Below are 115,343 nucleotides of genomic sequence, written 5' to 3'. Positions count from 1 at the left end.
TCTGCCCCACCCTGCGCCCAGCGTAGGCGCTGCTTCCACAAACCCCCTAAGGTTTCTGGCATCAAAATCCAGCACAGGCCCCGTGGTTCAAAGAATACTGACCAATGTCTTATCTGGAGTTTCCAACTGATATCAATATCTTCAGTTATCATATCCGGACTCCAGTAACCGACATCCGCCAATGCTCTACGGCGAAAAGCAGCCACTACGCCAGAAACGGTAAAGACTTGCCCGTAAACCCGTTGAGTTCGTTTAATCAGCCCAATGATAGAAGAGAACTCCCCTACCTGAACCCGGCCAATCAAGGTCGAACGGGTACGGATGCGCGGGTTACCTGTTACCGCTCCGGTACGCGGGTTAGCAATCAATGGCGCGACCAGATAAGGCACCGCTTTACTGTCCAGCAAAGCATCACCATCAATACACACCAGATATTCACTGCGCGCTGCCGCTGCCCCCATCCGCAAGGCAATAGCTTTACCCTGATTATGAGCCAAGTGAATAACACGCAAGCGTGGGTCTTCAGCCAATAAGGCATCCAGCACTTGCGCCGTGTCGTCACTGGAACCATCGTTGATAGCGATCACTTCGATATTGGTGTAAGTCTGTGCCAGTGCTGCGTGAATGGTTTCCCGCGCATTCAACCCCTCGTTAAAACAAGGGATTAGAATTGACACCAGTGGGTTGCCTTTCAACTCCGGGGGCGGCACATCATCGCCCCACGGCCAGTGTCTTTCTCGCTTTAGCCAGAAATAGACACCACCCGTTATCCAAATACCGGACATAAACAGCGGATAGAAGAAGACAAAATTCAGCAACACGTCGCCGGTAAAGAGCAGGATCATTCCCGCGGGAATACTCAGCACCAGGCATAGGATGAGTAATGCAATAATTCTATCGATCATATAAAGGATACCAGGCAGAAGATAGCACAGGGCGGACATCTTTTAGCGGTGGTTCGCCAGTGATAAAGTTATCCGGATAGTAACCAAAATTTTGCGCGCCATTTAACTGCAACTGGCGCATCCATCCTGCCAGTATTGGGCCACTGATGGCATTGCTGCCCTCTGGTTTGGTCCAGTCTTTCGATTGCAGTTCAAAAACAGTTTTATTCAGTGCGCCTGGGCGCTGCGCAACTTTATTCACCAGTTGCGCTAGCCACTCGTTAGACTCTGATAACGGCACCTTCTCCATTAACGGCATTGCCATCGGGGCAACCCAATCATAGTTAGCCAGGAAATCGTCGAGATTCTGCGCAAACCATGCTTCGCTTTCCGGTTCTAAAATCGGCATAGCAAATATATTACGGGCTGATTTGACTTGCGGGCCACGGATATCACGGACCTGACGGGTCAATTCATTGGTGAAATCAACCAAATATTTACTCTTATAACGTGTCCAGCGGGCCATGGTTTCCGGGTCTTTGCGTATTTCTGCAATGGAACCTGGGAAACCGGCTTTTTGGTATGCGCGAATCGCATCGGGTGAGGCATCTTCAAAATCAGACATCACTGCGTCATCGTGATAAAGAATGCCATCAATTGGCGCGCTATAGGCCATATCACGATAGATATCGATGATGCGCTGCCGAACTTCAGGATTAAACGGTGACAGACGGCGATATTGGTCCGGATCAATACTGGTCTTACCGGTTTTCGGATCAATACGTTGAATTCGCGGTAAAGATGAGTCCATCTCAAACGCCAATACCGGCATCCAGGCATAAACGTCAACATCCGGGCGGGAAGCTAATTGCCATGCAACTCGGTTAAACAAGTCCTGACGCATCGGGATCCAGCGATTCGGGAAGTAAACCTGGCGAATATTGCCATCCCCTTTCGGGTCAGAAAATGCTTGTAAAAACACGGTAGTGACACGTAAATCGGAAATCCGCTGGACTAATTTATCCAGATTTTCCTTTTCCTGTGCCGGGTCTGGATCGTAGAGATAATCCAAATCGACGTGCGCCACCCGCATAATGTCTTTTTCCTGCACCGACGTGACAAGCTGGGCGAAATCTTTCAATGACGGATTATTGCTGATCAGAATACGTGGGATATTCATCAGATCATTGACATTGCCAATACCCGGTTCCAATGTCATCGCCATTTGGTAGCCATGTTGGCGCAAGATATTGAGCACAGTGCCGTTTGGTGCGCCGTATGGCCACACCCAAACCCGCGGCTGTTTACCGGTCGCTTTAATAATGCGCTCGGTTATCAACGAAATATCTTTTTCCATCCGCTGCTTAAATGCAGCTTCAGTCTCATACTTTTTGGTCTTGGGGTCATAAATCAGGTTGGCTGCTGCCGGTTCAGTATTCCCTTGTGGGTTGGCAATCACCCCATAGTGTGAAGCATAAGTATGTGCGCCGATTTCAATCAGCTTTGACTTAGACATTTCAGTGATCTGTTTCCAAGTGAGGAAACGATCTCTATCAGTGCTTAAACCACCAAAATCCACTTTTTTATTGGGTGGCGTATCGATCCACGTCCCTACAGGAGCCAATACTGCGCTTAAATTATTGGCTTCTAACAATGGATAAACGCGGTTATAGAAACTGCTATAGCCATCATCGAATGTCAGTAAAATAGCTTTATTAGGTAAAGGAGTGCCGCCATTACGCGCCGCCAATATCTGATCGACGGAAACCACGTTATAGCGATTGTCCTTCAACCAAGCCAGTTGTTCGCTTAATGCACTGCTTCTTACCGACAAATAACGTTGGTCAGCTGACTCATCTTCAACATCATGATAAGCAATAACCACAAACGTATTCTTCTGCCACGGCCTTTCACTGAGCGGCAATGCGCGCTCGGCAGGTGGAACAAATACCGGTTTCTCTGCATAACAGACGGAAGCCAGTAACGTTATCATTCCAACTACAAGTATCCGGATAAAAAATAGTATCTTCGCCATAGCGACTTCCCTTAGAAACGGTAATTCAAATCGAAAGCGAGTGAGAGGTCATGTTCACGGACACCATCATAGGGGCGCTTGTCGTAGGTAACGGCTAAACCTGTATCGACGACATCATTCCATTGAACTCGCTGCCCATAACTTGCCGTAGTGACCAGGCCATTACCGTAGTTTTTCTCCCAGTAGCCGCCCACACCCAGCTGCACTTGCTGGCTCCAGATAGTTTTATAATGGCGATACATAATATGATTTAAGGTCACTGCTGGTACGTAAGTGAAATCCCTTTTCGGGTTGTAATAAATCACGTCTTCTTTGGTGTTAGTGCTGGCGGCTAAGCCCAAATTGAAATCAGCCGTCAGATAAGGCCCTGTCCAGATGCGCTGACGCCCATTCAATTCGTATTCCCAACGGTTGTTACCGTCAGAGAAATCAGACGGGGTGACATTAAATTCAACATCACGGCGATCATCGGCTTTCCACAATACAAAGGCCGAGGCACTGTTGGCAGTGATATTATTTTTCATCGCCCGCAGCGGCGTATCTTTTGCCAATCGCTCCACCTGACCACCCACACGCCAATGGTCATTAAAGTCATACCAGGTTGCTAAACGGAATCCGGTTTTATTGCCAAAACCATAATTCTGATTATTCACTTCAGCTTCCGCCCAGTGGTCACGGGAAGTCCATTCGCCCCCTAATCGGGTCGCACGATTGATACCCTTACCTTCTTCAAACTGGGCATTATCAAAGCTCCCGCCGCCAAATACGCGCCAGTTATCGGCAATAGGTGGGCTATATAAAATCGCCTCAAGACCGTAATCTTTATCACCGGTAATGGGGCTTCCAGAGGAGATGACCCGGTTACCCGTTACGCGCAATTCATACATATTATGAACTTTGCGTTGCCGGTCTAATTCTTGCGAAGGGACATCTTCCGGGGATCGCGCAATGACATCATCAGTTAACAATTCCATCTGACGCCATTCCTGCAAATCCATCGCTGTTTCGGCTTGCGCACGTTCCAGAATAAGGCTGCGTGGTGCCAACGACTCCACCGCTTTCAGCTCTTGCTCAGCCTTGCGCGGTAAATCTCTGGCCAGATAAACACCCGCCAAAGCAATACGTAAGTTCTGGTTTGCGGGTGCGGTGCTGGATAGCGTCTCCAGTTTTTTCTGGGCAGCAGGCAAATCATTCAGTGCGACCAAAGATTGCACCAGCAAGGTCTGACCTTCCATCCAATCGTCATTTGGCTCTTTACCCGGCAGGCCATAAACCCCAACCTGATAAGGTGTTTGCTCGCTGTAGTTCTTGGCGAATTGATGAGCCTTATCCAATTGCTCACTTTCATTCAACGCGTAATAGAGATCATCAGCATCAAGTAAATCATCACTATTGCGGAATGTTTTTCCGTCGGCGTAATAGAGACTGGTGAGGATCGGCGCGGCTTTTTCTGGCATCCGGCGATCAATATAGGCAGAAGCGGCCCAACGGCGGGCATAGTCAGGCATTTTATAGCCCTCAGCTTCCATACTTTCATACTCTTTAATCAGCTCTGCGGTGTTACGACGCACCAATAATGCGCCGAGTCTGTCAATGCGCGCCCGCTGATAGTCAGACTGTGCGTCAGGGTCTTTACTCCAGCGCGCTAACAAATCCTGATAATCAGCTAAGGCCTGATCCGCAATATAAAAACGTTCAGTTTCACTGCGTGTTGGCAGTACCGCCATACGAACTTGTTCAGCCGCCGCATCTCTTTCAAGTTGTCGATACTGCTCAGCCGTCACTAATTTCGGATTTTCTCTGGCCAGTTGCAATGCCGGATCAGCAATGCGATTTCGTTGTAAAATTTCGAGGTGATTTTTTAATACCTCCTCAGATTCAGGTGCCAACCGCACCGCTTCACTGGAGGCCTGCAGCGCATCATAATTGCGATTAGTGGCACGATTGAGATAAGACAGGGTCATATAATTTTGCGCGGAAGGGTTACGCTCGGCCAACTCTTTTGCCTGTTGTAACGCCGCACCACCACGGCCGGAATCAGCCTGTGTCATGATCATACCGGTAATGAGATCAGGATTAGTGGGGTCTTTCTTCAAACTACTTTGCCAGAGAGCCAGAGCTTGATCCCAACGTTTTTCATTGCGATATGCTCGCGCGGCAGAGGCCAGTCCACGCGAGGACAGATTCACCGAGGAATGATATCTTTCGTAAACATCAATGACCTCCTGATCGCGCCCAGCCCAACCGGCGATTTGCAGCCAGTCATCAACCTGACCACTATTAAGCGGCCCGGCTTTAGATTCTTTTTGTAAATAATCAAGGACCGGCGCGGTATCCCCTGCTCTGGCTTTGATGATCAATGAGTCATACGGTGTTTCTGCCAAAGCTGGATTAACTAAAAGGCCGGAAATTAATAGCGCTAATAAAGTAATTCTGTGCCGGTGCAACGGGCGCAGCAGTGTCGTGAATGCGTTATACATTATATAACCCTTAAGCCAGCAACTTGTTTGATTTTCAAGAAAAGCTACTTCACGAACATCCATTTTTCATTATGGAATTATGATGAAATGAAGTCCTTGGAATGTATTACAGCATGTTACATAGGATAGTTGAAAGAAAATACTATTGCGTAATTATTATAGAATATTGTTATTCCAGCGATTAATAGAGGCGAAAAAGTAGAATGGGCGTTAATTTAGATTGGATTAGGATTATTCTTAGTGAAAAATGCTACTAATAAGCGAAATTTAAAGACTAAATATTTTTACTAAGCGAATGCTACGATACAGTGTTCTGCAACAAAGAGTGTATGGCGCGGTTTCAGGCGTGTTATGGAGAAATTTGCTACTTAAAATTTTGACTCTCTAAAATATTTTTTAAACTGACACCCAGCGAAGCTCTGCAATAACGAGAGAGCGTAATTATAACGATCGTTATAATAGAAAATAGAATGATTTTAATTGCTGGTGAGTTAACTCAATCGCATTGCCAAAAAGTTAAAACTCAGTCGCACTTCAACCCCATATTTTATATGGATATTTTATTATTTCCATATCATTAACGGCATCATTCTAAAAATTAAAAATAGACTCTTTTAAAAAAACGAGAGTCTATTTAAGAATGAATTTTAATTCATAAAAATGAGAAATTACGCACAAATTAATTATACCGGCGTAAATCGCGATCCAATTTACTTAAAAACTCGTACCCGTCATTGGTAATGAGAATCATATCTTCCAGCATAATCGAACCCATTCCGATACCGTAATAAGGCGTTTCCAGGCTTAGGACCATACCTGGCCGGAATGTTTCCGTTGCCAATGTGCTAACAAAAGGTGCTTCTTCCAGCCCCAAAAATACACCATCGCCGTGGCCAAGATGACCACGGTTATAATGCGGTAACCCGGACTTTTTGATCACATCCATAGTGCTATCAAATACGTCTTTTAACTTAACGCCCGGAGCAACCATCGAGAGCATATGCTCATGGCCTATTCGGATAGTGTTATATATCTGTTGTGTGAGTTCATCCGGCTCCCCCAAGACAAATGTTCTGGCAAGATCGGCACCATAACCCGCGACATCTACTCCACAGTCGAACTTAATTAAGTCGCCAGGCTTTGCCGGGGTTTCATCAGGGAACATTTTAGGTGAGAAATTATCACCAACTGAAATAAGATTAAAGCGAGAGAAATTGGTCTCAGGGAAAGTCATGACAGCAGCTTTAAATGCAGCGGTCAATTCGGTAGCGGTACACCCCACTCGGATATGCTTCGCCGCGCTGGCGATACCAAACTCAGTGATTTCAGCACTTTTTCGCAGGTGTTGAATTTCCCACGGGCTTTTAATCATTCGTATTTCATTGAATAACGCTGTCGAGTCAACCAACTTCAGCCCAGGGGCCACTTTATCTAACACACTTTTACCGCCGTTAGACATAGCCTGTAATTCAATAGCAATGGTCTTATCCAACACTCCTGCGCTCTCAAGGGCATCTTTCACCAAACCAAAGACAGCCTCGATCGGTGGACCAATAGGGCGTTCACGTTTTTTCTGATGATTCAGTGGGTTGCGCGGGTCATCAACATCCACCCACACCGGAAAGGTTTTCAGCGCCATATTGGGCATATCAAAGTATGTACTGGCAGCTTCAAACTCATTCATGATGATTTGAGATGGAATACTTTCATCACGAAACATAATCGCGACAGCTGCACCAGTATGCCGGAAGGTATACATAAAGAAACTGGCAAAACCGGTCAGGTAGTAGAAATTATCGCAGACGGTGACAACCAAAGCATCAAGCCCTTCTCGCTCCATGACCGTACGAGCTTTACGACTGACCGCATCTAAATGAGCAATTTTTTCTTTATTCACCGAAACATCCTTCAGGGCTTACTTTATCTGTAAGCTGAATGATATACCGGTTATGGGCGAGATTCTAACGGGCAATCAAGGCAACTGCCAACACCAGGAAGTTTATTACGCTGACAGCAAGTACGGCGCTCTATCCCCCCATTACGCGGAATAACAGTACGATAGAGCGGATTTTCTCGCCCATCAGGCAAGTTTGAGGTGAGAAAAAGATTTTCAATAATGGCGTCATAGCCCTCAATTGGGCCTAACTTATTTGCGAATTCGCGCAGATACCAAAACATCAAATAACCTATGTTATTCCATATCAGCCGGGTATTGGCTTTTGGCTGACGTTCTATTCTCTTCATAACAGGAATAATATGATGATCGAGTAATAAATAGAGCCGTTGCAGTAAAGATGACGGTGAGTTATCTAACCAGTCGTGTTGGTAGTAGATAGTTTCAGGCCGCCCAGTTGCGTGAAATTTAATGCGAACTCTCTCTGGACGGGTATCAATCGTTGCAGGTAATGCCAGTAACATCAAGATCATCGGTGGGATAACCAACCCGAAATACCATTGCCCCCATAATGAATGCAGCGCTTTATGATTTGGGTTAAGCCCAGTCTCGCTGTAATAGTGATTCTCATAGTTTTGCATCAATGCTGGCAGACTATTTTCAGCCGACCACTGCTCAAGCAATACACTATCTTTGGGTATATCTACCGCATCAACATAAAACGATTCTGAGAAGTGCACGAATGTGCGGGCGAACAAACTGGCGATTTCATCAGAAATCGCAGTTGTTGAAGGGTAAATCACTTCAGCCGCATTCGCCACAATCCATACTCCACGGAACTCATATGGATGATATTATTACACTCAGTGATAATGATTATCAATGAAGTTAATTAATAATTCTCAACAGCATTAAATGCTAAAATAATCATCTACGCAGGCTATGTTAGAAATTGCTCATGATTTTTATCTTCACTGATTAATCAACCCGATAATTGACTGACATAACGCCTTTCTTCTCTGAAATTGACTGCACAGTAACCTTACCCAGTTCGTGCAATGAACCGACATGGGTACCACCACAGGCATAGGCCGATAACTCGCCAAAACCAACTTCGCGAAAATTACCTTGTATTGAAATCTGTCTGGGTAAATCTTGCCGGATAAATTCCTCCAACGCTGCCTGAATAATATCAATATCAAGTACCTGTGGGTTTTGTGTCCGTTTAAATGACACTCGCCCTTCCCCCGGCCAGTGATGTGCTTTCACTGGCTGCCAACCATAACCTTCACCAATATTCCCGATAAGATGCCCCGCTGAATGCATACGCGTATTTAATAAGCGGCGATCATTGTCCACACGAGCACAATAGGTTCCTGGCTTAATGGGTTTCGCCAGATAATGAACTAATTGCTCCTGCTGATGAACAACCCGCAACACTTGATTATCGCCTATATAACCGGTATCAGAAGGTTGCCCCCCACCTTGCGGATGGAAAATAGTTGCCAGCAATATCACGGCAAATTCCTCGCCATCCGGCGTACAGCTCAGTACATCAACATCCATTGTCAGCGTATCGTTCTCAAAAAATAGACGGGTCGTCATAATCATTATCCTTTTATCATTTCCATTATGATTATATTGCTGTCAGTCTGATGTGATAATCCGCTACATACTCAAAGGACTATTGCGCTGTGAGCACAAATCTTCCGCTAGCTTTACTGAGTGAAATGGCTATTTTTGTTAAGGTTGTCGAAACTGGCAGTTTTTCAGCTGTCGCCCGCCAATTGGGGGTTTCCCCTTCGGCCATTAGCCGCAGCGTCAATCGGCTTGAAAAAGCACTGGCAACCCGTTTATTGCAACGAACGACGCGTAAATTGCGTTTAAGTGAAAGCGGCGAAGAAGTTTTTAAACGCTGCAATACCATGCTCAATGCAGCCAACTCGGTGATGGAGATCAGTGGCCAATATAGTCAGGAACCGGAAGGGCTTATTCGCGTCAGTATGCCAAAAGCGGTGGGACGATTTGTGGTCCATCCCCATATGGCTGAATTTTTACAGTGCTATAGCAAAATAGATGTGCAACTGATATTAGATGACCGCTATGTCGATTTGATTGATGAAAATGTGGATTTGGCCATTCGAATTACTGACCAACCCCCTCCGGGAATGATCGGACGGCAGTTGATGGATATCGAACATCTATTGTGCGCAACCCCTGAATATCTTGCTGCCCAGGGTACACCGCTGCATCCCCATGATTTAGCTCAACACAGCTGTATTTATCTCGGAGAAACACCGGGGGACGCGCGTTGGAAGTTTCGTCAAGGGACTAAGGCTATCACGGTTGCAGTAAAGGGCCGCTACGCCGCTAATCACACCGGTGTCAGGCTAGATGCAGTATTGCAACATATCGGTATTGGCAGTTTGCCCTATTTTACCGCCAGAACAGCCTTGCAGCAGGGACAGCTAGTGCAGGTATTACCCGAATGGCGCTTTATCAGCTCATACAGCGGCGGTTTATGGTTGCTCTACCCTCCAACACGCTATTTGCCCGCCAAGCTTCGTGTTTTCATTGATTATATTGTCGGTCGATTACGTGATGAACCCGATTTGCCGCCCCGCTAAATAATAGATTACCCAGCGGAGCGTTGAATCTTACGAAGCCGTCAGTGTCATTATGGTTTTTTCGCCAGCAGGGTCGCAAAACGCAGTTTTATCCGATTACCTTGTGCATCGGTTTTATGCAATTGCCCAACATCTTCGTTGTATTTAATGATGTCCCAATCTTTATAGTAATGGCGTAATTCACCCGATTTTAATGTGAAGGAAAAAGGCACAGTACAAGGGAAGTCATCAGTCGACATCGCGGAGATAATCAGGTTGTAACCACCAGGTAAGGTACACTCTTGCATATTATTGATAATATACGGGATTCTTTCTGGCTGGAGGAACATTAATACCACTGTCGAGAGAATAAAATCGTAGCGATTATCCAGGCTGGCTTCATTGATGTTATAGGTATTAGCGGTAATATTTAGCCGTTTTTCCTGTTCAATTATCTGTTGCAGATGACTAATACTGTCGCCATTTTTATCGACAGCTGTCACATCAAAACCTAATAAATTAAGATATAACGAATTACGTCCGGAACCACAGCCTAAGTCCAGCACTTTTCCGGGTTTCACCGTTTTCACCGCCTCAATCACTTCGGAATGCGTCGGTGTTAAATTATATTTCTTATGATAAAAATCTTCTGCCGTACAATAAAAACTGAGCTGGCATTGTAGATCATCTGAACACGCGGCAATACGGTGCCAAACTTGTGGTTCAATAAAGGGAGGCTGATTCTCACAAGAGAAGGAGTGTCTTTCCAACGTATTACCCGCTTCATCAAGGATCAAAAAATCCATTTCTCCACTCAGAATCGTCAATTTGGCCCATGTTCCGGCTTTGGTATTGTGCTTTTCACGAAACATCGCGGGTACGCCAGCGCTATTCCAGACAGGTAACTGTTTGTAGCAAAGCAAGGCTGATGTATTTTCCATGCTGATATTCCTCAGATAATTTAAAGATGCATTTAATATGCAACATATAGTACAGCATAAATGTTATTAAATGAAGCCGCCCTGGCAAGCAAGCTCACAGCCTCTCTAACTCATAAAACCAGTAGAAAATCGCGCAAAATAACTTTATGGGGCTTTAGACTTAGCCGCTTTTAGGCTCTCAATATGGCCTGCCAATTTTTGAATATCATCATCAGTCAAATGTGCTTTTGCCTTATTACCTCTACCGACAATCTTGCCATCACGCCGCGCGGTGAGCCCCTCAACGATTTCATTGCGAGATAACGATATCAGCGGTGGTGCTTTATCCAGCCCCTTTCGATCGGCCAGACGCCCATGACAACTTGAACACGTTTGTTTATAGATATGTTCGCCGTCAGTGGCGGCCTGAGCTGCGGCACTAAACACGATTATGCATGCAGCTAGTAGCGAGACTTTCATTATGCCCCCGCCGCCCATTGTTGGAACAATGTGGTCAGCGCTTTCTCATCCCGCGCCCCTTGATGTAACTCCGTTACCTTACCGTTACGGTCAATCATAAAAGAGGTTGGTGTGCCAATGACTTGATAGCGCTCCTGTGTAATGCCCAGTTGATCGCGAATGACGGGGTAACTGATGTTACGCTGCGCCAGCACTGGGGCAATATCCACCTGTTCCGGATCAGTATTAATCGCCACTACCACAATATCCTGCTGATATTGTTGACTTAGTTTATCCAACGCCGCCATCTCAGCCAGGCAGCCACCACAGCTTGCTGACCAGAAATTGAGGTAAACCTGTTTGCCTTTCCACTGTTCGAGTGCAACGGGTTTGCCTTGCAGGTCATAAGCCGCCAATTGGGGTGCAACTTCCCCCACAGCAACTTCTTCTTGCTTACAAGCGCTCAGCAATAACAGTAAAGCGCATAAACCGACCGTTTTACGCCACATGATGATTACTCTCTTCATTAAGATATTTACCGTGCTGGAGGCGGATAATCCGGTCAGCAACGCAGCCTAAATCCGGGTTGTGAGTCACCATCACAATGGTTCTACCTTGGCGATGGATATGGTTTAACAAATCCAATACCCGCTGCTCATTCTCTTCGTCAAGGTTACCCGTAGGTTCATCAGCAAAAATAATGGGTGGCTGATTGACCAGCGCCCGCGCAATGCATACCCGCTGCTGCTCACCACCCGAAAGTTGGCTAGGTAAGTGACTCATACGTGGCGTCATCCCGACCTGCTCCAAGACTTGGCGAGCCGCATCTTCGTCCACCACACTGTGATAATGCTGCGCCAACATAATGTTCTCCAGCGCAGTCAAATAAGGAATAAGGTGGAATTGCTGGAACACCAACCCAATCTTGTCTGCCCGGAATTTCCTGCGCCCTTCTTCATCCAAGCCAGCAGCATCAATCCCATCGAGCAATACCTGCCCTTCAGTGACAGTATCCAGGCAGGTCAGAATATTCATCAATGTGGTTTTACCTGAACCAGATGCCCCCATAATCGCCACAAACTCGCCACGATTAATACGGATATTAATATCTTCCAGTGCCGTCACTTGCCCAAAGCGTTTGTATAAATGCCGAGTTTCAATAACCGCATCGGTGTCGTGTTCAGGTTGCACCCGTAATAGTGACGAGGTCATTTGCTACTCTCCTTTCAGGACTTTAGCGGGTTCAATATGAATTGCCCGACGGGTGGGAACAATTGCCGCCACAGCGGCCACTAACAATGACAATACCAGCGTCAGCGGCAATACCGGCGCACGCAAAGCAATTGCCGCGCTGAATACTGTTTGCCCCAACACTTGTGCCAATATATAACCTAACAACGCACCGCAGACGGCTGCAGCCAGCGAGATAATCAAAGTTTCGGTTAACATCTGGCGGATAATGTCACCACCACTGGCTCCCAGTGCTTTTTGCAAAGCGAACTCTTTTGAGCGCTCGCCCACTATCGCCATTAAGGTGGTGTTGACGCATAGAGATGACAAAATGAGGATAACCACAGAGACCAACCCCATCAGCCCTTTTATCTTGTCGAGAACCTGCCCTTCGGAAGCTGAAACCTTACGAATCGGCCTAATTTCAAGATCCGGATATTGCTCACGAAGATGGCTGGCAAAGGTTTCAACCTGACCTACGTCATTACTGACACTCAACAATGCATTACTGATATGCCCCGGCTGATTGAGCCATTTTTGCGCCAACTCCAGATTGACGATCAACATGTTATCTGTGGCGTCGCCAGCCTCAACAATACCTTTAACTTGCAAACGTTGGCGTTCACTACCATTAACCAAAGTGAGAGTGTCACCCACCTTGACATGCAAACGCTCGGCTAGTTTGACGCCAATCATGGCATTGCGATCATCAAAACTAACGCCAATCCAGTTACCGGTCACTTGCCAATAAGGGACTAACTGTTGCAATGACTCAAACCACACCCCCATCAGCACTACTTTTTCCAGCTCAGTGCGTGCCATCCCATAAATATAGGGGCTTGAAGCATTGATCAGCCCTTTGGGCGCAGCATCAATAATTGGCTGGAAACGCCCTTGTTCAAATGTGCTACCGTGCCCAGGGCCAATGTAAAAATTCGCACCAAAAGTGCGTAATTCCTGACTCATTTTGGCATTAATATCGAAATACACCGCTGACATTGCCGTGACAATCGCTGCGCCAACTGTCAATGCCGCAAAGACAACACTGACCCGTTGCAAGCGCAAGCGCAGTGCACGCAGCACTAATCGCCAGAACATGCCATCCAACCCTTTATGCTGAATTGCCCGATGATTAACGGCCATAGAGCACCTCCACCGGATAAAGACGGGCGATGCGACGGGCGGGGAACCATGTTCCAATCACTGCAATTAAAACAGAAATCACCAGCACACAAGGCACCACCATCCAGGCAAAGCTCAGGGGTGCACCAAACAGCATCAGGCCGATGGTTTTTGCCAACCCCCACCCCGCCAGGCAACCCGCCAGCCCGCCAATCAAGCCGCTGATTGCCGCTTCAAGATAGAACAGCATCAGAATTTGCCACTGCCGAGCGCCCAATGCTTTCATTAGACCAATCTCTTTCGCCCGCTCCATAATCGTGCTGGTCATCAGCGACGCGATCCCCATAGCTGCTGCAATCAATGCGGCCAATGTCACCACCGCCAACAATAGCTGTATCTTTTCAATCACCACCCCTTCGGATGCGGCGACTTGCCAGATCGGCCGCACCACTGAACCGGATATTGCCTCTTCTAATTGGTGAGCAATGGAGGAAACATAAGCAGTGCAGTACCACAAGTCATATTCTTCGGCGTTGAGCGCTTCCAGATTTTCGCGCGCTTTACGCGATAGTTCATTCTCCGGCACCGTCAGAGCCGAGACTCGGATTGCCTGAACTGTCCCCGGCAGGCCAAGCAGCGATTGCACCGCGGCCAGTGGCAACACCAGGCGACTTTCCTCTTCACCACCACTGCTGAGCACGCCACTTATCTTCACTTTCAGCGGGCCAGAAGCTCCGTTAAGGTTCAGTTCATCACCGATTTTCCAACCGGTCTGTTGCGCCAGTTGCTTACCTAATAAAGCCTCTACTTCTGTGGCATCAGGTTTGACCGGCTCTTGCGGCCAGTTGCCCTTGACTTGCCAATAAGGGCTAATAATTTGTTGGCCGGTGTGATAATCCTCTTCATCAGGAACATCAACCGGCTGATTAAAATAGGTGCCTAATAGTGGGATATCCTGACCGTTAACCTCAGTTTCTCCACTCAGCAATGGCGCAAAACCCACAATATTGTTGCGCCAAAAAATATCTTTGATATTGGGTAATTCAGCCTGATCCAGAAAATCCTGGCCCGTGAGTGGGTTACTTTTCTCACCAAACAGGGATGGTAATGCCACCTGACCGGCTGGCTCAATCAGGATATTGGCACCATAAGACTTCAGTTCGCGGGACATTTTATCGCCAATATCTATCGACACTGCCAGTAGTGAAGAAATGAGTCCGGCGGCCAAAAATACCGTGAATACTGCCAGCGATTTACGACGGACATTCCGGAACCAAGACTGCTTGAGCATGCGCCACAACATAATTACGGGTTCTCCTGTGAGTCACTGTCTTCATCACTGAGAACCGGGGTGACAAATTGCTCTGGATGTTCGCGGAAGCGGTTGTAATTAGCCTCGGATGAGAAGAAGTAGGTTTTATCGCCATAACTATATTTATACTCAGCCTTTTGGTTAGTCAGGTGAGTTTTATCAACTGGATCAATGACATCTAAGGTAACAACCGTCGTGAAGTAATTCACGCCCGCCTCAAGAGAAGCTTTGGGAATAACCAACTCTTTATCATCGCTTTTCCAATCTTCCAACGGGATCGGGTTACATCCCCCTGCTTTGCCGATAGACGGAATGAAAATATGCACCGCACAGGCAACACAGATCACCTGATTACCCTCCATCACATAGCCCTGATCACCGCACAATAGGCAAGCGTCAAAGACCACACTCAGGCGCAAGCGATCGGGATAGCGGTTGATGATAAAGAAGCGAACAGCTTTACCATCATCAGCCACCCAGACAAAACGGTGCAATTTACCATCCCGCACTTGTTCGACGGGGATATGAACTAAGCCATCGGCGGCTAGCGTGACGGGTAAAGCTTCAGATAACTGAGGGGGTTGCGAGGCGACTTTATCCCAGTAAAGTTGGGCACCAGCCACCACTATCCAGGCAAGTAAGGAGAAAATAAAGATTCTGCGTACGTTACGGTAATCGGCCAAAGCTTTACGGTGCGCAATCGGCTCCGAATGTTCAGTCACTACTTCACTGGCACGGCGCAGTGGCAATAAATAGCACAAAGTTGTTATCGCCAACAGCAGCGCACAAATATAGCTTAACCAGGCATGCCCATTGGTCACTAAAGCGACATAACTGAGCAGTGATTTGGTTAACGGCAAGACCTGTAGCTTCATCAATAACAAGATTGCATCGCCACTCAGCGGCAAAATCAGCAATAGCGTTAACAGAATTAGCAGTGGCCAGCGGATAAACCGCAATTGCCTTACCATCATCAGCAGCAATACCGCACTGAAGACGTTCCAAGCAAATGCCACCACAATGGCGGCCAGATTAAGTAGCAAATCAGTATTAATCACATGAGTATTGGTAAACGCGCCCAGATTGGGGTTATTTCCCCAATTAAATGCAGCCCCCAATACCAGCAATGCTTGCCAGCAATAGCCTAATGCACGACTCGGAGTAAGTTGACTGAATAAAAATAATATCAATGCGAGGAGTTGAACCCCTGCCAGAGCTAACTGCAATTGCTGCGATTTAGGATAATGGGTACCGGCCCATATCCCCACCACCACCATAAGTATTGTTATCCATACGATGCGATTTAGTGCAGGCGCGGGCCTAACAACCCAACTCAGCCCCAGCAATAACGCAACAGGTAAAAAAGCTTGTAGTACGGAAACAAAAAAGTAACTCATTAGCACACCTTGGAGGGATCACAACACCTGCCAGTTATCACTGCTGACCTTACAGGAAACTGATAACACCCATTATCTGACCATTTATCATAAAGAAAAGCCGCGACAACGTTGTTGTCATCGCGGCCAGTGTTATCAATTCAGGCCGGTATATTTAAAGTCATAACTCACATCAAAAGGTTTCCACCAGCGACCGACACCGGTTTCGCTATCGGTATGGCGATGCAAACCCGCTTTGGATGGCTCGCTGATATGATAGGTAACTTTATAATTGCCTACGCCCATCATTTTGATGTTCGCACCATAGTGTGGGCCATCACTAGCAACCATAGGCATAAATGTGCCTTCTTGTTTAGCGCCAGTGTCTGTATTCACCAGGGTATAAGCGATAGTCAGGTATGGCATCCATTCACCGGCACCAAAACCATTTTTATTACCTTCAGTAGCATGAATGTCCGCTTCCAGATGGATATCGGCTTTCGCGGCAGGCAGGCCCATACCACGAGGTTCCATATCAATCGGTTGCAAATAAACCGCAGCAATTTCCATATCATTAATTTTGATAGGTTCGCCCGCAGGATACTCTTTAAAGGCAAAAGCAGCAGGTGCTGCAAAAATGCTGGCAATGATGCTGCTGGCAATAATCGTTTTCTTCATAGTCATGTAACACACCCTCAGGTATCAAATGATAAGTACAGTTTGTTATTCACACCGGCATCATGCCGGGCCATCATACTGAGATATTACTGAGCCGGAATAGCGCGCCCCCGCCGCTGCATTACCCACAAGGCAACCAGCGCAGCAATCAGCAATATTCCTTGAGGAATCAATGTTTCCAGATACGGATAGATCCCCAACCAACTAATTTCAGGTACACCAGGCAGCAGTGTTGGCTCAAACAATTTGCCTTCAATCAATTCAAGGACACTCTTACCGGCAAATACAAATGCCATCAGGTACATAAAACCACCGGTAAACATAAAGAAGGGTTTAAGTGGTAACTTGACGACGGTAAAGCGCATGACCAGATAAGCCACCAGCAAGATGACACAACCGACGCCAAAACCGGCCAAAATAGACAGATGACCGCTCGTTGTACTGGCGTCGCCCATCAGTGCGAGATAGAACAGGACAGTTTCAGCCCCTTCGCGGTACACCGCCAGGAAACTGGTTAGCCATAGCCCTATCATTGAGCCACTACTGAGTGACTTGGAGAATTTCCCCTCCAGATAGGCTTTCCATTGGCGTGCTTCCGTCTTTGATAGCAACCAATAACTCATAGAGAACAGCATCACCACAGCGATCATCATGGTGAAACCTTCTAATAACTCTCGGCTTTGCCCTGAATTTGCAAATAGCCACTGGAAGACAAAGGCCGTTAACACACTGGCAATTAAGGCCACCACCACGGATTGGCGAATCAGTGGTAACTTGTCTTGATGATTGTTTTTCACCAGATAAGCGACGATAGCCGCGACAATCAGCAAGGCTTCCAACCCTTCGCGGACAATGATCAGTAAACTGTAGATGAACAGGCTCCAATCAGTTTCATCCCCGCCACCGAGCATCTCAACCGCGCTGGATAGATCTTTTTGCAAGGCCGCGGCTTCCGTTTGTAGCTGCTCTACTGGCTGACCGGCTTTCATCAAACTGACTAAACGGGTGAAATGACCCTCTAATGTTGATTTAAACGCAGCATCACGCGCGCCAACTTTATTCTCCATACCGCTGGCTTCGAATAAATCAAAATAAGTATCCTGAACGGCCATCATTGCTGGCGTGGTTTGCCCGCTCTGGTACTGGCTGATAGCTTCGCTAATAGCCTGATTTATTTTGCTGGAAACAACCGCCCAATCGGCATTAGCCTGCCCATCAGAATTGGCATTTGAGTCAGAAGGTTGCCCTGAGACAGGTTGATCAGCAGTAACTTGCTGCTGTTCGCGGGTCGTTGGTAAGCCCGGCAATGTGTCTTCTATAGTTTGAAGTAAGCCCGTGACTCGATAGGCAACTTCGGTTAGTTGGTCAGGTTTGCTGGTTAAATCGATGAGAGCAGTAAATTGTTGGTTAATCGCCGCCGCTTGTTGTGCGGAACGATTGCCACGCACTGACATTTCCATTTCAGAGTTTTTAAACCCCAAATAGTGCGCCTGTTGCACACTTTGGCTGGCGGCGGCGAATTTACCCTCTTGATATTCAGTAATGGCCTGCGCCAATAAGTCATCGATAATCTTGAAACTTTGCTGCCAGTAAACAGCAATATCGCTATTTTCATAGGTTGCATGTTGCTGTTCAGCGGTAAGCTTATGGCCATCAGTCAAAATCGGCAGGACGCCCGTCAACTCACCTTTAAGCCAATTAATTTTATTATCAACCTCAGCTTGGGGTTTCCCCTCACCGATCATGCGCCGAATTTCACCAAAGGCGGCTTCCATTTGATAACTTTTTTGCGCCGAAATATTGATGCGAATCGGCCCTTCCAAATTCTCAAATACTTCAAAATAGGCCATTTGCACCGTGGTGCGGGCCTCATCATTTTTCTGCTGTTGGTATAACTGGGAGGTTTTATCGAGACGGGATTGGATATCATTGACCCACTGCTGATAATCTGGTGTCGCCCAGGCTAAAGAGCTGGATAGCCACCAACAGCAGCAAAGCAGGAAAAGTTTGTGCCAAATTCGCATAATGAGTGACGCACATGAAGTTGATAATGAGATTTATTAACATTAACACTAAACAACGGAAATGTGTCTTGATCCGTATCAAAATATATTTAGTCTTTTGAATTTTTGTTTAAAAATGCGGAATGCCTCGCAAGATTAGAGCGAGTAACAGCAATGAATAAGGCGGTTTGGTGATGAGTCACATTCAAACGGAATATGAACAGGTTCGCGCAATTATCGGTGATAATTTTTTAATAACGCTGCTATCTATCGGCCATGAATCGACAACTGTGGTCACGGATAGCTCTGGCATGGTTTTCGCTGAACAGCGCCTTACTGTTGGATCGAATCATGTTGCTTTAAGTTATTTTAAACATAACCCCCCCACGCCAGATGAGATGGAAACCGCTATTATGGTGGTGGAAGATGAGGTTATTCGCATCAGCCCGGCGGTGAATAAAACCTCACAACTGATTACCACCGATGGTTATATTGCTGAGATTGCACATCTTGCGGGCTTACCCACACAAGCGGAAATTGTTATGTCACTGGAGTCTGTTGAGCGGATGTTTGACCGACTGGCAGCCGTCATGATGGGTAGACCAGCCGCATCGGAAGGGATTCCCGCAGATAATGAATTTGCTGCACGTTTGCTGATTTTACGCGAATTTATGCATCATTTGCAGTTTTCTGCCATTACAGTGCTGAGATAAAAACGACATGATTGAGTGAGTATTTTGGCTAAAAAAAACTGACAGGGCCGTATTCGCGGACACTGTCAGTTCATAATAAATGGTCAGTTTCTTTTACTGCCGATGATAACTCGGCTTACTTACCGGTTTTTTTAACCAGATTATCCGCAGGTAATTCCCCTGGCAGATAATTAGGCAAACGCCCTGCCGGGAAGATAGCCAGTAGTGATAACAACGCCATAATCAATAAACCAAATTTCAGTGAGCGAAGACGGGCTTCTTCATTGACTCGCACCGCTTCCGCGACCTGCTCAGGTGTCGCAGTGGTTTGCGCCAACACACCTTGCAGGCGGTCATTACTGACGAAGTTGATGCTATCCATATTCACTTGCGCCTGAATTTCTGGCGTCAGAATTGGCGTTTCAGCCACGCCACGTATCACGTTGGCGCTGAGCAAACCAACCAGTAACGCGCCAGCGACAGCAGTACCGATGGCATTTGCCAGGTTATTCGTGGTACCACGTAATGAGCCAACATCACCGGCCAGTTCTTTCGGTGAAGCACTGACCAATACGTTGAACAGTAAAGTCACTAATGCACCCTGAGCCAAACCAAATACGACTAAACCAAACAGTACAGCGAATTCACTCCAGTTATTGCGCACCACAAATGCCAGCCACAACAGAGCAATGGTACAGGTGATGAAACCATAACGGCCAATCTTGCGTGGTGTCAGCTTCTTATAGAAACGAACAATCAACATCGCTGAGAAGAACACCGATAAGTTAAATGGCATCATGGCAATCGCCGTCGCCATCGGGGTACTGCCCTGTACTATCTGGATATACAGCGGAACCGAGAAGTTCAGCATAGCTTCCAGGGCAACCACCGCAAACATAGCAAATACAGCGGCTTTTTCAGTCGGTGAGCTAAGTACTTCCAGTGCCAATAAAGGTGTTTTGCCTTGTTCTTGACGACGGCGAGTCCAGACGACAAACGCCTGACCCAACACAATACCCAGTACAATCATGAAAGGTGCCGGAGAGAAGCCCAGCAGATCGAATGGCGCACCATCACGAACCAGACCGAAGCCCCAACGGTTCAGGTTGTTAAAGCCAAATGACAGCAGGATAATCGCCGACGCCGCCAAAATGACACCGAATACATCAATGCCAACTTCCGGGCGGCCTTGGTCAGACTTCAAACGGAAACTCAACACAAAGATGATGGCAGACAGCACAATCAAGATGCCGAACGCTGGACGCCAGCCGATATATGTTCCCAGAACGCCACCAATCAGGAATGCTGCCACACCGGCACCGGCACGCGCTGAGCCTAACGCACCGAGCGCCGTAGCCTGTTGCGTACCGCGGTAGTTTTCAGCAATCAAGGCCACCAGAGCAGGAACCAACGCGGCACCCGCCAGACCACTTAATGCCTGAGCACTGATCATCACGGTGACATTCGGGCTGAATGTCATCATGACCTGCGCGACACCAAACAACAGAACGGTACTGCGGAATACCACCAGCGGCCCGAAACGTTGGTTGAGTTTGGCACCCAACATCACGAAACCAGCAACAGAGAGTGAGTACATCACGATCGCCGTGGCAATCGTCGTTGGTGGCACATTAAAGCTCTTGACCATCCCACCTAACGCTACCGGCAGGGAGGCCACGTTAAATGACATCAGAATCTGGGCCAATGCGATGGTGATCATCGGCACCCAAGATTCTTTAACTTCCGCACCTGCGCGGTGAGTTGATTGATTCGCCATAAATATCTCTATCCTTTTGAAAAACAATATTGTTTTAAACTCAATCCGGTTTTACAAAGCGCGTTTGTCGCCACATAACCGGTTTTTTGAGCTTTACCTGACTCTCACGGCTCAACTCTTTTCGGTGTAAGGCTCAGAAACAAACATGTCCATCCCAAGACTACGTGATAAGAACCGGGCGGCCAGTTGACCTTTAACACTATTACCAGCGCTATCCAGTAACGGCGCAAAAGTCCCCAACCCACCTTTACCTGGTGACACTGTCACAATACCGCCACCAATACCGCTTTTCCCAGGAAGGCCGATATCATAAAGCCAGTCCCCAGATGTTTCGTACAACCCTGCCGTTACCATTACCGCCAATGCGTAATGGCAAACATCATTATCTACCACCCGCTCGCGAGTCAGTGGATTGACGCCCCCGTCTGCCAGTGTCGCGCCCATGACAGCTAAATCCCGCGCACTGACATTCAGTGAACATTGGCGCGTATAGAGATCGGTTGCGATAAGAGGATCACACCCGAGACGGCCATAACCTTCCAGCACATTAGCTATGCCACGATTGCGAAAATTGGTTTCACAGGCAGATTGATACACTTCTTCATTAAGGGTCAGTTCACGGCCAGCAAAACGGCACAAACCGTCATAAATGAATTTCCACTGCTCATCGCTGGTGGCACCAGGTACCAGGCTGGTCGTGGCAATAGCACCGGAGTTCACCATAGGATTAGTGCGCCCATCAGGTGCGCGCTCAATGGCAGTCACTGAGTTAAATGCCATACCCGTACTATTCACACCCAGTTTTTCACGGGCGACTTTCGCGCCTATGGCCTGGCAGACCAAGGCAAAAACAAAAGGTTTGGAGACACTCATGATGGTAAATTCATAATCTACATCGCCGGCTGAATGCACTTTACCGTTAGTACCGACCATGCAAACGCCAAATAGATTAGGAGGGATACGTTCTAATGCAGGATAAACCGTCGAAACGACACCTTCATTATCAGTGCTAAACCGTTTGTGGGCTTCTTGCACCAATTTAACCACAGTATCTGGATCCGGCAGATGCCCGGTGGATACGTAGTCGATAATTCCATTTTTGCTATCATCTGTAGGCATATAGTTACCTCCCGTTTAACTTCTGTTTATATTCCTGTCTTTCTTTTGCCTGTTAGGCTTATTTTAAGCGGCAGAAATACTTATACGTTTTAATTTATATGAAATAGTAATTATGATTTGCGCTTCTTTAACCTTTGGATTTATGAATTACTCATGAAATTCTTAGAGTAAGATATCCTAGGTTTAGAAAACTGTATATCAGTTGTTTTTGAATAGTTTAATTATGTTTTTACAGAGAAAAATTATCAGAACTGTTGCAATATCATCGTAATAACGATAAAGCAGGAAGGTTTTGCGGGGAGTAAGATAATGACAAACAGCAGATAAACATGTTATGCCGTATTAATCCGACATAATAGTATTATAGTATCGGTAAACAGCCCTTTAATAAACGCCAAACATTGAATAGCGATGCTAAGGGCCGACCAGCATATTAATACTTATGATAAATAGGGTTGTATCCAATTCAGCCCTGCCACGGTGCCTGCCCGCGGGTGATATTCACAACCAATCCACCCCTTGTAGTTAATCTCATCCAGTAGTCCAAATAAATAGGCGTAATTAATCTCACCTTCATCGGGTTCATGACGGCCCGGTACTGATGCAATCTGAATATGCCCATAACGCCCTGCGAACGCGGTAATTAAATGGCTGAGATTACCGTCCACTATCTGCGCATGGAATAGATCCAACTGCGTAAATACATTAGGACGGTTGATGAGGTTAACCAATTCCAATGTTTGATATTGGCTGGAGAACAGGTAATTAGGTTTTATCTTCGGATTTAACGCTTCAATCATGACATTAATATTATGCTCGGCAAACCGGTCAGCGGCATAACGCACATTGTCGATGAATGTCTGTTGATAATTTTTTCTGTCTGCGTCTACAGGTACCACACCAGCCATGATATGAATAGATGGGCAGCCCAGTGCCAGCGCATATTCCAAAGCCAAATCAATATCACGGCGAGCTTCTTTTTCTCGGCCCGGCAGCGCCGCCAGCCCCCATTCGCCAGCACTAATATCGCCGGGAGGGGTATTAAATAACACCTGTTGCAAACCTTGCTCTTTCAATTTCGCTGCCAATTGATCTGCTGGATAATCGTAGGGAAATAAAAACTCCACACCACCGAAACCCGCGTCTTTTGCAGACTTGAAACGTTCAAGGAAAGGAACTTCTGTAAACATCATAGATAAATTAGCGGCAAACTTAGGCATATTTAACTCCTTAATTCGGCGATTTCATCATCAGTTAGATAACGAATAGGTCGGTCACCCAGTGTAAATATCAGGCGTGCAGTTTCCTCTAACTCTTCCATATTGTCTGCCGCTTCTCGCAAACTTTTCCCCACGACGACCGGGCCGTGATTTGCCAGTAAAAAAGCACGATACTGCGGAGCCAACTTTGCCAACGCCTCCCCTAACCGAGTGTCTCCCGGACGGTAATATGGCACCACAGGAACATCGCCGACCCGCATCACCACATAAGGTGTAAAGGGCTTAATGGCATTACGACAATCAAGACCTCGCAAGCAAGAAAGTGCTGTTAAATAAAGGCAATGCAAGTGAACGACGGCTTCACACTCAGAATTATTAAGATAGATTGCACGATGAAAACTGATCTCTTTTGAGGGTTTATCACCCGAAATCCATTCCCCCCCTAAACTGACCTTTGATAGCCGTTCAGCATTTAATTCACCTAAGCAGGAGCCCGTTGGCGTCGCTAATAATGTGCCGTCCGCCAGTTTCAGTGACAGATTTCCCGCTGAGCCGGTGGCGTAACCTCGCTGGAAAAAGGAGGCCCCCAACTTGACCATATCTTCCCGCGCCTGCTGCTCATTCATACTGCGAACTCCGTTTGTGCTCTGGCAAAAAAGTTTTCATCACCAAAATTACCCGACTTCAACGCTAATGAAATGGGGTGGTCGGTCGATTTTACCCAAGGAACCCCAGGTGAGATGGCTGGCCCAATATGAAAAGCTTGGATACCTAATGATTGGGCGACAATACCGGAGGTTTCGCCGCCGGCCACGATGAAACGTTGGACACCTTGCAGTTGCAAACTCGGTGCTAAAGTCCCGAACAGATGTTCAACCGCCTCACTACTGGCAGCCGCACCCCACTGCCGCTGGATACTTTGTATGACCTCAGGTTCAGATGTGGCGTACAGTAACGGAGCCAACGGCCCAGAGATATTCTCCATCACCCAGGTACAGAGCTCTTTGGCATAGGATTCAGGTTCATTTAGACAACGGGTTATATCAATTGACTGGGCTGGAGCCTGTTGAACATATCGAGCGACCTGCCGATTGGTCATTGCTGAACAAGAACCGGATAACACAACACATAACTTGCCTTGCGGGGCACCGGTTAACGTGGCAGGTAAGTGATGCTGAACGCCTTTCATCCACTGCTGCGCCAGGCCGATAGCCAAACCAGAGCCCCCCGTCACCAACACCATATCGCGCACCGCTTCAGCCTGTGTCAGTAAGTGGTCGTCGTTTAAGGTATCCAGTACCACATAGCGAATGCCTTCATCTTTCAGACTGCGCAAATGTGATTTTACCGCATCAACACCTTGATCCATCATGGCGCTGTTGATCAAACCACTGCGCCCACGACTCTGCGCATCCATCAGGCGCAGGAGGTTACTGTCAGCCATCGGGGTCACCGGATGATGGCGCATCCCTGATTCAGACAATAATTGCCCCATAACAAATAAATACCCTTGATATACTGTGCGCCCATTAATGGGTAGCGCGGGGCAGATGACAGTTTGTTGCTGAGCAAGAGCATCCATTAAGGCATCAGTCACTGGGCCAATGTTACCTTGCGCAGTGCTATCAAATGTCGAACAGTATTTAAAATAGAATTGTGTGCAGCCCTGGTGTTGTAACCATGCCAAAGCCGCTAAAGAATCTGCCACGGCCTTCTCGGCTGAACCAGAGCGCGATTTTAGGCTGATCACTATAGCGTCTGCCTGCACCTGATAATCCGTTTGAGGTATGCCAGTGACTTGCACCGTCGACATGCCATTTTCCACCAAAAAACTGGCAATATCTGTGGCACCGGTGAAATCATCTGCAATAACGCCTAATCGCATCAGATACTCTCCTGTTCTTTTATCAAGCCAGATTCCATGACATATGCTGATAGCATTTTAGTGTGAGTCATAACCCCTCCGTGTTAATTTTGGTGATAATTTGATTCATTATGTTAAGGGTAGCCAGAGTGTCGCCGTATTATTGCGAACCACATCACAATAATTAACACAACAAACCCATAAATCACATGAATTAACATCAATATTGAGGCTTACGCAGACATCCTAACGAATAAAATGAATAAATTAGTGATTCTTAGCGTTAAAAAATGAGAAATATTTTCTAATCACTGACGTATAATCACATTAATTACCATTGCCATGTAATGAACAAACTGAATAAGGAGCGAACGTGATTCCCGTTGAACGTCACCAACAGATACTGGCACTGGTTGCCGAGCGTGGCGTCGTCAGTATTGCTGAGCTGACTGAACGTTTAGGTGTATCGCACATGACTATTCGTCGTGACGTGCAAAAACTGGAAGAACAAGGTGCAGTGTTATCCGTTTCGGGCGGGGTTCGTTCGACTGAACGCCTGGCTGCTGAGCCCTCCCATCAAGATAAAACACTCATGTACAGCAGCCAAAAAAACGCCATTGGTATGGCGGCAGCGCTGCATATTCCACGTAATAGCTGTATTTATCTTGATGCCGGAACCACCACACTGGCGCTGGCACGGCAACTGGAAGCCAGGGATGATTTATTGGTGGTCACCAATGACTTTGTCATCGCTAATTTTTTGATTGAATCCTGCCAATGTAAAATGATCCATTCAGGTGGCACATTGTGTCGCGAAAACCGTTCTTGTGTCGGTGATGCCGCCGCCCGTGCGCTACGAAATTTATCCATTGATATCGCCTTTATTTCAGCATCCTGCTGGGGGCCTCGCGGCATTTCCACACCGGATGAAGACAAAGTTGTGGTGAAACGGGCAGTTAGTGAGGTTAGCAGCAAGCGCGTGCTACTGGCTGACGCATCAAAATACGGCAAGATTGCCACTTATTTAGCCTTACCTCTTACTGACTTTGATGCCGTGATTACTGATACCGGTTTGGCGTCTACAGCCCATGAAGAACTAGCCACTAAAGAGATTGAATTGATTATCGCCCCGACCCTGCGTCAATCTGATTGATCGATAAATAGCCTGCACCTCCTCTCGCCATACAGGCAGTCCCGCAGAGGAGGGATATTTGATAACTATATAAATCGTTATGTAGCTAAAGTAACCCCAAGTCTTAGCGTCCTAATAAATAAACGGCGTAAACTACAGGGCAACTTCATTTGTATCTTTTTTGTTTGCAACTATTGATATAACACCCATCTTATCAATCTGGATGTCTGAGGATCACACAGGCCGGTGTTTCTGGAGCATGACATGAACAATGCAACAACGGCTGGAAAGCAAAAAGTGCCGTTACGACTCAGTACATCTATCACCCTCATGGTTTCTGCGGTGATTATCTCCGTGTTATTGGTGGTTCACACGCTGTTCTTCGTTCAACTTAGCAAGATGGCACAAGAGGGTTTGCAAGACAAAGCCGTTGCCGTCGCCCGATCGCTCTCTTTTTCGCCCACCATCATTCACGGATTAACTGATCCTGAAGCCGGGAAACAAATTCAGCCCTATACCAGTCAAGTTCAGCAAGCGAATAACCTGCTATTTATTGTTGTGACTGATATGAACGGCATACGTTATTCACATCCTAATCCAGAGATGATCGGACAACATTTTATCGGCAATGATTTAGAACCTGCGCTACAAGGCAAAGAAAACAGCGCGATAAACCGAGGTGTACTGGAAAGAGCATTACGTATTTTTATTCCTGTTTATGAACCTCACGGCAAACAAATAGGTGTTGTCGCGATTGGGATTTCTCTTACCAGCATTAACTCGGTTGTCAGTGAAACCCGTTGGACTATTCCCTGGACCATATTATTTGGAGCGCTGATTGGATCACTCGGCACCTGGTTTTTAGTCAAAGCACTGAAAAGAATTATGCTGGGTTTTGAACCCTACGAGATCTCCAACTTATTTGAACAGCGTAACGCCATGCTGCAATCCATTAAAGAAGGCGTTATCGCAGTTGATGCCAACTCGCGCATTACCGTGGTAAACCATGAGGCGAAGCGCTTATTTAAACAAAGTGGGCCGATGGAGAATTTATTACTCAGCAGCGCCAGCAAGTATTGGCCAGTGCGTTTGTATTTAGAGCAGGTCTTGGAAACCGGGATTGCCCGGCGCGATGAAGAAATAAATTTTAATGGCAGCATATTACTGACCAATACTGTTCCCGTAATGGTAAAAGGCGATATTATTGGCGCAATCGCCACTTTCCGCGATAAAACCGAAGTGAGTCAATTGATGCAACGCCTCACCGGCATGGTGCATTATGCCGATGCCTTACGAGCACAGTCGCACGAGTTTATGAATAAACTCCATGTGATTTTAGGTTTATTGCATATGAAGTATTATCAGCAACTTGAAGATTATATTGTTAAAACATCGAATAATTATCAGGCGGAAATTGGCTCTCTACTGCGCAAAGTAAAATCTCCAGTCATTGCCGGTTTCCTGCTGGGGAAAATTAACCGGGCACGCGATTTGGGCATCACGTTATCCATCAGTGACGATAGCTTGTTGCCCGATACCGATAATGAGCAAATAACGACTACCTTAATTACAGTTTTGGGCAATCTGATTGAGAATGCCATGGAAGCCATTGGCAACCAGTCTCAACGAGAAATTAATGTCAGCTTCCATTATCAAAATGGCCGTGTACATTGCGTTGTCAGTGATGATGGGCCGGGTATTGCAACCGAGTTGCAAGACAGTATTTTTGATAATGGTTTTTCCACCAAAGGAAATGAACACGGCATCGGTTTGAGCCTGGTTCGCCAGAGCCTGGAAAGTATTGGCGGCAATATTGAGTTCGATTCAGAAGCGGGTGTTTTTACCCAATTCTTTATCAACCTTCCCTACGATGTAACCTCAAATAATATGACCTCCAGTGACAATTATTCAAACAACATCAGCGCGGTAAATCATGATTAATGTATTAATAGTAGATGATGATGCAATGGTAGCTGAGCTGAACAAGTGTTATCTGAGTCAAGTGGCGGGCTTCAACTGCTGCGGCTCAGTCTCCAGTTTACAGCAGGCCCGGGAGCACGTGATGGCAGCGGAACAGCCGATTCACCTGGTCCTGTTAGATGTATTCATGCGCCAGGACAATGGATTAGACTTGCTGCCAGTTCTACGTGAATTTAGTGAGCATACTGATGTTATTGTTATTTCATCTGCAACTGATGTGAATACCATCAAAAAAGCACTGCAATACGGGGTAGTAGATTACTTAATTAAGCCGTTCCAATTCTCACGTTTTGAAGAAGCACTGTCGACTTATCGTGAAAAACAGAGTTTGCTGGGGCAGCGCGAATATTGCGCACAAGAAGATGTCGATTCCTTATTACGCCGCAGTAATGCCGCGCCGATCGAGCGCAAAAAATTACCCAAAGGGCTAACAGCGCAAACACTACGAACGGTATGTGAATGGATTCTGGAAGTACAAGATGGGGAGTTTTCGACGGAGCAGATGGCAAATGCTATTGGTATTTCACGCGTTTCTTGCCGTAAATATTTAATTTACCTTTCCGATACTGAAGTTCTTAGCACTAAAGTTCTGTATGGCGCCACCGGCCGGCCGGTTTATCTCTATAAACTCTTGCCCAGCCAGCAGGAGGTATTAAAACAGTATTGCCAATAGCATGAACACCAAGAAGAACTCAATTTTCAATAACAAACGGCATCCGATAAAAGATGCCGTTTGTTATGCTATCACTCAAAGTGTTGGTTTAAATTATCCAAACTAACAGCTTTAAATTATCCAACCTAATAACAATGTGGCGCCAATTACCGTGGATGCACCGCCAATACGGGTGGCTATCTGGGCAAATGGCATTAATGACATCCGGTTTGAGGCGGAAAGAATAGCAACATCCCCTGTCCCACCGAGTCCGCTGTGGCAACTGGTCACAATGGAGGCCTCCACGGGATACATATTTAGATAGGGAGCAATAATGAAACTGATGGCCGCCATTGATAAAACAACAGATCCACAGACCACGACATAGCCAACGGAGAATACGGCGACAACACTTTCTAACGGAACATACAACATCCCCAGACCAATCATTAGAGGCCAAACCAAGGTAGTAGAAACAAATTTATACCAGCTGTGCGCACCCTGCTCCATTTTTGACGGAATAACCTGCGCGTATTTGCACATCACGGCAATCAAAATCATGAGTACCGGGCCAGGAATATGCACAACCTTTTCAAATAACCCACCTACAATGAAGAATGCACAGGTCATTAATAACCCGCCACCCATTAACTGAAAATCAGCCTGTTTTGGCCCTTCTTGCGAGGTAAACACCGCATTGTCTTGCGCTGAACGAATTAACATCCCTTCGCCATTCAGATCTTTGCGCCGCATACCGATACGTGCCAGCACACCGGCACAAATAATAGCAAAAATGTTTCCGACCACTGCCGCTGGAGCCAACTGGGCAACATAAACATCAGGTGCTTGCCCAAGAATCGCCGAATAAGCCAAGGACAACGGCAAGATACCTTCACCAATGCCACCACCGATAATCGGTACAATAATAAAGAAAAAAGTGTGATAAAGGGAGAAACCGAATAACTTACCCACCAATAACCCGGTAGCGACGGCAGTGATGGTTCCCACTACCAGCGGGATAAACATACGTGTCATACCCTGAATGAGCACCACGCGATTCATGCCAAGAATACTGCCAACGACCAGACTGGCGATAACAAAATAGAGTAAGTTCGCCTCCTTCATCAGCAAGTGAACCGTATCTAACGTATTGGTTTGGAAAATACCAAAGTAGACCAACACTGATGGCACCATCAGACACAATATAGCTGGGCCACCTATGTCTTTTAATACTGGAATATGGCGACCAATATGGGATAATACAAAGCCCATCGTCATAATAACAGCCAAGCCACCAATCATATTTTTGGGTAGATAACTGGCATAAGCCGAAATAAACACAATAGCCGAAATGGTCATAAATAATGCCATTGGCATAGTGTTTATATTCATTTTGTTCACGTTGGTAATCAACGTTTTGATGGAAAATTTATCTGCCATATCGATCTCTTCGTCGGAAGCAAGAGTGATGTCCTGATTTGTTTTTTTCATTTTAGACCTACTGTTGGGTAGTACCTAAGGAACAAGAGGTAACGTATTGAATGTTATGATCAGCTAATGATATTCGATATTTATCACAGACCTATTTAAGGAAGTAATCGATTAACCTGTCGCTAAAAGTTATTATTAACATCAACAATAAAAACATAAAATGTAAATGCTCAACCTCAAGATACCACTCCACTCAGAGTAAAAGAACAAGCGATAGTGATATACTTATTGCATTTGAGAGCCTCTCGACAGGTTTATTTTAATTAACTTAACTCGGTGTTTTGTAATTAAAAAATCCGAATGTAATCAAGTTTCTCTGTTATGCTTTTTTAGTTAAAGACGGTTAGATTAAAGTCTTTATTTAGGTATAAACACTTTGCATGCATGAAATCGCTCGCTTACGACAGCCAGTCTACTCATGGCTTTAAATGCTATAGCTTAGCAGTCCCCCCAGTTTCAACTCAGTATGCTATCAATACCTGGAGTAATATCTTATTGGTAACCCTTTATATTGATCATAATTGAAACATCTATAGACCCGATATCAAAGTATGCTTTTTGTGCCAAAAAGACAAACCATGCATATAAAAAGAATATCTGCATAAAAGTTTTCTTCTAATTAAGATAAACTGCAATTTAATCTAAAATGATAGTAATAAAATATAAAGTCAGGCTAAAAATAGTATCGATAGAAAATAGTCAGAATTGATTTATAGTAAAAAAACAAACTCTCCGCATTCACCTACATAACAACCGGTTACGGGTTGTTCTAAAAATAATCAATAATCATACTAAATGTATTAATATGGAAGCATGCAGTGTGATTATAAATTAACCTTAGCCATTCAATTAGTGACTTCGGTAATACCGCAAAAAAAATAATTTATAAGTGAATATTTTTTTGCCTCATCACGATAGAAACGATAGCATGCCCTCCCATAATTCAAGAGTAATGATCAAAGCCATAACAAGTGAAGGCGCTAAGACGCTATTTATGCATTAACCTTTAGCAATCGGTTGCAGTAATACATTCACGATGATTGCACAACAGACAGGAAAATAGGGAATGTCTATGATGTCAGGAAAGCACTCTGCAGAAACCCATCACGACGCAAAAAAACGCTGGTTAGATTCTCATGATACTGGCTATCACAAAAGTATGGGCCGGCGTCATATACAAATGATAGCGATCGGCGGTTCTATTGGTACCGGCCTATTTTTAGGTACCGGTGCTCGTTTGCAAATGGCAGGCCCAGCATTAGCATTGGTTTATTTGGTATGCGGGGTTTTCTCATTTTTCATTCTCAGAGCCCTCGGCGAACTGATTTTACACCGCCCCTCCAGTGGTAGTTTTGTCTCTTATGCTCGCGAGTTTCTCGGCGAAAAGGCATCCTATGTTGCTGGATGGATGTATTTTCTCAACTGGGCAATGACAGGAATCGTCGATATTACCGCCGTTGCTCTCTATATGCATTATTGGGGAACCTTCTCTGATGTACCCCAATGGCTGTTTGCGTTAGGCGCACTTTCAATTGTCGCCACCATGAATATGATTGGCGTTAAATGGTTTGCGGAGATGGAATTCTGGTTCGCATTGATTAAAGTGGCCGCCATCTCCATATTTCTGATCGTCGGGGTTATCTTTCTTGGAACCGGCCAAAGTGTAGGTGAACACTCGTCCGGTATGCATCTGATCACAGATAATGGTGGATTCTTCCCCCACGGGTTACTTCCCGCACTGGTATTAGTTCAGGGAGTTATATTTGCTTTTGCAGGTATTGAGTTAATTGGCACCGCAGCTGGCGAGTGCAAAGACCCAGAAAAAATGCTACCCAAAGCGATCAATAGTGTGATTCTACGTATTGGCCTGTTTTATGTCGGCTCAGTGGTTCTGTTGGTATGTTTATTGCCCTGGAATGCCTATCAGGCGGGTCAAAGCCCCTTTGTGACATTCTTCAGTAACTTAGGCGTTCCTTATATTGGAACGATCATGAATATCGTGGTGCTATCCGCCGCTCTTTCCAGCCTGAACTCGGGGCTGTATTCTACAGGCCGCATTCTACGTTCATTATCGATGGGCGGTTCAGCACCAAAATTCATGTCCAAAATGAGCCCCCAATCGGTCCCTTATGCCGGGATACTGGTCACTGTCGGCATCTATGTTTTTGGTGTAGTGCTCAACTTTCTCGTCCCATCACAGGTATTTGAGATTGTTTTGAATATTGCGTCGCTAGGGATTATTAGCTCATGGGCATTCATTATTGTGTGTCAGATGAAATTACGTCAGGCGATAAAGAACGGCACGGCCAAACCCGTCGCCTTTAAAATGCCTGGTGCTCCCGTGACATCCTGGCTAACCCTATTTTTCCTGGCCGGTGTATTAATCATGATGGCGTTAGATTATCCGAATGGTACCTGGACCGTTGCGACTTTACCTGTCATTGCCGTATTGTTAGTCGTTGGCTGGTTTAGTTTGCGTAAACGCGCCCGAGAAGTTGCAGCAGAACACAGAAATATGCCTGTCAAAGAAAGTGGAACTAAAGCAGTGCCACCTCTGATTTGTATGAACAAAAGCCAGTAGGTTAAAGAATACATTCAGCCCGTAGCTTGATAAACAAACTTACGGGCTGAATTTTACGCGAATACGGCTAAGATTAATATCAAACCGCTATTGAATAATGAAACGTACACTACCGATTGATTCAATAATAGTGAGTAAAGTTAAAGGACTACAGTTTACTGAGAAGAAAATCGCGTAAAACGACTGCTTGATTATTTTGCTCATCACGACTGCCATATAACAACGTGATTGGCTGTTGCTTCAACACCGCAAGCAAAGGTTCCCAAGCCGTAGAGTTATTGAGCTGGGCCCGATAGCGTATGACAAATTCTGGCCAATCCAAATGCTGATGGAACCATTGCCGCAACGCGTTATCCGGTGCGACCTCTTTTAGCCATACAACCCCCTCCAGACGCGCCTTACTGATCCCACGCGGCCATAAACGGTCAACCAAGAAAGTATTGGCCTGATAAGGTGGTTCAACATCATAGACCCGTTGCAATGTAACCTTATTTATACTCACAGCAATCTCCTTCGCTCTTTTCACTACTCCAATTAAATCAGTGACAGAGAATAAATTCGTGAAGACTCACCCCATGGGTGATAGCCCATCCCGGTAAAAATAAAACCATATCTTTCATAGAAACCAATATGGTCAGTACATAAATGTAATTCGTCGAAACCGATACTTTTGGCCTCTTCCGCCAAGTGCTTTATCAGCAACTCACCATAAGCATGGCCACGAAAGTTCTCTTCAATATAGAGCGCACACAGCCAAGGGTACAGATCCATCCGGCTGATAAAATCATTAGTAATTAACCCCACACAGCCAATAATTTCCGCATTGAGCTCCATCAAATACCATTGCGGCAACGGCTTTTTTGCACCAATACAATGCGTAATGCTATCTTGATAAAGCATTTTGGTCTCTTCTGTAGCCCACTTACTTTGAAAGTAGTGGATAGCTTTATCTTTATATTCTGGATGATTTCTCACCGAGATAATCTTTATCATAGCTATATTCCTATCATACCGAGTGCTGCTTTGGGGAAGACAAATATGACGGCCTACTGATAAATATCGGGATAAGTGCTGCTATATTTTCGAAATTTTTACGCTTTCGCTTATACCAATATTTGGCTTAGCACATACAATCAGTGGTTTCAGATTTAGCCATTAATGTACCATTTGCCAATATCAGGGTTTTAGTCAGTGTTTGGTTACAGCCCGCATAATGTGGGCTTTACCCGCTGATAGGCAATATAGTGCTATTTTTGGTAAAGATCCCAGCGGTTGCCGTAGATATCTTCAAACACCACGACCATGCCATAGGCTTCTTTGCGCGGTTCCTCACAGAATGTTACTCCTTTCGATTTCATTAATTGATAATCACGCCAGAAATCTTCGGTCTCAAGAAAAAGGAATACTCGTCCGCCACATTGATTGCCAATAAATGTCACTTGATTTTCATTAGATGCACGAGCCAACAATAAACGACACTCACTATCTTCTGTGGGTGAAATCAATACCCAGCGCTTCCCTGGCTGCGGCTCGTCTTCCCTCAAAAAGAAACCCAAATTTTCAGTATAATATTCAATCGCTTTATCATAATCATCGACCATGATGGCGATGTAGCCCATCCCTCTTTTTTTACTCGCCATATATTATTCTCATCCATCTCAGTTAACTTAAACCTAATGCTGTCAATATCTCTCGACAAGCACCAGGGGTTTATCTCTCATTTTAAACACTGTAACATCCGGCGAAGACCATGATAATTATTTATTCATAAATACGAACATGTTATATTTCTTCCAGTTAAATTATGGGTGAAAAAAATGACAACGGTGCTGATTAACACTACCAGACAGATGAAGAAAAAAAATATCATGCTGGTAACTGGCACATTAAAATCACTGGTATCTGCAACGAAAAGCGATATATCCGCTCAAACTGGGTTAAGTTTGGCAACCTGTGGCACGATACTGAATGAATTATGCGCTGAGGGAGAGGTTATAGAGGAATCTCTCGATGAATCACGCGGTGGTCGGCCAGCCAAACGCTATATATATAATCCAAATTACTTTAGTGTATTAAGTGTCTATGCCGAGGGTACAAATGACAGCGGCGTTATTTCGTCTTTTCTCACCTCGGCCGATGGCAAAAAAATTCAAGAATACAATGAAGTTTATAATAATCTTACTATGGAGATATTAATTAACCATATTAAAGAGATAATAGATAAACATCCTAATATCAAAGCATTAGGCCTTGGCCTTCCAGGTGTTGTGGTCGATGGGAAAGTCCTAACTTGTGATATTACTCACTTAGAAGGACTGGATATTGCTGAGCAGCTAAATACCCAATTGGGTATTTTTGTTCAAGTGGGCAATGATATGAATTACACTGCATTTGGCTTCTACCGAAATTATTGCTGCGGTACAAATGATCCAGTCGCTTACATATTCATGCCCCCGAGACATTGCGCAGGTTGTGGCATGGTTATTTCCGGGAAAATGCTACGTGGGGCTAGCCAATTCGCCGGGGAGGTATCAAAACTGCCCTTCTATAATAATTTAACCAATGGAAAGAATACTAACTCTCATCATACCTCCGAGTTTGAAAGGCTTCTGCATGTCACTTCATCTTTAATTGTTATTATTAATCCGGTCACCATAGCTGTATCAGGTAATAACATCGATCAAGCATGTATTGATGCACTAGCTATTGAGTTATTAAAAAGATTTGATAACAAACATATTCCGCAATTTGTCTATCGCGATTGTATAAAATCTGATTATCATAAAGGCATATCAGAATATACCCTCGACGCCTATAATAATTTTAGAGTCTTTGATAGCTAACTTACCCAAGTAAATGATGTTAAAGCCCTGCCTTAGCACTAAAAATCTCATTTCAATGCTCGCATTCTATCCCCTATTTAACACCTATAAATAAACACCTTCCACGGCAAGAATGTTCTTGACTTCTTGAACGTCGCCATTATATTTTATTACTTAATATAAGTCTTTTAGTAAGTAGTTTTACATTGCTAACAAATTCGATTTCGCGACCACTCACCAGAGAAAGGTAACTACTGAATGTCTAGCTCTACACTTGATGCCACTCTGGATACTTATGCTAAACGCTCGGCCACGCGGGCAATATTCTTTGTCGCAGGATTTGCAATGGGCCTTTGGGCTTCATTGGTACCCTATGCACAAAATCGTCTTCATTTTGATGCTGGCTCGTTAGGATTACTGTTGCTTTGTTTGGGAACTGGCTCTCTACTTGCCATGCTGTTCTCCGGGAAACTCATCGGCCGTTTTGGTTGTAGAAATATCATGCTATTAGGTATCGCCCTAGCCTGTATATTCCTGCCTACTCTGGCAATCATTGATCAATTTCCTTTGATGGCTTTATGCCTATTTTTCTTTGGCGCTGGAATCGGTCTGGCAGATGTTGCAGTCAATGTCCAAGGCTCACTGGTTGAACAATCATCTGATAAACCACTAATGTCAGGTTTTCATTGTTTGTTCAGTGTTGGTTCAATTGCAGGAGCAGGTGGTGGTGCAATATTATTTACGCTTGGTTTGATGCCTCTTGCCGTGACATTCATTGCCATTGCAGTCATCGCTATTATTACCGTGACGGTTTTTAATGAATTAATCCCCTTTGGTGATCATAAAGAACCTACTGAGCAAGCGATAACAAAACCAAAGCCCAATTTCCGACTCGTGTTAATGGCATTAATGTGCATGATTTGTTTTATGGCGGAAGGTGCAGTATTAGATTGGAGCGGCGTTTTTCTCACTAATGATCGAGGCCTTGATATAACACATGCAGGTTGGGGATTCGCAATTTTTGGTGGAACGATGTCAATCATGCGTTTCACTGGCGATAAAGTTGTCAGCCTTTTGGGACGTAAACGCGTACTGGTTCTCAGCAGTATCATCGCCATGATCGGTTATGCAGTTGCGGTCATTATCCCCGACTGGAAATTCACATTGCTTGGTTTCGCGCTAGTTGGAGTTGGGGCTGCAAACATTGTTCCGGTACTGATAACCCTGGCGGGCCAGGAAAAAGTGATGCCGGTAAATATGTCCGTTGCCATGGTTGCAACACTAGGTTACTTCGGCGTGCTGGGCGGGCCAGCGCTGATTGGTTTTATTGCTCACTTAACTGATCTTTACACCGCATTCGCCATTATGGCACTGACATTCCTCGTTATTGCGGTCGGGGCATTTAAGCTGAAATATATCAACGAGGAATAACCGCATCAAAAATTAATACAGCGTAAACATATTTGTGAAGATTCATCTAAAGATAAAATTTGTGACTGAGTATGGTAACTTTACCAGCTAGCAAAATTTTGCTAGCTTTTTTTTAGATAAATAGCGTTAAGATATTTTCTATCAAACTACTATCTTCAATATGTTAAAGAGGGAAATAAAATGAGTATTAAAATCGTTGCAGTTGATATGGATGGAACCTTTCTTAACGACCAGATGAATTTTGATAGGAAAAGGTTTAGCGCTCAATATGCACAATTAAAAGATAATGGAATAAAATTTGTTGTTGCCAGTGGCAACCAATATTACCAGCTCATCTCATTCTTTCCCGATATCGCTGATGAAATCGCATTTGTCGCTGAAAACGGTGCCTACGTTAGCAATGAAAATACAGAAATTTTCTGCGGAGCACTATCCGATGAAAACCGTGACAAAGTTCTAGAAACAATCTTACCACTACCTCATCTTGATATTATTGTTTGTGGCAAGAATGGTGCTTGTATGCTCAGTTCATCTGATAATGCTTTCTACACCACCATGAGCAAATATTACCATCGACTTAAAATTATTGATAACTTCAGTCAAATCGAAGAACCCGCATTCAAGTTCGCAATCAGTTTGCCCGATGAAGAATTGGCTGACTTTATGACATTCATTGAGGCTGAATTAGGCGGTATTGTAACCCCAGTGTCCAGTGGTCATGGTTCTGTTGACCTAATCATACCTGGTGTACATAAGGCCAATGGTATTAAATTACTCCAGGATATATGGGGGGTGAAAGATGAAGAAGTGGTGACTTTTGGTGATGGTGGCAACGATGTTGAGATGTTGCAATATGCCGGGTATGGATTTGCTATGGCAAATGCGCCAGAACATATTAAAAAAATAGCGAAATATCAGGCCGACTCGAATAATGATTCAGGCGTGTTAAATGTCATTGATAAAATTTTAAGAAAAGAACCTCCGTTTGCGGGAAGTTAGAAACTATACCGGAAATATGATGGCGGAGAACCAGGAAAATAATAGCGATCTCTTAAATCAAGGCTAATAATTAACCAACTGTCTGTCTGAGCGATCAAAGTAACTCACACGATCAGAAGCCCGCACATTTACGCGGGCTTCGTTTTACACCTGATTAACATAGATTCCCCCCTCCACTCAACAGTTACACTACCCAGTCAATGATTTAGTCTTCAATGATATTACCGATGAACACCTACATGGGGTAGCAACTAGTTATTATCTCGTTGAGATAACCCGATGCATGTGCAATTCCCTCCTGTACCCGCAAAAAATAGTATTACAAGACTAAAATCAAAGTAATGAAAATAAATTTTTTCCTTGTTTTTAATTAAAATGCTATCGTTATTTTAATAATAACACTTAAGTAATTTTAAATTAATAACAGGTAAACGGTTAAATATGATTACCGCCAGTTGTTAGGCTTTACTGACGGCGATGGTGAATGGATTGTCGATCTGACGCTGGAACATATTGCCAAAAATGGTTATTCCTGTTTAAGTTATTTATCTTTTCTTATTAAACGAAAAATCACTTTTGTTATTAGAGATGAAAAAATAATAGCAAGAATAGCCATTTCGTAATAGAGAGCTATCAGAATATTCGTATTAAGAAAGTTAAAATAGCTGATCGCATCATACTGCTCCTTTGTAGTATTTAAAATCCATAATTATAACGTATGGCACACAGGGACGATATTGATTCCAATAAGCAAGCGTCTTCTTCAGGAATCTTACGTTGCGAGGTAACAAGAGAGGGATATGCTCATAACCTTTCACCTGCGTTTAGCGGGAAATATCTGTTAGCTGAATGTACTCAAACACAGAAATATCAGCCCGATAGCAGTAGCAAAGAAGCCTGGCTGAAAGATATAAACATATTTGTCCCGGTTGCCCATCAGGTAAATGATAAGCCTGAAAGTCAGGTAACGCTGGAAAATATTAGCGTAATACGTTGATGAGCAAGCAGGTTCATCGCTTTGATGGGTGAACCTATTCAGCATTGCGTCTACAGCGTCTGAATAGGAAATTATTAACTCGTATTGAATTAGAAGAGATCACCGAGTTTGTTCAACCGAGAAAACAATGCGAATGCTTACACGAAAATGGCATTTTTTTATCATGCGGAAAGATGCTTGACCCAGCACCACCTGGGGACCCACTGTCATCGCGTCAGCTCATTCAGGTGGAGTCTGATGAACAACCTGATTATGGCTCGCCCACGCAAAGACCCCGCTGACAACTGGATGCCGCCTCGTGTTCGAAAAGGCAGGTCAGCCTATGAGTTCGGGGCCATCGATGGTGGAACAATCCGACTTTGCAGCTTTGGATCCAGCCAGGCCGAGGTATGGATGGCCTATGAGAGATTAATGGTCGGCCAGAAAAGTGACACGACATTTACTGGTCTCATTAAAGAGTTTTTGGTGTCCGGCGATTTCTGTGATTTGGCGAGTGAAACACAAAAAGACTATCGCAAACACTCCTCAAAAATAATCGCTGTATTTGGAAAAATGTCATCCAACAGTATAAAGCCCGAGCATATTCGAACGTATATGGATGAACGGGGGATAACAAGTCGGATTCAAGCCAACAGAGAAAAATCTTTCATGTCGAGAGTCTTCCGCTGGGGATACGAGCGCGGAAAAGTAAAATTGAATCCTTGCACTGGTGTAAAGCAGTTTAAGAAGCTCAGTAGAGAGCGCTATATTACTGATGAAGAATATAGTGCAGTCTATTTTGCCGCCTCTAACATTGTCCGCATCGCCATGGAAATAGCCTATCTGTATCTCACAAGACAAGCTGACGTGCTTGCGTTACGCCGTGACCAAATTAAAGACGCGGGGCTATATATCAGGCAGGGAAAAACGGGAGTAAAACAAATTAAGGCCTGGACCGGACGATTGCAGAATGCGATTGCGTTGGCCGATACCCTCCCCTTGAAGCCAGGGATAAGTAGCATTTATCTCATCCACCAAAGAGGTGGATGTCGGTATAGCCGTGATGTTTTTAATAGCCAGTGGCGTAAAGCCAGGAAAATGGCAAAAGAGTCACACCCTGAATTGGATTTCAATTTCACCTTCCACGATTTGAAGGCGAAAGGTGTTTCTGATCTCACAGGAACCCTCTATGAAAAACAGGCGATTTCGGGACATAAAAATGCATCGCAAACGGCACGGTATGACAGAAAAGTCGCGATTGTCCCTGTCGTCGGCGGGCAACAAGAAGAGCAATAAAGTGACGAAATTGAATGGTGAAACAGCCACAAAAGAGCAGGGATATGGTGAAAACCAATGGTGAAATAAGATTTGGGTCACAAAAAAACCGCCTCTCGGCGGTTAACGACATACTCATACTACTTTGTTTTACTTAGATTTGTTTCCATGGTGCCCGGGGCGGGACTTGAACCCGCACAGCCATAAGCCGAGGGATTTTAAAAACTCTTAGAACAATCTGCAAATCAATCACTTACATAAAATCAGTAAGTTACCAAACACGATAGCGGGTTAGTTTGGGTTGTTGTGGGGGTGGTAGTCACAGTAATCAAACTAAATTTAATGCTCAAAAAGAATCAGATGTACTAACTCGTTCTTAATCTGACGCCCTTACTGTTCAGGATGTAATCAAATCTGACGTTCGACTCTGTGCCATAAGCAGGCATTGATATTTATTAAGAGAAGTGATGCTTCAAAGCTACTACCTTGAAAGCTGTGTAAATGTCATTGAAGGTTTCATGCAACGCTTTCATCGTTAGCCAATGGTGTATGAGTAACCTATCAGCTCTATAAATAGAATACATCTTGTTGTATATTAAAATTGAATGTAACGTTTTAAACGCCCTCCTACTACATTCTAACTCGTTTCTGCCCACCAACTTATCTGGAAAATCTGGAGTTTACTAATGGACTACCTTTCCAAAAAAATAGGCGAAAAATCAGAACTTAACGTATTTACTGGTAATTTTCGAGATGCAGCCACTCAAGAGCAATCGAGAATAGAATACATTCTAGTATTAACACTTGGATATCTATGGAATAAAAACATTTCAAGAGTTGATGATGACTCGAGATCTATGTGCTTTCAAAATGTGGTTAGACCATCAATTGGTAGCATCCTTAATTTGGTAAGGGTGCTGGATATAGAAGGAGAAATATTTGGGGGGAAGAAACTTAAAATATTTAAAGATAATATTAATAAATACCCTAACTTAAGAAATGAATCAATAGGACATGGTTTTTCATTTGAAGATGGGGCCGAGGAGCTTTATGAAAAACTATGTGAGATTTATAAAAACATTAAAGATGCTGGGCCGTTTTTTTTGAAATCAGATATGGACATTATAAGTGTATTCTATTCGAATGAGTCAGTTTCGAAAGGAATTCGATACAAACCGACAGGTGAGTATTCTCCTTGCACTATTTCGCAATCGACTGCCAAGTTAGAAAGAAATACTTTATATATATACCATAATACCGAATATCATAAGATATCTCCTTTTTTGAAAACAGATGAGGTCGATGAATTCTATCTTTTCTCTTATATAGATGACAAGCTTGCATCTAGAGCAATGTTCAACCAACTTATTAAAACAAACAGGAAATACTTTACGGTTGATGGAATCATTGGTTCTATCATGGAAATCGATGAGCGAAGAGTTAAAGCCAGTAACGGGACCATCATTAATAGTTTCGAAAATAATTATAAAAAATACATTGATACAGCAATAGTCAAAAAATTAGTACAATTTCTAAAAGAAAATACATCTACTGTTTTCTCTACCGTTTGGGGGCATGGAGGTGTAGGGAAAACCGCTTCTATTCAAAGGGTCTGTGAAGTGTTGCTTAGTGAGGAAAGGAAATACTTTGACTATATTGCTTTTGTTTCTGCCAAAGATAGAAAATTCAACTATCACACAGGTATAATAGAAAAGATTAACGGTAACGTCGACTCTTATGAGTCAGTAATAAGATATATTAACAGTATTGCTTTCTGCCATGATAGTTCTGACCAATCAGATATAATTAATTTCCAAGGAAAGTTGCTAATCATAATAGATGATTATGAAACCTTTACTCCTTCAGAAAAAGATAAACTACTTGAATTCATAAAGCTACTTGATATTAGCCACCATAAGGTGGTTATAACAACTCGCTCAGCCAGTAATATTACAGGTGAGGAAATTGAAGTTAAAGAACTATCTCCATCTGAATCATTGAGCTTTTTTGACAGCGTACTAGAGAACGAACTTGCAATCGACACTGAAATATATAAAAAAGGCAGAGATTCAAATGAGTTGGCTGCATCAATTCATCAATTAACCAGTGGGAGGCCTTTATTTATTTTCCAAAGCGCAATAATATATGGCGAAAGCGGTTCTATTGAAACGATGCTTGATTCCAAGATAAATACTGGAAAGAATGCTATAGAGTTTCTCTATGGGAGAATAAAAGATTATCTTTCCGTGAGTGCGTTGAAAATATTTGGTGTGATGGGGATATTAACATCAGAAAGTGATTTAATTAATTTACTTTCAAAGCTTCAGTATATATTAAACATGGAAAGAGATAAGTATGAGTTCGAGAAGGCAGTAGAGGAGTTAGTTAAGCTAAAAATAATTACCATTGTTGATGATAAATATTTCAAAGTTTACTCAAGTGAGATTGCTACTCTTATGAGGCAATCATTCCAGGAAGATGGCTCAGTAACTAGTCGCCTGCAGCTAATTGGAACTGATAAGGGTTTAGATAATAACCTTTCTCTTCTAAATGATGCAGATAACTCTCGAATCACTAAAAAGCCAAGCGAAGTTAAGCAAAAATACCGGTCGATTATATCACGAGCAGTTACTCCCGCCGAAATTAAAATTCAAGCCGTTATAAACCTGGCGCAATATATAATCGAAGATAATGGTGGCTATGAAGAGGGCATCTTACTTCTTGGTGAATACCAATATGCATATAACAACTCACCTTTATTTGTAAAAACATATTCCACATATCTATGGCGTGGGGATAAGAAAGAGAAGACGAAAGCAATTACTTTAATTGGCAATTTACTTCAACTTAACTCCTTCACAGAAGAAAATGAAAGACTTGATTTGCTTTGTGTTTTGATGAGATATGAAGCTACATTCTGGATTGATGCAAGAGAGGAACTAAAAGATGATTACAGAATTAAAGAAATAACCGATGTAGAATATGAAAAAATATTTTCAGAGCAGCGCCAAGAGTTTTATAGAATTTTTAATTACCCAGGTCTTGAAGTGTTTAGTTGCATAAAAAACAAAGAACTTGATAATTTTCAACATGATATGAAAGTAAAGGTGCTGAATGGGCTTTCATATTTTATAGAGGTTTGCTTGAGAAGGCATCAATTTGAAGAAATTGATGAAGTATTGGACTTTGTTTTTAATAAGCTTAAATACAATTATCACGATATTTTCAAAAGAAAATTAGACAGAATTAATAGAGCTAGATCATCAAATGTTAAAAATTATGATAAATACATTACTCCGGGTAGTGTTGGTGACCGTTTCGAAGCTGCACGGTTAGGGGCGAAAAAGAATGAGGCTCCAGGTTCTTTCGGAAGTATACTTTCCGCCGCATTCAAAGATGCAGAGGCCTGATAAGTATATTTGAATATCATTATTGCCCTGTTTTAGAAAAAACCATTAGCCCCCAAAATTAATTTATTTGGGGGCATTTTTATTTTTGAATGATAAGTCATGGTTCTGATGTTTTTAATTTGACCAGTCCTCTGTTGACTAACATATTAGAGTATTATTAATGCAGCTAAGAAGATATGACAACACTAACGAATTTCCGCTTCTCGTTCTTAGCTGACTGTCAGATTTATCGTATCTTGCTAGAGAATACAGTCAGCATTACCTCCGAGAACTAGATATTCTAACGACATAATGATTCTCTCCTTGGACGCAGTTATTACAAAAATCTCCAACCATTTTATTCATCATTACATTCTCACATTATTAATTTTTCGAAATGCGGTCATATGGATTCAAACTCACTGCCGCTTCTAAATGATCCGGTGCAAAGTGGCTATAGCGCATGGTCATTTGGATAGTGGAGTGCCCGAGGATTTGTTGCAGTACCAATATGTTGCCACCGTTCATCATAAAATGACTGGCGAAAGTATGGCGTAGAACGTGGGTTAACTGGCCGGTAGGTAACACCAGTTTAGCCCGGTCAATCGCTTGACCAAATGCGTCATAGGCATTGACGAATAAGCGCCCTTTCATCTTTGGAATCAGTTTATGCAGTTCCGCAGAAATAGGGACTGTACGGTTCTTTTTGCTCTTGGTGTTGATATAGGTAATTTTGTTTGGCATCACCTGAGCCTGTCTTAGCTGCTCCGCTTCACTCCAACGTGCACCAGTGGCTAGACAGATACGAACAATGATACCGAGATCTCTATTGCTGGAATTGTCACACTCATACAGCAGGTGCTTAATATCATCTTCATAAAGAAAAGTTAATTCGTTTTCGCTTTCACGAAATAACCTGACACCATCCAGCGGATTAGCATGATTCCAATGCCCTAGCCTTTTCAACTCATTAAAGACAGCTCGCAGATAAGCATGTTCGCGGTTGACCGTTGCCTCTTTTGGCGGTTTAACGATTCCGTGTTTTGGCTTACGACTAAACTCACCGGCTAAACGCTGCTTGCGGTATTTGGCGAACACTTCCCGGTCAAAATCAGCAACAGCAGGATCGCCCAAGTTATCACACAGGATATTGAGTTTGTCTAATCTTGCTTTGCCGTCACTCAAAGAGCGCCCGTGGAGTTCATACCACTGACCGACCAATGTTTTTAACCTCTGCGCGGCAGTCTCTGCCGGTGTGTAGTCAATATCCAGATCACCACGTTGCGCTAATTGTTCACGTTCAAAGCGCAACGCCTCGCCGCGAGTAACAAAGGTTTTCCTAACCCGCTTACTATCACGGCCATCTGAGTAAAAATCACAGACCCACTTCCCGTTGGGTAACTTCCGTACTGCCATAAATAAGTCCTCAAGAATAATCCCTTGGGCTTATTTACTGTATATAAAAACAGTAGTCAATGTTTGATATGTAGCACGACAAACATCTGATTAAAAACTAACGTGTACAGGTTTTCTTTGATTTACTGATAGAGCCATCATTACAGACAAATTTCTCATTTTCACAATGGGATACCCCACCCTTTTTGCCGGAGCAGGGATAGTTTTTTGCCATAGTGATCGTAGGTAAAGATAAAAGAAGAATACCAATTACTGCACTAGCTAATAATTTCATTAGATTATTATTCCATTAGTGCGCCGATTACTTTTTAGTACAGGGTATTAATAGCCTGTAATTTCCCCAACAACTTTAGCCAAAATACTGACCTCACTAACCGGCCAATTTATATCATTGATACGCCATACATCACCCGGTAAACGGGTAATATCACTGATAGATGCAACTCCCGCTTTTTCAATCAACCAAAGGCCATCAGTAATTTTCTTGAATTGATGCTCAACCAGAAATGAACTCTTGGCATTAGGTGAAGAAATCAACTCAGGTTCATCTATCTGTACTGGAAGTAATTCAGGATCAAGTAATACGGGGCTGGCATCGGTTAACAATCCATCAACCAACTTTCTGTGCTGAATTAATTTAGCGTGTTCTTTTTCATTAGTAGCTTTGTCGGCTTCCCACGGTTCTCCTTCCCCAGTAGCTAACCATTGCAAAGATGCACCCGTTTCAAGTGCGCACTGAACAATTTCTTTGCCGGGAAAATACCCACGTTTGATCCACGTGCTTACTGTTCCATGACCAACACCTATTTTTCCTACAAGCTCACGTTGCGTTGAAAAACCGTAGGCTTTCAATAACCTATCAACAACAGCTTGTCCGCCACTAAAAACCATTCAATATTCCCGCCAAAATAATATTGACTCGTACAACTTTGAGGATTAAATTCCTCATTATTGAACAAAGACACAAATTAACCCGCATTAACCACACATTACAGGATGCACCATGATTCAAAACCTTGCAATCACAGTAACCTCTCCTTATTTATCCCTGCCCGAGTTCTCAAAATTGAGCGGAATCCCTTATGAAACCTGCCGTGGCATGGTGAAAGATGGTCGTCTACCTATCCGCCAGAAAGTTCGCAAAATGGAAAAGGTTCTCGTAAATATGATCGCTCTCACTAAAGAAGCGGCAAACCAGTAATGTTCGACATTCAAATTTGCCAACTAATTGTCGGCATATGTGAGGAAGTAAGCCATGTTTGATTTTTCAGTGTCCAAACATCCGCACTTTGATAACGCCTGCCGCCAGTTTGCGTTAAAGCACAACTTAGTCGAGCTGGCAGCAAACGCAGGGATTGCGGCGCAAGTGTTGCGTAACAAATTGAATCCTGACCAGCCACACCGCCTGACCGTTGACGAACTGCTACGCATCACCGACCAGACCGAAGACCCAACGTTATTAGACGGCCTACTGTCACAAATCAATTGCATGCCATCTGTGCCAGTCAATGAAGCCTGCACCGATAATATCCCGACTTACGCGCTTCATGCTACTGCTGCCGTGGGTTCTATTGCTGCCGCTGCGGTGCAAGGTAATCACAAAACAGCATTCAGTAAATCTGCCCTGCTGGATAGCGTCAATACTGCGATTCGCCATCTGTCACTGATTGGCTTGACAGTGCAGGCGCGCATTCAATCAACCCCCGCGCTTGCTTCAACCGTTGATGTTATTAGCGGCTTGAGTGCTGTCGCTGGTTTGAGTTGAGGTGTTTTTATGATTATTTCTATTGCTCCACTGTTGAAACAGCAAAGTCCGGTAAACCTGCGTCATTTCGGTAACGGGGTGCTGGAATTGAAGAGCGGCCAGCGCTGGAAGCCGGGAAGTAATCAAAAGGCGCTTTTACAAGAATTGTCCTCTGCAAAGAAGACGCCAATATTACGCCGTCTATTCGGGCGTTGATTGGGGGTTATATGCTGCAATTAACGGAAGCTGAAAAATTGAGAATGACGGGTATTGCTCGTATTGCTGAATTAAAAGAAACGTATTTCCGTAATAGAAAGAATGTTGCTCAGGAGGCTTTTGATAAATCGCCTGCACATTTGCGTAAAACAATTTGTTTTCATGCTGGCTTAAAAAGTCGTCATGTGAATATGCAGTTTTCAGAATTAAGTCCTGCAGAAAGAGAATCTGTTGTTGAAACGCTGAACTACTTAATTGAGTTTACTCGTTCGCTGCCGTCGTTTGTCAGTAATGATGACTGCACACTGAATATTATTAATTAACCAAGGTCGCAATATATGGCGTTTCACTCGCCGGGTTTCGTATTGCCTAAAAACAGGAATTACCAATGAAGAATACAAAGGAACAAGCGGAATTAATCAGATATGAACGCTCGCCTGTGGCTATGAACTCACTCGAATTATTACTAAATGAGGCTCGGATTGATGAAAGAAAGAATCAGGCCGCGCTGGTTTCCTTTCGTTTGGATGAGATTGCTAATCAAATTCTAAACCGAGAATTGAGTGGCGTAGAAGCTGCTGAACTGCTTAATCAAATCGCTGAGCACATAATCACTCAGTCTTATGACCAGCATTAATAATATGCGTGGCCGCATTACCCCAACTCCGCCGTTGCCTTATCCGGGCAGCGGCGCTGCTGTTCCTGCCTATGCCTACCCCGGCAGCAAACCGCGCCAAACCCTTGCACCAGCAAGACCGCTTACCCGTGAACAACTGATTCAGGGGCAAGCTGTTTTAGCCAATATCAATAATCTGCCTCACTTCCTGCGTAACCAGTTCATTTCTCGCTATGAATACCTGTTAGCCAATAAAGGGCTAAACGACGCTAATAAATGGCTGGTGTTTGTTTTTGACCAGCGTATCTGGCCGCGTATTCAGGTGGTCAATAGCAAAAATGTTATGCGCCTCAGTGCATCAATGAGCTTTTCAACTGATGCTCCAACCTATGCCAGCCTAGCGGGTATGCACGATAAAGAGCTGCGCCGCTTTGCCCGCAAAATCGGCGATGAGTTAATGGTGGCGTACAACCATCATTGTGATGAATGCATTAAGGCTAATCAGGGTGACAGGGCTGTTTTATTGCAGGCTGATACACAGGTACGCATATTCGGCGATCTTGCCAGAATGGCGCGCGCTTTTAATATCACGCCGATGCACTGGCGCAAATACCTGAAAGGCCGGTTAGATATCACCTCTGCTATCGCCAGCCTATCACGTCTGGTTGATCCTGAATGGTGGGAGCGCAAACTCAAAGCACAGCGCACCCGCTGGCGGGAAGCGTTATTGATTGCTGTCGGTAATGTCAGCCGTGATATGTCGGCCTCTTCTTATGCCAGTAAGCAGGCCATCCGTGAAGTATTCGCCCGTCGCCAGTCTAATTTGGAATACCTCAAAAGCTGCCAGTTAGAAAACATTGAAACCGGTGAGCGCATCGACCTGATTGATAAGGTGATGGCGAGTATTTCCAATCCAGAAATTCGCCGTATGGAGCTAATGAGCACCATCGCCGGTATCGAAAAATATGCAGCTTCACAGAAGCACGTCGGTATGTTCCTGACCGTCACCACGCCGTCAAAATATCACCCGACCCGCGTTATCGGTAAAGGTGATAACGAGAAAGTCCAGCTTAACCATAAGTGGGACGATGAAGCCTATTCCCCCAAAGACGGTCAGCGCTACCTTTGCAACATTTGGAGCAAAATGCGCACCGCCTTTAAAGACAATAAATTAAGCGTCTACGGGATGCGGGTCGTTGAGCCGCACCACGACGGCACCCCGCACTGGCACATGATGCTGTTTTGTGAGCGCAGGCAGCGCCAGCAGATTATCGACATCATGCGCCGCTATGCGTTGAAAGAAGACAGTGACGAGCGAGGAGCCGCTAAATACCGCTTTGAATGCAAGCACCTGAACAAAGGCGGGGCCGCTGGTTACATCGCTAAATACATTGCCAAGAATATCGACGGCTATGCGCTTGAGGGTGAACGCGACCATGAAACCGGTGAGCTGCTAACCGATTCCGCTGCGGCGGTTACAGCATGGGCGGCAACGTGGCGCATCCCTCAGTTTCGCCCAATGGGTATTCCCTCCATGGGAGCCTATCGCGAGTGTCGCCGTATCCGTTTTATAAGTCTGGCCGAGTCGTTTGACGAAACGGTGGAAGCTGTGCGCCATGCTGCTGATGAGGGTGATTTTGCTGCCTACATCGCTGCGCAGGGTGGAACTAATAGCGGCAATCAGACTGTGCGTGTAGCCAAGCGTATCGCCGATGAGCTGAACGCTTACGATGAGGAAGTGCATAAAGTCGTCGGTATCTATGCGCCGCATTTGGGCGCTGACCATGTTCATGAAACCCGCACAACCCAATGGCGCATCGTTTCGGGTGCCGTTGACGTTGAGCCTTTGACGTTGAAAAGCGCCGCTGGCGCGCCTCGGAGTCCTGTCAATAACTGTGGGTTAGGTGAAAACACCCAAGCGCCAAATGACCCCAACGGGCAGGATAAAACGCCTGTGGCGGCGATGGAATACCCACCGGATGCCGTTATTGACTGGTCGGACACTGCCGCCGTGAGGGCGATTGTGGCCCGCGTTAAAGAGAAACAGCCAACGATAAGCAAGATGCAACGCAGTTATGACCCCACCAAGGGCCGACTTATTGCGCCATCTGCCCGCTTAACCCGCGAAGAACGCCAGCGCATCCCTCAAATCCGCAACGATTTACTGTTGAAAGATATCAGCGCCCAACGTTGGGAACTGGAATCGTTAGCGCGTGGGGCAAAAATGGCTGTTGGTGATGCGGTGATCCATTACCCGGCCTTGTCCGACTGGCCGGAATTCGATGATTAATCTACCTGAGAGGAAACTCATGACTAAAACCGACGCCACTACCCGTAAACAGGCACAGCGCCAGCGTGATAAATCTGCTGGTATCAATGAAATTCGCGCCCGACTGGAGCCAGAAGAGTTCGCCATGCTAATCGAGGGCATGGCTGCCCGGCGTCTGTTCCGGCCAGCCTACGATTTACCGGAATATATCGCGCTGCTGATTCGACAAGATAACCAGCGACTAAAAGAGCAACAAGCCGAGCTGGGTAAACAACGCTGTGGCAAATGTGGCGATACCTTGCCGGGCGATCCAAATGGGTGTTGTTTACGGGGTGAAGCGGCGTGTTGGCAAACCAAAGGTATCAACAGCTTATTAATTAGTGCAGTTAAACCATTGTGACGCGTCACGGCGGATTACTTTTACAACATATAGCGCGTCACAAGCATCTGATTTAACTAAACAGCCATATACAGTATTGACCTGAATATTGTTTTACTCGATACTGTATATAAATACAGTATAATAAGGAGCCTGCATTGAAACCCGTTGATAAAATAGAATTAACACTATCAAGAATTCAGTTTATTGCTGAAGTTTCGCAAGTTGCACAGTGTAGTAATAGCGAGTTTCTTGTCGCCATGTCGTTGATATCAGACCTGACCAGCCAGATAGTCACGAGCCAAAATTATGATGAGATTTTCTATAACGCCGACGGTAAAAAATCGCACTGATAAATCCCCCATAAAATAATGCATGTGTGGCCTCCCATCGTGATTTGGGTCATGCATGCATATAGTGCATGATTCCGCATGTTGATCCCCTCCCCTATTTCCCCTGTTAGCGCCAGTTCCGGCGCGGATCTCAATGGATCATGCAAGTGCATGAAAAGCGACCTGCAAAGCGCGCAGGCGTGGCGGGGATAGCATTGCGCGCAAAGGGTTTTGATACCCTTATTTATCGATCTTGGGCGGGCCGTGGTGCTGCGTTCGGTTGAGTTGGGAATCAATGCGTGTTCATGGGGTGTGATGGCGTGACGGGCGTCTGGTGGCGTATGGCGCGAGGTGTTGGAATCGCTACTTTTCGGGCATGAAAAAGCCGCCCGGTTCGGCGGCTATGATATTCAAAAATATCAATTAACTATTTGCAAACTTGAAACGCTGCCAGCTTATTGTCATCCGTAAACTGTGCGGCAACAACGCCGTCTTTGACCAGTGAATTAATAATTCCAAGCGCGCCAGTCATGTATTTGCCTTTAGACATACCGCAAGCTACTTCAGAGTCATGGGCTAATGCCGCGTTACATTCTACTCGTTGCGATACCAGTGCAGTAATACAATCCGGGTCAAGTGACAACGCTTGATTAAGGATATCAACAGCCAATTGTGCTGTGATTTTTGGGTTAGTTTGTGCTTCCATAATTATTCCTTGTTTCGCTTTGTATTTTTGCGGTGGCTGCGGCGGTGGTGCGGGCCTCTTCACTGTGTCACCGGGTTTATATGGCGGTGGTGTTGGCGCTTTACGTCCCATATCAATCCTCGCTTATCAGTTCATAAGGCTTGAACCGGATCACCTCTTGCCCTATCCAATCATTCACCTCTTTCAATCGTTCTTGCAACGGCGTTAACTCATTGCGGACAAAGACTTGTGATGCTTTCGCCACGTCACCGAAACCGCCAGTATTGTTGGGAATAATCCCCATCATCTGCGGTGGCACCCGGTGCACACTGAGCAGGTCGTCGCGGGTGGCGTTCTTGATATTAAAAAAGTCATCTTTGGTGGCGACTTCGCTCAACGGTAAAATCTGGATGCCGTCTTTTTTACCGTTGGGCGCGTACATAAACAGGTTGCGGAAATTGCCTAACCCTTTGGTGTCGCGCATCGCTTTACGCATCGCCTCAATATCGCTGCTACTTTGCGCCGCATCGGTCATATACAGGATGTATCCCGCGTGAGCGCCATTCTGGTAATACTTGCGGCGGAACAGTGTGGCGGCTTCATTGAGCCATGCCGAATTTAAACCGCTGAGGTATTCCGGCAAACCGTAAAGCTCCTGATTGATATCCGGTTCTATCAGGTGGAAAACGCTCCCGGCTTCGAACAGGTGTTCATCTTTCCAGTTCTGGACAAACCAATAGCAATCTTTTTCTAATCCACGGCGGGTGTACTTGGCCGGACTGGGGTCGAGGCGCAGTGGTGCGCCCAGTTGGTTACGGCGCACCTCTAAAAACGCATTGCCAAACACCAGATAATCCAGTGCATAGCGGCTAAATGCCTGCTGACTGAGCATTGCATGAGGGGTAAATGTGCTTGCCAGTATGTTGCGTTTCACATACAGCGGTGAACTGTGATGCACCGCCGCCCGAAAGCTGCGCGCCAGCCCGTCAAAGCTGATCGGCGGGTCATACCATTTACCGTTACTGGTGCATTCGATGTAATCCAGTATTTCCCGCTTGTCGAGCACGGCGGAAGGTTCGCCAAAGGTGAACGCCTCCACCGGCTGCTGTTGGCTGGCGGTGTGATTGGTGACAGGTCGGCTTAATGCCTTGCGGCCCTTGCGCTTACTCATTTCACTTCCCCTGCATTGTTTGCCGCTTGTGACCAGTCGCACAAATATAAGAGCTTGAAATCATCCGCCGTCATGTGTTTTTCCAGCCAACCCTTATCCCAATCTTTTTCCCATAACGTGCAGCCTTGTTGAATGGCATCATCAGTCGTGACCGATTGACGAAATACATCATCAGCACAAAAAACGCCGTTATTTGTGTGTATCACCGGTGCTGTTTTTCGTGGGTGTTGCAGTGAACTATTCCAAATCTTGAACGCAATATGTGAGCGGGAGGGTGTGGTATAGAGCGTTAAACGATGATTTTTGTGCATCGCTATCCCCTTAGCCATTTGCAGTATTGAACGCGGGTTTTTAGCCCATGCATATTCACCCAGATACACATTCCCGGTTTGAGCGGCTGCGTGACTGTTTTCACCGTGAAAGGCGATAAGCGCGCCATTACCTAACAGAATATTATTCAGCGAGCATGGGTTCACGTTTACCCTAACTACCCGGCAAAACTCGGCAATCGTGGCGCGGGTCGTTAGAGCGCTATATCTTGAGACGGTTAAAAAATGCTGGTTGCGGCCTGTGGTGAGGGCATCCAGTAACGCTTCAAAAGCAAAAAGCCAGTCGGCCCCAATCTGGCGCGATTTGGTGATATTGCGGGCTACGCCGGTCTGCCCCACCCGATACCACGCCTTTTGATAGTCAAAGGCCGAGTTTTCGAAATGTTCGCGCAGGCCGTCAACTTGACCAGCAGTAAAAGTCATTGATTTCATCCGTAAAACTCCAAGAAATTAGGGCTATGGCCGCCATATGTCGCGGTAAGGGGTTCATTTAACAGAGCGTGCATAATTGCCCACGCCACATCGGCATGGCTGGCTTCTTCACTGCGGCTGGCGACATAAGTGGAACTCTTACCGCTGGCGGTCATAGTCTTGCGAATGGCCATAAATGACTGGGTGATATCGGTGTGGCCAGTGTCATATTCCAGACGGCCGTTATTAATGGTGTGCTTGGCTTTCAGCACCATGGCGGTTTTGATTTCAGGGGTGTATTTGATTTCCCTTGCGGCTGGGAAGAACTGGCGCACCAACTGGAAAACGCCTTGGCCGACGGTAGTGGCATCAATACCGATATATTCCACACAATACTTATGCGTCAGCTCTTCGATATGTTTAGCCTGCGCTTCAAAATCCATCCCTTTCCACTGGTGGCGCTCCAATACGCGGAACTTGCCGCCCGGCACCATTGGCGGTGCGATCACCGCGCACCCGGCACTGTCGCCGCCGTTGGCCTCGGACGGGTCGTAACCAATCCACACCGGGCGATGCCCAAACGGCCGCAACGAATAGGGGTTGTAGTCTTCCCACTCTTCCAGACTGTCCACCATGCAAGCCTGCAACTCGGCGAACGGGAAGACCGACGCTTGGTCATCGACAAATTCGCACATCAACAGGTTTTGATATTCGGCTGGGCTGTATTCCAGAGAAAGCTGGTTGAGGTCAAACAGGTTACAGCCGCCCGCCAGTGCATCCTCAACCGTGACTATCTGCCGCCATTGGCCATCATCACACAGCGCACCACGGGCTAAATGACTATGACTGAGATCCAGTTGGATATGGTCGGATTTATTGCGGCGGCCTTTATTGAACAGCTCACCAGACCAGAACGGATAGGCGCTGTGGGCCAGACTCGACGGCGTGGAGAAATAGGTGGTACGCCATTTTTTGTGTAATGACATGCCGCTGGCGACTTTGCGCAGCTCCTGAAACTTGGGTATCCAGAAATATTCGTCAAGATAGAGATTGCCGGTGTAGCTCTGCGCGGTACGCACGTTAGTGCCGAGGAAGAACAGGCGCGCCCCATTCGGTAACACCATCGGGTCGCCTTTCAGGTCAACGTCAACCATGCGGGCAAAGTCGATAATGTAGCTTTTGAACACATGCGCCTGTGCCTTACTGGCGGACAGGAATATCTGATTACGCCCGGTGGTGATGGCATCCAGCAGCGCTTCGCGGGCAAAGAAGAACGTTGCGCCAATCTGGCGCGATTTCAGAATATTACGGATGCGGTGGGCTAGTCCGGCCTCAAACCAATTACGCTGATAATCAAAGATATTTTCGTGAAAAATAGACTCCAGCTTTTCAATAGCAGATTCACCGAACAGGTTTTTATCCGGGGTCTTGCGCTCCCCTTTGTTGCGGTTCGCTACGTTCGGATTTAAATCAGCTTCGCTGCCGGTCTGGCTGTAGCGGTTCACCCGCGCCAGCCGTTCAATCTGGCGGCCTAACAGGTCAATCTCTTTAAAGTCCCGCCCCTCCTTTGCGTCTTTCATGATGAGCTGAATCAACCGCGCTTCCATGCTGGTTTCCACGCGGGAAATGGGCGCAATAGCGTCCCACCCGTCGCGCTTCTTCCAGCTCTGCACAGTCGGCGATTTCAGGGCCAGCGTGTCCGCAATCTGGCGCACAGAAAAGCCCTGCCAGTAAAGCAAGGCCGCCTGTCGCCGTGGGTCGCTGATGATGGTGCTCGGTGTCGTATTCATGCCATTAGGCTACGCGACCAGCCCGACCCTCTGCGCGTCCTCGCTGTTGTGCCAGCCCCGTCACAACTGGCTTTCGTTGTTGCCATCGCCATCCATCAGGAAACTAAGCCCCGAACCGAATAATCATAATCACACTGAATGGAGCCGCTCATGGCTAAGAAAGTTTCTAAGTATTTTCGTATCGGCGTTGAGGGTGATACCTGCGACGGGCGAGTGATTGACGCCGACGATATCAACCAGATGGCCGAGTCATTTGACCCGCGCGTCTACGGTTGCCGTATCAATCTGGAACATCTGAAAAGTTACTCGCCGGACAGCACTTTCCGCCGTTATGGCGATGTGATCGGTCTGAAAGCGGAAACCATTGAAGATGATTCAGCGCTGAACGGCAAGCGCGCACTGTTCGCCCAAATCAGCCCCACTGACGAGCTGGTGTTGATGAATAAAGACCGCCAGAAAATCTACACCTCCATGGAGATCCGCCCGAACTTTGCCAATAGCGGTAAAGCCTATCTGGTCGGGCTGGCCGTGACCGATGACCCCGCCAGCCTTGGGACTGAAATGCTGGAATTCAGCGCCAAAGCCAAACACAACCCACTGGCCGCCCGTAAATCTCACCCGGATAACTTTTTCTCTGCGGCGGTTGAAGTGCAACTGGAATTTGAAGACGTGGCCGAGCCGGGTGTCACCTTACTCAGCATGGTGAAGTCAGTATTCAGTCGCAAACAGGCAACTGATGACGCCCGTTTTAATGATGTGCATGAGGCGGTGAATGCGGTAGCGGTGCATGTGCAGGAACAGGGGGAAACCATTGAGGCCCGTTTTACGTCTATTGAGAAGCAATTTGCTGACCAAGTGGTGGAGCTGAAACAGAGCATAGAAAAGGGAAAACAAGGGGTTACGTCCCTCGAAACCAAACTTTCTATCACTGAAAACTTTAGCCAGACCAAGCGCCCGGAATCCACCGGCGGCAACAATCAAAACGATGTATTGACCGACTGCTAATTGGGGTCACTGGCCGCCCGTTGTGCGGCCCACTGGTTATTTCACCCATATTATTTAACTGAATCAGGATTATTATGCGCCCAGCAACCCGTTTTAAATTTAATGCCTACCTAACCCGTCAAGCCGAGCTGAACGGGGTAGAAACCGGCGACCTGAATAAAAAATTCAGCGTCGAACCCTCCGTGACGCAAACCATCATGACCCGCGTTCAAGAGTCCTCAGATTTCCTAAGCAGCATCAACATTGTGCCAGTCGCCGAGCTGACCGCTGAAAAAGTCGGTCTCGGCGTCAATGGTTCGGTTGCCAGCACCACCGATACTGATGGCGGCGACGAGCGTGAAACAGCCGAGTTTGCCTCACTGGACAGTGAGAAGTATTTCTGTGAACAGGTGAACTACGACTTCCACATTCGCTATAGCACCCTCGATATGTGGGCGCGTTATCTGGACTTCCAGACCCGTTTGCGTGACGCCATTATCAAGCGTCAGGCACTAGACCGCATTATGGCGGGTTTCAACGGCACCCACCGCGCCAAGACATCCAATCGTTTGCAGTTCCCCATGTTGGAAGACCTTGCGGTGGGCTGGTTGCAAAAATACCGCAATAACGCCCCGGCCCGAGTGATGAATAAAGTCGTCGGGGAAAATGGCGAATTAGTGTCAGACAAAATTCGTGTTGGTGAGGGCGGTGATTACGTCAACTTGGATGCGTTGGTGATGGATGCGGCTAATACCATGATTGCCGAATGGTATCAGGAAGACCCCGGCCTTGTTGTCCTGACAGGGCGTAACCTGATGCAGGATAAATATTTCCCGTTGGTCAACCGAGCGCAGGAAAACAGTGAATCCCTTGCTGCTGACATGATTATCAGCCAGAAACGTATCGGTAACTTACCCGCGGTCAGTGCGCCCTATTTCCCGGCAAATGCATTCATGATCACCCGTCTCGATAACCTCTCTATCTACTGGCTGGAAGACTCGCACCGTCGTCATATTGATGAAGTCGCCAAGCGTGACCGTATCGAAAACTACGAATCCATTAAAGAGGATTATGTAGTGGAAGATTACGCCGGGGGTTGTCTGGTGGAAAATATTGAGATTTTACCGCTGCCGAAAAAAGAGGACACCGAAAAAGCGGACAAATCCGACATTAATCGCCTCACTGATGCATTGGTTGACGTAGTGAAAGCTGTCTCTGCACCAACCGCTACTGACGAGGGGAAATAAGCCATGACCAGTCCTGCGCGCCGCCACTTTCTGAGGCAGTCGGCTATTGCTGCCTCACAACTGCGGGATAACCCGCTGCGCCATGCCACCGGCTACGAGCTGATGTTGCTCAAGCTCAATGAAGATAAGCGCAAGCTGAAACAGGTACGTTCAAACGAGCGCAAAGCCGAGCTAAAGCGGCAGTTATTGCCGGAGTACATGCCGTGGATCTCTGGCGTGTTGAGTGAGGGGAACGGTGCGCAGGACGCCATTGTAATGACCATCATGATTTGGCGGCTGGATGCCGGGGATATCCCCGGCGCACTGGATATCGCCCGTTATGCACTGCGTTATCAGCTAGTGCCAACTGACCGTTTTACCCGCTCGACCGCTTACCTGATTGCCGAGGAAGTCGCGGACGCTGCGGCGCGCGCCTATGCCACCGGTAAGCCGATTGATATTGAGCCTCTGCTGCAAACCATTGAGCTGATGGAAGATGAAGACATGCCCGACCAAGTGCGCGCCAAACTGCACAAAATCACCGGCTATGTGCTGCGTGACAGTGGTCGGGGCGAGTTGGCCCTGTCCCATCTTCACCGTGCACTCCAACTGCATACCGGTTGTGGCGTCAAAAAAGACATTGAGCGGCTGGCCGTGAAGTTAAAGAACGCCGCCAGCCGCTAAACCGAACGCTCCCCGAGCCGGGCGGCACGATGGCCGCAACAGGGTTTACCTTGTTAACGCCGTCGTCCACCGCCCACCCATTCTGATATTGAGGTTGCCATGACCACTGTTGTTATCCCCGCGCCACGGCCTGACAAAACGGCCGAACCGGTGATTGAAAATACCTTTTTCTGGCCTGCGGTTGACCCGATAAAACTGCGCGAGCTGTTGCGCCTTGAGGGAACCGTCACCGCCGAGCGACTGCGCTTCACCATCAAAGGCGCTATTGCCGAGGTTAACGCTGAACTGTACGAGTACCGCCGTGACCAGATGGCGGCAGGCTTTAAAACACTGGCCGAGGTGCAGGCCGAGCTACTGGACGGCGAAAGCATCCAGTTGGCCGAATACCAGCGGGCGGTCTGTGCCATTACTGCCGCACTGCTGGCCGAGCGTTATCGCAGTTATGACGCCAGTGCGCGCGGTGATAAACGTGCTGAGGCCATTGAAAGTACCGTTGATGAGTTGTGGCGTGACGCGCGAATTAGCATTCGCAACATTGCCGGTAAGCCGCACAACATTATTGGCCTTATCTGATGCGGGTTTACGCGTTGCAAGGCGACACGCTCGACGCACTGTGCTGGCGCTATTACGGCCGCACACAAGAGGTGGTTGAGCAAGTCTATGACGCGAATCCGGGGCTGTCGGAACTGGGGGCCATTCTGCCCCATGGCTATCCGGTGCAGTTGCCCGACATGGCCCCGGCGGCCCAACGTGAAACCGTTCAATTATGGGATTGAAAATGGAGAAATTCAGCTCTGCGGTAGCCTATGTTTTTGCGCTGCTGTTGGCGTTTATTGGCGCACTGAGTCCGCAAGATATCGCGTTTTATGTCGCGGCGGTGGCCGCTGCTGCCACCTGTCTTATCAACTGGTACTACCGGCGCAAGAGCTATTTCTTGCTGAAAGAAGTGGTTATCAGGCGGGAGGTGTTCGATGAACTCAATCGTTAAGCGCTGTCTGGTCGGGGTCATTCTGGCACTGGCCGCCACCTTGCCAAACTACCAAACCTTAAAAACATCGGCCACCGGGCTAAAACTGATTGCCGATTATGAGGGCTGCCAGCTCAACGCCTACCAATGCAGCGCCAACGTCTGGACAAATGGCATCGGTCACACGGCTGGCGTTAAGCCGGGCAGTGTTATCAGTGAGCGACAGGTGGCGGTCAATCTGGTGGCTGACGTGCAGCGGGTTGAGCGGGCAATAGCGGTGTGTATGCCGCTTGTTATGCCGCAACCGGTGTATGACGCGGTAGTGTCGTTTGCCTTTAACGTCGGCACCGGTGCGGCCTGCCGCTCGACGCTGGCCTTTTTTGTCAACAAGGGCGACTGGCGCAGCGCCTGCAATCAGTTGCCGCGCTGGGTCTATGTCAATGGCGTGAAAACCAAAGGGTTAGAGCGTCGCCGCACCACCGAGCAAACACACTGCCTGAGCGGGGTCTGATATGCGCATAGTCATGATGGTGATAGTCGCGTTACTGGTTGCGCTGGGATGGTATGCCAACCGCCTGAGCCACGATATCGACAGTGCCAACCGGATTATTGGCACCTTATCCGCCGGAATTGAGAGCCGGGACAATGCGATCACCCGCCTGCAAGATGAGGCCCGGCAACAGGCAGACAATGAGCGGGCATTACGGCAATCACTGGGCCATGCCAGCACCTTGTCATTATCCCGTGAACAGAGAATTCAAAGGTTACTCAATGAAAATAAAGTCTTGCGTGATTGGTTCGCTACTGCTTTGCCTGCTGACGTTATCCGGCTGCACCAGCGCCCCACGTTCGCCAACCCCAACGATTATTTACGTTGGCTGTCCGACAGTGAACAGTTGCCCGCTACCGGGCAGCAACCCGGCGGTTAACGGTGATTTAAGTGCCGATATCCGCCAGTTAGAAACCGCACTGGTGGCCTGTGGGCTGCAAGTGGAAGCTGTTAAACAGTGTCAGGAACAACACCATGTTAAAACCCAAACTGTTACGCCAAGCCTTAACCGACAGTCTGCAACTGTTCCAGACTAACCCGGAGCGGCTGAAAATGTTTGTTGATGGCGGGCGAATTGTCTCAACACTGGCCCCGTCGCTGTCTTTTGAAAATCAATATACGCTGACGCTGTTTATTGAGGATTTTCCCAGTGATGTTGATTATCTCTTTGTGCCGATACTGGCATGGCTGCGGGAACATCAACCGGACATCATGGCGACGGAGGAAAAGCGCCGCACCGGTTTTATTCATAAGGTTGATGTCATTAGCGATGTGCTGAGTGATATCCGTATCGACTTGCAACTGACTGAGCGGGCTATTGTAAAAGAGGTAGACGGCGCACTGCATGTTAACCATGCGCTGGAGCCGACTTGGCCGGGCGCGCCAACACGACCAACAGCCATCTACTTTAATGGCGAAGTGATCCAATGAATGAGTTGAAACCCTTTGACGATGCACTGACCGGCCTGATTGCCAGTCTGACACCCAAAGCGCGCAAGGCACTGGCGGTCACTATTGCCAAACGCCTGCGCGCCAGCCAACAGCAACGGATTAAACGCCAGCAAGCGCCAGACGGCACTCCGTATGCTGCTCGTAAATCTCAACCGCTGCGTAAACCCAAGGGCCGCATTAAGCGTGAAATGTTCGCCAAGTTACGCACCGCGCGCTATATGAAAGCTAACAGCAGCCCTGATGGGGCGGTGGTCGAGTTTGCCGGGCGCGTGGAACGCATGGCGCGGGTGCATCATTTTGGCCTGCGTGATCGCCCGAACGTGCACAGCAAAGATGTGCAGTATGATGAAAGGCCGTTGCTGGGGTTTAGCCTTATTGATGTGAAAATTATTGAGGAGACAATAATTCAAGCAATTGAGGCTAAATTACCCTAATAAAATGGCTCATCGGTTAAATTTGATGAGCTGACTTTAATATCTAGACCAAAACGAGAATTAACATCATTCACTAATTGAAGAAACCAACTTGGGGCTAATGGTGATATATATACAGACTCAATTAAAATTGACAAGTCACATTCAATATTTTTACCCTTGCTATTACATTTAAAGTCTTTAGTTATAGCCCTAACTTCTTTTTCATGTTCAAATGACTTCCTTTTTCTCCATAAGGCACCATTAACCCCTGAAAATTCTTTTGAAAAATCCACGTACTCTACTCTTCCAATTTGAATACCTAAGTCATCATGCATTGCATCACGGAGACTTTTATAACTTGTCTTTATTGCCACTGCATTTTCCATATAGTTAGAATATAGTTTCCACATAGCCTCTGATTCGTGATTGTTTTCATGCCAGCAACTAATGTAACTAACTTTTCTATCTTTAATACCTATAGCCTCACATTCAAATAGTAACCTTTTAGCTTCTTCATCAATATCAGATTGACTTTTATTTAGTCCATGCCCATTTGGAGCGCTTTTAATAGCATCTCTGAAAAAATCCAAATAATAAGAATCCCATTCACCTTTTCTGTTTCTTAATCCCTTAGCCCCCTCAAATACATCTTGAAAAGAATCAGCACTTGCAAAATACAGACATTTATTAGAAAGAATACTCACGTATTTTGTAAAATCCATATATCGCCATAAACATGAATTATCTGGTGGGATAATAAATGGTCGTTTGGAGTATGAATATCTAACAGCTATTTCTTTTATCTTATTTGCGCAATTGTCACAGCAGTATAGTGGTTCATTATTCTCTCCATACCCTAAGTGGGTTGTATCCAGATGTTTAAACTCATAATTACAAATCATACAGTAATCATGATATTTGTGATGAAGCCGTTTAAGTTCAGGAGTAACTCTGTGAGTCATGGGTTTCATACATATAGCATCCAATTTTTATCTTTATAAGTCACTATAATCAAATTGTTGTGCCATGCACAGGCATGCATCATCAAATTGCCGTCTGACCTGTTGGGCGGCATCCTTTCTGTATGAACACACAAACCCAAATCACTGAAATTCTGCGCCTGCTGCGCAACCTTATCCGTATTGGTACGGTGACCGAGGTCGATCTCGACCAAGCCCTGTGCCGTGTGGCGACGGGGGACAATACCACCGGCTGGTTAAACTGGCTGACGCTGCGCGCCGGTCAATCGCGATCATGGTGGGCACCGTCCGAGGGTGAACAGGTGTTGATATTGTCCCTCGGTGGTGAGCTGGATACCGCCTTTGTGCTGCCGGGCATTTTCTCTGATGACTTCCCGCCGCCGTCGGCCTCGGCGGATGGCCTGTATATCGCCTTTCCTGACGGTGCCACGTTGCACTATGAACCTGAGAGCGGCGAGTTGCAGGCTGATGGCATCAAAACGGCGGTTATCAATGCCAGTGAATCGATAAATGCCACTGCCCCCACTATCACCTGTGCTGCCTTGGTCAAAATCCTGCTGGATACACCCGAAGTGGAATGCACCCACAACCTGACTACCGGCACGTTGAATGTGAAGAAAGGCGGCAAGATGAGCGGCAATATTGACCATTCCGGCGGCAAGTTCTCATCCAATGGTGTGGTGGTTGATGACCATGACCACGGCGGTGTGTTGCGCGGCGGGGATTATACGGAGGGGATTAAATGACCACTGCCACCTATCTCGGCATGAGCCGCAACGCCGGGCAGACCATTACCGACGCTGACCATATTAGCCAGTCAATTGCAGACATACTGATTACCCCGGTGGGGTCACGTGTGATGCGTCGCGCCTATGGTTCGCTGCTATCGGAGCTGATTGACCAGCCACAAAATCCGGCCTTGAGACTGCAAATCATGGCCGCCAGTTACAGTGCGATTTTGCGCTGGGAGCCGAGAGTTAAGCTGACCGGCATCACCTTTGAAACCACCATAGATGGAAAAATGGTGGTCGATATCACCGGCACCCGCAGCGATAGCGCGGCTCCGCTTTCATTAACCATCCCTGTGAGCTGACCCTATGGCAACCATTGACTTGAGCCTGTTACCGCCGCCGTTTGTGGTGGAAGAACTGGACTATGAAATTCTGTTGGCCGAGCGCAAAGCCACGCTGATATCTCTTTACCCGGAAGAACAGCGCACCGCCGTGGCCCGCACGTTGTCGCTGGAATCTGAGCCACTGGTTAAGCTGCTACAAGAAAATGCTTACCGTGAAGTGATATTGCGCCAGCGCGTTAATGATGCGGCGCGCGCGGTGATGGTGGCCTATGCCGTCGGCAGTGACTTAGACCAGCTCGGAGCAAATAACAACGTTGAGCGGCTGGTGATTATCCCGGCTGACCCCACCGCCATTCCGCCGATTGACGCGGTGATGGAATCTGACAGTGATTTCCGGGTGCGTATCCCGCAAGCCTTTGAGGGCTTGAGCGTCGCCGGGCCAACGGGTGCTTATGAATATCACGCCAAAAGTGCCGACGGGCGGGTGGCCGATGCCTCGGCAATCAGCCCGACACCCGCCTGTGTCACGGTCACGGTGTTATCGCGTGAGGGCAACGGCGAAGCCTCAGCCGAACTGCTGTCTGTGGTTGAGGCCGCGCTGAATGATGAGAACACGCGGCCAGTAGCTGACAGGGTGACGGTGCAATCCGCCCGCATTGAAGATTATGAGATTGACGCGGTGCTCTATCTGCATCCGGGGCCGGAAGCGGAGCCGGTACGCCTTGCGGCTGAGAAGAAACTGACCGCCTTTGTCACCGCACAACGCCGCCTTGGTCGCGACATTCGTCTGTCAGCCCTCTATGCCGCGCTGCATGTTGAGGGCGTCCAGCGGGTGGTAATTAATGCTCCCCTGGCTGACGTGGTGCTGGATAAAACCCAAGCGGCTTGGTGCACCGGTAGCAGCATCACTGTCGGGGGTACGGATGACTGACCGTTTATTGCCTGTTGGTTCGTCGGTGCTGGAAGTGGCCGCTGCGCGCGCCTGCGCCGAGCTGGAGAATACCCCGGTTCCGATTCGCCAGCTCTGGAACGCCGACACTTGCCCGTTACCCCTGCTGCCTTATCTGGCGTGGGCGTGGTCGGTTGACCGCTGGGATGAGAAATGGCCGGAAGCCACCAAGCGCGCGGTGGTGAAGTCCTCGCAGTACGTCCACAAACACAAAGGCACCATTGGCGCAATTCGTCGGGTGGTTGAGCCGCTCGGCTATCTCATTAAGGTGATTGAGTGGTGGAAGACCAACGAAACACCCGGCACCTTTCGCCTCGATGTGGGCGTATTGGAAACCGGCATTACCGAAGAAATGTATCAAGAGCTTGAGCGGCTGATAGACGACGCCAAGCCATGCAGCCGCCACTTAGTCGGCCTGTCTATCAATCTCGACAGCAACGGCCCGCTGTATGTCGCCGCCGGTAGTTACAGCGGTGATGAGCTGACCGTATACCCGTATTTACCTGAAACCATAACCGTGACCGGCGAGGGTTACGCCAGTGCCGCAATCCACATTATCGATGACCTGAGAGTGAACCCATGACAGCGAGATTCTTTGCTTTACTGACCAACATCGGCGCGGCCAAGCTGGCGAACGCCACCACGCTCGGCACCCGCTTAGAGATTACCCAAATGGCGGTCGGGGATGGCGGCGGAACCCTGCCAACCCCCAACCCGGCACAAACCAAACTGGTGAATGAGCAGCGCCGCGCCGCCCTTAACATGCTGACCATTGACCCGATTAACACCAGTCAGATTATTGCTGAACAGGTTATCCCTGAGACTGAGGGCGGGTGGTGGATCCGGGAGATTGGCTTGCTGGATAAAGACGGTGATTTGGTTGCGATTGCCAACTGCGCCGAAACTTATAAGCCACAATTGCAAGAGGGCAGCGGGCGCACCCAAACCATTCGGATGATTTTAATTGTCAGTAGCACGGCTGCTGTCACGCTGAAAATCGACCCGTCAGTGGTGCTGGCTACGCGCAAGTATGCTGATGATAAAGCGATTGAGGTTAAGCAGTACGCTGACAACCTGCTCACCGAGCATGAGAAATCACGCAATCACCCGGATGCCAGTAAGACCGAAAAGGGCTTTGTTAAATTAAGCAGTGCCACAACCAGCGATAGCGAAGTGTTAGCCGCCACGCCGAAAGCGGTCAAAACAGTCGCCGAAGCAGCAGCGAAAGCATTGGGAGACCACGGCAAAGACGCTAATCCGCACGACCAGTATTTTCAGATTGCGAATCTGTTATCTGAGATTAAAGCACTGGGGCCAGCCGCACTGGCTGAGACTCTCGCAAACCTTGGTTTAGGCGACGCGGCTAAAAAGGGCATTGCAACTAATGCGGAAATGCAGGTGGGAACTGCGGATAAGCTGGTTTCGCTGGTTGGGCTAATTAGTATCTTTGGCAAAAGAACATTCACCGCGAATGACTATATTCGAATTCCTGATGTTCCCGGTGGCTTTATTGTTCAATTTGGCACCGCAACAACCTTAGCATCAGGCGATACCATAGTGACATTTCCTATTCCATTCCCCAACAAGGTGTTGGGTATCCATCCATCACAAAACAACAGTTATACCAATGGCGCATGGGCAGCATATGCCAGTAAATCTCTTTCAAGTTTCGCTCTATCTGGCTGGACTAACGCAACAACACGCATTGCAATTTCTGTCGATTATTTTGCAGTAGGATACTGATATGAAAGCATTATTTAGTCCATCATTAATAACGTTCATTCCTGACTATATGGTTCAAGATGAAAGTTACCCTCCAGAAATTTCAAATAATCTTGTTGTCGTTACTGATGAAGAGTTAGGCACTTACTGGCGACAATTACCCCCCATTGGAAAAATATTAGGTGTTGCTATAGGGAGGCCCGCATGGGTCGATTTGCCCCCCCCAACCCACGAGGAATTAGTCGAGAGTGTTAATGCTAAAAAGAGCCAGTTAAAATCGGTTGCTGATTCAGAAATTGAATGGCGTCAAGATACTGTCGATGATGGCAGCGCCAGCGAAAAGGAAATAGCAGATCTTGCGGAGTGGCGTAAATATCGAGTTGCTTTGATGCGGATTGATATATCAAAAGCGCCGAGTATCGAGTGGCCAGAATCGCCAAAATAATTAATACACCGGGCTTAATTACCCGGTATATTTTATCTATCTATATAGTTTCAGGCAGAGTATCAGTAAGTACCCACTCGCCGCCCTCATTAGCAATATGCTCTGGTGTTGGGCGCGAGCCAGACATTAATATCCAGCCTTTGGTATCAATAGCTAACCCTGATTCAAATGAAAACTCCGTTGAATCATCTTTTTTTCCATAATATTTATTCATTAATTCACCGTTTTAATTCTTATGCGATAAGGGGCTGATGTTACTTGCGCGCTAATTCCGTGCGGGTTCCCTGCGCTTGAGCTACTTGTTGTAACTTCTAACCCACCAGATTGAATTATTATAAAATCATCTGATGAGTTGGAACCGTATGGGTATGCGGAAATGCCACTACCAAAACCAGCCACATTGGGGTTATAAAGCCATCCCGTCGCTCCCCATTGCCCTGCAATTAGAACCTCAACTAATGCTTCAACTCGTCTACCGGGGAAAGGATTTGCAATGGCTTTTCTTATATTTTTAGTCATTATTGCCGGTGCGGATTCAGTACCATCAGGGTATAAAATTATAAATTTTGGCAGCCTAGTGCTGATGTCGCCTAAACCAAGGTTTTTTAGACTTAGATATTTACTGGTTCATTTTTCCTATAGCTTACCTGCGACAAACTTAACTTATTTTATGAGGGAAATAAGATGCTTATAGGCTATATCAGGGTGTCAACAAGTGACCAAAATACAGAGTTACAACGCAATGCATTGATTAGCGCAAATTGCGTACAGATTTTTGAGGATAAAATAAGCGGGAAATCGTCAGAACGACCGGGCTTAAAACGTGCAATGCGTGCAATGTCCGAGGGAGATACATTGGTTGTGTGGAAACTCGACCGATTAGGGCGCAGTGTTCGCCACCTAATTGCACTGATAGAAGAGTTAAAAAACCGTGGTGTGCATTTTCGCAGTTTGACCGATAGTATTGATACCAGTACCGCTATGGGCCGTTTTTTCTTTCATGTTATGTCTGCGTTAGCTGAGATGGAACGCGAATTAATAGTGGAGCGCACTCTTGCAGGTTTGGCCGCTGCAAGAGCCGAGGGGCGAATAGGCGGTCGCCGCAGGATAATGACAACTGAAGTGATTGCGCGGGCCAGGCGTATGTTTGCAAATGGTGCTAGCCTGCATCAAGTGGCTTTGGTTCTCGATGTGTCACCTAAAACTATTTACAAATACTTCCCCGCAGAGGAACGCCGAAATCTAATATAAAAGCCATGCTATGAGAAACCCATTGGTTTCTCATGTTTCTGTGTTCTATGTGTTACGACCATTTTTATCGGTTTTTCTCGTTGTGCCAGCCCCCACAAAACACCCATTGAATGCCCCCCGTGCGGTAACCCGTCACCATACTCTCACCCTCAATCAACAGAGAGTTAATCTATGAGTGATTACCATCACGGCGTCCGCGTTCTCGAAATCAACGAGGGGACGCGTGTCATTTCCACTATTTCCACCGCCATTGTCGGCATGGTCTGCACCGCCGAGGATGCCGACGCGGCAGCCTTTCCCCTTGATACCCCGGTACTGATTACTGACGTGCTGGCCGCTGCCGGTAAAGCCGGTAAAAAAGGCACACTGGCGGCGTCATTGCTGGCGATTGCGGAACAGGCCCGCCCGGTCACGGTTGTGGTTCGCGTGGCTAGCGGCAAAGATGAGGATGAAACCACGTCTAATATTATCGGCGGCGCTGACGAGAACGGCCGCTACACCGGTATGAAAGCGTTGTTAGATGCGCAATCTGTCACCGGCGTTCGCCCACGCATTCTCGGTGTGCCGGGGCTGGATAATCAGCAAGTATCCACCGCGCTGGCGAGTATCTGCCAGCAGTTGCGCGCCTTTGGTTATATCAGCGCTTACGGTTGCAAAACCCTTTCCGAGGCTATCTTGTACCGTGACAATTTCAGCCAGCGTGAGCTGATGTTGATTTGGCCGGATTTTTTGAGCTGGAACACCACCGCCAACAGTACCGATATTGCTTATGCCACTGCCCGCGCACTGGGCTTGCGCGCCAAGATTGATACTGATACCGGCTGGCATAAAACCCTGTCTAATGTCGGCGTAAATGGCGTGACCGGTATCTCTGCCAGCGTCTACTGGGATTTGCAGACCGTTGGCACTGACGCTGACCTGCTAAACCAAGCCTGTGTTACCACCCTTGTACGCAAAGACGGTTTCAAGTTTTGGGGTTCGCGCACCTGCTCCGATGATCCACTGTTTGCTTTCGAAAACTACACCCGCACTGCACAAATTCTGGCGGACACCATGGCCGAGGCGCAGTTGTGGGCGATAGACCGCCCGATGCACCCGACGCTGGTTAAAGACATGATTGGCAGCATTAATGCCAAATTCCGCGAAATGAAATCCGCCGGGCTGATTATTGACGGCGCTTGCTGGTATGACGACAGCGCCAACGATAAAGACACCCTGAAAGCGGGCAAGCTGTTTATCGATTACGACTACACCCCAGTGCCACCACTGGAAGATTTAACCCTGCGCCAGCGTATCACCGATAAATATCTGGTGAACTTTGCCGCTGCCGTCAACAGCTAAGGAAACCTGACTTATGGCACTGCCACGTAAGTTGAAATTGATGAACCTGTTTAACGATGGCCGGGATTACATGGGGATCGTCTCCTCAATCACCCTGCCGAAACTCACCCGGAAGCTGGAGAACTATCGCGGCGGCGGGATGAATGGCGTCGCGCCGATTGATTTGGGGCTGGATGACGATGCGCTTTCCATGGAGTGGTCGATGGGCGGCATTGACGAGCTGGTGTTGCAGCAATGGGGAACCCCCAAAGTTGACGCGGTTCCGCTGCGTTTTGCCGGGGCTTATCAGCGTGACGACACTGGCGAAGTGACGGCGGTAGAGGTCGAAATCCGTGGCCGTCATAAAGAGATTGATGGCGGCGAATCCAAACAAGGGGAAGACACCGAAACAAAGGTATCCACCCAGTGTACTTATTACAAGCTGACCATTGACGGCAAGGTAGTGATGGAGATTGACGTGGTTAACCTGATTGAAATGGTTAACGGCGTAGACCTGCTGGAAGCCCAACGCAAGGCCATTGGCCGCTAACCCCTGACGGCCAGTGTTAACTCGCTGGCCTCCCTGACTAAATTGGAAAAAACCATGAAAAAAGTAACGGCTAAAACTGAACCCGCCACCGAGGTTAACGAGAATCTGGTGGTACTGGACACCCCATTAAAGCGTGGGGATACCTTAATCACTGAAATTGAAGTCCGTCGCCCCAATGCCGGGACGTTGCGCGGTGTTCGTCTGTTTGATGTGGCTCACTCTGAAGTCGATGCGCTGATTGTCGTGTTGCCACGAATCACCACCCCCACACTGACCGCCGCCGAATGTGGCCGCTTAGAATTGCCGGATTTAGTGGCACTGGCGGGTAAGGTGATTGGTTTTTTGTCGCCGAAACAGGGGGCGTAACGCTCGACCCGAAACTGGAAGTGGATGACCTGATGGCGGATATTGCCGCCATTTTTCACTGGCCGCCGTCAGAGCTTTGGGCCTTGAGCCTCACCGAGCTGGTGCGCTGGCGTCATAAAGCCCTGCTAAGAAGTGGAGCCGTAAACCATGAGTAAGAGCTTACAGCTACAGGTATTGCTCAAAGCCGTAGACCAAGCCACCCGCCCCTTTAAAGCCATTCAAACCGCCAGTAAATCCCTCACTGGCGACATTCGCAACACGCAAAGCAGCATCAAATCCCTTGATATGCAGGCGGCGAAGATTGACGGTTTCCGTAAGGCCAGCGCCCAACTGGCCGTCACCGGGCAGGCGCTGAAAAAAGCCAAAGAAGATGCGGCGGCGCTGGCTATCGCCTTTAAAAACACCGAGAAACCCACCGCTCAACAAGCCCGACTGATGGAGGGAGCCAAGCGCGCGGCGTCTGAACTGCAAACCAAATATAACGGGCTGCGCCAGTCAGTGCAGCGCCAGCGCGATGCGCTTAACGCTGACGGCATTGCCACCAAAAACCTGAGCAGTGAACAACGCCGGTTACGCAGCAGTGCCGCCGAGGCGACGGTTGCCCTGAGCCGCCAGCGCCAAGAGCTGCAACGCCTGAGCCTGAAACAGGAACAACTCAACCGTATCAGCAGCCGCTATCAGAAAGGCAAAGCTGCCACCAGTGCGGTGCGTAATACCAGCGCGGCCAGTTTGGGTGTGGCAACCGCCGGGCTTTATGGCGCGGCAAAACTGATTGCGCCGGGTATGGAGTTTGACAGCCAGATGTCCGGCACTCAGGCGATTTTAGGGCTGAATAAAAACGACGCCAAGCTGGCCGCCATTCGCCAACAGGCGCGTGACATTGGCGGATCAACGGCCTTTTCGCCGACAGATGTCGCACGAACCCAAGACACGCTGGCCCGTTCCGGCTATGACGCTGACGCCATTCTGGCCGCCACTGAGCCAACGGTTAACCTGTCGCTGGCGTCCGGTGTGGATATCGCCGAAGCAGCGGATATTGTCACCAACATGCAGTCGGCGTTTAACCTGCCGCTAGACCAGATTAAACGGGTGTCGGACGTGATGGCGAAAGGCTTTACCAGCTCAAACACCAACTTGTTAGAGCTGGGCGAGGCGATGAAATACGTCGCCCCGATTGCTGAAGCCGCCGGGGCCAACATCGAAGACACTACCGCGTTACTCGGGGTGCTGGCTGATAACGGTATCAAGGGCAGTATGGCGGGCACCAGTACCAGTGCGGTGTTTAGCCGCTTACAGGCTCCCGTCGGTAAAGCGCCGGAAGCCTTGCGCGAACTGGGAATAACCACCCGCGACGGCAAAGGCAATATGTTGCCGGTGGAGAAAATCCTCAAAGATATTGACCGCTCTTTTAAAAAGAACAAGTTAGGCACCGCACAGCAAGCCGAATACCTGAAAGTGATCTTCGGTGAAGAGGCGATGAAAGGCGCGGTGAAACTGGTGGCCGCAGCCGGTAACGGCAAGCTGGCAGAGAAGCAAAGCAAACTGATGAATGCGGGTGGCACCGCGCAATCTATCGCCACGGTGAGAATGGATAACCTTGACGGCGACCTGAAAAACCTGAGTTCGGCATGGGAAGACTTAGAGATTGAGGTGTTTGAGAAGCAAGACTCCGCGCTGCGCAAACTGACCTTAACCGCAACCGACTGGCTGGTCAATGTCGCGGCATGGGCCAAGAAAAATCCGGAGCTGGTCAGCACCATTACCACCGTTACTGGCGCGGCGCTGGCACTGGTTGCCGGGCTGGGTGCGCTAGGGTTGATTGCATGGCCGGTTATGGCGGGGTTTAACCTGCTGTTGGCCGGGGCCGGTTTATTGAGTACTGGCTTTTCACTGATGGCCGGAACCATTGCCGCCGCGCTCACGGCGCTAACATGGCCGATAGTGGCAGTAGTCGCGGCCATTGTGGCCGGGGGCCTGCTTATCCGGAAATACTGGGAACCTATCAGCGCCTTTATTGCTGGCGTCGCCGAGGGCTTTACTGCTGCCATGGGGCCAATCAGTGCCGCCTTTGAGCCGCTAAAACCGGTGTTTAACTGGTTTAATGACAAGGTGAAACAGCTTTCGAACTGGTTCGCTGACCTGATTAAACCGGTGAAAGCCACGCAGGAAACCCTAGATGTGGCGACCAACGCAGGCAAGTTATTCGGCGAGGGGTTAGCGGCAGCACTCAGTCTACCCATGGATGCACTGAACACTCTGCGCAGTGGCATCGATTGGGTACTGGAAAAGCTCGGCGTTATTGACAGCAAATCTACCGGGCTGGCCGATAACGTCCCGAAAGATAACCCTTACGCGGGCGGATACTCACCCAGTGGCGGCGTGTTGTACGGCGGTTATCAGCCGGTGACTGCCAATACCGGCACCACCATTGTCGATAGCAGTGTGACCACCAACGATATCAAGATAACGATTCCACCGGGTATGAGCCGACAGGATGCCGAGCGAATGATGGTTGATGCCCTTGCCAAGAACGAACGCGATAAGCGCGCCCGTCAGCGCGGCCAGATGGAGAATGATTAATCATGATGTTATCACTGGGTTTATTTGTCTTTATGCTACAAACCACCCCTTATCAAAGCATGGGGCGCAATATTGATTATCGTTGGCCCACTAACAGCCGGGTAGGCTTGCGCCCGGCGGCGCAATTTCTTGGCGTCGATAGCGAAAAAATGACGCTATCCGGGGTATTACTACCGGAACTGACCGGCGGCCGCCTGTCGTTGCTGGCTCTAGAGGTGATGGCTAACCAAGGCAAAGCATGGCCGCTGATTGAGGGGAGCGGCATGATATACGGTATGTTTGTGGTTGAAAGCCTGAGCCTGACCCGCAGTCTGTTTTTTGCAGATGGCAGCGCCCGGCGCATTGAGTTCACCCTCAATCTGTTGCGGGTCGATGAGTCACTGACAGCGATGTTCGGCGACCTGCAACAACAGGCTGACCAATTACTGGGTAAGGCGACGGCCATGGCCGATAAAGCCCAGTCAGCAATCGGAGGGTTATTCTCATGATGACCGGCATGTCGCTACCGGCTGGCGCGGACATGGCCCCAGACTTTATGCTGAATATTAACGCGAAAGATATCACCCAGAATATTCGCCCCCGGCTGCTGTCTCTGAGTCTGACCGATAACCGAGGCTTTGAGGCTGACCAGCTTGATATTGAACTGGATGACGCTGACGGCCAGCTTGCCATGCCGGAACGGGGCGCGGTGTTGTCGGTGTTCTTGGGCTGGAAAGGGTCGGCGCTGATAGGTAAGGGGGACTTTACCGTGGATGAGGTCGAGCACCACGGCGCGCCGGATACGCTGACCATTCGCGCCCGCAGTGCGGATTTTCGCGGCTCACTCAATGCGCGGCGGGAAGTCTCTTATCATGAAACCACGCTGGGTAAAGTGGTGGCGCAAGTGGCCGAGCGCAACAACCTGAAAGCGATGCTGGCTGACGGTCTGGCGGATATCGCTATTTCTCATATCGACCAGACCCAAGAAACTGACGCCAAATTTATCACCCGGTTAGCTTCACTGAATGGCGCGGTGGCTGCCGTCAAAGCCGGGCGATTGTTATTTATCAAGCCGGGCAGCGGTGTTACTGCCAGCGGGAAACCCATTCCGCAGATGACGATCACCCGGCAAGATGGCGACCAGCACAGCTTTAGTATTGCTGACCGGGGCGCGTATACCGGCGTGAGTGCCAGTTGGTTGCACACCAAAGACCCGAAACCGGCTAAGCCGAAAAAAGTTAAGTTGCAGCGTAAGCCAAAGTTTAAGCAGCTCCGCGCACTGGAACACCCCAAAGCCAAACCGACCCGCACCAAAGCCGCCGCAGTGAAAAAGCCGGTGGAGGAAAAACAAGGGGATTATCTGGTGGGGTCAGAAGATAACGTTTTTGCTATCACCACGGTTTATGCCACGCAAAAAGCCGCCATGCGCGCTGCCCAGTCTAAATGGGAGAAGTTACAGCGGGGTGTTGCTGAGTTCTCTATCACCTTAGCCATGGGCCGTGCTGATTTATTTCCTGAAACCCCTGTCGCGGTCAATGGTTTTAAATCGGTGATAGACCAACAGAGCTGGATAATCAGCAAGGTGAAGCACAGCTTGAGTAACAGCGGTTACACCACACAACTGTCTCTCGAAGTGTTGTTGTCGGATGTCACTTATGAGGCCTTAGAGTAACCACATTCAACTAATTGATATTTATTTCACAAATGCGAATACTGGTGATAAGATCAGCATAATTACTGAATATGCAGTTTCGGAGGTAAATATGATGCATTGCCCACGTTGTAAATTTGCAGCACACGCGAGATCCAGCCGTTACCTTAGTGACGAAACGAAAGAACGCTATCACCAGTGCACCAATATTAATTGCGGTAAAACCTTTAAGACCCATGAAACTATCGTTGAAACGATAATGGAACCGGGAATAATTAATGCTGTACCGCCCCACCCTAAAGGGAATCAAGGCGTGTTGTGGATGTAATTAAAGAAGCCTGCGAATTGCAGGTTTTTTTATATCAAAATTCTGTGTAATTAATATCTTGTTGGGGATAACTGGCGGTTTATCGTGCTTGCTGCGGGGTGAAGCTTTTAAGGTGAGAAAAGTGCCGTAGACACAATGTAGTCATTTTGTAGTCACTCTGCTGCCACTTGCCGAATCTCAGAAACAAAAAAACCGCCTCACGGCGGTTAACGACATACTCATACTACTTTGTTTTACTTATACTATTTTCCATGGTGCCCGGGGCGGGACTTGAACCCGCACAGCCATAAGCCGAGGGATTTTAAATCCCTTGTGTCTACCGATTTCACCACCCGGGCTCTGGAAAACTGGAGGCGCGTCCCGGAGTCGAACCGAGGTAGACGGATTTGCAATCCGTAGCATGGCCACTCTGCCAACGCGCCTTTTTTCTTTGCCTTACTACTTAGGTTCGCTTGAAGCCAACCTACTAATTTGGAGCGGGAAACGAGACTCGAACTCGCGACCCCGACCTTGGCAAGGTCGTGCTCTACCAACTGAGCTATTCCCGCAACATCAGAACTTACTGATTCTTTTGCTATCTTTCGGCATTTCGTTGCTGCCGTCTGATGCGATGCATTCTACTTACCTGACGCGATGAGTCAATAAAATTATCAGACTAATTCGTTCGTTTGCTGCTTTTTCCGGCGCTTCGATCAAGGTTCGAGCAAATCTTTCCAGGCAGCGTTTAAATATTGAAACATTGACCAAAATGTCAGGACCGCTGCAATGTAGAGGAGAACAAAACTCGCCAGTTCAACATTATGATCTGGCCGCCAAAGTAGCCCAACTAATGAGCCCATTTGAGCGGTTGTTTTGACTTTACCAATCCATGAGACCGCAACACTGCTACGTTTACCAATTTCGGCCATCCATTCACGGAGGGAAGAGATGATAATCTCACGAGCAATCATTGTTGCTGCTGGCAAAGTAATCCACCAAACATGGTAATGTTCAGCAACCAAGACCAACGCAATGGCCACCATCACTTTATCCGCTACAGGATCAAGAAAAGCTCCAAAGCGGGTTGTCTGTTTCCAGCGCCGGGCTAAAAAGCCATCGAACCAATCGGTTGCGGCTGCAAACACAAATATGATGGCGCAAACCATCGGAGCCCAGACGAATGGCAGATAGAATGCCAGAACGAAGAATGGGATGAGTACTACACGAAACAGGGTAAGCCAAGTCGGTATATTCAATTGCATAATGCTACGATAACTATCTGGCTGGTGTGGATATTATGAGTATGGTGCAACATTAGCTTCAGTGTTTCAATGCATTGTAGATTTTTTCTGCCAATGCTTGTGAAATACTCGGCACTTTTGCAATTTCCTCGACGCTAGCGTTAAGTAAAGGTTGCAGTCCCCCCATATACTTCAGCAATATTTGCCGCCGTTTGGGCCCCACCCCCTCTATTAGTTCTAATGCGCTAGTATTTTTTACTTTTGAGCGACGCTGCCTATGCCCCGTTATGGCATGATTATGAGAATCGTCACGAATATGTTGAATCAGATGTAACGCGGGTGAGTCTGGTGGTAATGAAAACCCCTCCCCCTCAGCAGCCAGAAACAATGTTTCCAGCCCTGCTTTCCGGTCACTTCCTTTGGCAACACCAACTAATAAAGGTTTTTGTTTATCCCATGGAACATTGAGTGAAGCAAAAACGTCAAAAGCTTGTGACAACTGGCCTTTCCCGCCATCAATAAAAATAACATCCGGGATCTTTTTATCATCTAATGCCTTACCATATCGGCGTTTAAGCACTTGAGACATAGCCGCATAATCATCACCCGGAGTGATACCACTAATATTGTAGCGCCTATATTCTGAACGTACAGGGCCATTTGCATCAAATACCACACAAGATGCGACAGTTTGCTCCCCCATCGTATGACTGATATCAAAACATTCCATACGATTTATCTCATCAAGGTTAAGAATCTTGGCTAATTCTTTCATTCGTTGATGGATAGTTGATTGCTGGGACAAACGAGTCACCAGCGCCGTTGACGCATTGGTTCGCGCAAGTTTGAGATAACGAGCTCTATCACCACGAGGGCGGCTTTGTATCTGGATTTTTCTTCCCGCCAATTCAGAAAGAGAAGATGCCAATAGATCTTTTTCAGCGAGCGTGAAATCTAACAAAATCTCACCTGGAAGCGTACGTACCTGGCTTCCTTGTAGGTAAAACTGCCCGACGAATGTTTGAACAACTTCACTCAACTCCGTTCCCGCAGGAACTTTGGGGAAATAACTGCGACTTCCCAGAACCTTTCCCTGCCGAATAAATAGCACATGGACACAGGCTAATCCAGCATCAAACGCCACACCGATCACATCGAGATCTTCGCTATCGCCAGAAACAAACTGTTGTTCCGTAACTCGCCGTACAGCCTGTATTTGATCACGGATACGTGCCGCATCTTCAAAGTGAAGCAATCGGCTCGCTTCTTCCATGCGAGAAATCAGTTGTGTCAATACTTGTTGGTCTTTGCCTAATAGGAACAGACGAACATAATCGACCTGACGCTGATACTCTTCTTCACTCACTAACCCTGGCACGCATGGCCCAGAACAACGGCCAATTTGATATTGTAGGCAAGGTCGCGACCGGTTGCGATAGACACTGTTTTCACATTGCCTTACAGGAAAGAGTTTTTGCAGTAATGCTAAAGTTTCGCGCACTGCATAGGAATTCGGAAATGGCCCGAAATACTCCCCTTTTTCATGCTTGGCACCGCGATGAATGGCTAGACGCGGATGTTTGTCCGCGCTGAGGAAAATGAGTGGGTACGATTTATCATCCCGCAATAGTACATTATAACGAGGTTGATAAAGCTTGATGTAATTATGCTCAAGCAGTAGAGCTTCAGTCTCTGTATGCGTGACAGTGACGTCAATTTGCGCAATATTTTTAACCAAAGTTTCCGTTTTTCGACTGGCAACATGAGCACGAAAATAGCTCGTCAGACGCTTTTTAAGGTCTTTTGCTTTACCAACATAAATAACTGTTCCCGCCTTATCATACATGCGGTAAACACCAGGTTGGCTGGTGACAGTTTTTAAGAACTCTTTAGAATCAAAACAATCAGTCACTATTAGATAACGTCTCCGCGTTAAACAAACCGTGGCGTATAGCCAAATGGGTCAATTCAACGTCACCACTAATATTAAGCTTGCTAAACATCCGATAGCGGTAGCTGTTCACAGTTTTCGGGCTCAGATGAAGTTGCTCCGATATCTCATTCACCTTTTGGCCTTTCGTTATCATTAGCATAATTTGTAACTCACGCTCTGACAAACAACTAAAAGGTGTTTCCGTCGGCGGCTCTAACTGCCCTAAAGCCATTTGTTGTGCAATGTCAGAAGCAATGTAACGTTGCCCCGAATGCACAGCTCGGATAGCAGTAACCACATCTTGAGGTGCCGCACCTTTACTCAGATATCCACTAGCACCAGCCTGCATAACTTTCGCAGGTAACGGATTTTCTGTATGGATAGTCAACATGATAACTTTGGTATCTGGGGAAAAGCGTAAAATTTTACGAGTTGCCTCCAACCCGCCGATGCCGGGCATATTCATATCCATCAAAACGATATCAACAATATGGTTACGGCACCATTTTACCGCATCTTCTCCACACTGCATCTCATCCGCTACTTTGATACCCTTGATGTCTTCAAGAATGCGTCGTATCCCTGCGCGCACCAGTTCGTGGTCATCAACAAGAAGAACGCTAATCAAAGAAAATTCTCCAAAAATAAGGGAGTAACCTAATCACGCTTTACTTACGGCAATGATATTACTTGTTTTCGCGCAAATAATGAATACAGAATAATTGCAAATTCATATCTATATCGTTTGACAGATATTATTTTTATCATCATTTTCACTATGTACATAAAATCGCAGGTATCTCGATTAATGTCATGATAAAAAAGAAAAGTTTTTTAAGACTTTTCTTGTCACTATGTATCCGCTCCAACAAAAAATAATTGCTGTCCCAAAAAAGTTAATGTTTATGCAACGAAACACAACATATTGATACAACTAAAAACCAGATAATTTTGCACTATTCTTAATAGTAGGAATTATTCTTATTTTTTATTTATTTCCCATACCTTATTCACCTTAGAAATGAGTACGTTTGACACTTATTAATCAGCACAAAAATGACATGTTTTTTATGAACAAATCTTTCTTAATTAAGTTAATGCATCCTGCCGGGATAAAAACAAGGGTCAGCCGTAGTATCCCCCAACATCAGTGCATCCTTGGTTTGTGCTCTTGGTAGCAGAATGCGCACAGGTTATCAAAGCTAATCATCAGTTTATGATATAATAGAATAATTGTTTAATAATGCCTCCTATGTGCATTGTGCTGCGAGGTTACTCACATCACCTTGTCCACAGGCAAGCTACTACTTCAGGAAAAAAGATGAGTAATCCGGATTTCACCACTTCTGCCGACCCAGAAATTTTAGCAAATGAAGTTGCATGTTTAAAAGCGACTGTGACCTTGCTGCTCAAAGCGATCGGCCAAGCCGATGCGGGGAAAGTAATCTTAAATATCGAGCGTTCTATTGCTGATATAGAAGACACTGCTCAAGCTGAAGTTTTCTCCAATACACTTGCTCAAATTAAAAGCGGCTATCGTCAATAGTCGTCTGCGACAGCGTGTAACACCCCTGTGTATTCATACTGCCATTTAGAAAGTGTTTTCCAGCTAAATACTCTCTATTGGCAGTTTGTTTTATGATCGTTCGAGACAATGATGAGCCTGCTACTTAAAGCATTAATCGGTGCTGGTGTTGTAGTACTGATTGGGATATTAGCGAAAACACGTAATTACTATATCGCCGGTTTAATCCCGCTGTTTCCAACGTTTGCCCTTATTGCTCATTATATTGTCGGTAGCGAACGTAGCATCCAAGCACTGCGCGTAACAATCGTCTTTGGGTTATGGGCGATCATTCCATACTTTATCTATTTGATATCACTTTATTTTTTCATTGAGCACTGGCGCTTACCTATTGCCCTAACGGCAGCCGTAGTATGCTGGGTGATTGCAGCCTGGATACTTATATCGGCCTGGAGTCAATGGCACAGTTAGCGATGGACCATGCCATAAAGTATATTTTAATCAACGTAATAGCAGCAATATAAGGGCATGAATAGCCAGCATTACCACAGAAAAAATAAGGTTTATATTGGTGATAGACTTTGATCTAACCTCTTCAGAAGGCTCATCACTTACCTGAATTTTTCTGATTCGATAAATCCAATACCCGCCAAACACTACAAAAAACAGGGCCAACGACACCGCCAGCAAGGGGTGCCCCCACACTAAATACTCACTTAATCCTGCAATAACAAACCAAAGAATGACAAAGACCATGATTGACCACCTGGTATTTTGAGAGCCTAATTCTAACATACTCTCTAAAGACGCTTAAGTTGCTCTGGTAAGACTGTCGCAAAAATCTGAGACAGAAAACATAAATACATGATGAACACGGTTGCTTATTTCTTTCAGGCCAATGCCCGTTATAAACCAGGACATTAATGAATAAAAACTAAGGCAAATGGACAATAAAGGCTTAAACCTCATTTCAAAAAATGGGTGTCACTTTATTTATACCGTATTCACTTATGCCGGATTTTCACAGAACTCTTTCTGTACCCAAAGACTCACACTGCCCCCGTTAACTGGAAATGCGGCCTCGCCGCGACCATCAGTGGTTATAATAGCTGGATGGTTACCGAGGAAATCAGCAAACTCTTTATTGGCTAACCCCTCCCCAAGCTGAATTGTTTTTTCATTTTCCGCGCCATTAGAAAGGATAACCACACAGCCGGGCTCTTCCTCTGTGCCGGCACGGACAAAAGCGATACAATTTTTATTATCAAAATAGTCGATCTGCGCACCATGTGCGAAACGTGTTCTGGCCTGAATTAACTTCTCCAACTCAGCAATAATGGGCATTTCTATCTGATAAATTCCCCCGTCATCACCGGTATCCTCATAGCTGGCACCAAACAAATCAGGATAAAAAACGCATGGAATGCCCTGCTCACGAATTAATATCAATGCATATGCCAGTGGTTTAAACCAAGGCTCAACAGGTGCCTCCAGCGATTGCAGTGGCTGAGTGTCATGGTTTGCTACTAGGGTAATTGTATGCATTGGGTCGGCTTCAATTAATGTCCCACTGAACACTTGCGTGAGGTCAAAATCCTCGCCTTGATTTGAAGCTTCGTGAAACTTGTGATGTAAAGCCACATCAAACAACATTGCTGAACCATCTACCCGTTCCAAATATTGTTGTAATTTTTCAATATTCGGAGACCAGTACTCTGCAATAATTAATAAATCATTATTTGCTTTATTTTGTACATGCTGAATCCATTGTTTGAAAAACCAGGCGGGAATATGTTTCACTGCATCCAAGCGAAAACCATCAATTGGCAATGTATCTAATAACCATTCGCCCCAATACTTTAACTCACCCATAACCGCGGGATTGCGAAAATCAATATCGGCCCCCATCAGATAATCAAAATTTCCTAACTCGTCATCAACCTCGGTATTCCAACCTTCAGCACTATAATCATTTATAATCTTGAAAACACCTTCACCTGCTGGGTCTTCAATATGATCAACACCACTAAAGCATTGTTTATCCCAGATAAAAGATGAATAGGTCTCATTGCGACCAGGGAAAGTGAATCGAGTATAAGCCTGCGCATCAATAACCGTTTCATCAATTTCAGTCCGGTTTTCAGGATTAACTTTATGGACACTGACCGGCTCTTTTTCATCAGCCCCGATTTTATGATTGAAAACAACATCAAATAGAATCTTGATATCCATTTCCTTCAATCGATTAATCGCGTTCACTAACCCTTCTTTATCGCCGTATTTAGTCGCCCGGGTTCCCTTCTGATCAAACTCACCTAAATCAAATAAATCATAAGTGTCATACCCGACCGAATATCCTCCCGAAGCACCTTTATACGCAGGAGGTAACCAAACATAATTAATCCCGAGATGGCTAATATGTTCTGCTCGCTCAGCAACCTCCTGCCATAATTTACCGCCGTCAGGATAATACCAATGGAAAAACTGGAAAATTGTCGGGTTTTTCATAGGCTTGATAACTCCGTTTTACCGTTTATCTCATAGTATGGCCCAGTTTATAAATTTTGGACTGGCAATAAAGTAATAGACTGTGTATTTCTTTTACTGATGAGCCAATGTAGGTCTCATTTGTCTATCTATTAGGGAGTTTAAATGAATATAGGGGATATTCCTTTCGGTATCACTGATTGGTCTACAGTGGACAAAACCGAGCATAAAGGAGATCAAGGCGTTGCATATTGGAGAACTAAGAACTTTAGCAACATCCGAGTTCGTATGGTTGAATACAGCGCGGGATACATAGCGGACCATTGGTGTTCCAAAGGGCATATTTTACTGTGTCTTGATGGCGAATTGAGTACTGAACTCGTTGATGGTCGTATTTTTATATTAAAAGCAGGTATGAGTTACCAGGTTGCAGACCATGCAGAAGCGCATCGCTCATCCACGATATCCGGTGCCAAGCTTTTTATTGTTGATTGATTTAAGGCACATTAAGAATCTTATTACACTTTTATATCAGCTAGCAGTCAGTCCTCGACTGTTAGCTGATACAACACTTTCTTATCGCCCTTCAGGTAACGAATCAACCGGGTTATCCGGATATAAAGCTCGGATACGACGTCGGACAATTTCTACCTGGAATGCAGCCATGACTGCAATCATAATCAGGATTTCACCAAATCCACCTTGTTCAGTGGGTTGATTATAAAGGTACTGCAGTGTGCCGATAATCCATTTAGACCCAACAAGCAGTAAGAATAAAGTAATGGTTAGTGGTGTTCCTTTGCACAAAATACGCCCATCAGGTTCACGCCAGATCTCTATAAGGCGACCTTGCAAAACACCAATGATAATACTAAATAAAACACCACTGCCTAAAACAACCCAGGAAGTCATTGTAGCTGGCATATATGTGCCACCCACTACCAGACCGACCATCCCATAGACCCAAGCCCATTTAAAACGTGCAGGGCCTAACAATACCTCGTGACTGACCGACTGACGGTACAATGCAAAAAGTGTAAGCACCAGAATAATCAGTATTTGTACAGGAGTCATCGCTATCTCCTTCAAGAGAAGCATCCAGTCAGCGATAAAGCACCTTGGTTGACCATAATATCCAACTACACGGGCAATATAGGGATACCTTATCAGTCTTTGGAAATGTTAAAAAACTCTCAGTAAGGTCGGCAATAAATTGCCAACTCAAACTGTACAAAGTTTAGCCTATTTTTAGATAATTAGTAAGATAAGTCATCGCTGCTATTTTAACTGGCACTTTTATTTGGCCGTTTTAACTCTTTGCTATTCTCAAAACAGCATTCACGTATCTCTGACATTAAGTATTCGAAACAAAATAATACTCACAGATCTTACGGTCTTATTTAATAGCATCTTATTGGTGATAAGCTAGAGATGCTTTTATGAACCAATAAGAACAACAATTAAAGAGGACGATACATGACTCAAAATATTTATGATAATCAGGATTTTTTTTCAGGCTACGCCAAACTTAGCCGTTCAGTCGATGGATTAGACGGCGCACCAGAGTGGCCAGCCATTTGTAAAATTCTGCCGCCACTATCAGGGCGTAAAGTCATTGACTTAGGTTGTGGCTATGGTTGGTTTTGTCGCTACGCTCGTTTACAAGGTGCGACTGAGGTTTTAGGGTTGGATGTTTCAGAGAAAATGTTAAATCGCGCGAAAGAAATGACATCTGAAAACAACATCCTTTATCGCCGGGAAGATTTGGAAAATATTCAATTACCGCAACAAACCTTCCATTTAGCATATAGCTCTCTAACTTTACACTATATAAAAGCCCTTCCGGCCCTAATAACTGCTGTTTATGATGCTTTGCTTCCTGGTGGTAGTTTCATTTTTTCTGCAGAACACCCTATCTATACCGCACCAAAACAGCCGGGTTGGTTGATTGCAGATGATGGACAAAAATCATGGCCAGTAAATAGCTATCAAGCGGAAGGAGAACGGGTAACAAATTGGTTGGCTGAAGGTGTTATCAAGCAACATCGGACATTAGGAACTTATATTAATCTTTTGGTAAAACATGGATTTGTTATTACGCACTTAGAAGAATGGGGGCCGACAACACAGCAAATTACAGATTACCCAGCATTGGATGAAGAAAAAGAACGTCCAATGATATTTTTACTCTCCGCACACAAACCTGCATAAAGTTAACTTTATTATTCATCAGTCATTTTAAATTAATTTCCGCTATTGGGGAGGCTAACTCCCCGAAGTTTCTGAATCAAAGATTATACCTAAGTCAATATGCCCCAATATGGTGCCAATTCCCCAATTCAGTGCATTTTCTCACTTAGTGAAATTTTAAATAACATACTTATCAATTAGTTATCTCTGGCGCAGAAATTGCTTATTAACTGTAAGCATATCAAAGGAGGATCTTATGAAAACAATGTCAGCGTACTACTTACAATACACCGCATTTTTACTACTGATTGTAGGTATTATCCATTTTATTTTTCAGTGATTGTTAAAAGAGTCCCACAAATGCGAGGCTCTTTATATTTCCTTGGGGATACGGCTACCCTCCGTAATTGGTGGATATCCGCCAAGGCAGGACGCTGGTTGTATGATTTATATTAGCCGGGCAATCCCTATTCCGGCGCTGTCGGCCAATCGATATTGCTTCCATACTTTCAAGTCAGACCGCAGTTTTACCGGAACCTCTTTTCGCTATCCTCCAGCCCCCCAATCTTATCTGCAATAGCGCCAATCATGTCAGAAGCATGAGATAAGGTTGCCAGAGATTTTAAGGAATACGGGGACTGGTACGATCCCATAAATTTAACCTGCAAAGGCATAGGGCCATTAGTCAGTGAGGATATTTCCATTGCTGGCCTATGTGGCGGCAGATTGTCAATGTGTAATCATTACGGTGAAACATCAGTACAAACTTGAGATATATTCGCTCACAGGCTTAGCTAGCAAGTCCTGAGGATGGTCGCCTCCGAAAGTCGCCCATTTGCTTTTGCCATTAATGATGGTCGAGGAAATAATATTATCTGATGCAGCATTATAAACTGTTATTTTAATAGCAATAATATCGGGTTTTCCTGACCATTCCGTCGCTCTATCTTCCCAATGCAATATCTGCGGGACAGCATAATAACCATCACTGATCTTATGATTTTCTTTTAGACAAATAAATTTATCACAATTAGCTATAACCTCGGTGTTATCGGTATATTTTAAAAACGCAGCCCGAACAGACAGGGCTGTTGCATCACCTGACCCAGCATAACGTTGGGCTTCATAGACTCCATCAGCAGGAGTCGAAATTACTACCGGTTTACCTTTAACTAGAAGCTCTGTGCTAGGTTGCACATCTGTCGCGCTATATTTTGCCGAGCAACCTGACACAGAAATCAGCACTACCCCGATAATCGCTAATCTTTTCATATCCCTACCCGAAAATTGACAAGTAGAAACATCATATCAGGGGATAGCTATAAGGTAACGTAAAAGCCCACAATTAATCTGGGGAAAAACGTTAGCTTTTAATCTCATCAATCCTGTAGGTGAAATGCTCACCACCATCAACATAACGAATTAGTTCACCCACAGCTAATCTTCTATTGAGAATGTCAAGAGTGCTTATATTTTCTGCAAAATCGGTATCATTCCAATCCATTAAGGCTTTACTTTCATCAAACTCCAGAACGTTGAAGTCATACCATTTTTCCCACTGCACACTGCCTTTCCCAAGAACCTCGTTTTCCAATTCAATATGATTATTATTATCAAGACTTACCTCAAGTCGCATCCCTTCACTTGCATTTACAACATTGCTGGCAATTAACGTTACCTTTTTCATATAAATATCCCTTTCAATGTGTTTGTAGGGATATTAGCAGAAAGCAATAGAATGCAAAAACCTGCACAGGGGTGGCATTGAATGACACAGCACGCACAGTTTTACGCGGGCAAATAGGGAAACATCATCGATGTTTTTTTGTTCACATGTCATCATCAGTGAAACCCAACGGAAAATTAACACCAGAAATAAGGAAAATGAGAGTTGACGGAAATAAGGCTTGGAAAGCTGGATTAAAAAGAGCCGGAATTGAAAATTTCTGATTTCATGATTTAAGACATACATGGGCAAGTTGGTTAGTTCAATCCGGAGTTTCTATTTCTGCATTACAAGAAATGGGTGGATGGGAATCAATTGAAATGGTTAAAAGATATGCGCATCTTTCGCCAAATCATTTAAATGAACATGCCAGACAAATAGACGCAATATTTAATGATTGTGTCCCAAATATGTCCCATGAAATAGATTTGAAATTAGAGGTTAATACTAAGTGATTGATTCTGTTGGTGGGTCGTGCAGGGTTCGAACCTGCGACCAATTGATTAAGAGTCAACTGCTCTACCAACTGAGCTAACGACCCAACGGCGATAATTATTCTCCTGTTGGCCTTAGCTGTCAAACACTTCATCGGATTTTTCTCTTTATACCAGGCGATATTCATTCCTGTGGATTAATTATCCATCTGGTAGTTGCGATTATTGTTAGTTATGTAACTTCATGTTGTAATTCCATGCGCTGTGATGAACTTAACAAAATTCAGTGTGTGAAATATAAACACTGGAAAACGAGGCGTATTGTGTAATTATTGTTGCGAAGATATTAAATAATTCAAAAATTGTATTTAAAGCATACAAAAAAGCCAAAGACAGACAGGGTAAGACCAAAGAGCCAACATAGAGCTCAACAACTTCACAAATAAATACAGGAAGAGGGAATGGGAAAGATGGTAGACCAATCCAAGATAGTGGCAGAGCCTTTGCCGGAACCTGAAGAGCACCTTCAACGAAGTCTCTCCAACCGCCATATTCAGTTGATTGCCATTGGCGGTGCCATAGGTACTGGCTTGTTTATGGGTTCGGGTAAAACCATCAGCCTGGCCGGGCCGTCGATCATCTTCGTTTATATGATAATCGGCTTTATGTTGTTCTTCGTGATGCGAGCAATGGGTGAGTTGCTGCTCTCGAATCTGAAGTACAAATCATTCAGTGATTTTGCCGCTGACTTACTTGGCCCTTGGGCGGGTTTTTTCACTGGCTGGACTTACTGGTTTTGTTGGGTCATCACCGGCATCGCCGATGTCGTCGCCATTACTGCCTATGCGCAATTTTGGTTCCCCGGCTTTTCACAATGGGTCGCCTCATTGTTAGTGGTTTTACTGCTGTTATCTCTGAATCTGGCAACAGTAAAAATGTTCGGTGAGATGGAGTTCTGGTTCGCCATGATCAAAATTGTGGCAATCGTGGCGTTGATCTTTGCCGGTCTGACGATGGTGTTAATGAGCTATCAGTCGCCATCAGGTACGACGGCCTCATTTACACATTTATGGAATGATGGTGGCATGTTCCCGAAAGGAATCAGCGGCTTCTTTGCTGGTTTCCAGATTGCCGTTTTTGCCTTCGTGGGTATTGAATTAGTTGGGACTACCGCGGCTGAAACCAAAGATCCTGAGGTGGTATTACCGCGCGCGATTAACTCCATTCCGATCCGCATCATCATGTTCTATGTCTTCTCATTGATTATGATTATGTCCGTGACCCCCTGGAGCTCCGTGGTTGCGGATAAAAGCCCATTTGTTGAGTTATTCGTTCTGGTCGGCTTACCTGCCGCTGCCAGTGTGATCAACTTTGTGGTGTTGACCTCCGCTGCCTCCTCCGCCAACAGCGGCGTGTTCTCCACCAGCCGCATGTTGTTCGGTTTGGCAAAAGAAGGTGATGCACCCAAGCAGTTTGGTAAGCTATCACGCCGTTCGGTTCCCGCATCCGGCCTGACATTCTCTTGTATTTGTCTGTTGGGCGGCGTGGTGCTGATTTACCTTATCCCGAATGTCATGACCGTCTTTACTTTGGTCACCACCGTATCGGCGATTCTGTTTATGTTCGTCTGGACAATTATCCTGTGCTCTTATCTGGTGTATCGCAAAAGACGCCCAGCTCTGCATAAGAAGTCAATTTACAAAATGCCAGCCGGGATTTTCATGTCTTGGGTGTGTATGGCGTTCTTCGCCTTTGTCTTGGTTCTGTTGACGTTGGAAAGTGATACCCGCCAGGCGCTGATGGTGACGCCATTGTGGTTTGTCATTCTGACCATCGGTTACATTATCTTGAAAAAACGCAGAACGCGTCTGTTTGATAGCAATAATAACTAATAGTTATTTTCCGGCGTCAGAACGCTTCTGACGCCATTTTCTATTCACACTCAATGGCTATTCTTCGCCACCTCGTCGGGCAATGCCGCCAATCACCAACTGTTGCACACTCGCTACTGTCTGTTGGAAGAATTCTTTATCGCTGAGATTTTTGCCGCTAATGGCCTCAATCTGGGCACTAAAATCGGCGTAATGCTGGGTTGTCGCCCATAACATGAAAATGAAATGCTGTGGCTCAACGTCGGCTATCAGGCCATCATCCATCCAACGGCGAATAATCAAGACCTTGTCATCGAACAGGGTTTTCAACTCCCCTGCCAGCTCTTGCTTAAGCAATGGCGCGCCCTGGATCATCTCCAGACAAAACAGACGTGATGCTTGCGGGTGATCGCGAGATACCGCTAATTTAAGGGCAATATAGTGCCGAATAGCATCGATTGGCTGCTGATCTGCCTGTAATGCTTTGAGTGGTGCGAGCCAGATGGCCAGAATGTCTTTTAGCACCGCGATATACAGCGCCTCTTTCGCAGGAAAGTAATACAGCAGATTGGTTTTTGAGACATCAGCCCGCTCAGCGACCTGATCCAGACTGGTGCCGTGAATACCATAAAGTGAAAATAGATCAAGGGCGGCAGTCATGATGAGTTGCCGTTTCGCGGCCCCGGCCTTGCTGCGGCGGGAAGGTTTTATCTCAGGTGCTGGTGTATCGCTGGTGGCTAGCTTCACTGATAGTCCCTTCATAAATATTGATAAAACAGAATATTGATGAAACTGAAAATAACAAGCTACCTATAACATGCCGATCTCTTCCCCGAATACCTCTTTCTAGTGAATAACTGCACCGTGACTGGGCAGACCGCCTGTTTTTTGTGCACAATTATTTTACCAAACAGTCCATTTTTGACCATTTGCTCAACATTTTATTTACTCAAGTTTAGCAACACATTGATTAAACAGGATTTACAAAAACTGGCATTGGCTTTGCTTAGGTACTGATGCAGACGTACAGATAGTCCCACTCACATGCAGAGGTGCTCAAATGAAAATTGGCGTATTTATTCCTATCGGCAACAACGGTTGGTTAATTTCCAGCAATGCACCACAGTACATGCCGAGCTTTGAGTTAAATAAAGCTATTGTGCAAAAAGCTGAACACTATCAGTTCGATTTCGCCTTATCGATGATAAAGCTGCGCGGATTTGGTGGCAAAACCGAGTTTTGGGATCATAATCTGGAGTCTTTCACCCTGATGGCCGCGCTGGCAGCTGTCACCTCTCGCATTAAGATTTATGCCACAGCGGCAACCTTAACCCTTCCACCAGCCATAGTCGCGCGCATGGCCTCCACCATTGACTCTATCTCCAATGGCCGTTTTGGCTTGAATGTGGTGACCGGGTGGCAAAAACCAGAATATGAGCAGATGGGACTGTGGCCGGGAGATGAATATTTCAGTCGTCGCTATGACTATCTCTCTGAATATGTGGAAGTATTACAAGACCTTTGGGGCACCGGACAATCTGATTTTAAAGGTGAGTTCTTCCAAATGGATGATTGCCGGGTCAGCCCGCAACCGCAAACTCCAATCAAATTAATCTGCGCGGCACAAAGTGATGCTGGCATGGCTTTCTCGGCCAAATATGCCGATTACAACTTCTGTTTCGGCAAGGGTGTGAATACCCCGACCGCCTTTGCCCCAACAGCCGCTCGCCTGCAAAAAGCGGCAGAACAGGCCGGACGTGAGGTCAGTAGCTATGTGTTATTTATGATAATCGCCGACGAAACCGACGAACTGGCCCGCGCCAAATGGGAAAGTTACCAAGCCGGAGCCGACACCGAAGCACTGGCCTGGTTAACCGAACAAAGTGGTAAAGATACCCAATCGGGTGCGGATACCAATGTGCGCCAAATGGCTGACCCGACCTCTGCCGTGAACATCAATATGGGGACGCTGGTTGGCTCTTATGCCAATGTGGCAAAGATGATGGATGACATTGCCACGGTGCCGGGAACCGAGGGCATTTTGCTAACATTTGATGACTTCCTCTCCGGCATTGATAATTTCGGTCAACATATCCAGCCGTTGATGAACAGCCGCGCTGATATCTTTGACACCCTGCCACCCGCCGCACGTGAGGTGGCCTAATGAAAATGGTTGAAAGCCGTCAATCGATTGAAACCAAACCGTCTGTCGCCCCTCAACAGCCAGTTCGCCGCAACCCCGGTATTAGCAGCAACGAAGTGATTCTGAATGCGCGACCGGAACCCATCGCTTTCCCGACCTCGGCTAGCGCCTTGATTGTGGTTGATATGCAAAACGCCTATGCCTCAGAGGGGGGGTATCTCGACCTGGCTGGATTTGATGTTTCAGCCACCGCTCCGGTTATCGCCAATATCAAACGCGCGATCACTGCCGCGCGGGCCGCCGGTATTCAGGTGATTTTTTTCCAGAATGGTTGGGATCCACAATACGTTGAAGCGGGCGGGGAAGGCTCGCCAAACTGGCATAAATCCAATGCTCTGAAGACCATGCGTAAACAACCGGAACTGATGGGCAAGCTACTGGCAAAAGGCGATTGGGACTATGCGTTAGTGGATGAATTGCAACCACAAACGGGCGATATCGTGATCGCCAAGCCGCGTTACAGTGGATTTTTCAATACCCAACTCGACAGCATTTTGCGCGCCAAAGGGATTCATCACCTGATTTTCACCGGCATCGCCACCAATGTCTGTGTCGAGTCGACACTACGTGATGGCTTCTTCTTTGAGTACTTCGGTGTGGTACTGGAGGATGCAACTCATCAGGCAGGGCCGGATTTTGCCCAAAAAGCGGCACTTTATAACATCGAAACCTTCTTTGGTTGGGTATCTGATGTGGAGACATTCTGCAACTGCCTTGCGCCATCGGCGCAACTCAGCCAGTCGGCATGATAAATGCGTTCTATTGCCGCCCCCAACACTCAGATAACTGGAGAATATGATGCCTAAGACCATTATTACCCCACCGGGCAGTGGTACTCCCCTCGCCCCTTTTTCGCCTGGCACCCTTGCCGATGGCGTGGTGTACGTGTCCGGCACCTTGGCTTTTGATAAGCAGAATAATGTGGTGCATATAGGTGATGCTGCGGGGCAAACCCGCCATGTGTTGGAAACCATAAAAAGTGTGATTGAGACTGCGGGTGGTTCGCTGGATGACATCACTTTTAATTCTATTTTTCTGACTGACTGGCAGCATTACGCCGCCATTAATCAGGTTTACGCCGAATATTTCCCCGGCGATAAACCGGCCCGCTTTTGTATTCAATGCGGTTTGGTCAAACCCGATGCCCTGATTGAAATCGCGTCAGTGGCGCATCTGGCACGCTAACCTGGCAAACAGCAGATAAAGGAGGCGTGGCAATGTATTTCGAGATAACCGGTCAGAATTCGCCAACCGCTAAAACAGTGGTTTTGTCTGCGGGACTGGGCGGCAGTGGTAGCTTTTGGCAGCCCCAGTTGAGTGCGTTGGGTCAGCACTTTCGCGTGATAACTTACGATCAATATGGCACTGGGCGCAGTTCTGGGGTGATCCCATCGGGCTACACGCTGGCTGATATGGCGGACGAACTGGCGGGCTTACTAGCCAGCCAACATATTGAGCGCTATCACTTTGTCGGTCACGCATTGGGTGGAATGATAGGTTTGCAACTGGCATTGTCGCATCCTCAGTGTGTAGAGCGGCTGGTGGCTATCAATAGCTGGCCGGTGCTTGATAGCCAAACACGGCGTTGCTTCCATGTGCGGCAAGATTTACTGCTTAACAGTGGTGTAGCCGCTTATGTTCGCGCCCAGCCGTTGTTTCTCTATCCAGCAGATTGGCTATCACGCAATACCCTGCTGCTTGAACAGGAAGAGGTACAGCAAATCGCTCATTTTCAGGGCATGGAAAACTTATTACGCCGCCTGAACGCGCTGATGAATGCTGATTTCCGCTCGGCATTGCCCCACATCACTACCCCAACACTGGCCTTGTGTGCCACCGATGATCTGTTAGTGCCATACCCTTGTTCACAAGCTTTAGCCGAGTTATTGCCTTACGGCGAGTGGGCACAGATGAGTTACGGCGGCCACGCCATGTGTGTGACCAACAGCGAGCAATTTAACGACATATTACTCAGTTATTTGCTGATGGACACCGGCATTGCCAAGTGCGAACTGACGCTAAATCAATCCAATACATCAGCTATTCATCTTTAAAGGGAATCGTTATGGCACAAATATTAACCCCAGATGCATTGGCAACTTTATTTACCGACGCCCGCACCCACAATGGTTGGTTGGATAAACCGGTCGATGATGCTCTGCTCAAACAAGCTTATCACCTGGCGCGCATGGGGCCGACTTCAGCCAACTGCTGCCCGGCGCGTTTTGTCTTTATTCGCTCATCTGAGGCCAAAGAGCGCCTTAAGCCGGCACTATCCAGTGGCAATCTGACCAAAACCCTGCAAGCACCTGTCACTGCCATCGTCGCCTATGACCCGGTTTTTTATGACGCATTACCCAAGCTGTTTCCACACGGTGATGCCCGCTCTTGGTTCACTTCCAGCCCAGAGTTAGCCACTGAAACCGCTTTTCGTAACAGCAGCTTACAAGCGGCATATCTGATTATTGCCTGTCGGGCCTTGGGGTTGGATACCGGCCCAATGTCAGGTTTTAACAATGCACAAGTTGATGAAATATTTCTGTCAAAAAAAGGCTGGAAGTCCAATTTGCTAGTGAATATTGGTTATGGGGATATCAATAAATTGTATGAACGCTCGCCTCGTTTAGCGTTCGACGAGGCGTGTCAGGTGCTCTGATTTTTAGGCTGTTTTTTGTTGAACTGATTCTTAATCCTGAGGTGGTCTATGCAAACACAATCCTTACCAACAGATTCTTTACCTGCATCGTCAGCATTACGCAGTGTCGCCGTGGATAAACAGGATTTCCGTGATGCTATGGCGCGACTCGGCTCGGCAGTGAATATTATCACTACTGATGGCCCGGCTGGCCGCGCCGGATTTACCGCATCGGCGGTATGCAGTGTGACCGATACCCCACCAACCTTGCTGGTGTGCCTCAATCGCTCAGCATCAGTCTATTCGGTGTTTCAGCAAAATCAGACATTGTGCGTCAATACCTTATGTGCCGATCATGAGTCACTGTCAAACTTGTTCGGCGGCAAAACGCCGATGGAAATGCGCTTCTCAGCTGCCCGTTGGTCAACTCTGGTCACCGGTTCCCCGGTGCTCAGTGGTGCTGTTGCCTCTTTTGACTGCCATATCACACAAGTTATTTCTGTCGGCACTCATGACATTCTGTTTTGTCAGGCTGCCGCCGTTATTCATAACGATGACCAACATGGTCTGGCCTATTTTGACCGCTGCTATCACCCGTTAATGCGCCAGAGCCGCTGATTCAAAAACGAATTGATGGATTTCTCTGCGGTAATTTATTGATATTTCTCAGTGACTCACGGAGTACATTATGGCGAATAACTGGTTTCCAACATGGCGTAAACGCAGTGGTAATCTGGATGGAGCCATTATTGCTCCTGATGAGCGTCTCCCCGTCGGCGCAACATTGATTATGGGGTTACAACATGCGGTGGCCATGTTTGGTGCTACCGTGCTGATGCCGCTGTTGATGGGTTTTGACGCCAATCTGGCGATTTTGATGTCCGGCATCGGCACCCTACTGTTCTTCCTGATTGTGGGTGGGCGGGTGCCCAGTTATCTTGGCTCCAGCGCAGCATTTGTCGGTCTGGTCATTGCCGTCACTGGCTATACCGGCAGCGGCCCTAATCCCAATATCGCTTTAGCCCTGGGCGGCATTATTGCCTGTGGGGCGATTTACACCTTGATTGGTTTTATTGTAATGAGTGTTGGTACCCGCTGGATCGAGCGCTTAATGCCGCCGGTGGTCACTGGCGCGGTGGTGATGGCCATTGGCCTAAATCTGGCACCGATTGCCGTGAATAGTGTTTCCGGCTCATCTTTTAACAGCTGGATGGCGGTAGTCACTATTTTATGTATCGGTGTGGTAGCCGTATTTACCAAAGGAATGATTCAGCGCCTGCTGATTCTGGTTGGCCTGATTTTGTCTTATGTCATTTATTGGGTTGTCACCAATATTTTGGGTTGGGGAACGCCAGTTGATTTCGGCCCCATTAATCAGGCCGCCTGGTTTGGCTGGCCGCAATTTACCACGCCGGTATTTGATGCTCATGCCATGTTGCTGATCGCCCCCGTGGCGGTGATTTTAGTGGCAGAAAACCTTGGACATATAAAAGCCGTGGCGGGAATGACCGGACAAAATCTGGACCCGTATATGGGGCGGGCTTTTGTGGGCGATGGGTTGGCAACGATGCTATCCGGCTCGGTGGGCGGTACCGGCGTCACGACCTATGCCGAGAATATCGGCGTCATGGCAGTGACTAAAATCTATTCTACTTTGGTTTTTGTCGCCGCGGCACTGGTCGCCATTTTACTGGGTTTTTCACCCAAATTTGGCGCACTGATCCACACCATTCCGGGGCCGGTATTGGGCGGGGCCTCAATCGTGGTTTTCGGTTTGATTGCGGTAGCTGGCGCGCGTATTTGGGTACAAAACAAAGTGGATCTGAGTGATAACGGTAACCTGATTATGGTGGCCGTCACACTGGTGTTAGGAGCGGGGAACTTCGCGCTAACCTTGGGTAACTTTACCCTCGGGGGCATCGGCACAGCGACTTTTGGTGCCATTTTGCTCAACGCTTTATTACAACGCCGTAAAATATTGCCGAAACTGGGGAGTGACGGTAAGCCCTTGCCGCAAGACGGTTAGTTATCTGAGGTATAACGCTCTTATATTATGCCTAACAGCTCAATACAGAGCGTTATTACCTCAATCTATTTATTCAAGATGCAGCTTACCACCTTGCCAGGAGAGCTGAGTCACTGCTGAGGTTGCAACACCGTCGCTGGTTTCTCCTCCCAGCAAAATTACTTTATCTTTATCTTGAATGGATACGCCGTAAGCCAGCGGCTGAGGTAATTTCCCCACCACCTGCCATTGATTATCCACCAGCGCATAAATGGGCTGTTGCCACTGTTTTTTTAGCCCTTTATGAGCATATAACTGACCCGCATTGAATTGTTGCCATGAACCTGGGAAATTGGCCCCGCCGCCCACCAGTACCACATCATGGCTAACACCAGAAAACGCCCCCGCCAGCCCTTCTTGCACTGCACCTTTTTCAGCACCGATCAAATCTGGTCGCTGTTGCCATTTCACCCCTGCGCCCTGCGTTTTGCCCTGCCATACCGCAGCCGTACGTAATCCGGGTTTAATTTCACCATTTATTAATATCAAATCACCCTTTTTAGCGGTGATCGCTGACCCAGCCGTACCTAAAAATGGTACTTGCCCGCCACTTTTCCACTGATTTTTGGCTGGGTCATACATCAGCACATCGCGGTTATAGAAATAGTCCGCCGGAGCCTGGTCAAAATACGCATTAACCACTGCATTTTTCTGGGTTTCATTGCCGCCCGCAGAGGCCAGATCCGTAAAGTAGCCGTCGAAAATAGCTTTATTGACGCCCCCCAGCAGCAGCGCCTGAGTGTCATTCAATGTGGTTGCGGCGGTTCCCACCAAGCCGCGCGGTGCTCGCGTTGCCAACCGTTGCCACTGATTAGTTTGTGGATCATATTGATACACATCATCCAGCGCACCTACCTGCGTGTCACTGGCGCTATTTTTACCCACGCCACCAAACACATACAGCTTACCGCTTAATGCTACAGTGACAGCCTGTTCACGAGGCTGCCCCGGGAAGTCGGCTATTTTCTGCCAACCACTGCTGGCTTTATCCGTATCAAGGCGATACCACGATTGACCGGCGCTACCTAAGCCAACATATAAATTGTTATCAACCCGAGCGCCCGTCCCATACTTAAAGGCAACAGGCACATCCGGATAGCGTTCGGCATTGGCGTAAGGTAGTGAGAATGTGATGCAAAGAGTCAGCGCGCTCAATAGGATGACTTTTGTACTCAATTTTTTCTTATATTGGTGGTATATCTGAGTCATCAAGATGTTCCTCATTAATTAATCGCTATATTGGATGAATGGTAATAATCATAAAACTCCATTTAATATTTTAAATTGGAGTTTAACTATCATTCAAGATATTAATCGGGCGCTGCGTTGTCAATGTAGATAACAAGTCATTGTGATAAATACCTCAGGGATGAATAAAGATTTCAGTTAAATTCGCGGGGCTATTCTCTGGCAATCAGGCTGAATCAAGGAAGCCAGCCAGTGTCGGGAAGATGTCATGTCATTGTCTGGTTACTGTCGTGGCAGTGTTGGGCGCTGGCATTTAGGTTTGTAGATATCTCTTCAAACCCAGGAGTATTCATTATGAATCTTTATCGTATTCGTGAATTACGCCAGGCACGGGCCTGGTCACAAGAGCAATTGGCCGAGCTTTGTAGCCTGAACGTGCGCACTATTCAGCGTATAGAGAATGGTGAGCAAGCGAGTCTTGAAACGTTGAGCGCTATTGCCGCGGTGATGGAATTGAAAGTCAGCGAACTCTACGCTCCAGATTCCAGTCAACCACCAGAAGCTTCTGGCGAAGCGGTTGATCAGCGCGTAGTGGATGCGCGTGAGGCCGTTGAAAATGAAATGTCTTTTTTGCGCCAATTACTGCGGGCGGTGATCCTGTGTTCAATATTGTTCGTGATTAACTGGTTTACCGCCCCAAGCTATATGTGGGTCTGGTGGGTCGTTTTGGGGTTAGGTATTCCATTAGGTTTAAGAGCGATAAATCTATTCTTGCTCGGTAATTGGCTGGAGCGCTGGCAGCAAAAACGCCTACAAAAGAAGTTACGTAATTTGTAAGTAAGCTGAGCAAATCAAAGTCACCAGATTGGGATGTCTTATTGCGGTGACTTTTTGTGTCGCTAACATTGCAGCTTGAGCGTATTGGCGTATGGTTAATAAGTGTCATAAGCAGCGACTATGATGACATCATCAGCGTTATTCAATAAATATGATTGGAGAGGAGCGAGATGGCGAAAATTCTAGTGCTTTATTATTCCATGTATGGACATATCGAGACACTTGCCAGCGCAATTGCCGAAGGTGCTCAAAAGGTTGACGGCGTTGAAGTGACCATTAAGCGCGTGCCGGAAACCATGCCGGCGGATGCTTTTGCCAAAGCCGGTGGTAAAACTGACCAGAAAGCACCAGTAGCAACACCACAAGAATTGGCCGATTACGATGGCATCATTTTCGGTACGCCAACCCGCTTTGGTAATATGACCGGGCAAATGCGTACATTCCTTGATCAAACTGGCGGGCTGTGGGCATCGGGCGCACTGTACGGCAAAGTCGCCAGTGTATTTGCTTCTACCGGTACCGGCGGCGGGCAAGAACACACCATCACCTCAACCTGGACCACATTAGCCCACCACGGTTTTATTATTGTGCCGATCGGCTATGGCGCGACAGAATTGTTTGATGTTTCGCAGACCCGCGGTGGCACGCCTTATGGCGCTACCACTATTGCTGGTGGTGATGGTTCCCGCCAGCCAAGCGCTGAGGAGCTCGCTATCGCTCGTTTCCAGGGCGAACATGTGGCGAAAATCACGGCCAAATTAGCCCGTTAAATTGTCATGAAAAGCACCGCTAAAGTGGTGCTTTATTTCAAAATCAAGCTTCTAATAGCCCTTGTGCTAAATAATGGGTGGCATCTGCCACCCCTGGCAAGGTGAAAAAATAGCCGCCACCAATGGGTTTCACATACTCTTCCAGCGCTTCCCCATTCAGCCGTTTTTGCACGGTCAAAAAAGCTTTTTCCAAATCAGACTGGTAGCAGACAAATAATAGCCCCATATCCAGTTGCCCCGAATTTGATACCCCCAGCGAGTAGCTGTAGCCACGGCGCAGCATCAAGTTATCCTGGGTTTCAGCGGTGCGTGGATTTGCCAGCCGAATATGTGCATCCATCTTAATCACTTTGCCGTCTGGGTCTTTGGTGTAATCCGGTTCATCATGTTCATGTACCCTACCCAAAGGCGCGCCACTGTGCTTATCGCGACCAAAAATAGTTTGCTGCTCTTGCAAGGGAGTCCGATCCCAAAATTCCACTTTGAAACGGATAATCCGAGCCGCCTGATAACTGCCACCGACCGCCCAGGCAGGTTCTCCGGCGTTTTCCTGAACCCACACCACTTGGTTGATCAGCGGCTTATCACTGGTTTTCGGATTCGCGGTTCCGTCTTTAAAACCCAACAAGTTGATTGGCGTTTCTTTACCTTTGCTGCGGGCAGCATGGGCAGAAATAAACCCTTCACGTTTCCAGCGCACACTGAGAAGATCCGGCGAGTGTTTGATGATATCGCGCAGTGCATGAATCACGGTTTCATTGGTATTCGCGCAAATTTGCAGCAACACATCACCGTGGCACAATCCGGCATCCAGTGAGTCATTGGGGAAACGAGTCATTCTTTGCAGCCGTAGGGGTTTTTGCCCTTGCAAGCCGAAACGCTCGTCAAACAGTGAGTCACCGACGGAAACCGTGATCGTCAGATTATCGGGGTAAATTTCTGGCCCCATAATGCCCGAATCCAGTGGCGGCAATTTTGCGTTAACCGACGGCGCATGCCCGCCTGTGGTCAGAAAAGCAATTCGTGCAGTTAATAACGTAAATAACCGGATTAATGCTGCTTTATCTGTTGCCAGCACATCAAATGCCACCAGCATCATCGCCGCTTGCTGTGGGGTTAATACACCGGCTTGATGCTGTCCGTAGAAAGGCTGCTTTTGCCAACGTTCATCTTGCGCGGCTGCAGATTCGGGGGTTGGGCAATCCGCCGCGCGAGCTATTTTTGCCCCACCGAGCGCCAATGCCCCACTCATCATGCTCATACCGAGGAGCAAACGCCGACGGGACGGCAATTCCGCCCCGTTATCTTGCTGATACGGCCCGTGTTGCGGGCCGGTTTTCTTGCTCATTTTAATCCTCAGTCCAGACCCAATACGCCACGCAGTTGAGCAAGGTCTTCCGCCAGTGCCGTAATTGGCCCTTTCATCGCATTGCGATCAGCATCGGTTAACTTCTCATAAGATTCGTAGCCATCTTTGGTGCGGTATTTTGCTAATACGCTATCAACTGTTTTGAAGTTGGCATCAATTTTATCCAACAACGGCTTATCCGCTTTTTCCAATAACGGCCGCAGCAGATTAACAATCTTCTGTGCGCCATCAACGTTCGCCTGGAAGTCCCACAAGTCAGTGCGGCTGTAGCGATCTTCTTCACCGCTGATTTTACTGGCTGCCACTTCTTCAATGAGACCTGCCGCCCCGCCTACCACTTTGTTTGGTGCGAATGTCAGACCCGCTATCCGTTTTTGCAGTTCCACCGTGTCTTGATACAGTTGGTTGGCGAATTTATCCGCCCCTTTGGTAGTATTGTCACCAAATAGGATTTTCTCTAAGCGGTGGAAACCGGTGAATTTCGGATCTGCCGCTTTCTGTTCAAAATCGTCTTCACGGGCATCAATACTGCCATCTAAATCAGAGAATAACTCAGCAATTGGCTCGATACGTTCATAATGCTGACGAGTCGGTGCATAGAGCTTGCGCGCTAATGCCAAATCACCTTTTTTCACTGCATCTGTGAAGGCTTTGGTTTGGGTCACTAACTGGGCAACTTCTTGTGTTACATAGACTTTATACTCAGCGATTGGCCCAACCAATGCCATAGCATCCGGTTTGGTCGCCGTGTCAGTACCAACTGCAGCAGTCACTGTCAGCTTGCCTTTCGGGTTGCTCAGTAAACCGCAGGTCATATCGTATTCACCCGGTTCCAGATTGGCTGTCATCTTCTGAGTAAAACCTGGCGCGATGTTCTCGCGTTCTTCAACCACCATGACCCCTTTCAGGATCTCCCACTCCAGCCCTTTTTGGCTGACATTGTGCACAATAAACTGTGTTTTACCGGCGGGAATAGACAGTGCCATTGGCTCACACTGCTTATCATTAACCGTAATTTTAACCTGAGGAATATCAGCAGCCTGTGCGCTAATAGCGAAAACTGGCAGTGCCAATAAAGCGGCATGTAGAGCTGTGCGACGGAAGAACCGGTTAGACATGTGATAAATCCCTGAATTATTGGTTAGTTTTCCGCGCAGCCGCTACGGTTGAAGCCGCCGTGGCGCGTGGTGGAAGGAAAAAGAAAATCAATGCCGGAATCAGATAGATAAAGTAGACCGCGACTTCACTGACAGTAGGGGCTTCCTGATAACCGAACATGCCCTCAAGGAAGGTGCCTAGCAAGGAGTGCGTAGAAAGCACATTGGTCAGGTCAAATGCGATATCCTGGAAGTGGTTCCATAATCCAGCTTCATGGAAGGCTCTTATTGCCCCTGCGGCAAGGCCGGCAGCAACAAACAGAATAAACAGGCTGGTCCATTTGAAGAATTTAGCCAGATGTAACTTAACGCCGCCCCAGTAGATAGCCATACCAACCAAAATAGCGCAGCTCAAACCCAATATTGCGCCGATGGGTGCGCCAATACCGACATCCTGCTGAAAAGCAGCTAATAAAAAGAAAACTGACTCCAGACCTTCGCGCGCTACAGCAAAAAACACCATTGCGACTAATGCCCATCCCTGACCACGGCCTTTTTTACCCTCAACGTTTAGGGCGTTATCAATGGCACCTTCTAAATGAACTTTGACTGATTTGGATACCTTACGCATCCAAAAAACCATATAGGTTAATATGCAAACTGCCACCACAGCGATAATCCCTTCGAACAGCTCTTGCTGCTTTTGCGGGAACTCACCGGTGGTTTCATTAATAAAAATACCAATAGCCAGGCAAAGTGCTGCGGCAGTGATAACCCCCACCCATACTGCCCCCATCCATTGACCGCGCTGAGTACGTTTAAGATAACTGGCTATCAGGCTAACAATCAGCGCTGCCTCCAGCCCTTCACGAAACATAATAAGAAATGGGACAAACATGCTAAACACCCCTGCGGTGGGCAGTAGAATATGCGAATAAGAATATTGTCAATTTACGTAAGGAAAAGTAAAACGATAGTGATTATCATTCTGGCAAAAAGAAATTCAAGAGGCTGAATAGGAATATTGTTAAGCAAACTGTGGCAAGTTGTTTCCGTCGAGTTAAATAGTAAATAAATTCATTAGGATACGAATTAATACGTTTATTAAGAACTGGCCGTTTTTTTGATAAAAAAAAGCCCCCTGTTTTGCAGGAGGCTATATTGATTAAAGCTAAACGCTATTTCTATACGGTTTTAAATTCCGCTTCCGCCTGACGGAAACGTTCAGTAATGGCATGACTCGGAGAACGCCCCAGTAAACTCACCACCACAATCGCGATACTGGCAAATACAAAGCCAGGGATGATTTCGTATAAATCTAACCAGGCATATTGCTTCCAGACAATCACGGTAATAGCGCCGATCAGCATCCCCGCGAGCGCACCGTTGCGGGTCATCCGTGGCCACATAACTGAAATCAGAACCACTGGCCCAAATGCTGCACCGAAGCCCGCCCAGGCATAACTCACCAAACCAAGCACCCGATTATCGGGATCCGCTGCTAACGCGATGGCAATCAACGCCACCAGCAACACCATGGCACGGCCCACCCAGACTAATTCTTTCTGGCTGGCTTTTTTACGTAAGAACGCTTTGTACAAATCTTCGGTTAATGCACTGGAGCACACCAATAATTGGCAGCTTAACGTACTCATTACCGCAGCCAGAATGGCCGACAGTAAAATACCCGCTATCCACGGATTGAACAGCAGCTTGGCTAATTCAATAAATACGCGTTCGCCATTTTGCGTCACACTTCCCGCATATTGTGGATTGTTCTCAAAATAGGCAATGCCAAAGAAGCCGACAGCAATAGTCCCCGCCAAACACAGGATCATCCAAGTCATACTAATGCGGCGAGCGCTGCGAATAGTGCGATGGGAGTCTGCCGCCATAAAACGCGCCAGAATATGTGGCTGACCAAAATAGCCTAAACCCCAGCCGAGCAGAGAAAGGATAGCAACCAGATTCAGCCCTTTGAACATATCAATATTGGCAGGGTTTTTCGCCGCAATAACCATAATCGAGGTATCAATACCACCGACGGCTAAAATCACGATAATTGGCGTCAGGATCAGGGCAAAAATCATCAGTGTCGCCTGCACAGTGTCGGTCCAACTCACCGCCAGGAAACCACCAATAAAGGTATACGCAATGGTGGCGGCTGCACCGGCCCACAAGGCCGTGCCATAACTCATCTCAAAGGTACTTTCGAATAACCGCGCACCGGCAACAATCCCGGAAGCACAATAAATTGTAAAGAATACTAATATCACCACGGCCGATATGACTCGCAGAAGTTTACTTTTATCTTCAAAACGGCTGGTGAAATAGTCAGGCAATGTCAGCGCATTATTATTCGCTTCGGTATGAACCCGTAAACGGCCAGCCACCAATTTCCAGTTAAAATAAGCGCCAATGGTTAAACCGATGGCTATCCAACTCTCGGATATGCCAGACAGGAAAATCGCGCCCGGTAACCCCATTAATAACCAGCCACTCATATCGGAAGCACCGGCTGACAACGCCGTCACTACACTCCCTAAACTGCGGCCGCCCAGAATATAGTCATCAAAACTCTTGGTTGCACGATAGGCCACAAGCCCAATAAGTATCATCCCAAAAATATAAACTAAAAAAGTCACCAGCATTGGCGTGTTCATGGTCATGCAACATCTCCATAGTGCATATTATCGTTTTAATATATCTCGCTTTTTCCATGCTTACCGCTCAACACGGCATCATGCTTTATCTCTGGCTGGTCGGAACGTGACACTGAGTTGCACCAGAGATGAACGCTAAAATCTGAAATTGACTACCAACACAACTATTCGCTAGCCAATGACTAGCTCGCGGTTGCTATCCTAGAGGAGTCCTTTCTTGCCCCACAAGAATTTAAACAATTTTTTTACAAAAAATTCACCCTACATCACATTAAACTCTGTCGGCAGTGACACCAAACATAAGAAAATGAGTTACACCTAAGGTAAACCCCCTAAAAACCCTATCATTATTAGCGTTAAGCGCTCGACTACTTCATATTTGAATATTGTTTATCTTTTGAAATTGTTAAAAACAAGACTAAATTCACACTTCGATTACATACATGATTTAACACGGTTGCACAAAGTTGCAACATGCTTGATATTGTCTGAAATAAAATCATATACCCTAAATAATTTGAGTTGCAGGAAGGCGGCAAGTGCAAGAACCCTGATGAGCTTACATAAGTAAGTGATTCAGGTTATTAAACGTAGCCAACGCACCTGGAGCTCGAAGAATGACGGGCATAACTCCCCTTAATTCAGGAACCAGACAGCATGGGTAGCACCACAATGGGCGTGAAACTCGATGAAGTGACACGTGACCGCATTAAGGCCGCCGCACAGCGTATTGACCGTACACCGCACTGGCTGATCAAACAGGCCATTTTTAACTATCTGGAGCGGCTGGAAAATAACAGCGAATTACCGGAACTTCCAACAGCACAGATATCCTCCTCGTCTGAAACGGACGACATTATGCCGCAAGTCATTGAAAGTGTGCACCAACCTTTCTTAGATTTCGCCGAACAAGTGTTGCCACAATCGGTTAACCGCGCTGCCATTACAGCGGCCTATCGCCGCCCGGAAACCGAAGCTATTCCGATGTTATTAGAACAAGCGCGCTTACCCGAAGATTTGGCTCAGGCGACACATAAGCTCGCCTATTCCATTGCCGAAAAATTGCGTAATCAAAAAAGCGCCAATGGCCGGGCCGGGATCGTGCAAGGCTTGTTGCAAGAGTTTTCTCTCTCTTCTCAAGAGGGTGTGGCATTGATGTGCCTGGCAGAAGCGCTGCTGCGTATCCCTGATAAGCCAACCCGCGACGCGCTGATCCGCGACAAGATCAGCAATGGCAATTGGCACTCTCATCTGGGGCGCAGCCCATCCATGTTCGTCAACGCGGCTACCTGGGGTTTATTGTTTACTGGCCATCTGGTTTCTACCCACAATGAAGCCAAGCTTTCCAGCTCATTGAACCGCATTATCGGTAAAGGGGGCGAGCCGCTGATCCGCAAGGGTGTGGATATGGCGATGCGCTTGATGGGCGAGCAATTTGTCACCGGCGAAACCATTGCAGAAGCCTTAGCCAATGCGCGTAAGTTAGAAGATAAAGGGTTCCGTTACTCTTACGATATGCTGGGTGAGGCGGCATTGACGGAAGCAGATGCTCAGGCCTATTTGCTCTCTTACCAGCAGGCTATTCATGCTATCGGCAAAGCGTCAAATGGCCGCGGTATTTATGAAGGGCCGGGGATTTCAATCAAACTCTCTGCTCTCCATCCGCGCTATAGCCGCGCCCAATATGATCGGGTAATGGATGAGCTTTATCCACGATTGTTATCGCTGACTTTGCAAGCGCGTCAGTATGATATTGGAATTAACATCGACGCAGAAGAAGCCGATCGTCTGGAAATCTCCCTCGATCTGCTGGAAAAACTCTGCTTTGAGCCAAAGTTAGCCGGTTGGAATGGTATCGGCTTTGTTATACAGGCATACCAGAAACGTTGCCCATTCACCATTGATGCGGTGATTGATATGGCACAGCGCAGCCGCCGTCGCTTGATGATCCGTTTGGTGAAAGGAGCCTATTGGGACAGCGAGATTAAGCGCGCTCAAGTTGATGGTTTAGAAGGTTATCCGGTTTATACCCGTAAGGTTTATACCGATGTTTCTTATCTGGCCTGCGCGCGCAAGTTACTGGCGGTTCCTAACCTGATTTACCCGCAATTTGCGACACATAATGCCCACACCCTATCGGCAATTTATCATCTTGCCGGGCAGAACTACTATCCCGGTCAGTATGAGTTCCAATGCTTGCATGGCATGGGAGAGCCGCTGTATGAGCAGGTGGTTGGCAAAGTCGCTGAGGGTAAACTTAACCGCCCATGCCGTATCTATGCCCCTGTCGGCACCCATGAAACCTTACTGGCTTATCTGGTACGCCGCCTGTTGGAAAATGGCGCGAATACTTCATTTGTCAACCGGATTGCCGATGCCACTTTGCCGCTCGATGAGTTAGTCGCGGATCCAGTCAGTGCAGTAGAGGCTATCGCTGCCAGCGAAGGCCAACTCGGTTTACCGCATCCCCGCATTCCATTACCGCGTGAGTTGTATGGCAAGGAGCGTGCCAATTCCAGCGGTTTGGATTTGTCAAACGAGCACCGATTAGCTTCACTTTCCAGTGCATTACTGACCAGTGCCAGCCAAGTCTGGCGAGCAGAACCACTGATTGATGCTGAGCTTGATAGTGGTACAGAGTCAGTTGATAGCATGGAACACCCTGTTATCAACCCGGCAGAACCGGCTGATATTGTTGGTTATGTTCGTGAAGCAACAGAGGCCGAAGTCAGCCGCGCATTGGATGCTGCCGCCAGTGCTGGTGCGATTTGGTTTGCCACCCCGCCCGTTGAGCGAGCCGCAATTTTAGTGCGTGCCGCTGAATTGATGGAAAATCAGATGCAAACATTGATGGGAATACTGGTACGTGAAGCCGGTAAAACCTTCAGCAATGCCATTGCGGAAGTGCGTGAAGCCGTTGATTTCCTACATTATTACGCAGGAATGGTGCGAGATAACTTCTCCAATGACAGCCATCGTCCACTCGGGCCGGTGGTTTGTATCAGTCCGTGGAACTTCCCGTTGGCCATATTCACCGGTCAGATTGCCGCGGCATTAGCCGCTGGTAATAGTGTGTTAGCAAAACCGGCTGAGCAAACTCCGCTGGTTGCGGCACAGGCCGTGCGGATCCTACTGGAAGCTGGCATCCCGCAAGGTGTGCTGCAACTGCTTCCTGGTCAAGGTGATAGCATCGGCGCTGCCTTGGTGAATGATGCCCGCGTGCGCGGCGTGATGTTTACCGGTTCAACCGAAGTTGCGGCTATTTTGCAGCGCAGCATCGCCGGTAGACTTGACCCGCAAGGCCGCCCAACCCCGCTGATTGCAGAAACCGGCGGCTTGAATGCCATGATAGTTGATTCATCTGCACTCACTGAACAGGTGGTGACTGATGTCGTGGCGTCGGCCTTTGATAGCGCCGGTCAGCGCTGCTCGGCTTTACGCATTCTCTGCATTCAGGATGATGTGGCTGAACACACGTTGCAAATGCTGCGTGGTGCCATGGCTGAATGTCGCATGGGTAACCCAGAACGCCTGTCTACCGATATCGGGCCAGTAATAGATGCTGATGCCAAAGCCGGTATTGAGCGGCATATTCAAGCTATGCGCACCAAAGGGCGCAAAGTGTATCAAGCCGCCCAAGCCAATAATCTGGATGAAAAAGAGTGGCCGCGCGGTACCTTTATCAAGCCGACATTAATAGAGCTGGATAGCTTCGATGAACTGCAAAAAGAGATCTTCGGCCCGGTGCTGCATGTGGTGCGCTTCCAGCGGCAAAATCTCGCTGCGCTGGTTGAGCAAATAAATGCCTCTGGTTATGGCTTAACTTTGGGTATTCATACCCGTATTGACGAAACCATTGCGCAAGTCACTGAAAAAGCAAAAGTGGGTAATCTCTACGTTAACCGCAACATGGTCGGCGCGGTGGTTGGCGTGCAACCTTTTGGCGGCGAAGGTCTATCAGGTACCGGCCCTAAAGCCGGTGGCCCGCTCTATTTGTACCGCCTTCTGTGTAGCCGCCCGGAAGATGCGGTGATAAACACCCTCGCCCATCATGATAACGGGCAGTTGCAGAATGTCTTAGGCCGTGAGGCACTGCAAACGGCCCACCATGCCCTGATCAAATGGGCAGATGAACAGCAACAACCCGTCGTAGCTCAGTTGGCGCGGCGTTATGGCGAACTGGCACAAGGTGGCACCGTGCGGGTGTTACCGGGGCCAACCGGCGAACGTAACACCTACGCGCTGTTACCGCGTCAGCGTATCCTGTGTCTGACAGATACCGAGGCGGATGCTCTGACACAGCTGGCGGCGGTGCTGGCCGTCGGCAGCGAAGTTCTCTGGCCGGAAAGCACGGTACAAAGTGACTTATTCCGCGCATTACCGGCGGTTGTAAAATCACGTATTACGCTCACGAAAGATTGGCAAGCGGCTCATATCGCCTTTGATGGTGTTATCTATCACGGTGATGCCGATCAACTCCGTATTTTGTGTGAACAGATAGCACAAATTGATGGGCCAATTATCTCGGTACAGGGCTTTGCCCGCAGCGAGACGAATATTCTGCTGGAGCGCTTACTCATTGAGCATTCATTGAGTGTCAATACTGCAGCGGCCGGTGGGAATGCCAGCCTGATGACTATTGGCTAGTCTTTCAGCTACATGAATATCTAGCTGTTATATCCCAATGCGTTTTTACCCAACAAGGCCCTTCGGGGCCTTATTTGTTCTGAATATTGTTCGAGATATCCCGCATTGCGCGATGCAAAACTGTCGGACCCGTCTTTTTTCTCCAATAACCTCCCGCATCATTGAGTTCATCCCCTTGTGCGTATAGCCGAGCCTAACCCATTATTAATTAAACCAAATGGCTGGGCAACTCACGCGCCTAGCTTTCTTCTTAGTGAATATATTGTGTACAATAACTTTCAGAGGTGATAATTATATTCATGGCTGATAAAAAGATTATTGATGAGACTCATCAAATTGCGAGTAGGCGGGGAAATGGTCAATTGCGCCGTGAAATATGGGTTGACCCTTTCGGTACCATCACTCGCTATAATTTGGCTTATATCAATCACTGCCTATCGCAAGGTGATAATGGTCGGGTGATTGGTTATGACAATGCTCATGGTTTTCATCACCGCCATTACTTAGGTGCGATTGAATCAGTTGATTTTGTCAGTTTTGAACAGATAGAGGATTGCTTTCAAAAGGATTGGACTTCACTAAGGAGAAGTTAATGGACAAGTTAGTCATCAAAACAGCAACGGAAGATGATTTTTTCAAACGAGGTAAAAAACTCGCTACTCTCGCAGATACGAAACAGCCATTACCGCAAGAGCACACCATTACTTTTGAGGATCCACTTGAGATGGTGCGGGTGTTAAGTGCTGCGCGCATTGTTCTGCTGCGGACAGTGAAAATGTATCCGGGTTCTATCACCTCCCTCTCAACTCGCCTAAAAAGGGATCGCAGTGCTGTCACCCGTGATGTCGCTATTTTAAAAAAAGCCGGGTTGGTCACTGTTGAACAAAAAGTGTTACCAGGTCATGGGCGGATGAAAGAAGTCAAAACAACAGCCCATCGCCTCAAACTCGAAGCCTTTCTCTAAAACTACCGTCAAAATGGGGGCCACATGATTGCCCCCACAAGGACACTGCATAGTTAGCTTGGACAGATTAATCAGTGATTATTCAAAAACTTATCGAGGAATTGGCGAGTACGTTCATGCTGCGGATGAGCAAACAATTCTTTCGCCGGGCCTTGTTCCACAATCCTACCGTGATCCATAAAGATAGCCCGGTCTGCCACATCACGAGCAAAACTCATTTCATGAGTGACGATAACCATCGTCCGTTTTTCCTCAGCCAATGCGCGAATAGTATTTAACACCTCACCCACCAGCTCAGGGTCTAATGCGGATGTCGGCTCATCAAATAAAATGACCTGAGGTTGCATAGCAAGTGCCCGCGCGATAGCCACACGTTGTTGTTGTCCACCGGATAAACGACGAGGATAAGCATCTTCCTTGCCACTTAATCCAACTTTCGCCAACAGTTCACGCGCCCGTTTTACAGCCTCTGACCGTTTTTCGCCTTTCACAATAACCGGCCCTTCAATGATATTTTCCAACACCGAGCGATGAGGAAATAAATTGAAGCTCTGGAACACAAAACCGACCTTTTGTCGTAATGCGCGAACTTGCCGTTGCTGCTTATTTATAGGGATACTGCCATCAATCTCTATATCACCAACACGAATAATCCCAGAGTCAGGTGTCTCAAGCAGATTGATGCTGCGTAACAGCGTGGTTTTACCTGAACCACTTGGTCCGATTATCGCAACCACTTCGCCGCTGTTCACTTCAAGCGAGATACCATGCAGTACCTGTTGACCTTTAAACTGTTTGGTCAGCTCTTTAATGTCGATGGTACTCATGGCTACTCCTGATCCTGACGATTAACATGGGCTTCCAGACGATTTTGTAATGCTGATAATAGGGTCGCCATGATCCAATAAATCAGTGAGGCCGCCAGATACATAGTGAAAACTTCCAAGGTGCGAGAAGTCACCAATTGCGCCTGGCGGAAAAGCTCGGGGACCTGAATGGTCGCAGCCAGCGAGGTGTCTTTTACCAAACCGATAAAACTGTTACCCAGCGGAGGGAGTGCGGTACGACCTGCTTGCGGCAATATCACGCGGTAGAGAGTTTGCCAACGCGTCATCCCGATACTGGCGGCGGCTTCCCACTGTCCTTTCTCGATCGATGAAATCGCAGCACGCAATGTTTCTGAAGTATAAGCGGCCGTATTCAGTGATAAGCCGATTAAGGCTGCTGGCATGGGATCCAGCTCAATCCCAAATTGCGGCAAACCATAATAAATCATAAACAGTTGAGCAATTAACGGCGTACCACGGAAAATAGAAACGTAAAAACGAGAGAGAAGTGAAAGAGGCAAGAATCGGGATAACCGCATCATGGCTAACATAAAACCTAATGCCAGACCAAAAAACATCCCCCCCAGACTAAGCTGGAGGGTAAACCAGGCACCTTTCAATAAAAATGGTGCTGAATCCAGCACCAGTTGAATACTTTCTTGCATTATTTAGTTACGTCCGCGCCAAAATATTTTTCTGAAATTTTGGCCAATGTGCCATCTTTTTGCATTTCAGCGATAGCTTGATTGATCGCGGCCAACAGCTCAGGATTATTTTTACGCAATGCCACACCTGACTCTTGGCGGGCAAATGCCGGGCCAGCAACGGCCAGGGTATCGTTGGTTTTCTTCACCAAATCCAATGCGGCTAAGCGGTCAACTAAAATGGCATCAGTACGACCGACACGAAGGTCTTGATACTTAGTTGGGTCATCATCATAGGTACGAATATCAACATCTTTCAGGTTTTCACGTAACCATTGCTCATAGTTACTGCCCAAACCCACACCGACTTTCTTACCCACCAAATCTTCAGGTTTGCTGAACTTGCCTTCATTGCCTTTTTTGGTCAGAACCTGAATGCCGGATACTGTATAAGGTGTTGAGAAATCATATTTTTTCTTGCGCTCATCTGAAATGGTGACCTGGTTAATCGCCACATCAATACGCTTAGATTCCAGTGAGGCCAGCATCCCATCCCATTTGGTTGGAGTGATTTTTGCTTTAACGCCCATATGCTCTGCCAATGCATTAGCAAAATCCACTTCGAATCCGGTGAGCTTGCCATCTTCACCCTGGAAACTGAACGGTGGATAAGTTCCTTCCAACCCGACAATCAGGGTTCCTCGCTCTTTAACCTGATCTAACAGGTCACCCGCAGCATACGACTTCACATTTAGACCCGTTGCCAGTGCAACTGCCATCATGCCCAGGACAACCCGACGACGTACAATTGAAAAGCCCATAAATACTCCAACTGTCATGTTTATTTTTGATATTCAACACTTTATCAGTGTTACTAATGAAATAAAGGAATATAAAATAATAACGATAGCTACAAATAGAATAAGCAATAACCAAAGACTACACCTGCGGATGATAAGCAAATAATGCAGGTGCGCCGCCGGTATGAATAAACAAAATGGGGCCATCATCGCGAAACTTTTTCTGCTCAAGGCCGTCAAGTAAACCAGCCATTGCCTTGCCGGTATACACCGGGTCCAGCAGTATCCCTTCCAGCCTTGCCAATAACCCGATTGCCGCCAGCCCTTCTTCATTTGGCATACCATATTGCGGCGCAAAATAATCATCCCATAGGGTGATATCCGCAGGCCCGCGGGTTACGCCGAGGGATGTCGCTAATTCTTGTTGAATATGAGTAACTTTAGGGCGTTGTTCTTCTGCTTTGCGCGATACTGTGACACCAATCAGCTCCGTTTGCGGCAACAGTTGCTGTAAACCGACAGCCAACCCCGCATGGGTACCCGCACTGCCCGAAGCCACAACCACCGAGCTGAAGGTGACATTTCCAGCCGATTGAGCTGCAATTTCCAATGCGCACTGCACATATCCCAAGGCCCCTAAAGCATTAGACCCACCAACCGGCACCACATAAGGGCGAAATCCCTGCGCCTCGATGCGGGTTGCCAACTCAGCCAATTGCTGGTTTGGATCATGTAATCCATCGCACATCACCACCTCAACATTAAATAAATCCAACAGCAATCGATTGCCATTGGTCAAATAATTTTCCTGTGAGGTACCGATAGGATTCTCAAGTAACGCAACACAATGTAAGCCCAACTTTGCAGCAACAGCCGCTGTTTGGCGCACATGATTAGATTGGATAGCCCCTGCGGTCACCAGTGTATCCGCTCCTTGCCTCAATGCATCAGCCGCTAAAAACTCCAGCTTACGCAGCTTATTGCCGCCAAGTGCCAAGGGTGTGACGTCATCACGTTTAATATAGATTTCGCGTCCCAAATAGTCAGAAAGACGAGATAGTTTCTCTAATGGCGTGGCATTACCGACCAAATCCAGGCGCGGAAATTGCGCCAGTTTATGTTGAAGCGTCACGGGCCCTCCAGAAAATTAATGAGTTACTGCAACTGTTACCCTAAACAATTCGAGTTGCAGATAGGCAGAAGCAAACCCACCCCCGACAGACTGACTCAAGTCACTGGCTCGGGTAAGTAAACGTCGTTAACACCCCTGCTCAAGTGCGGAGGGAAAACATAGATTTATCAGAAGTGACATCAATAATCACTGATTTTATTATAGATGCAGGCAAGCAATAGCGCAGGTGAATATAGAGGATAATAAAAAGCCCGGCTAAGGAGAACCTTGCCGGGCGCGGAATCACTGAAGGTAATGACGTAATCGTTTTACTTTATCTTAGAAGTGCTCTCAATGAAAAACACAGAGTTTTCTCAAGCGATAACACCCCGCCATAAACCTTAGTAGTTCTTTTGCCATGCCAAATATTGATCATACTTACGCAAAGCAATGCGGTAATTGTTATGTGCTGCATTTGGCAGTTCATCAATAATACGCTGATGCATAGTTTCGCTGGCGAATTTCTCTGCCGGATAATTGGTCGCAACCAGCATTTCATCTAACCGACGTAACCGCACAACATATTCGCGAACCGTACTATGACTCATCTCAGTTTGCTCAAATAAATACTGTTTGAACGCCATAATATCGAAATAGCCCGGCGTGCTGTTGCAATATATCTCACTGCAAAAACGGCACAATGCGGTTAATTCATGCTGAAGTTTTGACCAGACTTGATCATCAATAGGCTGATCCATACCGGCAATCGCTTCTTTATTGATAATTTGTCCGCGGAAAACCAACGCCATACGATCAAGTTGTTTATGACAATGTGAACAATGAGTTTGGCCGTGCTTATAATCTTTTAAATAACGGCTCAGCGGCCGCTTTTTTAACTGAAGTCCTGGCATAAGAAGACCTGCATTAATAAAGTTAAACACTGTGATATCACTGAGCGAAAATGAATTATGAGTCGTTATTCAGGCGGGCGCGTAAACGTTTTATCGCCTGGCTATGAAGCTGGCTGACGCGGGATTCCCCCACTTCCAGCACGGCCCCGATTTCTTTCAGGTTCAGCTCTTCCTGGTAATACAGCGTCAACACCATTTTTTCACGTTCCGGCAAAGCCTCGATCGCTTCAATAACACGTTGGCGCAGATTTCCTTCCAATAAATGCTGTAGCGGATTAGCGTCTTCATGCCCTTCCAGCATGGGTTCGACGCTTTCGCCATGCTCTTCCCGCCACTCGTCATAGGAAAAAAGCTGGCTGTTGTTGGTGTCCAACAAGATCTGGCGGTACTCAGTCAAATCAATATCAAGATTTTGTGCGACTTCCTGCTCAGTCGCCGGACGTCCGAGCCGTTGTTCAACCTTTTGCATCGCACTGGCCACTTCGCGTGCATTACGCCGTACACTACGTGGCGCCCAATCTCGGCTGCGCAGTTCATCCAACATCGCGCCACGTATACGCTGTACCGCATAAGTGGTAAATGCGGTTCCTTGTAAAGCGTCATAACGCTCAACAGCATTCAGCAGACCAATCCCCCCAGCCTGCAACAAATCATCCAATTCCACACTGGCTGGCAGGCGTACCTGCAAACGCAATGCCTCATGTCGAACCAGAGGAACATAGCGTTGCCAGAGGGAATTCTTGTCCATCACGCCTTCGGCGGTATACAGATCGCTCACTAGACAGGCACCTAAGGGTAAGAGAGTCGTACCATTATCCTGTCCGGTCAGTCAGACAATCGCCTGAATAGGCCTATAAAAAGGCGGCTATTTGACTTATGCCCACTTATGTATGCTATCTGTCTCGCTTTAAAGGATTTCAATAACGCAATTAATTCTTATCTGAGTGATGAAAACCCGATCTCTGGCGCTATACCAAAAGCTGTAATAACGAGAGATCGTCATTAATCTTCACTTTGTCTATTTCGGTTCGAAAATCTGCTTCAACCTTTGCGCTGTGCTGCCTAAATGCGTGATATGAATAGAAAATATCAATGACATCATCTTCCGTAATCTGCCCTACTTTAAGTATGTGGGCACTAATTAACGAGCGAATAAAGAAGAAATCGACCATTAATAGATAGAATTCTTTTAATAGCGGTTGACCACCACGGATAGCAAATTGGTTGTGGTGCAATCGATAAAGAAAATAATTACGCAATACGTGAGGATGGTCGGAAAAAAAGAGTAATGCCTTGTCATTCCAAGCGGCACTCAATAATTTCATTCTTTCTTCAAGTTGTTCATTGTCGAACTCAACGACCAGATGCTCAATCAGCTTTCCGAGGTAACTATATAAGGTTTCCCTTCCTCTTGAATTTGGCGAGTCAACACAACATTGTTGAATACGGATAAGCAACTGCCATTGAAGATTTTGATTGAATGGAATATTTTCCAAATACTCTGTTACAGAGCCGCCTTGCAGCTTCCCAAGTAGCGCTTCAAAATACGCCTCCATCGCCGGTAATTTACTGTCTATCGTGCCTTCTAATTTTTGACAATAAAGTAAGAAAGAGGCAATGCTGTATAAGTTTTCTTCAATCCGTGGTTGAGGAGACATCAAAAAATTAGCGCAAAATAAATTAATTAATTGCCCTTCAATATTGAGTTCTGGTGCTCTGAAATAACCATTTTTCTGAATAGGCATAGACTGCATATTCAAAGCAGTCGGGTTAAACAGAACTTGCCGCGCAGCTTCTGGGCAAGAAATATTTAAACTATTACGCTTTTCATGACGATATACATGTTCCAGTCGTGGATAGGATGAGCAAGTTTCACTTAATGCATCCGCCCCTAAACGCTTATGTACTTTGCACAGTTGATCTTGATCCAAATAAGGGCAATTGCCATGCTCATTGAGCTTAATTTCAGCCCAATTTGAAAAACTGGCTCTACTGACAGATATATCCGTTATCGCAATACGCCTAATTTCGGCATTTTGGCTTTTAGTATATTTACGATATGTTTGTTTATCGAGAGTAATGCTCCAGCGCTTACAGCAGTGATCACGACAAGCCGCACCCACGCAGCTGAAATTAGCAACATAATCAGGTTGAACTACCATAAGCTCTTTCACTCAATACTCCTCAGCCATCCGTATTTATCCCATGTTTTAATCTAGGGTAATTTCTTTACTGGAAAAAAATTAACCTAGAATAAAAGGCGGCAATAAAGGCCGCCTTTATAGTGCATTTATAGGGTGAAATTATTATTTCAGCCTAAATTAACGCAGCAGAGACAATACAGTTTGTGGAACCTGGTTAGCCTGAGCCAGAACAGAAGTACCCGCTTGTTGCAGAATCTGTGCACGGCTCATATTAGACACTTCAGTTGAGTAATCCGCATCTTGGATACGGCTACGGGCTGAAGTCAGGTTGTTCACGGTGTTGTTCAGGTT

118 protein-coding genes, 4 tRNA genes and 1 pseudogene (1 of these 123 running past the window's edge) are annotated in these 115,343 nt (G+C 46.8%); 64 read left to right on the top strand and 59 right to left on the bottom strand.

The features are described 5' to 3' along the window. The 6 genes from pgaC to QSV56_RS10385 all read right to left on the bottom strand — a co-directional run. Positions 1-905, bottom strand: the 5' portion of a protein-coding gene (gene pgaC / locus QSV56_RS10410; protein ID WP_005164390.1) for a poly-beta-1,6-N-acetyl-D-glucosamine synthase. 430 nt of this gene lie to the left of the window's left edge; the window shows 905 of its 1,335 coding nt (coding positions 1-905); it begins with the start codon at positions 903-905; the stop codon falls past the left edge of the window. Then, positions 895-2,919 (bottom strand): poly-beta-1,6-N-acetyl-D-glucosamine N-deacetylase PgaB, encoded by a 2,025-nt coding sequence (gene pgaB / locus QSV56_RS10405; protein ID WP_046051033.1) that lies wholly within the window; start codon positions 2,917-2,919, stop codon positions 895-897. Before pgaB ends, pgaC begins: the two co-directional genes overlap by 11 nt. A gap of 11 nt (positions 2,920-2,930) precedes the next feature. Beyond that, the gene (pgaA, locus tag QSV56_RS10400) at positions 2,931-5,399 is read right to left on the bottom strand and encodes a poly-beta-1,6 N-acetyl-D-glucosamine export porin PgaA (protein WP_050162519.1); all 2,469 of its coding nucleotides are present in this window, start codon (positions 5,397-5,399) and stop codon (positions 2,931-2,933) included. A 679-nt stretch (positions 5,400-6,078) separates the two neighbouring features. Beyond that, entirely contained in the window at positions 6,079-7,296 is a 1,218-nt protein-coding gene (locus QSV56_RS10395) for a M24 family metallopeptidase (RefSeq protein ID WP_050875214.1), read from the bottom strand. A gap of 50 nt (positions 7,297-7,346) precedes the next feature. Further along, the gene (gene fhuF / locus QSV56_RS10390; protein WP_046051036.1) at positions 7,347-8,114 is read right to left on the bottom strand and encodes a siderophore-iron reductase FhuF; all 768 of its coding nucleotides are present in this window, start codon (positions 8,112-8,114) and stop codon (positions 7,347-7,349) included. Positions 8,115-8,271: 157 nt separating this feature from the next. Further along, positions 8,272-8,898: an alanyl-tRNA editing protein gene (locus tag QSV56_RS10385; protein WP_301212265.1), complete on the bottom strand. Its 627-nt coding sequence runs from the start codon at positions 8,896-8,898 to the stop codon at positions 8,272-8,274. Between the two features lie 89 nt (positions 8,899-8,987). On the opposite strand from QSV56_RS10385, the gene QSV56_RS10380 reads away from it, so the two are divergent. Further along, positions 8,988-9,920, top strand: coding sequence for a LysR family transcriptional regulator (locus tag QSV56_RS10380; RefSeq protein ID WP_050131230.1), 933 nt, complete (start codon positions 8,988-8,990; stop codon positions 9,918-9,920). 50 nt (positions 9,921-9,970) lie between these two features. On the opposite strand, the gene tehB is transcribed toward QSV56_RS10380, so the two are convergent. From tehB to QSV56_RS10335, 9 genes are all read right to left on the bottom strand, one after another. Then, complete coding sequence (gene tehB, locus QSV56_RS10375; RefSeq protein ID WP_046051039.1) at positions 9,971-10,840, bottom strand: SAM-dependent methyltransferase TehB; 870 nt, start codon at positions 10,838-10,840, stop codon at positions 9,971-9,973. A gap of 144 nt (positions 10,841-10,984) precedes the next feature. Then, positions 10,985-11,299: a cytochrome c gene (locus QSV56_RS10370; protein WP_019082979.1), complete on the bottom strand. Its 315-nt coding sequence runs from the start codon at positions 11,297-11,299 to the stop codon at positions 10,985-10,987. After that, positions 11,299-11,787, bottom strand: coding sequence for a TlpA disulfide reductase family protein (locus QSV56_RS10365; protein ID WP_005168973.1), 489 nt, complete (start codon positions 11,785-11,787; stop codon positions 11,299-11,301). Before QSV56_RS10365 ends, QSV56_RS10370 begins: the two co-directional genes overlap by 1 nt. Further along, positions 11,777-12,490, bottom strand: coding sequence for an ABC transporter ATP-binding protein (locus QSV56_RS10360; RefSeq protein WP_005164408.1), 714 nt, complete (start codon positions 12,488-12,490; stop codon positions 11,777-11,779). The genes QSV56_RS10365 and QSV56_RS10360 overlap by 11 nt, the downstream gene beginning before the upstream one ends. A gap of 3 nt (positions 12,491-12,493) precedes the next feature. After that, positions 12,494-13,606: an ABC transporter permease gene (locus QSV56_RS10355; protein ID WP_172653834.1), complete on the bottom strand. Its 1,113-nt coding sequence runs from the start codon at positions 13,604-13,606 to the stop codon at positions 12,494-12,496. Between the two features lie 34 nt (positions 13,607-13,640). Then, complete coding sequence (locus QSV56_RS10350; protein WP_050131228.1) at positions 13,641-14,933, bottom strand: ABC transporter permease; 1,293 nt, start codon at positions 14,931-14,933, stop codon at positions 13,641-13,643. Between the two features lie 2 nt (positions 14,934-14,935). Continuing rightward, a complete protein-coding gene (locus tag QSV56_RS10345; RefSeq protein WP_050131226.1) occupies positions 14,936-16,339 on the bottom strand; it encodes a Fe-S-containing protein in 1,404 nt (467 codons plus the stop codon). A gap of 135 nt (positions 16,340-16,474) precedes the next feature. Then, complete coding sequence (locus QSV56_RS10340; protein WP_004390794.1) at positions 16,475-17,002, bottom strand: iron transporter; 528 nt, start codon at positions 17,000-17,002, stop codon at positions 16,475-16,477. Positions 17,003-17,082: 80 nt separating this feature from the next. Further along, the gene (locus QSV56_RS10335) at positions 17,083-19,020 is read right to left on the bottom strand and encodes an FTR1 family protein (protein ID WP_301212259.1); all 1,938 of its coding nucleotides are present in this window, start codon (positions 19,018-19,020) and stop codon (positions 17,083-17,085) included. Between the two features lie 173 nt (positions 19,021-19,193). On the opposite strand from QSV56_RS10335, the gene QSV56_RS10330 reads away from it, so the two are divergent. Beyond that, a complete protein-coding gene (locus QSV56_RS10330; RefSeq protein ID WP_046695081.1) occupies positions 19,194-19,712 on the top strand; it encodes a hypothetical protein in 519 nt (172 codons plus the stop codon). Positions 19,713-19,827: 115 nt separating this feature from the next. Here the strand turns inward: QSV56_RS10330 and QSV56_RS10325 are convergent, their stop codons facing one another. The 5 genes from QSV56_RS10325 to otnK all read right to left on the bottom strand — a co-directional run bounded on the left by QSV56_RS10325 (position 19,828) and on the right by otnK (position 25,692). Continuing rightward, positions 19,828-21,468: an MFS transporter gene (locus QSV56_RS10325; protein ID WP_005179195.1), complete on the bottom strand. Its 1,641-nt coding sequence runs from the start codon at positions 21,466-21,468 to the stop codon at positions 19,828-19,830. 111 nt (positions 21,469-21,579) lie between these two features. Continuing rightward, a complete protein-coding gene (gene glsA, locus QSV56_RS10320; protein WP_050158078.1) occupies positions 21,580-22,587 on the bottom strand; it encodes a glutaminase A in 1,008 nt (335 codons plus the stop codon). Positions 22,588-23,027: 440 nt separating this feature from the next. Continuing rightward, positions 23,028-23,807 carry a 2-oxo-tetronate isomerase gene (gene otnI, locus QSV56_RS10315; protein ID WP_050158077.1) on the bottom strand — a complete coding sequence of 260 codons (780 nt, stop codon included), beginning with the start codon at positions 23,805-23,807 and terminating at the stop codon, positions 23,028-23,030. Positions 23,808-23,809: 2 nt separating this feature from the next. Beyond that, entirely contained in the window at positions 23,810-24,433 is a 624-nt protein-coding gene (locus tag QSV56_RS10310) for an aldolase (protein WP_301212253.1), read from the bottom strand. Further along, positions 24,430-25,692, bottom strand: a complete 1,263-nt coding sequence (gene otnK / locus QSV56_RS10305; protein ID WP_050162510.1) for a 3-oxo-tetronate kinase — start codon at positions 25,690-25,692, stop codon at positions 24,430-24,432. The genes QSV56_RS10310 and otnK overlap by 4 nt, the downstream gene beginning before the upstream one ends. Positions 25,693-26,044: 352 nt before the next feature. Between otnK and ygbI the strand changes: the two genes are divergently transcribed. The 3 genes from ygbI to dcuR all read left to right on the top strand — a co-directional run bounded on the left by ygbI (position 26,045) and on the right by dcuR (position 29,456). Beyond that, a complete protein-coding gene (ygbI, locus tag QSV56_RS10300; protein WP_019079188.1) occupies positions 26,045-26,824 on the top strand; it encodes a DNA-binding transcriptional repressor YgbI in 780 nt (259 codons plus the stop codon). A 243-nt stretch (positions 26,825-27,067) separates the two neighbouring features. Continuing rightward, positions 27,068-28,744, top strand: coding sequence for a sensor histidine kinase (locus tag QSV56_RS10295; RefSeq protein ID WP_046695086.1), 1,677 nt, complete (start codon positions 27,068-27,070; stop codon positions 28,742-28,744). Next, positions 28,737-29,456, top strand: coding sequence for a two-component system response regulator DcuR (dcuR, locus tag QSV56_RS10290; protein WP_019079186.1), 720 nt, complete (start codon positions 28,737-28,739; stop codon positions 29,454-29,456). Before QSV56_RS10295 ends, dcuR begins: the two co-directional genes overlap by 8 nt. Before the next feature lie 111 nt (positions 29,457-29,567). Here the strand turns inward: dcuR and QSV56_RS10285 are convergent, their stop codons facing one another. Next, positions 29,568-30,926 carry a 2-hydroxycarboxylate transporter family protein gene (locus QSV56_RS10285; RefSeq protein WP_019079185.1) on the bottom strand — a complete coding sequence of 453 codons (1,359 nt, stop codon included), beginning with the start codon at positions 30,924-30,926 and terminating at the stop codon, positions 29,568-29,570. A 1,066-nt stretch (positions 30,927-31,992) separates the two neighbouring features. On the opposite strand from QSV56_RS10285, the gene ansP reads away from it, so the two are divergent. Continuing rightward, entirely contained in the window at positions 31,993-33,507 is a 1,515-nt protein-coding gene (gene ansP, locus QSV56_RS10280) for an L-asparagine permease (protein WP_046695088.1), read from the top strand. A gap of 148 nt (positions 33,508-33,655) precedes the next feature. On the opposite strand, the gene QSV56_RS10275 is transcribed toward ansP, so the two are convergent. The 3 genes from QSV56_RS10275 to QSV56_RS10265 form a co-directional block, all read right to left on the bottom strand. Beyond that, positions 33,656-34,009 (bottom strand): DUF488 domain-containing protein, encoded by a 354-nt coding sequence (locus QSV56_RS10275; protein WP_005164450.1) that lies wholly within the window; start codon positions 34,007-34,009, stop codon positions 33,656-33,658. A 32-nt stretch (positions 34,010-34,041) separates the two neighbouring features. Continuing rightward, the gene (locus QSV56_RS10270; protein WP_046695089.1) at positions 34,042-34,500 is read right to left on the bottom strand and encodes a GNAT family N-acetyltransferase; all 459 of its coding nucleotides are present in this window, start codon (positions 34,498-34,500) and stop codon (positions 34,042-34,044) included. 254 nt (positions 34,501-34,754) lie between these two features. Continuing rightward, complete coding sequence (locus QSV56_RS10265) at positions 34,755-35,147, bottom strand: VOC family protein (RefSeq protein WP_301212244.1); 393 nt, start codon at positions 35,145-35,147, stop codon at positions 34,755-34,757. A 177-nt stretch (positions 35,148-35,324) separates the two neighbouring features. Here QSV56_RS10265 and QSV56_RS10260 point away from each other — a divergent pair, with 177 nt between their 5' ends. The 6 genes from QSV56_RS10260 (at position 35,325) to QSV56_RS10240 (ending at position 44,420) form a co-directional block, all read left to right on the top strand. Beyond that, positions 35,325-36,350: an ROK family protein gene (locus QSV56_RS10260; protein ID WP_046695091.1), complete on the top strand. Its 1,026-nt coding sequence runs from the start codon at positions 35,325-35,327 to the stop codon at positions 36,348-36,350. Positions 36,351-36,587: 237 nt separating this feature from the next. Further along, a complete protein-coding gene (locus QSV56_RS10255; protein WP_050131217.1) occupies positions 36,588-37,760 on the top strand; it encodes an MFS transporter in 1,173 nt (390 codons plus the stop codon). A 180-nt stretch (positions 37,761-37,940) separates the two neighbouring features. Continuing rightward, complete coding sequence (locus QSV56_RS10250) at positions 37,941-38,759, top strand: Cof-type HAD-IIB family hydrolase (RefSeq protein ID WP_263696159.1); 819 nt, start codon at positions 37,941-37,943, stop codon at positions 38,757-38,759. 1,041 nt (positions 38,760-39,800) lie between these two features. Beyond that, positions 39,801-40,037, top strand: a complete 237-nt coding sequence (locus QSV56_RS21955) for a DUF4224 domain-containing protein (protein ID WP_072076895.1) — start codon at positions 39,801-39,803, stop codon at positions 40,035-40,037. Beyond that, the gene (locus QSV56_RS10245; protein WP_080357911.1) at positions 39,994-41,031 is read left to right on the top strand and encodes a tyrosine-type recombinase/integrase; all 1,038 of its coding nucleotides are present in this window, start codon (positions 39,994-39,996) and stop codon (positions 41,029-41,031) included. Before QSV56_RS21955 ends, QSV56_RS10245 begins: the two co-directional genes overlap by 44 nt. Positions 41,032-41,696: 665 nt before the next feature. Continuing rightward, positions 41,697-44,420, top strand: coding sequence for an NB-ARC domain-containing protein (locus QSV56_RS10240; protein WP_061111561.1), 2,724 nt, complete (start codon positions 41,697-41,699; stop codon positions 44,418-44,420). Between the two features lie 363 nt (positions 44,421-44,783). Here QSV56_RS10240 and QSV56_RS10235 read toward each other — a convergent pair whose 3' ends face one another. After that, positions 44,784-45,815 carry a tyrosine-type recombinase/integrase gene (locus QSV56_RS10235; protein WP_061111897.1) on the bottom strand — a complete coding sequence of 344 codons (1,032 nt, stop codon included), beginning with the start codon at positions 45,813-45,815 and terminating at the stop codon, positions 44,784-44,786. A gap of 321 nt (positions 45,816-46,136) precedes the next feature. Beyond that, a complete protein-coding gene (locus QSV56_RS10230; protein WP_061111898.1) occupies positions 46,137-46,706 on the bottom strand; it encodes a phage repressor protein CI in 570 nt (189 codons plus the stop codon). A 112-nt stretch (positions 46,707-46,818) separates the two neighbouring features. Between QSV56_RS10230 and QSV56_RS10225 the strand changes: the two genes are divergently transcribed. From QSV56_RS10225 to QSV56_RS10190, 8 genes are all read left to right on the top strand, one after another. Then, positions 46,819-47,016, top strand: a complete 198-nt coding sequence (locus QSV56_RS10225) for a DNA-binding protein (protein ID WP_019079169.1) — start codon at positions 46,819-46,821, stop codon at positions 47,014-47,016. A gap of 54 nt (positions 47,017-47,070) precedes the next feature. Beyond that, the gene (locus QSV56_RS10220) at positions 47,071-47,580 is read left to right on the top strand and encodes a phage regulatory CII family protein (RefSeq protein WP_301212236.1); all 510 of its coding nucleotides are present in this window, start codon (positions 47,071-47,073) and stop codon (positions 47,578-47,580) included. 9 nt (positions 47,581-47,589) lie between these two features. Beyond that, positions 47,590-47,775, top strand: coding sequence for a phage filamentation protein Fil family protein (locus QSV56_RS10215; protein ID WP_019079991.1), 186 nt, complete (start codon positions 47,590-47,592; stop codon positions 47,773-47,775). Positions 47,776-47,786: 11 nt separating this feature from the next. Beyond that, positions 47,787-48,098: a hypothetical protein gene (locus QSV56_RS10210; RefSeq protein WP_061111903.1), complete on the top strand. Its 312-nt coding sequence runs from the start codon at positions 47,787-47,789 to the stop codon at positions 48,096-48,098. A gap of 65 nt (positions 48,099-48,163) precedes the next feature. Then, complete coding sequence (locus QSV56_RS10205; RefSeq protein ID WP_061111904.1) at positions 48,164-48,412, top strand: DUF2732 family protein; 249 nt, start codon at positions 48,164-48,166, stop codon at positions 48,410-48,412. After that, a complete protein-coding gene (locus QSV56_RS10200; protein WP_061111910.1) occupies positions 48,399-50,681 on the top strand; it encodes a replication endonuclease in 2,283 nt (760 codons plus the stop codon). Before QSV56_RS10205 ends, QSV56_RS10200 begins: the two co-directional genes overlap by 14 nt. A 19-nt stretch (positions 50,682-50,700) precedes the next feature. Further along, entirely contained in the window at positions 50,701-51,060 is a 360-nt protein-coding gene (locus QSV56_RS10195) for a hypothetical protein (RefSeq protein WP_050880707.1), read from the top strand. Between the two features lie 137 nt (positions 51,061-51,197). After that, entirely contained in the window at positions 51,198-51,392 is a 195-nt protein-coding gene (locus QSV56_RS10190) for a hypothetical protein (RefSeq protein WP_046695125.1), read from the top strand. Positions 51,393-51,798: 406 nt separating this feature from the next. Here the strand turns inward: QSV56_RS10190 and QSV56_RS10185 are convergent, their stop codons facing one another. From QSV56_RS10185 to QSV56_RS10170, 4 genes are read right to left on the bottom strand one after another with little or no spacing between them, the layout of a single operon-like run. Then, positions 51,799-52,188 carry a hypothetical protein gene (locus tag QSV56_RS10185; RefSeq protein WP_263797137.1) on the bottom strand — a complete coding sequence of 130 codons (390 nt, stop codon included), beginning with the start codon at positions 52,186-52,188 and terminating at the stop codon, positions 51,799-51,801. Position 52,189: 1 nt separating this feature from the next. Further along, positions 52,190-53,227 carry a phage portal protein gene (locus QSV56_RS10180; protein ID WP_061111908.1) on the bottom strand — a complete coding sequence of 346 codons (1,038 nt, stop codon included), beginning with the start codon at positions 53,225-53,227 and terminating at the stop codon, positions 52,190-52,192. Then, complete coding sequence (locus QSV56_RS10175; protein ID WP_061111909.1) at positions 53,224-53,988, bottom strand: terminase family protein; 765 nt, start codon at positions 53,986-53,988, stop codon at positions 53,224-53,226. The genes QSV56_RS10180 and QSV56_RS10175 overlap by 4 nt, the downstream gene beginning before the upstream one ends. Beyond that, entirely contained in the window at positions 53,985-55,757 is a 1,773-nt protein-coding gene (locus QSV56_RS10170; RefSeq protein WP_061111914.1) for a terminase ATPase subunit family protein, read from the bottom strand. Before QSV56_RS10170 ends, QSV56_RS10175 begins: the two co-directional genes overlap by 4 nt. A gap of 150 nt (positions 55,758-55,907) precedes the next feature. Between QSV56_RS10170 and QSV56_RS10165 the strand changes: the two genes are divergently transcribed. The 11 genes from QSV56_RS10165 to QSV56_RS10115 all read left to right on the top strand — a co-directional run bounded on the left by QSV56_RS10165 (position 55,908) and on the right by QSV56_RS10115 (position 61,553). Further along, a complete protein-coding gene (locus QSV56_RS10165) occupies positions 55,908-56,762 on the top strand; it encodes a GPO family capsid scaffolding protein (protein ID WP_061111915.1) in 855 nt (284 codons plus the stop codon). A gap of 74 nt (positions 56,763-56,836) precedes the next feature. Then, positions 56,837-57,988 carry a phage major capsid protein, P2 family gene (locus QSV56_RS10160; RefSeq protein ID WP_061111918.1) on the top strand — a complete coding sequence of 384 codons (1,152 nt, stop codon included), beginning with the start codon at positions 56,837-56,839 and terminating at the stop codon, positions 57,986-57,988. Between the two features lie 3 nt (positions 57,989-57,991). Beyond that, positions 57,992-58,651 carry a terminase endonuclease subunit gene (locus QSV56_RS10155; RefSeq protein WP_049679437.1) on the top strand — a complete coding sequence of 220 codons (660 nt, stop codon included), beginning with the start codon at positions 57,992-57,994 and terminating at the stop codon, positions 58,649-58,651. A 99-nt stretch (positions 58,652-58,750) separates the two neighbouring features. After that, complete coding sequence (locus QSV56_RS10150) at positions 58,751-59,224, top strand: head completion/stabilization protein (protein WP_061111919.1); 474 nt, start codon at positions 58,751-58,753, stop codon at positions 59,222-59,224. Further along, positions 59,224-59,427, top strand: a complete 204-nt coding sequence (locus QSV56_RS10145) for a tail protein X (protein ID WP_061111920.1) — start codon at positions 59,224-59,226, stop codon at positions 59,425-59,427. Before QSV56_RS10150 ends, QSV56_RS10145 begins: the two co-directional genes overlap by 1 nt. Positions 59,428-59,429: 2 nt before the next feature. Continuing rightward, positions 59,430-59,639 (top strand): HP1 family phage holin, encoded by a 210-nt coding sequence (locus tag QSV56_RS10140; protein ID WP_005163750.1) that lies wholly within the window; start codon positions 59,430-59,432, stop codon positions 59,637-59,639. Further along, positions 59,623-60,129, top strand: a complete 507-nt coding sequence (locus QSV56_RS10135) for a lysozyme (RefSeq protein WP_046695134.1) — start codon at positions 59,623-59,625, stop codon at positions 60,127-60,129. Before QSV56_RS10140 ends, QSV56_RS10135 begins: the two co-directional genes overlap by 17 nt. Position 60,130: 1 nt before the next feature. Continuing rightward, positions 60,131-60,547 carry an Rz-like lysis system protein LysB gene (gene lysB / locus QSV56_RS10130; RefSeq protein WP_046695135.1) on the top strand — a complete coding sequence of 139 codons (417 nt, stop codon included), beginning with the start codon at positions 60,131-60,133 and terminating at the stop codon, positions 60,545-60,547. Beyond that, positions 60,432-60,704, top strand: a complete 273-nt coding sequence (gene lysC / locus QSV56_RS10125) for an Rz1-like lysis system protein LysC (RefSeq protein WP_261374785.1) — start codon at positions 60,432-60,434, stop codon at positions 60,702-60,704. Before lysB ends, lysC begins: the two co-directional genes overlap by 116 nt. Next, positions 60,643-61,098, top strand: coding sequence for a phage tail protein (locus QSV56_RS10120; protein WP_014609022.1), 456 nt, complete (start codon positions 60,643-60,645; stop codon positions 61,096-61,098). The genes lysC and QSV56_RS10120 overlap by 62 nt, the downstream gene beginning before the upstream one ends. Then, the gene (locus tag QSV56_RS10115; protein WP_061111922.1) at positions 61,095-61,553 is read left to right on the top strand and encodes a phage virion morphogenesis protein; all 459 of its coding nucleotides are present in this window, start codon (positions 61,095-61,097) and stop codon (positions 61,551-61,553) included. Before QSV56_RS10120 ends, QSV56_RS10115 begins: the two co-directional genes overlap by 4 nt. On the opposite strand, the gene QSV56_RS10110 is transcribed toward QSV56_RS10115, so the two are convergent. Then, positions 61,550-62,506: a hypothetical protein gene (locus QSV56_RS10110; RefSeq protein WP_203226690.1), complete on the bottom strand. Its 957-nt coding sequence runs from the start codon at positions 62,504-62,506 to the stop codon at positions 61,550-61,552. The genes QSV56_RS10115 and QSV56_RS10110 overlap by 4 nt on opposite strands. 113 nt (positions 62,507-62,619) lie before the next feature. Here QSV56_RS10110 and QSV56_RS10105 point away from each other — a divergent pair, with 113 nt between their 5' ends. Genes QSV56_RS10105 through QSV56_RS10080 form a run of 6 tightly spaced genes read left to right on the top strand, consistent with a single transcriptional unit; the run spans position 62,620 to position 66,706 of the window. Then, complete coding sequence (locus QSV56_RS10105) at positions 62,620-63,261, top strand: phage baseplate assembly protein V (protein WP_061111933.1); 642 nt, start codon at positions 62,620-62,622, stop codon at positions 63,259-63,261. Next, a complete protein-coding gene (locus tag QSV56_RS10100) occupies positions 63,258-63,608 on the top strand; it encodes a GPW/gp25 family protein (RefSeq protein WP_061111936.1) in 351 nt (116 codons plus the stop codon). Before QSV56_RS10105 ends, QSV56_RS10100 begins: the two co-directional genes overlap by 4 nt. A 4-nt stretch (positions 63,609-63,612) precedes the next feature. Continuing rightward, complete coding sequence (locus tag QSV56_RS10095) at positions 63,613-64,521, top strand: baseplate J/gp47 family protein (RefSeq protein WP_061111937.1); 909 nt, start codon at positions 63,613-63,615, stop codon at positions 64,519-64,521. Then, positions 64,514-65,122, top strand: a complete 609-nt coding sequence (locus QSV56_RS10090; RefSeq protein ID WP_061111938.1) for a phage tail protein I — start codon at positions 64,514-64,516, stop codon at positions 65,120-65,122. Before QSV56_RS10095 ends, QSV56_RS10090 begins: the two co-directional genes overlap by 8 nt. Continuing rightward, complete coding sequence (locus QSV56_RS10085; protein WP_061111939.1) at positions 65,119-66,282, top strand: phage tail protein; 1,164 nt, start codon at positions 65,119-65,121, stop codon at positions 66,280-66,282. Before QSV56_RS10090 ends, QSV56_RS10085 begins: the two co-directional genes overlap by 4 nt. 1 nt (position 66,283) lies before the next feature. Then, entirely contained in the window at positions 66,284-66,706 is a 423-nt protein-coding gene (locus QSV56_RS10080; RefSeq protein WP_050153005.1) for a tail assembly chaperone, read from the top strand. Between the two features lie 40 nt (positions 66,707-66,746). Here the strand turns inward: QSV56_RS10080 and QSV56_RS10075 are convergent, their stop codons facing one another. Both QSV56_RS10075 and QSV56_RS10070 read right to left on the bottom strand, forming a co-directional pair. Beyond that, positions 66,747-66,920 (bottom strand): hypothetical protein, encoded by a 174-nt coding sequence (locus QSV56_RS10075; RefSeq protein WP_154236196.1) that lies wholly within the window; start codon positions 66,918-66,920, stop codon positions 66,747-66,749. Beyond that, on the bottom strand, positions 66,920-67,225 hold the full coding sequence (locus QSV56_RS10070) for a hypothetical protein (protein WP_154236197.1): 306 nt from the start codon (positions 67,223-67,225) through the stop codon (positions 66,920-66,922). The genes QSV56_RS10075 and QSV56_RS10070 overlap by 1 nt, the downstream gene beginning before the upstream one ends. Positions 67,226-67,390: 165 nt before the next feature. Here QSV56_RS10070 and QSV56_RS10065 point away from each other — a divergent pair, with 165 nt between their 5' ends. The 9 genes from QSV56_RS10065 (at position 67,391) to QSV56_RS10025 (ending at position 74,731) form a co-directional block, all read left to right on the top strand. Further along, positions 67,391-67,957, top strand: coding sequence for a recombinase family protein (locus QSV56_RS10065; protein WP_050158842.1), 567 nt, complete (start codon positions 67,391-67,393; stop codon positions 67,955-67,957). 171 nt (positions 67,958-68,128) lie between these two features. After that, positions 68,129-69,298 carry a phage tail sheath protein gene (locus QSV56_RS10060; protein ID WP_061111840.1) on the top strand — a complete coding sequence of 390 codons (1,170 nt, stop codon included), beginning with the start codon at positions 68,129-68,131 and terminating at the stop codon, positions 69,296-69,298. Positions 69,299-69,311: 13 nt separating this feature from the next. Further along, positions 69,312-69,827 (top strand): phage major tail tube protein, encoded by a 516-nt coding sequence (locus QSV56_RS10055; RefSeq protein WP_049598849.1) that lies wholly within the window; start codon positions 69,312-69,314, stop codon positions 69,825-69,827. Positions 69,828-69,881: 54 nt separating this feature from the next. After that, the gene (locus tag QSV56_RS10050; RefSeq protein ID WP_061111841.1) at positions 69,882-70,193 is read left to right on the top strand and encodes a phage tail assembly protein; all 312 of its coding nucleotides are present in this window, start codon (positions 69,882-69,884) and stop codon (positions 70,191-70,193) included. Positions 70,194-70,225: 32 nt separating this feature from the next. After that, positions 70,226-70,348: a GpE family phage tail protein gene (locus tag QSV56_RS10045; RefSeq protein ID WP_004875948.1), complete on the top strand. Its 123-nt coding sequence runs from the start codon at positions 70,226-70,228 to the stop codon at positions 70,346-70,348. Continuing rightward, positions 70,341-72,773, top strand: coding sequence for a phage tail tape measure protein (locus QSV56_RS10040; protein ID WP_301212204.1), 2,433 nt, complete (start codon positions 70,341-70,343; stop codon positions 72,771-72,773). Before QSV56_RS10045 ends, QSV56_RS10040 begins: the two co-directional genes overlap by 8 nt. A gap of 2 nt (positions 72,774-72,775) precedes the next feature. Further along, positions 72,776-73,261, top strand: coding sequence for a phage tail protein (locus tag QSV56_RS10035; protein ID WP_046695148.1), 486 nt, complete (start codon positions 72,776-72,778; stop codon positions 73,259-73,261). Further along, the gene (locus QSV56_RS10030) at positions 73,258-74,424 is read left to right on the top strand and encodes a phage late control D family protein (protein WP_301212201.1); all 1,167 of its coding nucleotides are present in this window, start codon (positions 73,258-73,260) and stop codon (positions 74,422-74,424) included. Before QSV56_RS10035 ends, QSV56_RS10030 begins: the two co-directional genes overlap by 4 nt. A gap of 91 nt (positions 74,425-74,515) precedes the next feature. After that, the gene (locus QSV56_RS10025) at positions 74,516-74,731 is read left to right on the top strand and encodes a DNA-binding transcriptional regulator (protein ID WP_014609037.1); all 216 of its coding nucleotides are present in this window, start codon (positions 74,516-74,518) and stop codon (positions 74,729-74,731) included. A 252-nt stretch (positions 74,732-74,983) separates the two neighbouring features. Here the strand turns inward: QSV56_RS10025 and QSV56_RS10020 are convergent. The 6 genes from QSV56_RS10020 to uvrY all read right to left on the bottom strand — a co-directional run bounded on the left by QSV56_RS10020 (position 74,984) and on the right by uvrY (position 78,512). After that, positions 74,984-75,069 (bottom strand) — tRNA-Leu (locus QSV56_RS10020). A gap of 10 nt (positions 75,070-75,079) precedes the next feature. Next, positions 75,080-75,153, bottom strand: a tRNA-Cys gene (locus QSV56_RS10015). A 50-nt stretch (positions 75,154-75,203) separates the two neighbouring features. Next, a tRNA-Gly gene (locus tag QSV56_RS10010) sits at positions 75,204-75,279 on the bottom strand. 144 nt (positions 75,280-75,423) lie between these two features. After that, positions 75,424-75,972, bottom strand: a complete 549-nt coding sequence (pgsA, locus tag QSV56_RS10005; protein WP_019080796.1) for a CDP-diacylglycerol--glycerol-3-phosphate 3-phosphatidyltransferase — start codon at positions 75,970-75,972, stop codon at positions 75,424-75,426. Positions 75,973-76,030: 58 nt separating this feature from the next. After that, positions 76,031-77,863, bottom strand: coding sequence for an excinuclease ABC subunit UvrC (gene uvrC / locus QSV56_RS10000; RefSeq protein ID WP_019080797.1), 1,833 nt, complete (start codon positions 77,861-77,863; stop codon positions 76,031-76,033). Further along, positions 77,856-78,512: a UvrY/SirA/GacA family response regulator transcription factor gene (gene uvrY, locus QSV56_RS09995; RefSeq protein ID WP_005160181.1), complete on the bottom strand. Its 657-nt coding sequence runs from the start codon at positions 78,510-78,512 to the stop codon at positions 77,856-77,858. The genes uvrC and uvrY overlap by 8 nt, the downstream gene beginning before the upstream one ends. A 693-nt stretch (positions 78,513-79,205) precedes the next feature. On the opposite strand from uvrY, the gene QSV56_RS09990 reads away from it, so the two are divergent. After that, on the top strand, positions 79,206-79,430 hold the full coding sequence (locus QSV56_RS09990) for a DUF2594 family protein (RefSeq protein ID WP_019080798.1): 225 nt from the start codon (positions 79,206-79,208) through the stop codon (positions 79,428-79,430). Positions 79,431-79,541: 111 nt separating this feature from the next. Further along, on the top strand, positions 79,542-79,880 hold the full coding sequence (locus QSV56_RS09985) for a GlpM family protein (RefSeq protein WP_019082905.1): 339 nt from the start codon (positions 79,542-79,544) through the stop codon (positions 79,878-79,880). A gap of 30 nt (positions 79,881-79,910) precedes the next feature. Here the strand turns inward: QSV56_RS09985 and QSV56_RS09980 are convergent, their stop codons facing one another. Both QSV56_RS09980 and amyA read right to left on the bottom strand, forming a co-directional pair. Next, positions 79,911-80,165, bottom strand: coding sequence for a hypothetical protein (locus QSV56_RS09980; RefSeq protein WP_019080800.1), 255 nt, complete (start codon positions 80,163-80,165; stop codon positions 79,911-79,913). 252 nt (positions 80,166-80,417) lie between these two features. Further along, complete coding sequence (amyA, locus tag QSV56_RS09975) at positions 80,418-81,917, bottom strand: alpha-amylase (RefSeq protein WP_019080801.1); 1,500 nt, start codon at positions 81,915-81,917, stop codon at positions 80,418-80,420. A gap of 144 nt (positions 81,918-82,061) precedes the next feature. Between amyA and QSV56_RS09970 the strand changes: the two genes are divergently transcribed. After that, complete coding sequence (locus QSV56_RS09970; RefSeq protein WP_019082903.1) at positions 82,062-82,391, top strand: DHCW motif cupin fold protein; 330 nt, start codon at positions 82,062-82,064, stop codon at positions 82,389-82,391. Positions 82,392-82,472: 81 nt separating this feature from the next. Here QSV56_RS09970 and QSV56_RS09965 read toward each other — a convergent pair whose 3' ends face one another. Then, positions 82,473-82,970 (bottom strand): hypothetical protein, encoded by a 498-nt coding sequence (locus tag QSV56_RS09965; RefSeq protein ID WP_046051139.1) that lies wholly within the window; start codon positions 82,968-82,970, stop codon positions 82,473-82,475. A gap of 402 nt (positions 82,971-83,372) precedes the next feature. Between QSV56_RS09965 and QSV56_RS09960 the strand changes: the two genes are divergently transcribed. After that, entirely contained in the window at positions 83,373-84,107 is a 735-nt protein-coding gene (locus QSV56_RS09960) for a bifunctional 2-polyprenyl-6-hydroxyphenol methylase/3-demethylubiquinol 3-O-methyltransferase UbiG (RefSeq protein ID WP_019082902.1), read from the top strand. Positions 84,108-84,842: 735 nt separating this feature from the next. Here the strand turns inward: QSV56_RS09960 and QSV56_RS09955 are convergent. Both QSV56_RS09955 and QSV56_RS09950 read right to left on the bottom strand, forming a co-directional pair. Further along, positions 84,843-85,358 (bottom strand): DUF4823 domain-containing protein, encoded by a 516-nt coding sequence (locus QSV56_RS09955; protein WP_046051140.1) that lies wholly within the window; start codon positions 85,356-85,358, stop codon positions 84,843-84,845. A gap of 91 nt (positions 85,359-85,449) precedes the next feature. Continuing rightward, entirely contained in the window at positions 85,450-85,773 is a 324-nt protein-coding gene (locus QSV56_RS09950; protein ID WP_019082900.1) for a hypothetical protein, read from the bottom strand. Between the two features lie 68 nt (positions 85,774-85,841). Here QSV56_RS09950 and QSV56_RS09945 point away from each other — a divergent pair. Continuing rightward, positions 85,842-86,267: pseudogene (locus QSV56_RS09945) on the top strand (site-specific integrase); the annotation flags it as partial. 10 nt (positions 86,268-86,277) lie between these two features. Here QSV56_RS09945 and QSV56_RS09940 read toward each other — a convergent pair. After that, positions 86,278-86,353, bottom strand: a tRNA-Lys gene (locus QSV56_RS09940). A 363-nt stretch (positions 86,354-86,716) separates the two neighbouring features. Here QSV56_RS09940 and cycA point away from each other — a divergent pair. Beyond that, a complete protein-coding gene (gene cycA, locus QSV56_RS09935; RefSeq protein WP_174531811.1) occupies positions 86,717-88,138 on the top strand; it encodes a D-serine/D-alanine/glycine transporter in 1,422 nt (473 codons plus the stop codon). Positions 88,139-88,195: 57 nt separating this feature from the next. On the opposite strand, the gene rutR is transcribed toward cycA, so the two are convergent. Continuing rightward, positions 88,196-88,879, bottom strand: coding sequence for an HTH-type transcriptional regulator RutR (rutR, locus tag QSV56_RS09930; RefSeq protein ID WP_050880733.1), 684 nt, complete (start codon positions 88,877-88,879; stop codon positions 88,196-88,198). A 298-nt stretch (positions 88,880-89,177) separates the two neighbouring features. Between rutR and rutA the strand changes: the two genes are divergently transcribed. From rutA to rutG, 7 genes are all read left to right on the top strand, one after another. Further along, complete coding sequence (gene rutA / locus QSV56_RS09925) at positions 89,178-90,281, top strand: pyrimidine utilization protein A (RefSeq protein WP_050328169.1); 1,104 nt, start codon at positions 89,178-89,180, stop codon at positions 90,279-90,281. Further along, a complete protein-coding gene (gene rutB / locus QSV56_RS09920) occupies positions 90,281-91,069 on the top strand; it encodes a pyrimidine utilization protein B (RefSeq protein ID WP_227747484.1) in 789 nt (262 codons plus the stop codon). The genes rutA and rutB overlap by 1 nt, the downstream gene beginning before the upstream one ends. Before the next feature lie 49 nt (positions 91,070-91,118). Then, complete coding sequence (gene rutC, locus QSV56_RS09915) at positions 91,119-91,505, top strand: pyrimidine utilization protein C (RefSeq protein ID WP_019082895.1); 387 nt, start codon at positions 91,119-91,121, stop codon at positions 91,503-91,505. 32 nt (positions 91,506-91,537) lie between these two features. Continuing rightward, on the top strand, positions 91,538-92,374 hold the full coding sequence (gene rutD, locus QSV56_RS09910) for a pyrimidine utilization protein D (RefSeq protein WP_046051145.1): 837 nt from the start codon (positions 91,538-91,540) through the stop codon (positions 92,372-92,374). 11 nt (positions 92,375-92,385) lie between these two features. After that, complete coding sequence (locus QSV56_RS09905; protein WP_019080812.1) at positions 92,386-92,976, top strand: malonic semialdehyde reductase; 591 nt, start codon at positions 92,386-92,388, stop codon at positions 92,974-92,976. Positions 92,977-93,024: 48 nt separating this feature from the next. Next, on the top strand, positions 93,025-93,573 hold the full coding sequence (rutF, locus tag QSV56_RS09900) for an NADH-dependent FMN reductase RutF (protein WP_050158820.1): 549 nt from the start codon (positions 93,025-93,027) through the stop codon (positions 93,571-93,573). A 70-nt stretch (positions 93,574-93,643) separates the two neighbouring features. Beyond that, positions 93,644-94,981, top strand: coding sequence for a pyrimidine utilization transport protein G (gene rutG, locus QSV56_RS09895; protein ID WP_046051147.1), 1,338 nt, complete (start codon positions 93,644-93,646; stop codon positions 94,979-94,981). Positions 94,982-95,050: 69 nt separating this feature from the next. Here rutG and QSV56_RS09890 read toward each other — a convergent pair whose 3' ends face one another. Next, positions 95,051-96,229, bottom strand: a complete 1,179-nt coding sequence (locus QSV56_RS09890; protein ID WP_050334346.1) for an N-acetylneuraminate epimerase — start codon at positions 96,227-96,229, stop codon at positions 95,051-95,053. Positions 96,230-96,562: 333 nt separating this feature from the next. Here QSV56_RS09890 and QSV56_RS09885 point away from each other — a divergent pair, with 333 nt between their 5' ends. Together QSV56_RS09885 and wrbA are read left to right on the top strand one after the other, a co-directional pair. Continuing rightward, positions 96,563-97,045 (top strand): helix-turn-helix domain-containing protein, encoded by a 483-nt coding sequence (locus tag QSV56_RS09885; protein ID WP_301212190.1) that lies wholly within the window; start codon positions 96,563-96,565, stop codon positions 97,043-97,045. 170 nt (positions 97,046-97,215) lie between these two features. Beyond that, positions 97,216-97,815 (top strand): NAD(P)H:quinone oxidoreductase, encoded by a 600-nt coding sequence (gene wrbA, locus QSV56_RS09880; RefSeq protein WP_046695157.1) that lies wholly within the window; start codon positions 97,216-97,218, stop codon positions 97,813-97,815. A 43-nt stretch (positions 97,816-97,858) separates the two neighbouring features. Here the strand turns inward: wrbA and efeB are convergent, their stop codons facing one another. The 4 genes from efeB to putP form a co-directional block, all read right to left on the bottom strand. Next, positions 97,859-99,163, bottom strand: coding sequence for an iron uptake transporter deferrochelatase/peroxidase subunit (gene efeB, locus QSV56_RS09875; protein ID WP_019080817.1), 1,305 nt, complete (start codon positions 99,161-99,163; stop codon positions 97,859-97,861). Positions 99,164-99,171: 8 nt separating this feature from the next. Then, entirely contained in the window at positions 99,172-100,302 is a 1,131-nt protein-coding gene (gene efeO, locus QSV56_RS09870) for an iron uptake system protein EfeO (RefSeq protein ID WP_050158819.1), read from the bottom strand. A 16-nt stretch (positions 100,303-100,318) separates the two neighbouring features. After that, complete coding sequence (gene efeU, locus QSV56_RS09865) at positions 100,319-101,179, bottom strand: iron uptake transporter permease EfeU (RefSeq protein WP_046051152.1); 861 nt, start codon at positions 101,177-101,179, stop codon at positions 100,319-100,321. Positions 101,180-101,465: 286 nt separating this feature from the next. Then, positions 101,466-102,950, bottom strand: a complete 1,485-nt coding sequence (gene putP, locus QSV56_RS09860; protein ID WP_050322383.1) for a sodium/proline symporter PutP — start codon at positions 102,948-102,950, stop codon at positions 101,466-101,468. Positions 102,951-103,601: 651 nt separating this feature from the next. On the opposite strand from putP, the gene putA reads away from it, so the two are divergent. From putA to QSV56_RS09845, 3 genes are all read left to right on the top strand, one after another. After that, positions 103,602-107,591: a trifunctional transcriptional regulator/proline dehydrogenase/L-glutamate gamma-semialdehyde dehydrogenase gene (gene putA / locus QSV56_RS09855; RefSeq protein WP_301212183.1), complete on the top strand. Its 3,990-nt coding sequence runs from the start codon at positions 103,602-103,604 to the stop codon at positions 107,589-107,591. Between the two features lie 299 nt (positions 107,592-107,890). Continuing rightward, entirely contained in the window at positions 107,891-108,184 is a 294-nt protein-coding gene (locus tag QSV56_RS09850) for a DUF6516 family protein (RefSeq protein ID WP_013649717.1), read from the top strand. Next, entirely contained in the window at positions 108,184-108,555 is a 372-nt protein-coding gene (locus QSV56_RS09845) for a MarR family transcriptional regulator (protein WP_046051154.1), read from the top strand. The genes QSV56_RS09850 and QSV56_RS09845 overlap by 1 nt, the downstream gene beginning before the upstream one ends. 71 nt (positions 108,556-108,626) lie before the next feature. On the opposite strand, the gene tcyN is transcribed toward QSV56_RS09845, so the two are convergent. From tcyN to QSV56_RS09805, 8 genes are all read right to left on the bottom strand, one after another. Next, entirely contained in the window at positions 108,627-109,382 is a 756-nt protein-coding gene (gene tcyN, locus QSV56_RS09840) for an L-cystine ABC transporter ATP-binding protein TcyN (RefSeq protein WP_019080823.1), read from the bottom strand. A 2-nt stretch (positions 109,383-109,384) separates the two neighbouring features. Next, positions 109,385-110,047 carry a cystine ABC transporter permease gene (gene tcyL, locus QSV56_RS09835; protein ID WP_005160319.1) on the bottom strand — a complete coding sequence of 221 codons (663 nt, stop codon included), beginning with the start codon at positions 110,045-110,047 and terminating at the stop codon, positions 109,385-109,387. Continuing rightward, the gene (gene tcyJ, locus QSV56_RS09830; protein WP_005168907.1) at positions 110,047-110,847 is read right to left on the bottom strand and encodes a cystine ABC transporter substrate-binding protein; all 801 of its coding nucleotides are present in this window, start codon (positions 110,845-110,847) and stop codon (positions 110,047-110,049) included. Before tcyJ ends, tcyL begins: the two co-directional genes overlap by 1 nt. Before the next feature lie 118 nt (positions 110,848-110,965). Beyond that, positions 110,966-111,958: a D-cysteine desulfhydrase gene (locus QSV56_RS09825; protein WP_019082884.1), complete on the bottom strand. Its 993-nt coding sequence runs from the start codon at positions 111,956-111,958 to the stop codon at positions 110,966-110,968. 380 nt (positions 111,959-112,338) lie between these two features. Further along, a complete protein-coding gene (gene fliZ / locus QSV56_RS09820; protein WP_005160338.1) occupies positions 112,339-112,848 on the bottom strand; it encodes a flagella biosynthesis regulatory protein FliZ in 510 nt (169 codons plus the stop codon). Positions 112,849-112,903: 55 nt separating this feature from the next. Further along, positions 112,904-113,626 (bottom strand): RNA polymerase sigma factor FliA, encoded by a 723-nt coding sequence (locus QSV56_RS09815; protein WP_005160341.1) that lies wholly within the window; start codon positions 113,624-113,626, stop codon positions 112,904-112,906. Positions 113,627-113,816: 190 nt separating this feature from the next. Next, positions 113,817-115,022: a flagellin lysine-N-methylase gene (fliB, locus tag QSV56_RS09810; protein WP_019080825.1), complete on the bottom strand. Its 1,206-nt coding sequence runs from the start codon at positions 115,020-115,022 to the stop codon at positions 113,817-113,819. Positions 115,023-115,169: 147 nt separating this feature from the next. After that, positions 115,170-115,343 (bottom strand): flagellin (locus QSV56_RS09805; RefSeq protein ID WP_301212351.1); only part of this gene is annotated, 174 nt, incomplete at its 5' end.

This window comes from Yersinia sp. 22-579, assembly GCF_030433455.1.
GTDB classification, from domain to species: domain Bacteria; phylum Pseudomonadota; class Gammaproteobacteria; order Enterobacterales; family Enterobacteriaceae; genus Yersinia; species Yersinia enterocolitica.
This window is presented reverse-complemented; position numbering and strand designations above follow the sequence as displayed.

Bases quoted from the DNA above. Each gene is read 5' to 3' on its own strand.
- pgaA (WP_050162519.1), bottom strand. From the start codon at position 5,399: ATGTATAACGCATTCACGACACTGCTGCGCCCGTTGCACCGGCACAGA.
- QSV56_RS10250 (WP_263696159.1), top strand. From the start codon at position 37,941: ATGAGTATTAAAATCGTTGCAGTTGATATGGATGGAACCTTTCTTAAC.
- QSV56_RS10060 (WP_061111840.1), top strand. From the start codon at position 68,129: ATGAGTGATTACCATCACGGCGTCCGCGTTCTCGAAATCAACGAGGGG.
- QSV56_RS09980 (WP_019080800.1), bottom strand. From the start codon at position 80,165: ATGGTCTTTGTCATTCTTTGGTTTGTTATTGCAGGATTAAGTGAGTAT.
- rutF (WP_050158820.1), top strand. From the start codon at position 93,025: ATGCAAACACAATCCTTACCAACAGATTCTTTACCTGCATCGTCAGCA.
- QSV56_RS10355 (WP_172653834.1), bottom strand. From the start codon at position 13,606: ATGTTCTGGCGATTAGTGCTGCGTGCACTGCGCTTGCGCTTGCAACGG.
- QSV56_RS10225 (WP_019079169.1), top strand. From the start codon at position 46,819: ATGATTCAAAACCTTGCAATCACAGTAACCTCTCCTTATTTATCCCTG.
- wrbA (WP_046695157.1), top strand. From the start codon at position 97,216: ATGGCGAAAATTCTAGTGCTTTATTATTCCATGTATGGACATATCGAG.
- efeB (WP_019080817.1), bottom strand. From the start codon at position 99,163: ATGAGCAAGAAAACCGGCCCGCAACACGGGCCGTATCAGCAAGATAAC.
- QSV56_RS10165 (WP_061111915.1), top strand. From the start codon at position 55,908: ATGGCTAAGAAAGTTTCTAAGTATTTTCGTATCGGCGTTGAGGGTGAT.
- QSV56_RS10240 (WP_061111561.1), top strand. From the start codon at position 41,697: ATGGACTACCTTTCCAAAAAAATAGGCGAAAAATCAGAACTTAACGTA.
- QSV56_RS09965 (WP_046051139.1), bottom strand. From the start codon at position 82,970: ATGACTCCTGTACAAATACTGATTATTCTGGTGCTTACACTTTTTGCA.
- pgaB (WP_046051033.1), bottom strand. From the start codon at position 2,919: ATGGCGAAGATACTATTTTTTATCCGGATACTTGTAGTTGGAATGATA.
- QSV56_RS10170 (WP_061111914.1), bottom strand. From the start codon at position 55,757: ATGAATACGACACCGAGCACCATCATCAGCGACCCACGGCGACAGGCG.
- QSV56_RS10035 (WP_046695148.1), top strand. From the start codon at position 72,776: ATGATGTTATCACTGGGTTTATTTGTCTTTATGCTACAAACCACCCCT.
- lysB (WP_046695135.1), top strand. From the start codon at position 60,131: ATGCGCATAGTCATGATGGTGATAGTCGCGTTACTGGTTGCGCTGGGA.
- QSV56_RS10115 (WP_061111922.1), top strand. From the start codon at position 61,095: ATGAATGAGTTGAAACCCTTTGACGATGCACTGACCGGCCTGATTGCC.
- otnK (WP_050162510.1), bottom strand. From the start codon at position 25,692: ATGCGATTAGGCGTTATTGCAGATGATTTCACCGGTGCCACAGATATT.
- putA (WP_301212183.1), top strand. From the start codon at position 103,602: ATGGGTAGCACCACAATGGGCGTGAAACTCGATGAAGTGACACGTGAC.
- QSV56_RS10270 (WP_046695089.1), bottom strand. From the start codon at position 34,500: ATGATAAAGATTATCTCGGTGAGAAATCATCCAGAATATAAAGATAAA.
- QSV56_RS10030 (WP_301212201.1), top strand. From the start codon at position 73,258: ATGATGACCGGCATGTCGCTACCGGCTGGCGCGGACATGGCCCCAGAC.
- QSV56_RS10025 (WP_014609037.1), top strand. From the start codon at position 74,516: ATGATGCATTGCCCACGTTGTAAATTTGCAGCACACGCGAGATCCAGC.
- QSV56_RS10365 (WP_005168973.1), bottom strand. From the start codon at position 11,787: ATGTGGCGTAAAACGGTCGGTTTATGCGCTTTACTGTTATTGCTGAGC.
- QSV56_RS09850 (WP_013649717.1), top strand. From the start codon at position 107,891: ATGGCTGATAAAAAGATTATTGATGAGACTCATCAAATTGCGAGTAGG.
- QSV56_RS10090 (WP_061111938.1), top strand. From the start codon at position 64,514: ATGACTGACCGTTTATTGCCTGTTGGTTCGTCGGTGCTGGAAGTGGCC.
- efeU (WP_046051152.1), bottom strand. From the start codon at position 101,179: ATGTTTGTCCCATTTCTTATTATGTTTCGTGAAGGGCTGGAGGCAGCG.
- tehB (WP_046051039.1), bottom strand. From the start codon at position 10,840: ATGGAAAATACATCAGCCTTGCTTTGCTACAAACAGTTACCTGTCTGG.
- putP (WP_050322383.1), bottom strand. From the start codon at position 102,950: ATGACCATGAACACGCCAATGCTGGTGACTTTTTTAGTTTATATTTTT.
- amyA (WP_019080801.1), bottom strand. From the start codon at position 81,917: ATGAAAAACCCGACAATTTTCCAGTTTTTCCATTGGTATTATCCTGAC.
- dcuR (WP_019079186.1), top strand. From the start codon at position 28,737: ATGATTAATGTATTAATAGTAGATGATGATGCAATGGTAGCTGAGCTG.
- QSV56_RS10075 (WP_154236196.1), bottom strand. From the start codon at position 66,920: ATGAATAAATATTATGGAAAAAAAGATGATTCAACGGAGTTTTCATTT.
- QSV56_RS10245 (WP_080357911.1), top strand. From the start codon at position 39,994: ATGAACAACCTGATTATGGCTCGCCCACGCAAAGACCCCGCTGACAAC.
- otnI (WP_050158077.1), bottom strand. From the start codon at position 23,807: ATGCCTAAGTTTGCCGCTAATTTATCTATGATGTTTACAGAAGTTCCT.
- QSV56_RS10045 (WP_004875948.1), top strand. From the start codon at position 70,226: ATGGCGGATATTGCCGCCATTTTTCACTGGCCGCCGTCAGAGCTTTGG.
- QSV56_RS09905 (WP_019080812.1), top strand. From the start codon at position 92,386: ATGGCACAAATATTAACCCCAGATGCATTGGCAACTTTATTTACCGAC.
- rutD (WP_046051145.1), top strand. From the start codon at position 91,538: ATGTATTTCGAGATAACCGGTCAGAATTCGCCAACCGCTAAAACAGTG.
- QSV56_RS10155 (WP_049679437.1), top strand. From the start codon at position 57,992: ATGACCAGTCCTGCGCGCCGCCACTTTCTGAGGCAGTCGGCTATTGCT.
- QSV56_RS10080 (WP_050153005.1), top strand. From the start codon at position 66,284: ATGAAAGCATTATTTAGTCCATCATTAATAACGTTCATTCCTGACTAT.
- QSV56_RS10330 (WP_046695081.1), top strand. From the start codon at position 19,194: ATGAGTCACATTCAAACGGAATATGAACAGGTTCGCGCAATTATCGGT.
- QSV56_RS09985 (WP_019082905.1), top strand. From the start codon at position 79,542: ATGAGCCTGCTACTTAAAGCATTAATCGGTGCTGGTGTTGTAGTACTG.
- QSV56_RS10065 (WP_050158842.1), top strand. From the start codon at position 67,391: ATGCTTATAGGCTATATCAGGGTGTCAACAAGTGACCAAAATACAGAG.
- QSV56_RS10335 (WP_301212259.1), bottom strand. From the start codon at position 19,020: ATGCGAATTTGGCACAAACTTTTCCTGCTTTGCTGCTGTTGGTGGCTA.
- QSV56_RS09885 (WP_301212190.1), top strand. From the start codon at position 96,563: ATGAATCTTTATCGTATTCGTGAATTACGCCAGGCACGGGCCTGGTCA.
- QSV56_RS10070 (WP_154236197.1), bottom strand. From the start codon at position 67,225: ATGACTAAAAATATAAGAAAAGCCATTGCAAATCCTTTCCCCGGTAGA.
- QSV56_RS10195 (WP_050880707.1), top strand. From the start codon at position 50,701: ATGACTAAAACCGACGCCACTACCCGTAAACAGGCACAGCGCCAGCGT.
- QSV56_RS10215 (WP_019079991.1), top strand. From the start codon at position 47,590: ATGATTATTTCTATTGCTCCACTGTTGAAACAGCAAAGTCCGGTAAAC.
- QSV56_RS10385 (WP_301212265.1), bottom strand. From the start codon at position 8,898: ATGACGACCCGTCTATTTTTTGAGAACGATACGCTGACAATGGATGTT.
- fliZ (WP_005160338.1), bottom strand. From the start codon at position 112,848: ATGCCAGGACTTCAGTTAAAAAAGCGGCCGCTGAGCCGTTATTTAAAA.
- QSV56_RS10350 (WP_050131228.1), bottom strand. From the start codon at position 14,933: ATGTTGTGGCGCATGCTCAAGCAGTCTTGGTTCCGGAATGTCCGTCGT.
- QSV56_RS10345 (WP_050131226.1), bottom strand. From the start codon at position 16,339: ATGAGTTACTTTTTTGTTTCCGTACTACAAGCTTTTTTACCTGTTGCG.
- QSV56_RS10235 (WP_061111897.1), bottom strand. From the start codon at position 45,815: ATGGCAGTACGGAAGTTACCCAACGGGAAGTGGGTCTGTGATTTTTAC.
- QSV56_RS10255 (WP_050131217.1), top strand. From the start codon at position 36,588: ATGTCTAGCTCTACACTTGATGCCACTCTGGATACTTATGCTAAACGC.
- tcyL (WP_005160319.1), bottom strand. From the start codon at position 110,047: ATGCAAGAAAGTATTCAACTGGTGCTGGATTCAGCACCATTTTTATTG.
- QSV56_RS10230 (WP_061111898.1), bottom strand. From the start codon at position 46,706: ATGGTTTTTAGTGGCGGACAAGCTGTTGTTGATAGGTTATTGAAAGCC.
- efeO (WP_050158819.1), bottom strand. From the start codon at position 100,302: ATGTCTAACCGGTTCTTCCGTCGCACAGCTCTACATGCCGCTTTATTG.
- rutG (WP_046051147.1), top strand. From the start codon at position 93,644: ATGGCGAATAACTGGTTTCCAACATGGCGTAAACGCAGTGGTAATCTG.
- rutB (WP_227747484.1), top strand. From the start codon at position 90,281: ATGAAAATGGTTGAAAGCCGTCAATCGATTGAAACCAAACCGTCTGTC.
- QSV56_RS10285 (WP_019079185.1), bottom strand. From the start codon at position 30,926: ATGAAAAAAACAAATCAGGACATCACTCTTGCTTCCGACGAAGAGATC.
- glsA (WP_050158078.1), bottom strand. From the start codon at position 22,587: ATGCCTACAGATGATAGCAAAAATGGAATTATCGACTACGTATCCACC.
- QSV56_RS10160 (WP_061111918.1), top strand. From the start codon at position 56,837: ATGCGCCCAGCAACCCGTTTTAAATTTAATGCCTACCTAACCCGTCAA.
- QSV56_RS10055 (WP_049598849.1), top strand. From the start codon at position 69,312: ATGGCACTGCCACGTAAGTTGAAATTGATGAACCTGTTTAACGATGGC.
- QSV56_RS10295 (WP_046695086.1), top strand. From the start codon at position 27,068: ATGAACAATGCAACAACGGCTGGAAAGCAAAAAGTGCCGTTACGACTC.
- QSV56_RS10185 (WP_263797137.1), bottom strand. From the start codon at position 52,188: ATGGGACGTAAAGCGCCAACACCACCGCCATATAAACCCGGTGACACA.
- QSV56_RS10050 (WP_061111841.1), top strand. From the start codon at position 69,882: ATGAAAAAAGTAACGGCTAAAACTGAACCCGCCACCGAGGTTAACGAG.
- ansP (WP_046695088.1), top strand. From the start codon at position 31,993: ATGTCTATGATGTCAGGAAAGCACTCTGCAGAAACCCATCACGACGCA.
- QSV56_RS10260 (WP_046695091.1), top strand. From the start codon at position 35,325: ATGACAACGGTGCTGATTAACACTACCAGACAGATGAAGAAAAAAAAT.
- QSV56_RS10340 (WP_004390794.1), bottom strand. From the start codon at position 17,002: ATGACTATGAAGAAAACGATTATTGCCAGCAGCATCATTGCCAGCATT.
- cycA (WP_174531811.1), top strand. From the start codon at position 86,717: ATGGTAGACCAATCCAAGATAGTGGCAGAGCCTTTGCCGGAACCTGAA.
- QSV56_RS10100 (WP_061111936.1), top strand. From the start codon at position 63,258: ATGACCACTGCCACCTATCTCGGCATGAGCCGCAACGCCGGGCAGACC.
- QSV56_RS09960 (WP_019082902.1), top strand. From the start codon at position 83,373: ATGACTCAAAATATTTATGATAATCAGGATTTTTTTTCAGGCTACGCC.
- QSV56_RS10150 (WP_061111919.1), top strand. From the start codon at position 58,751: ATGACCACTGTTGTTATCCCCGCGCCACGGCCTGACAAAACGGCCGAA.
- QSV56_RS10140 (WP_005163750.1), top strand. From the start codon at position 59,430: ATGGAGAAATTCAGCTCTGCGGTAGCCTATGTTTTTGCGCTGCTGTTG.
- QSV56_RS10145 (WP_061111920.1), top strand. From the start codon at position 59,224: ATGCGGGTTTACGCGTTGCAAGGCGACACGCTCGACGCACTGTGCTGG.
- QSV56_RS09845 (WP_046051154.1), top strand. From the start codon at position 108,184: ATGGACAAGTTAGTCATCAAAACAGCAACGGAAGATGATTTTTTCAAA.
- tcyN (WP_019080823.1), bottom strand. From the start codon at position 109,382: ATGAGTACCATCGACATTAAAGAGCTGACCAAACAGTTTAAAGGTCAA.
- QSV56_RS10210 (WP_061111903.1), top strand. From the start codon at position 47,787: ATGCTGCAATTAACGGAAGCTGAAAAATTGAGAATGACGGGTATTGCT.
- rutR (WP_050880733.1), bottom strand. From the start codon at position 88,879: ATGAAGGGACTATCAGTGAAGCTAGCCACCAGCGATACACCAGCACCT.
- QSV56_RS10135 (WP_046695134.1), top strand. From the start codon at position 59,623: ATGAACTCAATCGTTAAGCGCTGTCTGGTCGGGGTCATTCTGGCACTG.
- pgsA (WP_019080796.1), bottom strand. From the start codon at position 75,972: ATGCAATTGAATATACCGACTTGGCTTACCCTGTTTCGTGTAGTACTC.
- QSV56_RS10265 (WP_301212244.1), bottom strand. From the start codon at position 35,147: ATGGCGAGTAAAAAAAGAGGGATGGGCTACATCGCCATCATGGTCGAT.
- QSV56_RS09950 (WP_019082900.1), bottom strand. From the start codon at position 85,773: ATGAAAAAGGTAACGTTAATTGCCAGCAATGTTGTAAATGCAAGTGAA.
- QSV56_RS10205 (WP_061111904.1), top strand. From the start codon at position 48,164: ATGAAGAATACAAAGGAACAAGCGGAATTAATCAGATATGAACGCTCG.
- rutC (WP_019082895.1), top strand. From the start codon at position 91,119: ATGCCTAAGACCATTATTACCCCACCGGGCAGTGGTACTCCCCTCGCC.
- QSV56_RS10370 (WP_019082979.1), bottom strand. From the start codon at position 11,299: ATGAAAGTCTCGCTACTAGCTGCATGCATAATCGTGTTTAGTGCCGCA.
- rutA (WP_050328169.1), top strand. From the start codon at position 89,178: ATGAAAATTGGCGTATTTATTCCTATCGGCAACAACGGTTGGTTAATT.
- QSV56_RS10325 (WP_005179195.1), bottom strand. From the start codon at position 21,468: ATGGCGAATCAATCAACTCACCGCGCAGGTGCGGAAGTTAAAGAATCT.
- QSV56_RS09990 (WP_019080798.1), top strand. From the start codon at position 79,206: ATGAGTAATCCGGATTTCACCACTTCTGCCGACCCAGAAATTTTAGCA.
- QSV56_RS10180 (WP_061111908.1), bottom strand. From the start codon at position 53,227: ATGAGTAAGCGCAAGGGCCGCAAGGCATTAAGCCGACCTGTCACCAAT.
- QSV56_RS10360 (WP_005164408.1), bottom strand. From the start codon at position 12,490: ATGACCTCGTCACTATTACGGGTGCAACCTGAACACGACACCGATGCG.
- tcyJ (WP_005168907.1), bottom strand. From the start codon at position 110,847: ATGGGCTTTTCAATTGTACGTCGTCGGGTTGTCCTGGGCATGATGGCA.
- QSV56_RS09970 (WP_019082903.1), top strand. From the start codon at position 82,062: ATGAATATAGGGGATATTCCTTTCGGTATCACTGATTGGTCTACAGTG.
- QSV56_RS10220 (WP_301212236.1), top strand. From the start codon at position 47,071: ATGTTTGATTTTTCAGTGTCCAAACATCCGCACTTTGATAACGCCTGC.
- QSV56_RS10310 (WP_301212253.1), bottom strand. From the start codon at position 24,433: ATGAATGAGCAGCAGGCGCGGGAAGATATGGTCAAGTTGGGGGCCTCC.
- QSV56_RS10085 (WP_061111939.1), top strand. From the start codon at position 65,119: ATGACAGCGAGATTCTTTGCTTTACTGACCAACATCGGCGCGGCCAAG.
- QSV56_RS10120 (WP_014609022.1), top strand. From the start codon at position 60,643: ATGTTAAAACCCAAACTGTTACGCCAAGCCTTAACCGACAGTCTGCAA.
- QSV56_RS09890 (WP_050334346.1), bottom strand. From the start codon at position 96,229: ATGACTCAGATATACCACCAATATAAGAAAAAATTGAGTACAAAAGTC.
- QSV56_RS09955 (WP_046051140.1), bottom strand. From the start codon at position 85,358: ATGAAAAGATTAGCGATTATCGGGGTAGTGCTGATTTCTGTGTCAGGT.
- QSV56_RS10175 (WP_061111909.1), bottom strand. From the start codon at position 53,988: ATGAAATCAATGACTTTTACTGCTGGTCAAGTTGACGGCCTGCGCGAA.
- QSV56_RS10095 (WP_061111937.1), top strand. From the start codon at position 63,613: ATGGCAACCATTGACTTGAGCCTGTTACCGCCGCCGTTTGTGGTGGAA.
- QSV56_RS10040 (WP_301212204.1), top strand. From the start codon at position 70,341: ATGAGTAAGAGCTTACAGCTACAGGTATTGCTCAAAGCCGTAGACCAA.
- QSV56_RS10110 (WP_203226690.1), bottom strand. From the start codon at position 62,506: ATGAAACCCATGACTCACAGAGTTACTCCTGAACTTAAACGGCTTCAT.
- QSV56_RS10105 (WP_061111933.1), top strand. From the start codon at position 62,620: ATGAACACACAAACCCAAATCACTGAAATTCTGCGCCTGCTGCGCAAC.
- QSV56_RS10200 (WP_061111910.1), top strand. From the start codon at position 48,399: ATGACCAGCATTAATAATATGCGTGGCCGCATTACCCCAACTCCGCCG.